This window comes from Nonomuraea sp. NPDC001636 (genome assembly GCF_040298265.1).
GTDB lineage: Bacteria > Actinomycetota > Actinomycetes > Streptosporangiales > Streptosporangiaceae > Nonomuraea.
On the sequence record NZ_JBEOZT010000002.1, the window covers coordinates 507,626 to 618,495 of the forward strand.

Annotated in this window: 113 protein-coding genes (2 of these 113 running past the window's edge); 55 read left to right on the forward strand and 58 right to left on the reverse strand. The window is 73.3% G+C overall.

The window, feature by feature from the left end; translation table 11 throughout:
• From ABT158_RS06040 to ABT158_RS06055, 4 genes are all read left to right on the forward strand, one after another.
• Positions 1–401, forward strand: the 3' portion of a protein-coding gene (locus ABT158_RS06040) for a TetR/AcrR family transcriptional regulator (RefSeq protein ID WP_352351393.1). 205 nt of this gene lie to the left of the window's left edge; 401 of the gene's 606 nt are visible here — the last part of the coding sequence; its start codon lies beyond the left edge, outside the window; it ends in the stop codon at positions 399–401.
• 110 nt (positions 402–511) lie between these two features.
• Positions 512–1,972 carry an MFS transporter gene (locus tag ABT158_RS06045; protein WP_352351395.1) on the forward strand — a complete coding sequence of 487 codons (1,461 nt, stop codon included), beginning with the start codon at positions 512–514 and terminating at the stop codon, positions 1,970–1,972.
• A 174-nt stretch (positions 1,973–2,146) separates the two neighbouring features.
• A complete protein-coding gene (locus tag ABT158_RS06050; RefSeq protein WP_352351397.1) occupies positions 2,147–2,509 on the forward strand; it encodes an STAS domain-containing protein in 363 nt (120 codons plus the stop codon).
• Between the two features lie 82 nt (positions 2,510–2,591).
• A complete protein-coding gene (locus ABT158_RS06055) occupies positions 2,592–4,853 on the forward strand; it encodes a SpoIIE family protein phosphatase (protein ID WP_352351399.1) in 2,262 nt (753 codons plus the stop codon).
• Positions 4,854–4,881: 28 nt separating this feature from the next.
• On the opposite strand, the gene ABT158_RS06060 is transcribed toward ABT158_RS06055, so the two are convergent.
• Complete coding sequence (locus ABT158_RS06060) at positions 4,882–5,475, reverse strand: TetR/AcrR family transcriptional regulator (protein WP_352351401.1); 594 nt, start codon at positions 5,473–5,475, stop codon at positions 4,882–4,884.
• A gap of 78 nt (positions 5,476–5,553) precedes the next feature.
• On the opposite strand from ABT158_RS06060, the gene ABT158_RS06065 reads away from it, so the two are divergent.
• Positions 5,554–6,507 (forward strand): quinone oxidoreductase family protein, encoded by a 954-nt coding sequence (locus ABT158_RS06065; protein ID WP_352351403.1) that lies wholly within the window; start codon positions 5,554–5,556, stop codon positions 6,505–6,507.
• Between the two features lie 6 nt (positions 6,508–6,513).
• Here ABT158_RS06065 and ABT158_RS06070 read toward each other — a convergent pair whose 3' ends face one another.
• Both ABT158_RS06070 and ABT158_RS06075 read right to left on the reverse strand, forming a co-directional pair.
• Positions 6,514–7,689, reverse strand: coding sequence for an acyltransferase family protein (locus tag ABT158_RS06070; protein WP_352351405.1), 1,176 nt, complete (start codon positions 7,687–7,689; stop codon positions 6,514–6,516).
• Positions 7,690–7,723: 34 nt separating this feature from the next.
• Positions 7,724–8,566: a class I SAM-dependent methyltransferase gene (locus ABT158_RS06075; protein ID WP_352351407.1), complete on the reverse strand. Its 843-nt coding sequence runs from the start codon at positions 8,564–8,566 to the stop codon at positions 7,724–7,726.
• Between the two features lie 47 nt (positions 8,567–8,613).
• Here ABT158_RS06075 and ABT158_RS06080 point away from each other — a divergent pair, with 47 nt between their 5' ends.
• The 3 genes from ABT158_RS06080 to ABT158_RS06090 all read left to right on the forward strand — a co-directional run bounded on the left by ABT158_RS06080 (position 8,614) and on the right by ABT158_RS06090 (position 10,066).
• Positions 8,614–9,183 (forward strand): helix-turn-helix domain-containing protein, encoded by a 570-nt coding sequence (locus ABT158_RS06080; protein ID WP_352351409.1) that lies wholly within the window; start codon positions 8,614–8,616, stop codon positions 9,181–9,183.
• Positions 9,184–9,327: 144 nt separating this feature from the next.
• On the forward strand, positions 9,328–9,759 hold the full coding sequence (locus ABT158_RS06085; protein WP_352351411.1) for a hypothetical protein: 432 nt from the start codon (positions 9,328–9,330) through the stop codon (positions 9,757–9,759).
• Entirely contained in the window at positions 9,749–10,066 is a 318-nt protein-coding gene (locus ABT158_RS06090) for a transcriptional regulator (RefSeq protein ID WP_352351413.1), read from the forward strand. Before ABT158_RS06085 ends, ABT158_RS06090 begins: the two co-directional genes overlap by 11 nt.
• Before the next feature lie 107 nt (positions 10,067–10,173).
• On the opposite strand, the gene ABT158_RS06095 is transcribed toward ABT158_RS06090, so the two are convergent.
• Positions 10,174–10,518 (reverse strand): hypothetical protein, encoded by a 345-nt coding sequence (locus tag ABT158_RS06095; protein ID WP_352351415.1) that lies wholly within the window; start codon positions 10,516–10,518, stop codon positions 10,174–10,176.
• Between the two features lie 187 nt (positions 10,519–10,705).
• Between ABT158_RS06095 and ABT158_RS06100 the strand changes: the two genes are divergently transcribed.
• The 3 genes from ABT158_RS06100 (at position 10,706) to ABT158_RS06110 (ending at position 12,780) form a co-directional block, all read left to right on the forward strand.
• Positions 10,706–11,134 (forward strand): ATP-binding protein, encoded by a 429-nt coding sequence (locus ABT158_RS06100; RefSeq protein WP_352351417.1) that lies wholly within the window; start codon positions 10,706–10,708, stop codon positions 11,132–11,134.
• Between the two features lie 99 nt (positions 11,135–11,233).
• Positions 11,234–11,569 (forward strand): YciI family protein, encoded by a 336-nt coding sequence (locus tag ABT158_RS06105; protein ID WP_352351419.1) that lies wholly within the window; start codon positions 11,234–11,236, stop codon positions 11,567–11,569.
• Positions 11,566–12,780: an RNA polymerase sigma factor gene (locus ABT158_RS06110; RefSeq protein ID WP_352351421.1), complete on the forward strand. Its 1,215-nt coding sequence runs from the start codon at positions 11,566–11,568 to the stop codon at positions 12,778–12,780. The genes ABT158_RS06105 and ABT158_RS06110 overlap by 4 nt, the downstream gene beginning before the upstream one ends.
• 81 nt (positions 12,781–12,861) lie before the next feature.
• On the opposite strand, the gene ABT158_RS06115 is transcribed toward ABT158_RS06110, so the two are convergent.
• Positions 12,862–13,593 (reverse strand): ankyrin repeat domain-containing protein, encoded by a 732-nt coding sequence (locus tag ABT158_RS06115; RefSeq protein WP_352351423.1) that lies wholly within the window; start codon positions 13,591–13,593, stop codon positions 12,862–12,864.
• 575 nt (positions 13,594–14,168) lie between these two features.
• On the opposite strand from ABT158_RS06115, the gene ABT158_RS06120 reads away from it, so the two are divergent.
• Positions 14,169–14,510 (forward strand): histone-like nucleoid-structuring protein Lsr2, encoded by a 342-nt coding sequence (locus ABT158_RS06120; protein WP_352330153.1) that lies wholly within the window; start codon positions 14,169–14,171, stop codon positions 14,508–14,510.
• Between the two features lie 19 nt (positions 14,511–14,529).
• On the opposite strand, the gene ABT158_RS06125 is transcribed toward ABT158_RS06120, so the two are convergent.
• The gene (locus ABT158_RS06125; protein WP_352351425.1) at positions 14,530–14,964 is read right to left on the reverse strand and encodes a hypothetical protein; all 435 of its coding nucleotides are present in this window, start codon (positions 14,962–14,964) and stop codon (positions 14,530–14,532) included.
• 170 nt (positions 14,965–15,134) lie between these two features.
• Positions 15,135–18,389: a S8 family serine peptidase gene (locus ABT158_RS06130; protein WP_352351427.1), complete on the reverse strand. Its 3,255-nt coding sequence runs from the start codon at positions 18,387–18,389 to the stop codon at positions 15,135–15,137.
• A 462-nt stretch (positions 18,390–18,851) separates the two neighbouring features.
• On the opposite strand from ABT158_RS06130, the gene ABT158_RS06135 reads away from it, so the two are divergent.
• Entirely contained in the window at positions 18,852–20,975 is a 2,124-nt protein-coding gene (locus ABT158_RS06135; RefSeq protein ID WP_352351429.1) for a SpoIIE family protein phosphatase, read from the forward strand.
• 84 nt (positions 20,976–21,059) lie between these two features.
• Here the strand turns inward: ABT158_RS06135 and ABT158_RS06140 are convergent, their stop codons facing one another.
• Entirely contained in the window at positions 21,060–21,209 is a 150-nt protein-coding gene (locus ABT158_RS06140) for a hypothetical protein (protein ID WP_352351431.1), read from the reverse strand.
• A 76-nt stretch (positions 21,210–21,285) separates the two neighbouring features.
• Here ABT158_RS06140 and ABT158_RS06145 point away from each other — a divergent pair, with 76 nt between their 5' ends.
• Both ABT158_RS06145 and ABT158_RS06150 read left to right on the forward strand, forming a co-directional pair.
• Positions 21,286–22,155, forward strand: coding sequence for a LysR family transcriptional regulator (locus ABT158_RS06145; protein ID WP_352351433.1), 870 nt, complete (start codon positions 21,286–21,288; stop codon positions 22,153–22,155).
• Between the two features lie 185 nt (positions 22,156–22,340).
• Entirely contained in the window at positions 22,341–22,841 is a 501-nt protein-coding gene (locus ABT158_RS06150) for an anthrone oxygenase family protein (RefSeq protein WP_352351435.1), read from the forward strand.
• On the opposite strand, the gene ABT158_RS06155 is transcribed toward ABT158_RS06150, so the two are convergent.
• Entirely contained in the window at positions 22,819–23,370 is a 552-nt protein-coding gene (locus ABT158_RS06155; protein WP_352351437.1) for an AAA family ATPase, read from the reverse strand. The two genes, ABT158_RS06150 and ABT158_RS06155, sit on opposite strands and share 23 nt — an antisense overlap.
• Positions 23,371–23,750: 380 nt before the next feature.
• Here ABT158_RS06155 and cseB point away from each other — a divergent pair, with 380 nt between their 5' ends.
• The 3 genes from cseB to ABT158_RS06170 all read left to right on the forward strand — a co-directional run bounded on the left by cseB (position 23,751) and on the right by ABT158_RS06170 (position 26,600).
• Entirely contained in the window at positions 23,751–24,437 is a 687-nt protein-coding gene (cseB, locus tag ABT158_RS06160) for a two-component system response regulator CseB (protein ID WP_352351439.1), read from the forward strand.
• Positions 24,434–25,669 (forward strand): sensor histidine kinase, encoded by a 1,236-nt coding sequence (locus ABT158_RS06165; RefSeq protein WP_352351441.1) that lies wholly within the window; start codon positions 24,434–24,436, stop codon positions 25,667–25,669. The genes cseB and ABT158_RS06165 overlap by 4 nt, the downstream gene beginning before the upstream one ends.
• A 70-nt stretch (positions 25,670–25,739) precedes the next feature.
• On the forward strand, positions 25,740–26,600 hold the full coding sequence (locus tag ABT158_RS06170; RefSeq protein ID WP_352351443.1) for a D-alanyl-D-alanine carboxypeptidase family protein: 861 nt from the start codon (positions 25,740–25,742) through the stop codon (positions 26,598–26,600).
• Between the two features lie 35 nt (positions 26,601–26,635).
• Here ABT158_RS06170 and ABT158_RS06175 read toward each other — a convergent pair whose 3' ends face one another.
• Complete coding sequence (locus ABT158_RS06175) at positions 26,636–27,025, reverse strand: RidA family protein (protein WP_352351445.1); 390 nt, start codon at positions 27,023–27,025, stop codon at positions 26,636–26,638.
• A gap of 67 nt (positions 27,026–27,092) precedes the next feature.
• Between ABT158_RS06175 and ABT158_RS06180 the strand changes: the two genes are divergently transcribed.
• Positions 27,093–27,695 (forward strand): CGNR zinc finger domain-containing protein, encoded by a 603-nt coding sequence (locus tag ABT158_RS06180; RefSeq protein ID WP_352351447.1) that lies wholly within the window; start codon positions 27,093–27,095, stop codon positions 27,693–27,695.
• Positions 27,696–27,788: 93 nt separating this feature from the next.
• Here the strand turns inward: ABT158_RS06180 and ABT158_RS06185 are convergent, their stop codons facing one another.
• Positions 27,789–28,397 (reverse strand): TetR/AcrR family transcriptional regulator, encoded by a 609-nt coding sequence (locus ABT158_RS06185; protein ID WP_352351449.1) that lies wholly within the window; start codon positions 28,395–28,397, stop codon positions 27,789–27,791.
• A 74-nt stretch (positions 28,398–28,471) separates the two neighbouring features.
• Between ABT158_RS06185 and ABT158_RS06190 the strand changes: the two genes are divergently transcribed.
• Both ABT158_RS06190 and ABT158_RS06195 read left to right on the forward strand, forming a co-directional pair.
• Positions 28,472–29,659 (forward strand): cytochrome P450, encoded by a 1,188-nt coding sequence (locus ABT158_RS06190; protein ID WP_352351451.1) that lies wholly within the window; start codon positions 28,472–28,474, stop codon positions 29,657–29,659.
• A gap of 73 nt (positions 29,660–29,732) precedes the next feature.
• On the forward strand, positions 29,733–30,170 hold the full coding sequence (locus ABT158_RS06195; RefSeq protein ID WP_352351453.1) for a VOC family protein: 438 nt from the start codon (positions 29,733–29,735) through the stop codon (positions 30,168–30,170).
• 34 nt (positions 30,171–30,204) lie between these two features.
• Here the strand turns inward: ABT158_RS06195 and ABT158_RS06200 are convergent, their stop codons facing one another.
• The 5 genes from ABT158_RS06200 to ABT158_RS06220 all read right to left on the reverse strand — a co-directional run bounded on the left by ABT158_RS06200 (position 30,205) and on the right by ABT158_RS06220 (position 35,927).
• Positions 30,205–31,428, reverse strand: coding sequence for a beta-ketoacyl-[acyl-carrier-protein] synthase family protein (locus ABT158_RS06200; RefSeq protein ID WP_352351455.1), 1,224 nt, complete (start codon positions 31,426–31,428; stop codon positions 30,205–30,207).
• A complete protein-coding gene (locus ABT158_RS06205) occupies positions 31,428–31,679 on the reverse strand; it encodes an acyl carrier protein (protein WP_352351457.1) in 252 nt (83 codons plus the stop codon). Before ABT158_RS06205 ends, ABT158_RS06200 begins: the two co-directional genes overlap by 1 nt.
• Positions 31,680–31,769: 90 nt before the next feature.
• The gene (locus ABT158_RS06210) at positions 31,770–32,627 is read right to left on the reverse strand and encodes a lysophospholipid acyltransferase family protein (RefSeq protein ID WP_352351459.1); all 858 of its coding nucleotides are present in this window, start codon (positions 32,625–32,627) and stop codon (positions 31,770–31,772) included.
• Complete coding sequence (locus tag ABT158_RS06215) at positions 32,624–34,858, reverse strand: MMPL family transporter (RefSeq protein WP_352351461.1); 2,235 nt, start codon at positions 34,856–34,858, stop codon at positions 32,624–32,626. The genes ABT158_RS06210 and ABT158_RS06215 overlap by 4 nt, the downstream gene beginning before the upstream one ends.
• A 157-nt stretch (positions 34,859–35,015) precedes the next feature.
• On the reverse strand, positions 35,016–35,927 hold the full coding sequence (locus ABT158_RS06220; protein ID WP_352351788.1) for a lysophospholipid acyltransferase family protein: 912 nt from the start codon (positions 35,925–35,927) through the stop codon (positions 35,016–35,018).
• 528 nt (positions 35,928–36,455) lie between these two features.
• Here ABT158_RS06220 and ABT158_RS06225 point away from each other — a divergent pair.
• A complete protein-coding gene (locus ABT158_RS06225) occupies positions 36,456–37,340 on the forward strand; it encodes a phosphotransferase enzyme family protein (protein WP_352351463.1) in 885 nt (294 codons plus the stop codon).
• A 15-nt stretch (positions 37,341–37,355) separates the two neighbouring features.
• On the opposite strand, the gene ABT158_RS06230 is transcribed toward ABT158_RS06225, so the two are convergent.
• Together ABT158_RS06230 and ABT158_RS06235 are read right to left on the reverse strand one after the other, a co-directional pair.
• Positions 37,356–38,639, reverse strand: coding sequence for an ArsB/NhaD family transporter (locus tag ABT158_RS06230; RefSeq protein ID WP_352351465.1), 1,284 nt, complete (start codon positions 38,637–38,639; stop codon positions 37,356–37,358).
• A gap of 5 nt (positions 38,640–38,644) precedes the next feature.
• The gene (locus tag ABT158_RS06235; protein ID WP_352351467.1) at positions 38,645–39,103 is read right to left on the reverse strand and encodes a CBS domain-containing protein; all 459 of its coding nucleotides are present in this window, start codon (positions 39,101–39,103) and stop codon (positions 38,645–38,647) included.
• Between the two features lie 446 nt (positions 39,104–39,549).
• On the opposite strand from ABT158_RS06235, the gene ABT158_RS06240 reads away from it, so the two are divergent.
• From ABT158_RS06240 to ABT158_RS06250, 3 genes are all read left to right on the forward strand, one after another.
• Positions 39,550–40,554 (forward strand): HAMP domain-containing sensor histidine kinase, encoded by a 1,005-nt coding sequence (locus ABT158_RS06240; RefSeq protein ID WP_352351469.1) that lies wholly within the window; start codon positions 39,550–39,552, stop codon positions 40,552–40,554.
• Positions 40,551–41,195, forward strand: coding sequence for a response regulator (locus ABT158_RS06245; RefSeq protein WP_352351471.1), 645 nt, complete (start codon positions 40,551–40,553; stop codon positions 41,193–41,195). The genes ABT158_RS06240 and ABT158_RS06245 overlap by 4 nt, the downstream gene beginning before the upstream one ends.
• A 217-nt stretch (positions 41,196–41,412) precedes the next feature.
• Positions 41,413–42,324 (forward strand): site-specific integrase, encoded by a 912-nt coding sequence (locus ABT158_RS06250; RefSeq protein WP_352351473.1) that lies wholly within the window; start codon positions 41,413–41,415, stop codon positions 42,322–42,324.
• Positions 42,325–42,443: 119 nt separating this feature from the next.
• Here the strand turns inward: ABT158_RS06250 and ABT158_RS06255 are convergent, their stop codons facing one another.
• From ABT158_RS06255 to ABT158_RS06285, 7 genes are all read right to left on the reverse strand, one after another.
• Positions 42,444–43,979: a family 20 glycosylhydrolase gene (locus ABT158_RS06255; RefSeq protein WP_352351475.1), complete on the reverse strand. Its 1,536-nt coding sequence runs from the start codon at positions 43,977–43,979 to the stop codon at positions 42,444–42,446.
• The gene (locus ABT158_RS06260) at positions 43,976–45,145 is read right to left on the reverse strand and encodes a GDSL-type esterase/lipase family protein (protein WP_352351477.1); all 1,170 of its coding nucleotides are present in this window, start codon (positions 45,143–45,145) and stop codon (positions 43,976–43,978) included. Before ABT158_RS06260 ends, ABT158_RS06255 begins: the two co-directional genes overlap by 4 nt.
• Entirely contained in the window at positions 45,142–46,347 is a 1,206-nt protein-coding gene (locus ABT158_RS06265) for a glycoside hydrolase family 1 protein (protein ID WP_352351479.1), read from the reverse strand. Before ABT158_RS06265 ends, ABT158_RS06260 begins: the two co-directional genes overlap by 4 nt.
• Before the next feature lie 32 nt (positions 46,348–46,379).
• Positions 46,380–47,210, reverse strand: a complete 831-nt coding sequence (locus tag ABT158_RS06270) for a carbohydrate ABC transporter permease (RefSeq protein WP_352351481.1) — start codon at positions 47,208–47,210, stop codon at positions 46,380–46,382.
• A complete protein-coding gene (locus ABT158_RS06275) occupies positions 47,207–48,169 on the reverse strand; it encodes a carbohydrate ABC transporter permease (RefSeq protein ID WP_352351483.1) in 963 nt (320 codons plus the stop codon). Before ABT158_RS06275 ends, ABT158_RS06270 begins: the two co-directional genes overlap by 4 nt.
• A gap of 3 nt (positions 48,170–48,172) precedes the next feature.
• Positions 48,173–49,435, reverse strand: coding sequence for an extracellular solute-binding protein (locus ABT158_RS06280; protein ID WP_352351485.1), 1,263 nt, complete (start codon positions 49,433–49,435; stop codon positions 48,173–48,175).
• 108 nt (positions 49,436–49,543) lie between these two features.
• Complete coding sequence (locus ABT158_RS06285; protein WP_352351487.1) at positions 49,544–50,611, reverse strand: LacI family DNA-binding transcriptional regulator; 1,068 nt, start codon at positions 50,609–50,611, stop codon at positions 49,544–49,546.
• A 274-nt stretch (positions 50,612–50,885) separates the two neighbouring features.
• Between ABT158_RS06285 and ABT158_RS06290 the strand changes: the two genes are divergently transcribed.
• The gene (locus ABT158_RS06290; protein ID WP_352351489.1) at positions 50,886–51,761 is read left to right on the forward strand and encodes an SGNH/GDSL hydrolase family protein; all 876 of its coding nucleotides are present in this window, start codon (positions 50,886–50,888) and stop codon (positions 51,759–51,761) included.
• 29 nt (positions 51,762–51,790) lie between these two features.
• Here ABT158_RS06290 and cydB read toward each other — a convergent pair whose 3' ends face one another.
• Together cydB and ABT158_RS06300 are read right to left on the reverse strand one after the other, a co-directional pair.
• Positions 51,791–52,762, reverse strand: coding sequence for a cytochrome d ubiquinol oxidase subunit II (gene cydB / locus ABT158_RS06295; protein ID WP_352351491.1), 972 nt, complete (start codon positions 52,760–52,762; stop codon positions 51,791–51,793).
• 7 nt (positions 52,763–52,769) lie between these two features.
• On the reverse strand, positions 52,770–54,143 hold the full coding sequence (locus tag ABT158_RS06300) for a cytochrome ubiquinol oxidase subunit I (protein ID WP_352326394.1): 1,374 nt from the start codon (positions 54,141–54,143) through the stop codon (positions 52,770–52,772).
• A gap of 156 nt (positions 54,144–54,299) precedes the next feature.
• Here ABT158_RS06300 and ABT158_RS06305 point away from each other — a divergent pair, with 156 nt between their 5' ends.
• Positions 54,300–54,947 (forward strand): pyridoxamine 5'-phosphate oxidase family protein, encoded by a 648-nt coding sequence (locus ABT158_RS06305; RefSeq protein WP_352351493.1) that lies wholly within the window; start codon positions 54,300–54,302, stop codon positions 54,945–54,947.
• Positions 54,948–54,965: 18 nt separating this feature from the next.
• Here the strand turns inward: ABT158_RS06305 and ABT158_RS06310 are convergent, their stop codons facing one another.
• On the reverse strand, positions 54,966–55,820 hold the full coding sequence (locus ABT158_RS06310; RefSeq protein ID WP_352351495.1) for a universal stress protein: 855 nt from the start codon (positions 55,818–55,820) through the stop codon (positions 54,966–54,968).
• Positions 55,821–56,094: 274 nt separating this feature from the next.
• A complete protein-coding gene (gene narJ, locus ABT158_RS06315; protein ID WP_352351497.1) occupies positions 56,095–56,460 on the reverse strand; it encodes a nitrate reductase molybdenum cofactor assembly chaperone in 366 nt (121 codons plus the stop codon).
• Between the two features lie 245 nt (positions 56,461–56,705).
• On the opposite strand from narJ, the gene ABT158_RS06320 reads away from it, so the two are divergent.
• Positions 56,706–57,347, forward strand: coding sequence for a response regulator (locus ABT158_RS06320; RefSeq protein ID WP_352351499.1), 642 nt, complete (start codon positions 56,706–56,708; stop codon positions 57,345–57,347).
• Positions 57,348–57,423: 76 nt separating this feature from the next.
• On the opposite strand, the gene ABT158_RS06325 is transcribed toward ABT158_RS06320, so the two are convergent.
• The 4 genes from ABT158_RS06325 to ABT158_RS06340 all read right to left on the reverse strand — a co-directional run bounded on the left by ABT158_RS06325 (position 57,424) and on the right by ABT158_RS06340 (position 60,967).
• On the reverse strand, positions 57,424–59,121 hold the full coding sequence (locus ABT158_RS06325) for a sensor histidine kinase (RefSeq protein WP_352351501.1): 1,698 nt from the start codon (positions 59,119–59,121) through the stop codon (positions 57,424–57,426).
• A 61-nt stretch (positions 59,122–59,182) separates the two neighbouring features.
• Positions 59,183–59,839: a CBS domain-containing protein gene (locus ABT158_RS06330; RefSeq protein WP_352351503.1), complete on the reverse strand. Its 657-nt coding sequence runs from the start codon at positions 59,837–59,839 to the stop codon at positions 59,183–59,185.
• Between the two features lie 109 nt (positions 59,840–59,948).
• On the reverse strand, positions 59,949–60,353 hold the full coding sequence (locus ABT158_RS06335) for a nuclear transport factor 2 family protein (protein WP_352351505.1): 405 nt from the start codon (positions 60,351–60,353) through the stop codon (positions 59,949–59,951).
• 92 nt (positions 60,354–60,445) lie between these two features.
• Positions 60,446–60,967 (reverse strand): carboxymuconolactone decarboxylase family protein, encoded by a 522-nt coding sequence (locus ABT158_RS06340; RefSeq protein ID WP_352351507.1) that lies wholly within the window; start codon positions 60,965–60,967, stop codon positions 60,446–60,448.
• Between the two features lie 88 nt (positions 60,968–61,055).
• On the opposite strand from ABT158_RS06340, the gene ABT158_RS06345 reads away from it, so the two are divergent.
• From ABT158_RS06345 to ABT158_RS06360, 4 genes are all read left to right on the forward strand, one after another.
• On the forward strand, positions 61,056–61,673 hold the full coding sequence (locus ABT158_RS06345; RefSeq protein ID WP_352351509.1) for a DUF4142 domain-containing protein: 618 nt from the start codon (positions 61,056–61,058) through the stop codon (positions 61,671–61,673).
• A 74-nt stretch (positions 61,674–61,747) separates the two neighbouring features.
• Positions 61,748–62,197, forward strand: a complete 450-nt coding sequence (locus ABT158_RS06350; protein ID WP_352351511.1) for a hypothetical protein — start codon at positions 61,748–61,750, stop codon at positions 62,195–62,197.
• 164 nt (positions 62,198–62,361) lie between these two features.
• Entirely contained in the window at positions 62,362–63,120 is a 759-nt protein-coding gene (locus ABT158_RS06355) for a hypothetical protein (protein ID WP_352351513.1), read from the forward strand.
• Between the two features lie 150 nt (positions 63,121–63,270).
• Positions 63,271–63,942, forward strand: a complete 672-nt coding sequence (locus tag ABT158_RS06360; protein WP_352351515.1) for a copper resistance CopC family protein — start codon at positions 63,271–63,273, stop codon at positions 63,940–63,942.
• Positions 63,943–64,003: 61 nt separating this feature from the next.
• Here the strand turns inward: ABT158_RS06360 and ABT158_RS06365 are convergent, their stop codons facing one another.
• The 3 genes from ABT158_RS06365 to ABT158_RS06375 form a co-directional block, all read right to left on the reverse strand.
• On the reverse strand, positions 64,004–65,251 hold the full coding sequence (locus ABT158_RS06365) for an MFS transporter (RefSeq protein WP_352351517.1): 1,248 nt from the start codon (positions 65,249–65,251) through the stop codon (positions 64,004–64,006).
• On the reverse strand, positions 65,248–66,339 hold the full coding sequence (locus ABT158_RS06370) for a PLP-dependent cysteine synthase family protein (RefSeq protein ID WP_352351519.1): 1,092 nt from the start codon (positions 66,337–66,339) through the stop codon (positions 65,248–65,250). Before ABT158_RS06370 ends, ABT158_RS06365 begins: the two co-directional genes overlap by 4 nt.
• A 91-nt stretch (positions 66,340–66,430) precedes the next feature.
• On the reverse strand, positions 66,431–66,889 hold the full coding sequence (locus tag ABT158_RS06375) for a hypothetical protein (RefSeq protein WP_352351521.1): 459 nt from the start codon (positions 66,887–66,889) through the stop codon (positions 66,431–66,433).
• Positions 66,890–67,137: 248 nt separating this feature from the next.
• On the opposite strand from ABT158_RS06375, the gene ABT158_RS06380 reads away from it, so the two are divergent.
• From ABT158_RS06380 to atpE, 5 genes are all read left to right on the forward strand, one after another.
• Positions 67,138–68,463, forward strand: a complete 1,326-nt coding sequence (locus ABT158_RS06380; protein WP_352351523.1) for an aminotransferase class V-fold PLP-dependent enzyme — start codon at positions 67,138–67,140, stop codon at positions 68,461–68,463.
• Positions 68,464–68,506: 43 nt separating this feature from the next.
• Positions 68,507–68,920, forward strand: coding sequence for an ArsR/SmtB family transcription factor (locus ABT158_RS06385; RefSeq protein WP_352351525.1), 414 nt, complete (start codon positions 68,507–68,509; stop codon positions 68,918–68,920).
• Positions 68,920–69,831: a cation diffusion facilitator family transporter gene (locus tag ABT158_RS06390; RefSeq protein ID WP_352351527.1), complete on the forward strand. Its 912-nt coding sequence runs from the start codon at positions 68,920–68,922 to the stop codon at positions 69,829–69,831. Before ABT158_RS06385 ends, ABT158_RS06390 begins: the two co-directional genes overlap by 1 nt.
• Positions 69,832–69,985: 154 nt before the next feature.
• Entirely contained in the window at positions 69,986–71,557 is a 1,572-nt protein-coding gene (locus tag ABT158_RS06395; RefSeq protein ID WP_352351529.1) for a M28 family metallopeptidase, read from the forward strand.
• Between the two features lie 206 nt (positions 71,558–71,763).
• Positions 71,764–71,997, forward strand: a complete 234-nt coding sequence (atpE, locus tag ABT158_RS06400) for an ATP synthase F0 subunit C (protein WP_352329951.1) — start codon at positions 71,764–71,766, stop codon at positions 71,995–71,997.
• A 104-nt stretch (positions 71,998–72,101) separates the two neighbouring features.
• On the opposite strand, the gene ABT158_RS06405 is transcribed toward atpE, so the two are convergent.
• The gene (locus ABT158_RS06405) at positions 72,102–73,310 is read right to left on the reverse strand and encodes an acyl-CoA dehydrogenase family protein (protein WP_352351531.1); all 1,209 of its coding nucleotides are present in this window, start codon (positions 73,308–73,310) and stop codon (positions 72,102–72,104) included.
• Positions 73,311–73,450: 140 nt separating this feature from the next.
• Here ABT158_RS06405 and ABT158_RS06410 point away from each other — a divergent pair, with 140 nt between their 5' ends.
• Positions 73,451–74,647 (forward strand): MCE family protein, encoded by a 1,197-nt coding sequence (locus ABT158_RS06410; RefSeq protein WP_352351533.1) that lies wholly within the window; start codon positions 73,451–73,453, stop codon positions 74,645–74,647.
• 78 nt (positions 74,648–74,725) lie between these two features.
• On the opposite strand, the gene ABT158_RS06415 is transcribed toward ABT158_RS06410, so the two are convergent.
• Positions 74,726–75,928, reverse strand: coding sequence for an MFS transporter (locus ABT158_RS06415; protein WP_352351535.1), 1,203 nt, complete (start codon positions 75,926–75,928; stop codon positions 74,726–74,728).
• 87 nt (positions 75,929–76,015) lie between these two features.
• Between ABT158_RS06415 and ABT158_RS06420 the strand changes: the two genes are divergently transcribed.
• Entirely contained in the window at positions 76,016–76,588 is a 573-nt protein-coding gene (locus ABT158_RS06420) for a TetR/AcrR family transcriptional regulator (RefSeq protein WP_352351537.1), read from the forward strand.
• A 173-nt stretch (positions 76,589–76,761) separates the two neighbouring features.
• Here the strand turns inward: ABT158_RS06420 and ABT158_RS06425 are convergent, their stop codons facing one another.
• A complete protein-coding gene (locus tag ABT158_RS06425; protein WP_352351539.1) occupies positions 76,762–77,706 on the reverse strand; it encodes a glucosyl-3-phosphoglycerate synthase in 945 nt (314 codons plus the stop codon).
• 34 nt (positions 77,707–77,740) lie between these two features.
• Positions 77,741–79,213: a helix-turn-helix domain-containing protein gene (locus tag ABT158_RS06430; protein WP_352351541.1), complete on the reverse strand. Its 1,473-nt coding sequence runs from the start codon at positions 79,211–79,213 to the stop codon at positions 77,741–77,743.
• A 267-nt stretch (positions 79,214–79,480) separates the two neighbouring features.
• Between ABT158_RS06430 and aceA the strand changes: the two genes are divergently transcribed.
• Entirely contained in the window at positions 79,481–80,767 is a 1,287-nt protein-coding gene (gene aceA, locus ABT158_RS06435; RefSeq protein WP_352351543.1) for an isocitrate lyase, read from the forward strand.
• A gap of 118 nt (positions 80,768–80,885) precedes the next feature.
• Here aceA and ABT158_RS06440 read toward each other — a convergent pair whose 3' ends face one another.
• The 4 genes from ABT158_RS06440 to ABT158_RS06455 form a co-directional block, all read right to left on the reverse strand.
• The gene (locus ABT158_RS06440; RefSeq protein WP_352351545.1) at positions 80,886–81,239 is read right to left on the reverse strand and encodes a hypothetical protein; all 354 of its coding nucleotides are present in this window, start codon (positions 81,237–81,239) and stop codon (positions 80,886–80,888) included.
• Positions 81,240–81,312: 73 nt separating this feature from the next.
• Positions 81,313–82,872, reverse strand: a complete 1,560-nt coding sequence (locus ABT158_RS06445) for a serine/threonine-protein kinase (RefSeq protein WP_352351547.1) — start codon at positions 82,870–82,872, stop codon at positions 81,313–81,315.
• Positions 82,873–83,093: 221 nt separating this feature from the next.
• On the reverse strand, positions 83,094–83,930 hold the full coding sequence (locus ABT158_RS06450; protein ID WP_352351549.1) for a siderophore-interacting protein: 837 nt from the start codon (positions 83,928–83,930) through the stop codon (positions 83,094–83,096).
• A 148-nt stretch (positions 83,931–84,078) separates the two neighbouring features.
• Entirely contained in the window at positions 84,079–85,047 is a 969-nt protein-coding gene (locus tag ABT158_RS06455) for an alpha/beta hydrolase (protein ID WP_352351551.1), read from the reverse strand.
• Between the two features lie 103 nt (positions 85,048–85,150).
• On the opposite strand from ABT158_RS06455, the gene ABT158_RS06460 reads away from it, so the two are divergent.
• The 4 genes from ABT158_RS06460 (at position 85,151) to ABT158_RS06475 (ending at position 88,006) form a co-directional block, all read left to right on the forward strand.
• Entirely contained in the window at positions 85,151–85,594 is a 444-nt protein-coding gene (locus tag ABT158_RS06460) for a hypothetical protein (protein WP_352351553.1), read from the forward strand.
• Between the two features lie 189 nt (positions 85,595–85,783).
• Entirely contained in the window at positions 85,784–86,479 is a 696-nt protein-coding gene (locus ABT158_RS06465) for an ABC transporter permease (protein WP_352351555.1), read from the forward strand.
• Positions 86,472–87,260, forward strand: coding sequence for an ABC transporter permease (locus ABT158_RS06470; RefSeq protein WP_352351557.1), 789 nt, complete (start codon positions 86,472–86,474; stop codon positions 87,258–87,260). Before ABT158_RS06465 ends, ABT158_RS06470 begins: the two co-directional genes overlap by 8 nt.
• Positions 87,261–87,262: 2 nt before the next feature.
• Complete coding sequence (locus ABT158_RS06475) at positions 87,263–88,006, forward strand: ABC transporter ATP-binding protein (protein WP_352351559.1); 744 nt, start codon at positions 87,263–87,265, stop codon at positions 88,004–88,006.
• On the opposite strand, the gene ABT158_RS06480 is transcribed toward ABT158_RS06475, so the two are convergent.
• Positions 88,000–88,482, reverse strand: coding sequence for a hypothetical protein (locus ABT158_RS06480; RefSeq protein WP_352351561.1), 483 nt, complete (start codon positions 88,480–88,482; stop codon positions 88,000–88,002). The genes ABT158_RS06475 and ABT158_RS06480 overlap by 7 nt on opposite strands.
• Before the next feature lie 141 nt (positions 88,483–88,623).
• Here ABT158_RS06480 and ABT158_RS06485 point away from each other — a divergent pair, with 141 nt between their 5' ends.
• A complete protein-coding gene (locus ABT158_RS06485) occupies positions 88,624–89,160 on the forward strand; it encodes an MFS transporter (protein ID WP_352351563.1) in 537 nt (178 codons plus the stop codon).
• Between the two features lie 50 nt (positions 89,161–89,210).
• Positions 89,211–89,945 carry a YcnI family copper-binding membrane protein gene (locus ABT158_RS06490; RefSeq protein WP_352351565.1) on the forward strand — a complete coding sequence of 245 codons (735 nt, stop codon included), beginning with the start codon at positions 89,211–89,213 and terminating at the stop codon, positions 89,943–89,945.
• A 74-nt stretch (positions 89,946–90,019) separates the two neighbouring features.
• On the opposite strand, the gene ABT158_RS06495 is transcribed toward ABT158_RS06490, so the two are convergent.
• The 3 genes from ABT158_RS06495 to ABT158_RS06505 form a co-directional block, all read right to left on the reverse strand.
• Positions 90,020–90,970 carry an ABC transporter permease gene (locus ABT158_RS06495; RefSeq protein ID WP_352351567.1) on the reverse strand — a complete coding sequence of 317 codons (951 nt, stop codon included), beginning with the start codon at positions 90,968–90,970 and terminating at the stop codon, positions 90,020–90,022.
• 64 nt (positions 90,971–91,034) lie between these two features.
• The gene (locus tag ABT158_RS06500) at positions 91,035–92,012 is read right to left on the reverse strand and encodes an ABC transporter ATP-binding protein (RefSeq protein WP_352351569.1); all 978 of its coding nucleotides are present in this window, start codon (positions 92,010–92,012) and stop codon (positions 91,035–91,037) included.
• Positions 92,009–93,172 carry a LolA family protein gene (locus tag ABT158_RS06505; RefSeq protein ID WP_352351571.1) on the reverse strand — a complete coding sequence of 388 codons (1,164 nt, stop codon included), beginning with the start codon at positions 93,170–93,172 and terminating at the stop codon, positions 92,009–92,011. The genes ABT158_RS06500 and ABT158_RS06505 overlap by 4 nt, the downstream gene beginning before the upstream one ends.
• A gap of 127 nt (positions 93,173–93,299) precedes the next feature.
• Here ABT158_RS06505 and ABT158_RS06510 point away from each other — a divergent pair, with 127 nt between their 5' ends.
• Positions 93,300–93,974 (forward strand): response regulator transcription factor, encoded by a 675-nt coding sequence (locus ABT158_RS06510; RefSeq protein WP_352328085.1) that lies wholly within the window; start codon positions 93,300–93,302, stop codon positions 93,972–93,974.
• Positions 93,967–95,313, forward strand: coding sequence for a sensor histidine kinase (locus ABT158_RS06515; RefSeq protein WP_352351573.1), 1,347 nt, complete (start codon positions 93,967–93,969; stop codon positions 95,311–95,313). The genes ABT158_RS06510 and ABT158_RS06515 overlap by 8 nt, the downstream gene beginning before the upstream one ends.
• 67 nt (positions 95,314–95,380) lie before the next feature.
• Here ABT158_RS06515 and ABT158_RS06520 read toward each other — a convergent pair whose 3' ends face one another.
• Both ABT158_RS06520 and ABT158_RS06525 read right to left on the reverse strand, forming a co-directional pair.
• Entirely contained in the window at positions 95,381–96,250 is an 870-nt protein-coding gene (locus ABT158_RS06520) for a LysR family transcriptional regulator (RefSeq protein ID WP_352328087.1), read from the reverse strand.
• A gap of 492 nt (positions 96,251–96,742) precedes the next feature.
• Positions 96,743–96,901: a hypothetical protein gene (locus ABT158_RS06525; protein ID WP_352351575.1), complete on the reverse strand. Its 159-nt coding sequence runs from the start codon at positions 96,899–96,901 to the stop codon at positions 96,743–96,745.
• Between ABT158_RS06525 and ABT158_RS06530 the strand changes: the two genes are divergently transcribed.
• Complete coding sequence (locus ABT158_RS06530; RefSeq protein WP_352351577.1) at positions 96,900–97,937, forward strand: neutral zinc metallopeptidase; 1,038 nt, start codon at positions 96,900–96,902, stop codon at positions 97,935–97,937. The genes ABT158_RS06525 and ABT158_RS06530 overlap by 2 nt on opposite strands.
• Positions 97,938–98,072: 135 nt before the next feature.
• Complete coding sequence (locus ABT158_RS06535) at positions 98,073–99,635, forward strand: LCP family protein (protein ID WP_352351579.1); 1,563 nt, start codon at positions 98,073–98,075, stop codon at positions 99,633–99,635.
• A gap of 64 nt (positions 99,636–99,699) precedes the next feature.
• Here the strand turns inward: ABT158_RS06535 and ABT158_RS06540 are convergent, their stop codons facing one another.
• Both ABT158_RS06540 and ABT158_RS06545 read right to left on the reverse strand, forming a co-directional pair.
• A complete protein-coding gene (locus ABT158_RS06540; RefSeq protein WP_352351581.1) occupies positions 99,700–101,037 on the reverse strand; it encodes a hypothetical protein in 1,338 nt (445 codons plus the stop codon).
• A 203-nt stretch (positions 101,038–101,240) separates the two neighbouring features.
• Positions 101,241–103,187 carry a spermine/spermidine synthase domain-containing protein gene (locus ABT158_RS06545; RefSeq protein WP_352351583.1) on the reverse strand — a complete coding sequence of 649 codons (1,947 nt, stop codon included), beginning with the start codon at positions 103,185–103,187 and terminating at the stop codon, positions 101,241–101,243.
• A gap of 275 nt (positions 103,188–103,462) precedes the next feature.
• Between ABT158_RS06545 and ABT158_RS06550 the strand changes: the two genes are divergently transcribed.
• Positions 103,463–104,821, forward strand: coding sequence for a S8 family serine peptidase (locus tag ABT158_RS06550; protein ID WP_352351585.1), 1,359 nt, complete (start codon positions 103,463–103,465; stop codon positions 104,819–104,821).
• A gap of 58 nt (positions 104,822–104,879) precedes the next feature.
• Here the strand turns inward: ABT158_RS06550 and ABT158_RS06555 are convergent, their stop codons facing one another.
• The gene (locus tag ABT158_RS06555) at positions 104,880–105,605 is read right to left on the reverse strand and encodes an ABC transporter permease (protein WP_352351587.1); all 726 of its coding nucleotides are present in this window, start codon (positions 105,603–105,605) and stop codon (positions 104,880–104,882) included.
• Complete coding sequence (locus ABT158_RS06560) at positions 105,605–106,342, reverse strand: ABC transporter ATP-binding protein (RefSeq protein WP_352351589.1); 738 nt, start codon at positions 106,340–106,342, stop codon at positions 105,605–105,607. The genes ABT158_RS06555 and ABT158_RS06560 overlap by 1 nt, the downstream gene beginning before the upstream one ends.
• Before the next feature lie 66 nt (positions 106,343–106,408).
• On the opposite strand from ABT158_RS06560, the gene ABT158_RS06565 reads away from it, so the two are divergent.
• Complete coding sequence (locus tag ABT158_RS06565) at positions 106,409–107,113, forward strand: TetR/AcrR family transcriptional regulator (RefSeq protein ID WP_352351591.1); 705 nt, start codon at positions 106,409–106,411, stop codon at positions 107,111–107,113.
• Here the strand turns inward: ABT158_RS06565 and ABT158_RS06570 are convergent.
• A complete protein-coding gene (locus ABT158_RS06570; protein WP_352351593.1) occupies positions 107,042–107,350 on the reverse strand; it encodes a DUF4190 domain-containing protein in 309 nt (102 codons plus the stop codon). The two genes, ABT158_RS06565 and ABT158_RS06570, sit on opposite strands and share 72 nt — an antisense overlap.
• A 118-nt stretch (positions 107,351–107,468) precedes the next feature.
• Here ABT158_RS06570 and ABT158_RS06575 point away from each other — a divergent pair, with 118 nt between their 5' ends.
• Positions 107,469–108,260 (forward strand): ion transporter, encoded by a 792-nt coding sequence (locus ABT158_RS06575; RefSeq protein ID WP_352351595.1) that lies wholly within the window; start codon positions 107,469–107,471, stop codon positions 108,258–108,260.
• Here ABT158_RS06575 and ABT158_RS06580 read toward each other — a convergent pair.
• Entirely contained in the window at positions 108,234–108,665 is a 432-nt protein-coding gene (locus ABT158_RS06580) for a low temperature requirement protein A (protein ID WP_352351597.1), read from the reverse strand. The two genes, ABT158_RS06575 and ABT158_RS06580, sit on opposite strands and share 27 nt — an antisense overlap.
• Before the next feature lie 64 nt (positions 108,666–108,729).
• Entirely contained in the window at positions 108,730–109,344 is a 615-nt protein-coding gene (gene rpsD / locus ABT158_RS06585) for a 30S ribosomal protein S4 (RefSeq protein ID WP_352351790.1), read from the reverse strand.
• Between the two features lie 67 nt (positions 109,345–109,411).
• Here rpsD and ABT158_RS06590 point away from each other — a divergent pair, with 67 nt between their 5' ends.
• On the forward strand, positions 109,412–110,113 hold the full coding sequence (locus ABT158_RS06590; RefSeq protein ID WP_352351792.1) for a DUF2470 domain-containing protein: 702 nt from the start codon (positions 109,412–109,414) through the stop codon (positions 110,111–110,113).
• A gap of 78 nt (positions 110,114–110,191) precedes the next feature.
• Entirely contained in the window at positions 110,192–110,815 is a 624-nt protein-coding gene (locus ABT158_RS06595) for a hypothetical protein (RefSeq protein ID WP_352351599.1), read from the forward strand.
• A gap of 49 nt (positions 110,816–110,864) precedes the next feature.
• On the opposite strand, the gene ABT158_RS06600 is transcribed toward ABT158_RS06595, so the two are convergent.
• Positions 110,865–110,870, reverse strand: the 3' portion of a protein-coding gene (locus ABT158_RS06600; protein WP_352351601.1) for a TetR/AcrR family transcriptional regulator C-terminal domain-containing protein. 621 nt of this gene lie beyond the right edge of the window; the window shows 6 of its 627 coding nt (coding positions 622–627); its start codon lies beyond the right edge, outside the window; it ends in the stop codon at positions 110,865–110,867.

Genomic DNA, 110,870 nt, shown 5'->3' on the forward strand with positions numbered 1-110,870 from the left:
TCCTCGACCACACCGTCGGGCTGGCCGACGCCATCCTGGAGGACGAGGCCCTCGACACGGCTCCCGCGCCGGAGGCGATGGCCGGGCTGCTGCATTCGTCGTGGGAGATCCTCGACCGGCACCGGCGGCTCTTCGTGGCCGCCGACCGGGTGCTGCCCACCGAGCGCATCCGCGAGCACCACGACCGCCCGCTGCGCCGGGTGGAGCGCCTGATCGCCCGCGGCCAGGACGACGGCGACTTCCGCACCGACCTGCCGCTGGAGTGGCTGGTGACGACGTTCTTCGCGATCATCCACAGCGCGGCCCAGGAACGGGAGGCCGGCCGCCTGGCCGCCGAGGAGGTCGAGCCGGTCCTGATCCGCACCATGCTCTCCCTCCTCACCTCGCCCTCCCCCGCCTGACCTCTCCCCTAGGGGCTGCTCCCAGCCGGTCGGTCGCCGCGACACCCTACCGGCGTACCGTTTTGCTGTGCTTAACTTGAACACCAGTGTACAAGTTAAGGAGACCTGGGATGACTCATCACGTCGGGACGCGGGCTGCCGCGCCCGCACAGGGCAAGGGTTGGGCGGTGCTGGCGCTGTTGTGCCTGGCGCAGTTCATGCTGATCATCGACATCACCGTCGTCCAGGTGGCCCTGCCCACCATCGGCGCCGACCTCGCGCTCGGCCGGGAGGCGCTGACCTGGGTGGTGACCACGTACACGCTGTGCTTCGGCGGCCTGATGGTCCTCGGCGGGCGGCTCGCCGACGCGCTCGGCCCCCGCCGCACGCTCCTGGCCGGGCTGGCGCTGTTCACCGCGGCCTCGCTCGTCTGCGGCCTGGCCGGCGACGGCGGCACGCTCATCGCCGGGCGGGCCGTCCAGGGTGTCGGCGCGGCGCTGCTGTCCCCCGCGGCCCTGGCCGTCGTCACCACCGTCTTCCACGGCGAGCGCCGGGCCCGCGCGCTCGCCGTGTGGGCGGCCATCGGCGGCTCGGGCGCGGCGATCGGCGTGCTGCTCGGCGGCGTCCTGACCGACGGCCCCGGCTGGATGTGGGTGTTCTACGTGAACGTCCCCGTCGGCCTGCTGGTGCTGGCCGCCGTCCCCCGCGTCGTCCCCGCCCGCGTCGAGGACGGTATCGAGGACGGTGTCGAGGACGGGGCCCCGCGCGGCGGCCGGGTCGACGTCGGCGGCGCGCTGCTCGTCACGCTGGCGACCGCCCTGCTGATCTACGGCCTGGTCTCCGCCGGCGACGGCGGCTGGGGCGCCGCGGGAACCGTGCTGCCGCTGGGCGGGGCCGCCCTGTCCTATGTCGCGTTCGTGCTGGTCGAGCGGTCGGTACGGGCGCCGCTCATGCGGGTCGAGACCCTGGCCAGGCGTCCCGTCGTCTCGGGCGCGTTCGTCATGCTGGTCGCGACCGGGCTGATGCTGGGCCTGTTCTTCCTCAGCTCCCTCTACCTGCAGCACGTCCTGGGCTACAGCCCCCTGCGGACCGGGCTCACGTTCCTGCCCGTCGCCGTCGCCATCACGCTCGGCGCGCACCTCGGAGGCCGTCTCATCGGCAAGGTCGGGGGCCGGCCGGTGGCCGTGGCGTCGTTCCTGCTGACCGCCGCGGGAGCCGCGCTGATGACGCGGGTCTCCCCCGAGGCGGGCGCGTTCACCACCTTGGTGCCGGGGTTCGTGCTGGCCGCCGTGGGGATCGGGCCGGCGTTCGTGACCGCCACCACCACGACGATGGCCAACGTCCCGCCCGGCGAGAACGGCGTCGCCTCCGGGGTGATCAACACCTTCCACGAGCTGGGCGGTTCGATCGGCGTGGCCGTGGCGTCCACGGTCGCCGCGTCCAGCCTGGTGCCGGGCGCGGGGGCCGGCGGCTTCACCTCGGGGCTCGTGCTGTGCGCGGTCGTCGCGGGGGTGGCGGCGGTGATCTCGCTCGCTCTCGTCCCGCCCGGCCGGCCGGCGGGCGCGTTCGTCGGTCACGGTCACGGTCACTGACGGGATGTCCCCGGCGTCCCCGGGAGGCTATTCTGCTTGCGTGACTGCTCCGCCCCCCGCGGGACGCGGCTTCTCGACACACCCGGCCTCCGCCGGGGCCGGTCATCACCGGGCGCCGGGCGGCGCCCCTCCGCCGCCGGTCGCGTCGCGTCCGGGGCGCGGTGGGCGGCCGCGATGCCACCGCTGACGCTCCTGCGCCGGGAGCAGCCGGGCGTCACCGTGATCGTGGTGTCCGGCGAGCTCGACGCCACCAACCGCGCCCAGTTCGAGAGCTTTCTCCAAGACCGTCCGGAGCCCGGTCACCAGGTCGTGTTCGACCTGGCCCGGGTGCCGTTCGTGGACAGCTCGGGCCTGCACGTCCTGCTGGCCTTCGCCACCGACCAGCTCAGGAGGTCGGGCGCGGTGCGCCTGGCCGCCGTGCAGCCCCTGCCCGCCCGGCTGCTGGACATCACCGGGGTGCTCGGGCACCTCCCCGTGCACGAGACCGTCGAGGAGGCGGTGGCCGCCGCCCAGGCCGCCGCGGAACGTTCCGTGTGACGGGCGGCGCGCGGGGGCGTTCTCGGCTAACTTCGGGGCTAGCGGGCGTCTGGGCGCAGGCGACGCGGTGAGGAGTCGCGCCATGGGGAGTTCAGCCGAGGAGACGGGCCTGGCCAGGCTGGCCGCGACCGTCGAACGCCTGCGCGCCGAGCTGCACGAGGTCCGCCGCGCCGCCGACGACCGCGCGCTGGTCGAGCTGGCGAAGGGCATCCTGGTCGAACGCCTGCGCTGCGCCCCCGCGCAGGCCGCCGACCAGCTCGCCACGCTCGCGGCCAGGACCGGGCGGTCGCAGGCCGAGCTGGCGGCCGACGTCGTCAACCGGGCCGCCGACGACCCCATCGCCGACGCGTCCCTGACCGGCGCCGCCGGGCTCGACGGCGGTCCTGAGCCGCCCGCCGGGCACGCGGAGGCCGCGGTGCGGCTGCGCACGGCCGAGAGCGCCGCGCTCGGCGCCACGGACGTGCAGGCGGCGGCCCACGCCGTGCTGGAGACGGCCCTGCTGCCCATCGGCGCGACGGCGGTCGCGGTGTGGGCGGCCGGGCCGGACACGTCGCTGACGCTGGCCGGGCACGCGGGCTTCGGCGCGGAGGAGGCCGGGCTGTGGCGGCAGGTCCCGCCGGGCCTGGTCACGCCCGCCACCAGCACGCTGATCGAACGCCGCACGCTGTGGCACACCGCGCAGGGGCCACCCTCGATCGGCCGCCACCAGCTGACCGGCGGCCGCGTCACCGCGCTGGCCCGGCTGGGCGGGCGGGTGCTCGGCGTCCTGGAGATCTGCTGGCCGGGCGACTGTCCCGAGCCCTCGCCGAGGATGGAACGGCAGATCGAGGCGCTGGCCGACCTGTGCGCCCTCACCCTGAACTCCCCCGGCCCGCCCGCGCGCGCCGGAGCCGCCCTAGCCGAGCTGGCCGCCCTGGCCGACTCCATGTCCGACCCGGCGCTCGTCCTGGTGCCGCACCTCGACCCGCAGGGGCACATCGCCGACTTCCGCGTCCACCACGCCAACGCGTCGTCGGCGGTGCGGGCGGGCGGGCTGCTGCTGGAGGCGTACCCGTTCGCGGCCGGGGAACTGCTGGCCAGGATCGAGCACGTGCACGCCACCGGCGAGCCGTTCCGCGCCGCCGACATGCCCTTCACCGCGGCCTCCACGGCCGAGGTGAGCATCACCCGCCACGGCGGGAGCGTGCTGCTCGTCCGGCGCGACCACGACGCCCAGGCCCGCCTGCTGGAGCACGCCCAGCGTCTGGGCCGGATCGGCGGCTTCGAGGAGAACGCGCTCACCGGCGAGATCACGTGGAACGCCCAGATGTTCTCCCTGTACGGCCTGCCGCCGGACGCCCGGCCCGTCCCGCTGGAGCGCCTGCGCGACCACGTGCACCGCGACGACGAGGTGGCCGTGGGCCTCTTCCTGCGCACGGTGCTGCATCACCGGCGGCCGGCCGCGACGGCGTTCCGGCTCGAACGTCCCGACGGGGTGGCCCGCCATCTGCGCGTGGTGGCCGAGCCGGTGTTCGCCCCCGACGGCCGGCTGGCCGCGCTGCGGGGGGCCTACCAGGACGTCTCGCCCCAGCACTGGACGGAGGTCGCGCTGGCCGTGACCCGCGACAGGCTGGCCCACACCGAACGGCAGTCCGCCGCCCGCAACCGCCTGGCCCTCCAGCTCCAGCACGCCATCATGCCGCCCTCGCACGGCCACATGGACTCCTTCGGGCTGCGCATCTCGGTCCGCTACCGTCCGGCGCAGAAGGAGGACCTGGTCGGCGGCGACTGGTACGACGCGGTCGTGCTGCCGTCGGAGCGCATCCTGCTGTCGGTGGGCGACGTGGCCGGGCACGGCGTCGAGGCCGCCACGGGCATGGTGGTGCTGCGCAACGCGCTGCGCGGCCTGGCCGCCACCGGGGCGGGCCCGGCCCGGCTGCTGAGCTGGCTCAACCTGGTCGCCCGCCACCTGGCCGACCGCATGACGGCGACCGCGATCTGCGGCCTGTACGACCCCGCCACCCGCGTCCTGCGCTGGGCCAGGGCCGGGCACCTGCCGCCGATCCTGCTGCGCGGCGCGCAGGGCACGGAGCTGCCGATGGTCAAGGGGCCGCTGCTCGGCGCGTTCGCCGACGCCGTCTACGAGGAGGGGCGGCTGCAGCTGGAGGCCGACGACACGCTGCTGCTCTACACCGACGGCCTGATCGAGCGGCGCGACCACAACCTGCGCCACGCCCAGGACCGGCTGCTGGCCGTCGCCTCGCGCACCGCCGCGACCCTCGACCACCGGCTCGACGACCTGCTCACTCACTGCAACTCCGACACCGACGACGACACCTGCCTGATCGGCGTGCACGTGCGCTGAGCCGGGCGCGAAGGGGCCGGGCGGCGGGTCAGGCGGCGGGCGGGAGGAGGCCGAGCCGGTCGAAGGCCGCGGCCACGCTCGGGGCCAGCGCCGCCGGGTCGTCGCCGGCGACGGCGCGGCCGGCGGTGTAGCAGGCCAGCGCGAGCTGCGGGGCCAGGGCCGCCGTCTCGGGGGTGGCGCCGTGCTCGCGCAGGATCTCGGTCATCGTCTCGGCGAAGCGGCGCTGCTTGCGCGCCGTGCGGTCGCCGAGCTCGGGATGGTCGGCGATCAGCCGTTCGCGCAGGACGTAGCGGCCGGGGTCGAGGGTGGCCCTGGCGCACAGGGCGAGGGTGAGCTCGCGCACCTGGGCGAGCGCCTCGGGCAGGCCGGGCGGGCGGTCGCCGCGCAGCTCGCGGTGGTGGGCGGCCAGGCCGTCGAGCCAGTCGTGCTCCCCCGCGAAGACGACCTCCTGCTTGTCGCCGAAGTAGCGGAAGAACGTGGTGCGGCCCACCTCGGCGCGCTCGGCGATGTCGGCGACCGTCACCTCGTCGTAGCCGCGTTCGGCGAAGAGCCGGTAGGCGGCCTCGATGATCTCGTCGCGGGCTCGCTGTCGCTTGCGGGCGCGCAGGGAGGGCTCGGTCACGGGCCCAGTCTAGCGCTTATGGACGGCGTCCCATATGGTACTCAGTACCAATTGAAACTGGATCCCATTGGAGTTGCCATGCGAGCCGTGCAGATCACCGAGTTCGGCGGCCCCGAGGTCGTGCGGGTGCGGGAGGTGGACGAGCCGCGGCCCGGCCCCGGCCAGGTCGTCGTGGACGTCTCGCGCTGCGGCGTGAACTTCGCCGACACGCTGATGCGGGAGAACGCCTACCTGGCCGCGACCACGCTGCCGGTCGTCCCGGGCGGCGAGGTCGTCGGCAGGACCGCCGACGGCCGCCGCCTGGCCGCCATGCTGGAGCGCGGCGGGTACGCCGAGAAGGCCGCGATCCCCGAGGCGTCCGCCTTCCCGGTGCCCGATGAGCTCGACGACGTCGCCGCGGTGGCCCTGCTGGCCCAGGGGCTGACCGCGTGGTGGCTGGTCCGTCACACCGGCCGGGTCCAGGCCGGGGAGAGCGTGGTCGTGCACGCGGCGGCGGGCGGCGTCGGCTCGCTGGCGGTGCAGCTCGCCAAGGCGGCGGGCGCGGGCCGGGTGATCGCCACCGCGAGCACGCCCGCCAAGCGGGAGCTCGCCCTGTCGCTGGGCGCGGACGCCGCCGTCGACCCGGCCGCCGACGACCTCACCGCGGCGCTGCGCGCGGCCAACGGCGGCGAGCCCGTGGACGTGGTCCTGGAGATGACCGGCGGCCGGGTCACCGACCAGAGCCTGGCGGCGCTGGCGCCGTTCGGCCGGCTCGCCTTCTACGGGATGGCGGGCGGGGTGGAGCCGCAGCCGGTCTCGCCGCGCGCGCTCCAGCCCCGCTCGGCGACCGTCAGCGGCTTCTGGCTGCTCAACGCCTTCCAGCGGCCCTCCGTCCTGGCCGGGGCGTACGCGGAGATGGCGGCGCAAGTGATCGCGGGCGAGCTGCGGGTGGTCGTGGGCGGCGACCGTCCGATGTCGGAGGTGCGGCAGGTGCACGCGGAGCTCAGGGAACGGCGTACGACCGGCAAGCTCGTGCTCGACCCGCGCCGGTAGGAGCTCCTAGGAGGCGGTCAGGCGGCGGCCGAGCCGCTGCATCGGGCGTTCGAGGAAACGGTAGGTCAGCCGGCTGCCCGGCAGCACGAGAGCCAGGAAGAGCACGCTGACGCCGATCTGCAGCGGCAGCGGCGACCAGCGCATCTCCCCCGCCACCTCCATCACCACGAGCAGCACCGGCAGGTGCACCAGGTAGAGGGAGTAGCTCATCAGCCCGAGCCAAGTGAGCACGGCGGGCACCCGGCGGCCCCGCCAGGCCAGACCGGCCGCGAACGTGAGCCCGGCCAGGACGACGGTCGTGCCCCACACGTCCGGCTGCACCCACCACCACCCGGCGCTGAGCGCCCAGACGGGGGCGACCGTCACCAGCGAGGCGGCCAGGGCCACCGGCCACAGGGAGCCCTGGCCGCTCTCCCACCGGCGGATCGCCGTGCCGGTGAACATGACCGCCAGGATCGCCGCGCCGAACCACGGGACGCGGCTGCTCAGCAGCAGCAGGGCCAGGGCCATGACGCCGAGCGCGCACGCCGCCACGGTGCGCAGCCGGCCGGAGACGACGCCGGCCAGCCCGGCGGCGAACACCGCGAACGACGCCCACGACAGCCAGCCGCCGGTCAGCGGCGCCGCGCTCAGCGCGAGGCCCGCCACGACCGCGGTCACCGCGAACGCGACGGCGACCAGGCCGCGCCGGTCGCGGACGCCGGTCACGAACAGGGCGGTGACCATCAGGTAGAAGACCATCTCGTAGGAGAGCGTCCACATCGTGTTCATCACCCCGGCGACGCCGACGACGTCCAGCAGCATCGTGGCGTGCGCCGCGGCCGAGGAGGCGTCCCTGGGCACCTCGGCGCGCACCGGGATCCACCAGGACAGGGCCAGGACCACGGCGATGACGGCGAGGTAGAGCGGGTATAGGCGGAAGGCGCGGCCGATCCAGAAGGCCCGCACGTCGCCGTGCCGTTCCAGTGACGACGGGATGATGTAGCCGCTGACCAGGAAGAACACCAGGACGCCGTACACGCCCAGGTTGAAGAAGGTCGGGCGCAGCCAGGGCATGGCCCAGGTGGTCAGGTGCTCGCCGACGACGGCGAGGGCGCCGATGCCGCGCAGGGCGTCCAGCCAGGCGAGCCTGGACGCGTCCGGACGAACGACCTGGGGGGTGCCAAGAGGAGCAGTCGTCACGCACCCCAACGTATCGGTCCGGGGGCGAGGCGGGTCAGGGACGGCGGGCCGCCCAGGCGGTCCGGGTGCCGCGCACGACGATGTCGCGGTGGCGGAGGGACTCCGGCGAGTCGGCGGAGAGCAGCCGGTCGAGGGCGGCGAGGTCGCCGGCGGCCAGTCGCCCGGCGAACCGCGACCGGTAGCCGCTCAGCACCGCCCGCGCGTAGCGGACGGCCCCCGGCGGCGCCGGACGCACCTCGATCGGGAAGTCGCGCCGCGCGGTCACCTCGAACCCGGCCGCCGCCAGGACCGGCCCCCAGTCCGGGTACGGGTCCGGGCCGCTGCCCGCCAGCGCCTCCCGGCAGCGCGCCTCCAGCGCCGCCCCGTCCTCGTCGGACAGCAGGCGCGGCATGCCGTCCATCTCGACGACCGCCAGCAGCCCGCCGGGGGGCAGCGCGGCGTGCACCTCGCGGAGCAGCCGCGCCGGGTCCTCGACGTGGTGCAGCGACGCCGCCGCCCACACCAGGTCCGGGGTGCCGAGCGGCGGCAGGGCCGCGTCCAGGTCGGCCTGGAGCACGCGCACCCGCTCCCCCGGCCCCTGGCCGCGCGCCGCCGCGCGCAGGCGGTCGAGCATGACCGGGGACCGGTCGACCGCGACGATCTCGGCGGCGGGGAACCGCCGGGCCAGGGCCAGCGTGCCGGTTCCGGTGCCGGCGCCCAGGTCGGCCACCGTGCGCGGGGTGCGGTCGGCCTGCTCGGCGACCCAGGCGGTCAGCTCGTCCAGGAACGGCCCGAGCACTTCGGCGTCCAGGTCGAGCAGGTCCGCCAGGGCTGATTCGTCGCCATGGTGATCGTCGTGCGGGTGATGTCCGTGGTGGGGATGTCCGTGTGCTTCCATGGCTTCACCGTAGGGGGCTCGTGCGTGTGCGGCATACACTCTTGCCTATGACGCAAGAAGTCGACCTGGACGCCGTGGTCCGGCGGCGCATCCGCGGCCTGCGGCTGGCCCGGGGCTGGTCGCTCGACGCCCTGGCCGCGCGGTGCCGGCTGAGCCCGTCCAACCTGAGCCGCATCGAGACCGGCCACCGCCGCATCGCGCTCGACCAGCTCGTCCCCATCGCGCGGGCCCTCGGCACGACGCTCGACCAGCTCGTCGAGTCCACCGAGGACGACGACGTGGTGATCCGGCCGCTGCCCTGCGACCACCCGGGGATGACCGTGTGGCTGTTGTCCCGGGAACGTTCGCTGCACGGCGTCACGGTGGCCAAGATGCGCATCACCCCCGACCGGCCGCTCGAACCGCAGGCGCATCCCGGACGCGAGTGGTTCACCGTCCTGTCCGGCACGGCCCTCCTGCTGCTGGGCGAGCGGACCGTCCTGGTGCCGGCGGGCGACGCGGCCGAGTTCTCCACCATGACCCCGCACGCCGTCGGCGCCCACGACGGGCCCGTGGAGCTGCTCACCATCTTCGACCACGATGGCGAGCGCTCCCACCTGCACGCGGGCCAGGCGTAGGCGGCTCGGCGGGGGTCTCCGAGCACAGGGTCTGCCACGTCCGCCCGTGAGCCAGGTCGCTCCCGGCCTTGGCCGAGGTCTCGAATTACTTTTGCGAGACAAAAGTAGATGCTACGGTGAAAGTACTTCTACCGAGGAGGTCCGATGCGCGATCACGTCGACGCCCACGCCGCCCGTCAGGCGTTGCGGGCGGCCGAGGCGGCGCGGGCGGCGGCCCGTTCGCGGCCGGCCGCTCCCGGCTGGTTCGCCCCGGCGCGCGGGCTGCTGTTCGCGGCCGGTTTCGGGCTGCTCACCGGGCCCTGGGCACAGCAGGCGCCGGTGCTGGCGGCGGGGATCGTGGCTCTGGTGGCCTTCCTGGCCGTGCACGCGGCGGTGATCAGCCGCGGCGGGGTCGTCACCATGCCGGGCGGCCCGCTCCCCCGCCGGCTGACGAACCAGCTCGCCCCCGCCGCTGTCTACGGTCTCGGCTGGCTCGCCGCCATCCCGTTCGGGCAGGGCGCGGGCGCGGCGTGCGCCGCCGTGCTCGGCGGGGCCGCGCTGTGGACGGTCACGGCACTGGACCGGCATGACCGCTGATCTCCGGCTGGACGAGGTCATCCAGCACCCCACCCGGCTGACCGTCATGGCGTTCCTGTCGGGCGCGCTGGAGGCGGAGTTCGCCGCGGTCCGCGACTACGCCGAGATCTCCGACGCCAGCGTCAGCCGGATCGTCTCCGCCCTGCAGGAGGCCGGCTACGTGCACGTGCGCAAGGGCTACGTCGGCAAGCGCCCCCGCACGTGGCTCTCCCTGACCCAGGAGGGCCGCCGCGCGCTGGCCGGGCACCTCGACGCGCTCCAGGCGATCGCCGAGACGGCCCGCCGAAGCGCCGCCGGCCCTACCTGACCCGGGCGCGCAGCCCCCGCGAGGCCCTACCTGACGCGGGCGCCCGCAGGCCCTACGGGGCCCCGGTTGTTCCGGGGCGCCCGCGGTTCCGTCACGGGAGGGCCGGGTCAGCCGCCGCCGGTGCCGGCCGGGCCCATGCGGCCGGTGGGCCACGGGGTCTCCGGATGGGCCTGGCGCCAGGTCAGCAACTGGCGGTCCAGCCGCTCCCGGTCGGTGAGGCGCGGCCTGGCGGGGCGCACACCCGTACGTTCGAGCAGCCCGCTCGCGGCCTCCGCCAGCCGCAGCCGGGCCGGAGCGAACCGGCGCCGCAGCAGGTCGGCGGTCACCGCCGCGGTCAGCACCGAGGCCGGCCACAGCGCGGCCCTGCCCAGCCCGCCGCCGCTTCCCGCGATCTGGCCGCTTACCTTGCGATGGTCGATGCCCGTGCTCTGGTCGCCGTCGCCATGCCGCATTCGTCAGCCTCCGGGTTCGTCTCGGACCGTGGGCGTGCCGGAAGTTTCTGCACTTATGGCGCTACCCGGTCCTGCGTCCCTCATGCCGCCGACTTGCGAACGGCGGCGGTACACGTTTGAGTGGCCGCCGGAGGGAAAGCTGGAGACTGGCCCGCCACCCCATCCGACCCCGCCACGCGAGACGATCATGACCCTTCAGTTCGAGCTCCAGTGCCCCATCAGCACTGACCTTGCCCTCATCAGGGACCTGATCCGCGTCCACGGCCGCCACTGCGGGCTGCCCGCCGACCGGCTGGAGGACCTGGTGGTGGCGGTCAACGAGGCGGTCACCAACGTGCTGGACCACGGCGGCCGGACGGGCATGGTGACCTCCCGCGGCGACGCCGGCGGCGTGGTCGTGGAGATCCTCGACGTCGCCGGCCGGCTCACCCACGAGCACCTGGCCTCGGCCCGCCTCGACCCGACCGCCTCCCACGGGTACGGCCTGTGGGTCATCCAGCAGCTCTGCGACGAGGTCGTCCTGGAGCAGACCGGGCTCGGCTCGCTGCTGACCCTCGACCTGCGGGCCCGTCGCGGGGCCGGCCGCCTGGACGCGCGCCGCGCCGTGTCGGCCTGACCTTCTCTCTGCGCGAAAAGAAATCTCGGGGACGCCGTCCGGTTCCGTCGGTGCCGTTCGTCACCATGGTGAGACGCCAGTCCGACCGAGGAGCGCGAGATGAAGTACATGATGTTCGTCTGCACCGACACCGAGCCCGACACCGACCAGGAGAACCTGCCCGACATCGAGGCGTGGGTGGCCGACAACGACGCCCGCGGGCGGCGGGTGCGCGGCGCGGTGCTGGCGCCGGAGTCGACCGCCACCACCGTGCGGGTGCGCCGCGGCGAGCTGGTCCTGTCCGACGGGCCGTTCGCCGAGACCAAAGAGGTGATCGTCGGCTTCGACCTGCTCGAATGCGCCGACCTCGACGAGGCGGTCGAGGTCGCCCGCAGCCACCCGATGGCCCGGCACGGACGGCTGGAGCTGCGGCCGTTCGCCGACTTCGAGCAGTGAGACGGCACCTGGAGGAGGCGGCGGCGGAGGCGTACCCGCGGATCGTCGCCGCCCTCATCCGGGTCACCGGCGACTGGACCCTCGCCGAGGACTGCGCCCAGGAGGCGCTGGCGCTGGCCGTGCGGCGGTGGCCGGAGGAGGGCGTGCCGTCCAACCCGGGCGGCTGGCTCATGACGGTGGCGCGCAACCGCGCGATCGACGCGCTGCGCCGCGTCTCGATCGAGCGCCGCAAGCTGGCCGAGCTGGCGGCGCTCGCCCTGACCGTCCAGGACGGGCCCGGCGACGGGCGGGAGGAGGAGGTCGTGGACGACCGGCTGCGGCTCGTCTTCACGTGCTGCCATCCGGCGCTGGCGCTGGAGTCGCGGGTGGCGCTGACGTTGCGGACGATCTGCGGCGTGCCCACTGCCGACCTCGCCCGCGCCTTCCTGGTCACCGAGTCGGCGATGACCCGGCGGCTGACCAGGGCGAAGCGGAAGATCGCCGAGGCGGGCATCCCGTACCGGGTGCCGCAGGGGTCGGCGCTGGCCGAGCGGCTGCCCGGGGTGCTGGCCGTCCTCTATCTGCTGTTCACGCAGGGGTACGACGCCGGCGGCGAGCCCGCGTTCGCCGAGGAGGCGATCCGGCTGGCGCGGCTGCTGCGGCGGCTCATGCCCGAGCAGGAGGAGGTGACGGCGCTGCTGGCGCTGTTCCTCCTGCAGCACTCCCGCCGCGACGCCCGCCGCGACGCCGCCGGCGACCTGGTGCCCCTCGACCGGCAGGACCGCTCCCGCTGGGACCGGGCCGCGATCGGCGAGGGGCTCACCCTGCTGGCCGCGGTCGAGGGCGGCGGTCCGTACGGGCTCCAGGCCCGCATCGCCGCCTGCCACGCCACGGCGTCGTCGCTGCCCGGCACCGACTGGTCGCGGATCGCCCGCTGCTACGACGAGCTGGCCCTGCTCCACCCCACGCCCGTGGTGGAGCTGAACCGGGCCGTCGCGCACGGGTACGCCCACGGGCCGCGGGCCGGGCTCGCGCTGCTGGAGCGCTCCCGCGCCGAGCTCGACGGCCATCCGCTGGCCATCGCCGCCGAGGCCGACCTCACCGCCCGCGACGGCGACCCGGCCCGCGCGGCGGCGCTGTTCCGGCGGGCCGCCGCCGTCGCCCACAGCGACCAGGAACGCCGCGCCCTCCTCACCCGCGCCACCGAGACCACGCGCGACACGGGGTCCTGAGCAGGGCCCGGCCGGCGGGGCGCCGGCCTGGCCGACGGGGTGCGGACGGGGTGCCGGCGAGGTGCCGGGGCTTGTGCACTGTCAGTCGGCGGAGTGCCGGGGGCCCGGGCGGGCGCCGCGGGCCGTGAGCCAGGACGCCAGGTCGTCGGCGCCGGCGCGGCGGGCGGCGTCCAGCGGGGTGAGCTCGTCGTAGCCCACCCAGCCGAGGTCGCCGCCGCGCTCCAGGAGGAACGCCGCGGCCTGCTGCCGCCCGCCGTGGCAGGCCGCCCACAACCCTTGTGTCACCTCCGCCCGCGACGGCGTCCCGGCCCCGAACGCCGCCGCGACGCGGTCCATGAGCCCGAGGGCCGCGGCCTCCCACAACCGCGCGGACGCGCCGCGCTCGACGAGGCGGCGGGCGGCGTCCCACTGGGCGAAGGCGCACGCGTCCGACAGCGCCGTGCCGCCGCCGATCACCGCGCCGGTGGCCTCGACGTCGGCTCCGGCGTCCAGGAGGGCGTCGAGCACGGGGACGTCGTCGCAGCTCGCGGCCCACATCAGCGGCGTCTCGGCGTGCGGGCCGGCGAAGCGGGCGTCCACCTCGGCCCCGGCCGCCACCAGCTCACGTACCAGGGCGGGACCGCCCGGCACGTGGCCCGGCCAGTCGGTGAGGACGTGCAGGAGGGTCCGGGACACCCCGCCCGCCTCACCCAGCCGGACGCGGGCCAGCCCGGGATGCCCGGCCAGCAGACGCCGTACGCCGTCGAGGTCGCCGAGCCGCACGGCCGCCGCCGCCGACACCGCCAGCGGGTCCGCCGCATCCAGGTAGCGCATGGGCCTATTGTCACGCGCCCCGGCCCGTTCCACCGACGATAAATCGGCCGGAAATAAAGGGACAGAAGGCGGCCGGGCCCGTCCATTCGCTACTCGCAGTTCTGCGGGCCGCCCGGAGTTGACGCCATAGGGCCCCGCCCGGCGCACAGCTCGCGGGGCGCCGGAAAACCGTGTGCCGAAGCCGGGAAGCGACGGCGGCGCGCACGCGGGAGCGGCGCGGAGACATTGAAGCACACCTTTGAATTCATCTTCGATAAGCTGCGCACCGCCACGGCCGCCGCCTTCCCGCGGCTGCCTCCTCCGCGTGCGCGCGCCGGGCTGCCCCGGGTCCGCGGCGACCACCCGCCCGCCCCGCGACCTGGAACATGACGCGGGCATTCCCAGGTGAGATGGGCAAGGCGGCCGCCGTGACACCCCGGGCACGCGCCGGTTCCCGCCGCGATTGAAATGCGTTTGACAGGCGGTGTGCCCGGCGGGTTCTCCGCGTTCACCGGCGCCGGGCCGAGCTAAGTTGCCCGCACGCTACTGAAGGGCGCTACAGTACGCAACAACCGTATCGAGCATGGAGTGCCACCATGGCTAAGCAGATTCAAGAGATTCTCATCGACGATGTAGACGGTGGGGAGGCTCATGAGACCGTCGTCTTTGCACTCGATGGCAGCAGCTACGAGATTGACCTTCATGAGGAGAAGGCGGACGCGCTGCGGAAAGCACTGGCGCCCTTCATCGTGAAGGCTCGTCCTGTTCGCGTGGATCGCGGTGGGCGCGGGCGCCGGGCGGCCGTCACCGGCAGCCGCGCGTTGAGCCGGGAGAAGTCTTCGGAGATCCGGCAGTGGGCCAAGGCCAACGGCCTGCCCGTCAGCGAGCGCGGCCGCATCGCCGCCTCGGTGGTCGAGAAGTACGAGGCCGCCCACTAGGACGCCCCTCAGGGCGACGTCAGGGGCGCGCGGGCCGGCGGAGCAGTCTGGCCAGCCTGAGTGCCGCCACGACGGCCACCGCGAGGTGCGCCGAGACCAGGGCGATCTGGTAGACCCGCTGCCCGGCCGTGAGCTCGGCGGCGTAACCGCCGTCGTAGAACCCCGACACGAAGGCCAGCACCCCGGCGACCGCCAGCAGGGCGGCGGCCGGGATCGCGACGCCACGGCGGCTCCGGGTCGCCCCCACGGCCAGCACGACCTGCGCGGCCATCATCGGCAGCGGCGCCGACAGCCGCGCCTGGGGGCCGAGGGCGTCCAGGAACGTCGGGTTGAGCCCGGCGGCGACCGCCATGAGGGCGCCGATCACGTCCATGGCGAGCAGGACACCGACCCCGCCGAGCAGTACCGGGCCGAGCGCCCGTCCGGCGGGGACAGCGGTGGTGGAAGTCGGCATGTCCGTCTCCTGTCAGAGTGGTCCGGGTGACAGCTCCCATGCTCGGCGAACGCCCTTGGCGCAGACCTGGGAACGACCTGCGACGCACTTGGCGCCGGCCTGGAGGACCTCGGCCGGAAGCCGTGCCGCGGTGACCGCGGGCGGGTGCGCCGCCCGCGGCCACCGGCGGATCACTGGACGGTGATCTTGTCCACCTCGACGGTGATGCCCTTGACCTGCGGGGTCGAGGTGGCGGTCGTGATCCTGCCGACCCCCGCGCTGACCCCCTTGACCTTCATCGAGTACGTCAGGCTGCCGCCGGGCGCCCCCGGCGTGCTGGTGACGACCAGATCCTGGGTGGGCGGCCCTGAGATCTGGGCGCCGCCGGTGCCCTCGGCGTTCTCGGCGCCGACCGTCAGGCCGAAGCCGGCGGGCGGCGAGCCGGGCAGGTTGCCCGGGTCGTAGGCGTAGCTGACGTCCTCCACGCCGTTGAGCCCGATCCACTGCTGGAAGACCTTCAGGTCGGTGGTGCCGTAGAGGTTCAGCCGCCACTCCACCACCAGCCAGTCGTTGACCCCGTCGGTCAGGATCGTGGCCAGGACGCCCGGCGCGGCGGTGCCGTCCAGGTCGGTCCAGTACGGGGCGAGCACGCCGTTGGGCCGGGCCGGGTCGGGCAGCGTCTGCGGCGTCGGTGACACGTCGTCGCCGGTGGCACCGCCCGCGACGCTGTAGCCGTCGGAGGTGACGCCGAGCCGGGTGTAGCTGCGTCCGGCGAACTGGAAGGCGGGCACGGTGAAGTTGAGCGCCTGCTCGTCGCCGATCGGGGTGGGCGTGACGCCGAAGGCGTCCAGCGGGATGTAGCCGGCCGGTCCGGCGCCGGGCGCGATCGCCGGCCGGGCGGGCTGGGTGGCGGCCAGCGTCGCCTTGGTGGTGGCGACCTGGGTGCCGACCTTGGTGGCGCCGGTGACGCCGTTGAGGCGCAGGCGGGCGTCCAGGGTGCTGAGCGCGGTCACCTCGGCGTCCTCGTACGTGGTGTTGCGCACGGTGACGGTGCAGGTGGACTCGCCGGTGTTCCTGGCGATGGTGTCCGGGGCGCAGGTCTGCTCGACCGGCACCGCGCCCTGCTTGCGGTAGAAGGCCACCGGCAGGTGCAGCGCGCGCGAGCCGCCGACCTGCTTGAGGTCGACCTGGCCGAAGTACTGGCCGTCGGGCAGTTCGGGCGCGGTGACGACGATGCTCAGCTTGGCGCTCTTGCCGGGCGCGACGGTGAACAGCGGCGGCAGCACGGCGACGGCGGCTCCGCTCACGGTGGTGCCGGAGGCGGTGAAGGTGAGCGGCGAGCCGGTGGTGTTGGTGACGGTGCGCTTGGCGGTGATGACGCCGGGCATGGTGGGCGCGTTCACCGAGGGCAGGTTGAGGTCGATCCGGTTGAGCGGGTCGGTGGCCGAGGCGACGAAGCCGGCGGCGTCCTGGTCCAGCGTCAGCCCGGGGTCACCGGCCTTGGTCAGGTCGATGCGCCCGCCGCCCATGTCGAACGGGTCGGCCGCGGTGGTCCTGTCCTGCTTGGTGACCGCGGTCCTGGCCGTGGTCTCCAGGGCCGACTTGACCTGGCCGGGCGTCCAGGTGGGGTGCAGGGCGAAGACCAGCGCCGCCGAGCCGGTGACGTGCGGCGCGGACATCGAGGTGCCGGAGATGACCTGGTAGAGGTTGCCGGGCGGGCCTTCCAGCGGCGACTCGGGGGTCGGCGTCATGCCCGCCATGATGTGCTGGCCGGGCGCGGTGACGTCCGGCTTGAGGAAGTCGCCGCCGGGGCCGCGCGAGGAGAAGTGCGCCATCGCGTCGCCCTGCCAGGTGGACTTGGCGCCCTGCGTGAAGGAGGCGGTGGCGCCGGGGTGGGCGGTGAGGAAGGCCAGCAGGGTGTCGGCCTCGGGCTTGTCGACGTGCACGGACGGCAGCCAGTGGGCGTCGGTGAAGACGTCGAACGGGAAGGCGTTGTAGAGGATCATCCCGGCCGCGCCGCCCTGCCGGACGTTGAAGCTCTTCAGCACGCGGTTGGGGGTGCGCTCACAGGCGACGATCTTCCCGGTGAACAGCCCCGGAGGGGCCGGGACGTCGCACGCGGCGCGCGAGTACGGCGGCGCCGAGGCCAGGACGACGGGCAGCGGCGAGGCCAGGCCCGCGGTGATGGACGCGCCCTTGATCGTCGCCGTGGCGCCGCCGCCGGACAGCGTGACCGTGGACTGGAACGTCCTGGACTGCGAGGAGGCGGCCACCGTGGTCACCCAGGGGCCGCGGTGGTCGGTGGTGCCGGCGCCGGGGCCGGAGTTGCCGGCCGAGGCCGAGACCAGCACGCCGGCCGCGTAGGCGTCCAGGAAGGCCAGCTCGACCGGGTCGCTGTAGGGGTCGCTGCCGCCGGAGACCGAGAAGTTGATCACGCGTACGCCGTCCAGGACGGCCCGCGCCACGGCCTGCGCCGAGTCGGAGGGGAAGCAGCCCTGCGCGCCGCACACCTTGTAGACCGACACCTCGGCGGCCGGGGCGATGCCGTGGATCGGGCCGCGGCTGATGCCCAGCGGGTTCGCGTCGGCGACCGGGCCGCCCGCGGAGGTGCTGGCGGTGTGGGTGCCGTGCCCGTTGGAGTCGCGGGCGCTGTCGCCGTAGACCTCGCCGCCGTAGACGGCGTTGTAGGTCTCCATGAACGGCTGCCCGCCGATCAGCTTGTTGTTGCAGGTGAACGGGTCGCTGGCGGGGGTCAGCGGGTTGTCGCCGAAGTTGCACACGCGCGGCGTGCCGTCCTTGGTGGGCCCGGGGGCGGGCAGGCCGGGGGCGGCGGCGAACGAGGGGTGCTCGGGCCAGGCGCCGGTGTCGAGCACGCCGACGATCACGCCCTTGCCCGCGGAGGAGCTGCCGCCGAGCTTGCCGTAGATGGTGTCGGCGCCGATGAACTCGGGGCTGGAGTCGGTCAGCAGCTGCTGCGGCTTGTCCTCCTGGACGGCGACCGCGCCGGGCAGCCGCAGCACGTCGGCCACCTTGTTGCCCGGGACGCGCAGGGCGATGCCGCCGTAGACGGTCCTGACGCGCTGGCCGACGACGGCTCCGGGGACCTTCTTGGCCAGCTCGCCGAGGAAGGCGTTCTCGACGCCCTGGATGTGGGTGCCGTACTTCCTGGCCTCGGCGCTCCTGGTGTCGAGGGCCTTGCCGGTGACGGCGGGGCTGGTGGCCGGCAGCCCGGCCAGCCCGCCCTGGTAGGCGGCCAGCGAGTCGTAGTCCAGCTTGACCATGACGTTGACCGGCGCGGGCGAGGTGACCTTCAGCAGCGCGGCGTCGCTCTTGGCGAGCTTGCCGGTGGGGGACTTGGCGCCCTCGACCACCTCGGCGCCGGTGAGCGGCACCGATCGCCATTTGCCGGGCGGGGCCGGCGTGGCCCGCGCCACGGCCGGGCTCATGGTCAGCACGACACCGAGCCCGACGGCTAACGATGTCAACCGGCGTAAGCGGGATGAGAACGAACGGGACAACACAAAGACCTCCTGGCCGAGGAGCTGCACGAACCCGCCGGACCGGCCGAGGACGTCATGTCACCCCCACGCGCGCATGCCGGAGAGATCGATGACCCTCCCCGGTGGGTGACGAGCTGGACCGCCTCCCCTCCCCGTGGGCGGGGCGGGTTGGCGTCCGAACCGGAGTGTAGACAGCGATCAACTGGCCGAGAACCCCGCCGCTTTGTCACGTTCCGGCCAATTGGCCCCACGAGTCGGCCGCCCGCCGCAAAGCTCATATTCGTCCCTCCTCTTCGCCAGAATCCGGCAACGGTGAGTATCACCCCCAATACGGATATCTACAGTTGTCCTATGGGCGATCAACGGGACGCGGCGCCGACGTCAGCGCAGGACGGAACGAGGTAGTCCGTGGGCGGCCACGCCGACGAGGGGACCCGGCCGTACACCTCGGCGCTGGACGAGCAGCTCGCCCAGGCCGCCCGTGAGACCGGCGCGCACATCGGCGCGGTGTACCTCCTGACCGGCTCCCCGCAGGTCCTGGTGATGGAGACGGAGATCGGGCTGCCCACGCAGCTCGTCAAGCCATGGACCACCGTCAGGCTGGACGGCGGCGCGCCCGTGGCCGCCGCCGTGCGCCAGGGGCGGCTGGTGTGGGTGCCGACCGCGCAGGAGCTGGCCCGCCGCTTCCCGGGCACGGCCCTGGCCTTCCCGTACGCCTTCGCCTCGGCCTCCGCGCCCCTGCACAGCGACTCCCGCATGTGGGGCTCGTGGATCCTGCTCTGGCCGGAGGGGCGGCCGGCCGAGCTGAGCGGGCCGGAGCAGGAGGTCATCGCCGCCACCAGCGAGCGCCTGGCGGCCATTCTGGAGCAGGCCGCCGACAGCGGATGTCCGCTGCGTCCCGGGGGCGAGCCGCGGGTGCTGACCCCGGTGCCGCCGCCGATGCCCGACCCGTACGCGGCCGTCGCCGCGGCCGGCTACCTGGACCGGCTGCGGGACGGCTCCGTCGCGCTCGACCTGGACGGCGTCGTCACCTTCGCCAGCCCCGCCGCCGCCGGCCTGCTCGGCACCACCGTCTCGGAGCTGCTGGGCACGCCGCTGTGGGAGACGGCGACGTGGCTGAAGGACCCGGCCTTCCAGGACCGCTGCCGGGCGGCGGTGGTCGGCCAGCAGGTCGCCTCCTGCTCGGCCCGCCGGCCGGACGGCCACGAGCTGGAGTTCGTCCTGCACCCGGACCCGACGGGCCTGAGCCTGCGCATCACCCCCTCGGGGGCCGACCTGTCCGCGCAGCGGCCCGCGCGCGCCTTCATGCCGGACAACTCGGGGCTGCCGCGGGCCGACGTCTTCTACAACTTCCTGCACATGGCCTCGGCGATGACCCGGGCGCTGAACGTCCGGGAGGTCGTCGATCTCATCGCCGAGCACGTCATGCCGGTGTTCAAGGCGCAGGCCATGGCGATCATGAGGGCGGAGAGCGGCCGGATGCGGATCGTCGGCTCCCACGGCTACCTCCCCGAGGTGCTGGAGCGGTTCGACGGCCAGACGCTGGCCGCGCCCAGCCCCGCCGAGCAGGTCGTCCGGACGGGTGAGCCCGCCTTCTACGCCGACCGGGCCGAGCTGGTCCGGGCCTTCCCCGACACCGCCCAGGACGACGGGATGGCCGCCTGGGCCTTCCTGCCGCTGACCGTCTCCGACGACACCTTCGGCGTCTGCCTGCTGGCCTTCGACCACGCGCGGCCGTTCACCGCCGAGCAGTGCGCGACGCTGACCACGCTGGCCGGGCTGATGGGCCAGGCCCTGGACCGGGCGCTGCTCTACGACACCAAGGACCGGCTGGCCCACAGCCTGCAGACCTCGCTGCTGCCCGGCAGCCTGCCCGACATGCCGGGCCTGGAGGTGGCCGCCCGGTACGTGCCCGCGACCCGCGGCGTCGGCATCGGCGGCGACTTCTACGACCTGATCCGGCTCAACGAGACGACCGCCGCCGCCGTCATCGGGGACGTCCAGGGGCACAACATGACGGCCGCGGCGCTCATGGGCCAGGTGCGCACCGCCATCCACGCCCACGCCGCCGTCGGGGCCAGCCCCGGGGACGTGCTCCAGCACACCAACCGGCTGCTCATGGACCTGGACACCGACCTGTTCACCAGCTGCCTGCTCATCTACTTCGACCTGCGCCTGCGCACGCTGCGGGCGGCCAACGCCGGCCATCCCCTGCCGCTGCTGCGCCCGCCCAACATGCCGGCCGAGATCATCGACATCCCGGCGGGCCTGCTGCTCGGCATCGACGCCGACGCCGAGTACGCCACGGTGGAGGTGCCGTTCCCGCCGGGCGCCGTCCTGGCCCTCTACACCGACGGGCTGGTCGAGGCGCCGGGCGTGGACCTGGACGAGGCCATCGGGACGCTGGCGGCGTACCTGACCAGCGTCCCGCGCGAGCAGCTCCAGCAGGTCGCCGGGACGCTGCTGGACCACGCCCCGCACACCGACGACATCGCGCTGCTGCTCCTGCGGCACCGGGAGAACGCGGGCTGAGCCCCGCTCAGCCCGCAGTGCTCAGTGCTCAGTGCTCAGCGCTCAGCGCTCAGCGCTCACTGCTCACTGCTCAGTGCTCAGTGCTCAGTGCGAGACGAACGTGCGGTGGTCGGCCAGGGCGAGCGCCCGGACGAAGTCGAGGAGCGTCAGCAGCCCCCGCCCGGCGAGCCGGACCGGGACGGGCCGGCGTGAGCAGTAGGCGGCCGACCACAGGGCGGGGACGTGTTGTTCCATGCGGACCAGGATGTCCTGGCATGCACTGATCGATCCAACACATCGTCTCGCTGGCAGCCATCGCTATCGTAGATGGATGGAACTGCGTCAGCTCCGCCACTTCGTCGCCGTCACCACGCACGGCAGCTTCACCGCCGCCGCGCGGGCCGAGCTGATCGTGCAGTCGGCGCTCAGCACGTCCATCCGCAAGCTCGAACGCGAGCTCGGCGCCGACCTGTTCGAGCGCACCGGACGGCGGCCGGTCCTCACCCCGGCCGGGCACGCCTTCCTGCCTGCCGCGCGGGCGCTGCTGGCCGACGCCGCGGCGGCCGCCGACGCCGTGTCCGCGGTGTCCGGGCTGGCCACCGGCCGGGTGGCGATCGGCACCATCCAGACGCTCACCAGCGTCGACCTGCCGGCCGAGCTGGCCGCCTTCCACCGCCTGCGGCCCGGCATCCAGATCTCGGTCCACGACGCCCCGGTGGCGGGGCTGCTCGACGCGCTGCTCGCCCGCGAGCTCGACCTGGCCTACCTGGCGCTCGACGGCGCCGAGCTGCCGTCGGGGCTGGCCGTGTTCGACTCCTGGGAGGAGGAGCTGGTGCTGATGACCTCGCCCGACCACCGGCTGGCCGGCGCGGAGCGGGCCCTGCTGTCGGAGCTGACGGAGGAGCCGTTCGTGGACTTCAAGGCCGGCACCGGGCTGGAGACGGCGGTGCGCCGGCTGGCCGCCGGGTGCGGGCTGCACCGGCAGATCACCTGTGAGGTCACCCAGATCCGGCTGCTGGTCGACCTGGTGCGCGCCGGGATCGGGGTGGCGATCGTCCCCCGGCGGGTGGCCGAGCAGGAGGGGCTGCCGACCGTGCGCATCCGCCAGCCCGATCCGGCCAGGACGGTCGTCCTGGCCGGCCGGGCGCCCGTCCCCGCCAACCCGGCCGCCGCCGCCCTGCTGGCGCACCTCACCCGGTGACCCGGAGCGGACTTGGAACGGGCCCGGCATGCGGGTGCTCGACCTGCGCTCGGGCCTGGGCGCCCCCTGGAGTCTGGCGTATGGGCGGGAGAGTCTCGCCCATGGCCGCGCTCCCCCGGAGTCGCGTTGACTTGTCCTCGCGCGTCCGGGACGTCGGGCGCGGGGACGAACAGGGGGACACACTGATGTCGGTTCTGCGCACCGTCGTGCTGATCGCGGCGACCATGGCGACCGGGCTCGCGGCGGGCGTCTTCGGGCTGTACTCGCACACCATCATGCGTGGCCTGGGCGCGACCGACGACCGCACGTTCGTCGGGGCGTTCCAGGCCCTCGACCGGGCGATCCTCAACCCCTGGTTCATGCTCAGCTTCATCGGCGCGCTGGCCTTCACGGGCCTGGCGGCGGCGCTGCACCTCGGCCAGGACGTGCGCGCGGTGCTGCCCTGGATCATCGTCGCGCTGGTGCTCTACCTGGTCGCCTTCGTGCTCACGGTGGCCGTGAACGTGCCGCTCAACGACGCCATCAAGGCGGCCGGCGACCCGGACAGGATCGCCGACCTGGCCGCGGTGCGCCGCGCGTTCGACGAGGCCAAGTGGGCCGGCTACAACCTCGTCCGGACGATCACCACCACCGGCGCGTTCGCCTCGCTGTGCTGGGCGCTCGTCAAGAGCGGCCGGGTGGGCTGACGGCGCGCTCGACCAGCGCGACGCGCTCGGCCAGCGGCCCGGCGGGCACCTCGACGAGCTCGAACCCGAGGTCGCGGTAGGTCCGCTCGTGCAGGCGCTCGAAGTCCAGCGCCTCCTCGTAGCCGATCCGCCTGGCGGAGGTGGCGCGGACGAACCCCTGGTTGCGGACGAAGAACACCTTTCCGTCGTACGTCCCCCGGTCCACCACCCGCTCGACCTCGCGGGTGAGCAGGGGCGAGGTGGCGAACCCGAGGAAGCGGCTCAGCGCCAGCGTGCAGACCGGCGAGCGGTCGAAGAAGACGGCGGCCTCGCCGCCCGCGGGCGCGGCCTCCTGACGCCGCCGCTGGAGCCTGACCACCTCCTCGACGAAGGCCGGCTCGCGCCAGGGCTCCGCGCGGCCGAGCGCCTGGCCGAGGGCGATGACGTCCGTCGCCGCCTCCTCGACGACGCTGAACCCGTGGACCTCCAGCAGCCGCAGGACGGCCGTCTTCCCGGCGCCCGGGGTGCCGGTGAGAACGTGATTCGGCACGGTTCTTCTCCGTTTCCGTGGGGGTTGATGACTGGCTACGGGCGCTGATGCACGGCTGATACACGGCCGAGCGCCCGGTGATACCCGGCCGAGGCCGGGCGGACGGATGAGGGCTCAAGAGTGGGCCGAGGCGTCGCGGAGGGCGGCGCGTCCCACGGTGAAGGGGCCCTTGATGCGTGTGCCGGTGTGCGGTCTGCCCGGTCCGGCGGTGCTGACCGGCTGCGGAGGGGCACCGGCGGGACAGCCGACCCGGCCGACTGCGAGGCGATGAAGGCCGGGCGGAGCGGGAACGGCTTCGGCGTCCTGGCCGCGATCGTTCCACCCCGAGCCTACCGAGACCCGGGCCGGTCAGTGCACTTCGCTAGGTATGGTGCGATTTCATGACATCCCTGCTGCTCGTCGAGGACGACACCGTGATCCGCACGTCACTGGGCATGGCCCTGGAACGGTACGGCTACCGGGTGACCACGGCGGCCGACGGGCTCGACGGGCTGGAGGCCGCCCGTACGGGCGATCACGACCTGCTGCTGCTGGACGTGATGCTGCCCGGCCTGGACGGCATCAGCGTGTGCCGCAGCATCAGGGAGACCGGCCAGGTGCCGATCCTGATGATGTCGGCCCGCGGCGACGGGCTGGACATCGTGGCCGGGCTGGAGGGCGGCGCCGACGACTACGTGGTCAAGCCGGTGGACCTGCCGGTGCTGGTGGCCAGGATCCGGTCGCTGCTGCGCCGGGCCACCTTCGCGCGTACGCCGGCCGCCGGGCCCGAGGCGGGCGCGGCCGTGCTGGAGTTCGGGGACCTGAGCGTGGACACCGGCGCGCTGGAGGTGCGCCGGGCCGGCCGGCGCGTCGAGCTGTCGCCGACCGAGCTGCGGCTGCTGCTGGAGTTCGCCGCCCATCCCGGCATCGTCCTGGAACGGGCGACGCTGCTGCGCAACGTGTGGGACTACGGATGGGACGGCGACAGCCGCGTGGTCGACCTGTGCGTGCAGCGGCTGCGCAGGAAGATCGGCGCAGAGCGCGTCGAGACCGTGCGCGGGTTCGGCTACAAGCTGGCCGTCACGTGAATCCCGCCTCGCTGCGCTGGAAGATCGCCGCACTCGTCACGCTCGCCGCGACCGTCGTCGCCGCCGTGGTGGGGCTGCTGGTGCACCGGGCGACCTGGCAGCGGGCGCTCGACCTCGGCCGGGCGCGGGCCGAGGTGGCCCTGGACAGGTCGCTGGCCGCCGGGACCGCCGAGGACGTGGTGCCCGTCGCCGAGCTCCCCGGCGCCCTGGCCGACCGGCTGCGGCCCGGCCGGCGGGTGGTCTGGTACGGGCTCGACCACCGGGACGAGCCGTGGATGTGGGCGGTCCAGCCGTACGGCGGCGACGGCCGCGAGGCGATGAGCGCGCAGATCGCGATGGGCTCCGAAGTGCTCGGCCTCCAGGCGCTCGACCGGGACATGGCCAAGGCCGGGCTGCTCGCCCTGGCCGGGGTGGTGCCGCTGTCGATGCTGGCGGCCGAGCTGCCCAACCGGCGGCTGCGGCGGGTCGCGCGCACCGCCCGCAGGATCGCCGGGGGCGACCTGGCGGCCCGGACGAACGCCCGCGGCCGGGACGAGATCGCCCACATCTCCGCCGCCGTGGACTCGATGGCGGCGAGCCTGCAACACCGGCTGCTGGCCGAGCAGCGGTTCACCGCCGACGTCGCGCACGACCTGCGCACCCCGCTGATGGGCCTGGTCGCCGTGGTCGAGCTGCTGGACGAGGGCGAGGTCACCGACCTGGTGCGGGACCGGGTGCGGGTGCTGCGGACGCTGGTGGAGGACCTGCTGGAGGTGTCCCGGCTGGACGCCGGGGCCGAGGTCGCCGAGCGGGTGCGCGTGCCGCTGGCCGGGCTGGCCGCGGAGTCGGCGTCCCGGGTGGGGGTCGAGGCGCGGGTGCTGGCCGACGGGGACCCGGTGGCCGAGACCGATCCGCGGCGGCTCGACCGGATCCTGGCCAACCTCGTGCTCAACGCCCATCGGCACGGCGCGGCGCCGGTGGAGATCGCGGTCGGCGACCACGTGATCGAGGTGCGCGACCGGGGGCCGGGGTTCCCGCCGGAGCTGCTGGCCGACGGGCCGCGCCGGTTCCGCACGGGCGCCGCCGAGCGGGGCCGCGGGCACGGCCTGGGGCTGACGATCGCGCTGGGCCAGGCCCGGGTCATCGGCGCCGAGCTGACCCTGGCCAACGCCCCGGACGGCGGCGCTGTCGCCGTCCTCCGCCTCCCGGCGGGTGATCCCGGCGGGCTGATGCCGGAGTTGATGCCGGGCTGATACACGGCTGAGCGCGGATGGACGCGCGGTCACGGCCGTACGGACACGCCGGTCGCGCAACCTGGCCGGTATGCGACGTTCCTTGATGTTTCTGCTGCTGGCGGGTGTTCTGTCGGGCTGTGCCGGGGCTCCGCCGGTCACCGGGGACGCGTCCCTGCCGTGGCCGCAGGAAGGGCAGGCGGCGGTCGAGGTGGCCGGCATGGGCAGCCTGGGCGTCAGCGGCGACCCGCGGCCGGTGCCGATCGCCAGCGTGACGAAGGTGATGACCGCCTACGTGATCCTGCGCCGCCACCCGCTCCGGCCCGGCGACGACGGCCCGCCGATCACCGTGGACCGCACGGCGGCCGAGGAGTCGTCGTCGCGGCTGGAGTCGACCGTCCCGCTCGTCCAGGGCCGGACGGTACGGCTGCGGCGGCTGCTGGAGCTGATGATGGTGCCCTCGGGCAACAACGTGGCCCGGCTGCTGGCCCGCTGGGACGCCGGTTCGCAGGAGCGTTTCGTGGCCCGGATGAACGCCGCCGCGCGCCGCCTGGGCATGGCGGACAGCACGTACACGGGGGCCAGCGGCAACGAGGACACCACCGTCAGCACCGCCGCCGACCAGCTCAGACTGGCCAGGGCGGCGATGGGCGACCCGGTGCTGCGGGCGGTGGTGGCGCAGACCGACACGTCCGTCCCGGGGGACGCCCGGCGGCTGCACAACACCAACACGCTGCTGAACCGGCACGGCGTCATCGGCATCAAGACCGGCTCGGGCACGGCCGCGGGCGGCAACCTGATGTGGGCCTCGCGCGTACGGGGCCATCTGGTGCTCGGCGTCATCCTCGGCCAGGCCGCGCACACGGACCCGGCCGCCGCGAAGGCGGCGGCGCTGGAGGCGGGCGGGCGGATGAGCGCGGCGGTCGAGCGGTGGCTGCTCGACCGGTCGTGATGACGTGACCTTGACCACCCGTCGCGGCCCGCGGGTCACACGACGGCGACGGCGTCGACCTCGACGAGGCATCCCGGGTTCAGGCCGGCCACGACGTGCACCGTGATGGCGGGCGGCGGGTCGGCCCGGTTCCACACCTCCTGGAAGGCGGCCACTCCCTCGTCGAAGGTGTGGCCGTCCAGCACGGCGATGCGCCAGTGCACGACGTTCGCCAGGCTGGCGCCCTCGCTCTCCAGGATCGTCCGGAGGTTGCGGAACACCTGCCTGGCCTGCTCCCCCACCGTGGGGCCGACGACCTTGCCGTCGGGGCCGACGCCGTTCTGGCCGCCGATGTAGATCGTCTTGGCCGGCTGCTCGACCACGACGGCCTGGCTGAAGGCCGGGCTGCGATGAAGCCCCTCGGGGTTGACGTGCCGTACGCCCATGTTCTCTCTCCTCGCGTTCTGAAACCGGTTAAAGAGGTTTCGTTACGACACCAGTTATAGTGGTGTCATGCGAGTGAACGCAACCGGACGGGTGCTGCACGATCCCAAGGGCGGGTCGTTCCGGTTCGACGCCGGCGCCCTCTGCCTCGACTTCGCCCACACCGGCGGCGAGGGCCAATATGCGATCTTCGAGTCCCTGCACGAGCCCGCCGACCTGGCCGAATGGCTCGCTCAGCCACCGCTGACGGCGGTCATGACGGCCCCCGTGACCGCCGGCGAGCTCACCGACGCCAAGGCCCTGCGCCAGGCGATCTGGGACGCGGCCCACGCCCGGGCGGCGCGCCGCCCCCTGCCCGCCGGGGCGATCACGGTCATCAACCGGGCCGCGTCGGCCGCGCCCCTGGTCCCCGAACTCGCCGCCGACGGCGTCACCGCCGGATGGGCGCCACCGGTGCGGGCCGCCCAGGCCCTGTCCGCCATGGCGCGGGAGATGATCGAACTGCTGTCCGGGCCGCTCGCCGAACGCATCCGCGAGTGCGCGAGCGACAACTGCCCGCTGGTGTTCGTCGACACCTCGCGCCCCGGCGCCCGCCGCTGGTGCGCGATGGAACGCTGCGGCAACCGCCACAAACTCCGCGCCCTGCGCGCCCGCCAGTCCCTGGAGCCGTGACGAGCGGCCGTCAGGCACACGCCCGCATGCGGACGCGACCCCGGGCGGCCCCGCGCGGACCAGGCCGCCTTTCCCAAGGGTGACGAGGAGTCGCTAGGGCCGGTCGAGGCTCGCCAGGCCGTTGACCGCGACCTCGATCCCGCGCCGCCCGGCGGCCAGGACGTCGTCCTCCGAGCCGCCCTGCTCCTGGGCGACCATCCCGGCCGCGGCCAGCGCGCCCATGAAGCTCCCGACCGCCGCACCCGCCGACACCGGGTCGAGCCCCGGATAGACCTCGCACAGCGCCCTGGCCAGCCGGGGCTGGGTCTCCATCATGAGCGTCAGGCCGCGGGCGCGCAGCGCGGGCTCGGCGACCATCAGCCGCGCCCGCAGCGGCGACAGCGCGAAGCCGAGCTCGTCGTCCTCGGCCAGGCTGCGCACCATGGCCTCGAACATCCGGCTCAGCAGCTCCCCCAGCGGCTCTCCCGGCCGCCGCCCGGCGATCGCCTCCAGCATCACCCGCTCGCGCTCGCCCGCCTGGAGGAAGAGCACGTCCTCCTTGCTCGCGAAGTACGCGAAGAAGGTGCGGGGCGCGACGTCGGCCGCCGCGGCGATGTCGGCGACGGTGGTCTGCTCGTACCCCCGCTCGGCGAACAGCCGGACGGCCGCCTCCAGCAGCGCGCGGCGGGTGCGGGCCTTCTTGCGTTCGCGATGACCTTCCACGGGCGTCACCCTACTGCATGCCCTGCTTTTATGCATAGGTTGCAAATTCGCAGTCTCTGCGGTTTTCTGGGGGCATGGACATCCTTCAGAGCCTGCCGCTCGACCGCGAGGACCCGTTCGAGCCGCCCGCCGAGCTCGCCCGGCTGCACGGCCCGCTGCACCGCATGATCTACGCCGACGGCCGTCCCGGCTGGCTGGTCACCGGCCACGCCGAGGCCCGCGCGGTGCTCGACGACCCGCGCTTCAGCAACACCTCCCAGGGCGCCGCGCCGCCGATCAAGGAGCTGGCGCCGCCCGAGGGCCTGGCCGACCTGGTGATCCCGCCGGGCTTCTTCATCGCCATGGACGACCCCGAGCACTCCCGCTACCGGCGGCTGCTCACCGGCCGCTTCAGCATGCGCCGGATGCGGCTCCTGGAGCCCAGGATCCAGGAGATCGTCGACGGCCGCCTCGACGAGATGGCCGCGGCCGGAGCGCCCGCCGACCTGGTCGGCGCGTTCGCGCTGCCCATCCCGTCGCTGGTGATCTGCGAGCTGCTCGGCGTGCCGTACGACGAGCGCGTGCGTTTCCAGGACACCACCGCGCGCGCGGTGAACCTGGACAACTCCGCCGCGGAACGCGGCGCGGCGGGCGCCGAACTGATGGGCTACCTGTCCGAGCTGGTCACCCGCAAGCGGGCCGAGCCTACCCAGGACCTGCTCGGCGAGCTGGTCTCCGGCGGCGAGCTGAACCACGAGGAGCTGACCGGGGTGGCCACCCTGCTGCTGACCGCCGGCCACGAGACCACCGCGAACATGCTGGCTCTCGGCGCGTTCCTGCTGCTGAGCCGTCCGGAGCAGGCGGAGCTGGTGCGCACCGACCCCGGCGTCGCGGCGACCGCCGTCGAGGAGCTGATGCGCTACCTCAGCATCGTGCACATCGGCCCGATCCGGGTCGCGCGGGCCGACGTGCCGCTCGCCGGGCAGACGATCAGGGCCGGTGAGACCGTGACGCTCTCCCTGCCGGCCGTCAACCGCGACCCGGCCCGATTCCCCGACCCCCACCGCTTCGACGTCACCCGCGAGGCCGGGCCGCAGCTCGGCTTCGGCCACGGCATCCACCAGTGCCTGGGCCAGCAGCTCGCCCGCCTGGAGATGCGGCTGGCCTTCCCCGCGCTGCTGCGCCGATTCCCCGGGCTGCGGCTGGCCGTGCCCGCCGAGGAGGTGCCGCTGCGCCCGCGCGCCACGATCTACGGCCTGGCGTCCCTGCCGGTCACCTGGTGAGGCCGCCGCGTTTGACGCGCCCTCCCGCCGTGCAGAGAGCATGACGGACAAAGGACGATCACGGGAGGCGCGCATGACCGGTACGGACGGCGGGATCAGGCTGTGTCAGGTGGTGCTCGACTGCACCGACGCCAGGGCGCTGGCGGAGTTCTACCGGTCCCTGCTGGACCTGGTCTACCGGCCCGGCGACGAGCCGCCGCAGCCGGGCGCCGACGACGAGCGCGGCCGCGACTGGCTCGTGCTGCGGACCAGGGATGGCGCGCCGCAGCTGGCCTTCCAGCAGGTCGAGACGCTTCCCGAGGCGACCTGGCCGGAGCCCGGGGTGCCCCAGCAGCTCCACCTCGACCTGACCGTCTCGTCGGTCGAGAGCCTGCTGGAGCAGCACGAACGCGTTCTGCGCCTGGGCGGCCGGCTGCTGCTGGACCGGATCGACGACGACGAGGAACCCCTGCGGGTCTACGCCGACCCGGCCGGGCACCCGTTCTGCGTGTTCGTCTCCCGGCGGGGCTGACCGTCCGGCGGGGCTGACCGTCCGGCCGGAGCGGTCAGCGCACCGGCGAGAAGACCAGCGTGGCGTTGTGGCCGCCGAAGCCGAACGAGTTCGACATCACCGGCCCCCTCGCGATCGGGCGCGGCACGGGCGCCGCGTCGATGTCGCAGCGCGGGTCGAGCCGGTCCAGGTTGGCGGTCGGCGGGGCGGTGCACTCGGCCATCGCCAGCACGCACGCCACGGCCTCGATCGCCCCGGACGCGCCGAGCGCGTGCCCGGTCACCCCCTTGGTCGAGCTCACCGGCACGGCGGCGGGCCCGAAGACGCGGCCGATCGCCTGCGCCTCGGCCAGGTCGTTCAGCTCGGTCCCGGTGCCGTGGGCGTTGACGTGCACGATGTCCTCGGGCGCCAGGCCCGCGTCGGCGAGCGCGGCGTCCATGCACCGCCGGGCGCCCTCGCCGCCGGGCGCGGGAGCCGTCAGGTCGTGGGCGTCGCTGGTGCGGCCGTAGCCGGACACCTCGGCGTGGACGCGCGCCCCGCGGCGCACGGCGTCGTCGAGGCGTTCCAGGACGAGGAACGCGGCCCCCTCGGCCAGCACGAACCCGTCGCGGTCGGCCTCGAAGGGACGGCAGGCGGCCTCGGGGTCGTCGTTGCGTACCGACAGGGCGCGGCACCGGCTGAAGCCGTGCAGCATGCCGGGGGTGACGTTGGCGTCCCCGGCCCCGGCCACGACCAGGTCGGCCGAGCCGTCGCGGATCAGCCGGACGCCCTCGCCGATGGCGTGCGCGCCGGAGGCGCAGGCGGTGACCACGGACATGCTCGGCCCGCGGATCTCGTACCGCATGCCGATGGCGGCGGCGCCGGCGTTGGGCATGATCTTCGGGATGAAGATCGGCGACAGCCGCAGCGCGGCCGGGCCCGGCGTGTCGAGCAGCGCCGACTCGTAGGTCTCGGTGCCGCAGAACGAGCTGCCCGCCACCACGGCCCGCCGCTCGGGCGGCACCCGCGGATGACCGGCGTCGGCCAGCGCGTCGCCGGCCGCGCACACCGCCAGCAGCGACGACCGGTCCAGCCGCCGGGCCTGCCGGTCGGTCAGGTACGCCGAGACGTCCAGCTCCGGCACCTGGCAGGCGAAGCGCACCGCGAGCGCGGACGTGTCGAAGGACGTGATGGCCCGTGCCGTCGAGCGCCCGCCGAGCAGCGCGTTCCACAGCTCCTTGGGGCCGGAGCCGGCGGGCGTGCGCAGGCCGAGCCCGGTCACCGCGACCCGGGCTCGCATCAGCCGCCCACCGCCGTCAGGTGGCGGCGGATGACGGCGGCCATGTCGGCGACCGTCCGCACCCGCTGGAGCCGGTCGTCGGCGAAGGTGCCCCACTCGTCCTCGACCACGGCGTGCAGCTCGGCGAAGTCGAGGCTGTCGGCGTCCAGTTCCTCGCGCAGGTCGGTGTGCGGGCCGATCTGGGCCGGGCTGACGCCCAGGACCCGCGCGCAGTGGCCGCGGAGCACGTCTGTTATCTGGTCGTCGGTCATGGTGCCGTCCGTTCTCTCGGCGGATGGGGGGCGTGTCCGAGTGTGCTCCAGGAGTGCCGGCGGGTCCGGGTATGACACATCAAATGTCCATCAAGCCGGGCCCAGAGCGTCCCTGACCCGCGACTCGGTCAGCGCGGCCAGCGCCGCCCGGTCCGCGCGCGCCCGTCCGGTGAGCTGGGGGCGTACGGGGGGCAGGAACGTCACCTCGGCCACCAGGTTCCGGGTCGCGACCACGCGCAGCAGCGAGACCGGCAGGGAGTCCGCGCCGATCCAGGCCGCGCGGGTGGAGGGCGCGCCGGCCTCGCGGTAGCGCAGCGCCACCGGCCGGACGGTCGCGCCCGCCTCGACGGCGGCCTGGAACAGGGCCGGGTGGAAGGCTCCCATGGCCTCCCCGCACCAGGTGGTGCCCTCGGGGTAGGCCAGCACGGCGTCCCCGTCGCGCAGCGCGGCGGCGACGGCCGTGATCGCGGCGGGCAGCCCGGCCGGCCGGTCCTTGTCGATGAACAGCGTGCGGTGGGCCGCGGCCAGCGACCGGACCAGCGGCCACCGTCCGATGTCCCGTTTGGCGAGCTGGCGGGCCGGCGTGAGAGCCGCCATGATCAGCGGGTCGGCCCACGAGATGTGGTTGCTCACCAGCAGGGTGCCGTGGCCGTCCAGGGCGGGGACGCCGCCGGGGATCCGCACCCTGATGCCGAGCGCGCGCACGATCAGGCCCATGGCCCTGCGGGCCAGGCGTGCGCGCAGGGCCCCGGCGCGGCGGGCGGGCATCGCCGACAGCGTCAGGGCGGCCCCCAGGGCCAGCGCGCAGCCCAGGAGACGGGCGGCCCGGCGCACCGGCCCGGCGGCGGCGACCGGCGGGCGCACGCACGCGTCCGGCGTGCACGGCGACAGCCCCGGCCCGGACGGCGGCCGCTCGTGGCGGTGGTCCTGATCGCGGATGGTCGTCACGGTGCGCTCGCGGGTGTGCCCGCCGGGGCCGCGGGCTCCGTCCCGTCCGGGCCGCCCGCGGCCGCGCCGACGGGGACGCGCGACGGGTCGCCGGGAGAGCCGCCGCCGCTCCCCCGCCTGCCGCGCAGGAGCCGGGGCGCCCACCAGTTGACGGGCCCGGCCAGGCGCATCACGGCGGGCACGAGGAGCGTGCGGATCAGCGTGCAGTCGACCAGGACGGCCAGCGCGATGCCCACCCCGATCATCTTGAGCACGGCCAGGCCGGAGGTCGCCACGGCGGCCATGACGACGGCGAAGATGACGGCGGCCGAGGTGAACAGCCGCCCGGTGTGCTGCAGCCCGGTGGCGACCGCGGTGGCGGTGTCGCCGCGGTCGCGGTACTCCTCGGTGATCCGGGACAGCAGGAAGATCTCGTAGTCCATGGACAGGCCGAAGGCGACGCAGAAGATCAGCGTGGGCATGAGGGCGTCGATGCTGCCGGTGGCGGTGAAGTCGCCGACCAGCCCGCGCAGGTGGCCGTCCTGGAAGACGTGGACCAGGGCGCCGAAGGTGGCGGTGAGGCTGAGCACGTTCATCACCAGGGCCTTGACGGCCAGCACGACACTGCGAGTCAGCAGCGTCACCATGGCCAGGGTGGCCAGCGCGATCAGCGCCAGGGCGGTGGGCAGCGTGCCGGCGATGCTCTGCCTGAGGTCGTCGAGCTCGGCGCCCGGCCCGGCGAACAGCGCCTGGCCCGGGGCCGGGATCGCGCGCAGGCGCCGGACGAGCTCGCTGTTGGCCACCGAGTACGGCTCGTGCGCGGTGGTGACGAGCAGCCAGGTGCCCGCCTCGCCGGTGAACCGGCGGCCCGGCGCCGGCACGGTGGCGGCCCGGCTGTAGGAGCCGCCGGCCGTGTCCACCCGGAGCACGCCGTCGGTGGCGGCCAGGCGTCTGGCGTAGCCGTCCAGCGGGCCGGCGGAGCTCTGCCCGGTCGTCCGCAGGTCCGGCAGCACGATCATGGTGCCGCCGACCACCTGCTGCCCGCCGAACTCCGCGCGCAGCGCCTGCGCGGCGCGGGCGGCGGGCGCGTCGGGCGGCAGGATGCGGTCGTCCAGGGTGCCGAAGCGGGCGCCCAGGAACGGCGCGCCCATGGCCAGCAGCAGCGCGGTGGTGGGCACGGCCACCGCCAGCGGGCGGCGCATGACGGCGACCGCCAGGCGGTACCAGGGCCCGTCCTCCACCGGCGGCGCGGACCGGCGCGCGGCGTTCCACGGGCCGGGCACGGGTAGCCGGTTGACCCGGTCGCCGAGCAGGGTGAGCACGGCCGGGAGCACCACGAGGCTGGCCGCGGCCGCCGTCAGGCTGATCGTCATCCCGCCGACGGCCAGCGAGCGCAGGATGGTGAACGGGAACAGCAGCAGCGCCGACATGGACAGCGCCACGGTGGCCGCCGAGCAGGCCATGGCCCGGCCGGTGGTGCGCATGGTGACGGCGACGGCCTGGACGGCGTCCTGGCCCTGGGCCAGCTGCTCGCGGAAGCGGGTGACGATGAACAGGCTGAAGTCGACGGCCAGGGCGAAGCCGAGCGCGCTGGAGATGCTCAGCGCGAACACCGAGATCTCCATGACCTCGGTGAGCAGGCGCAGCACGGCCATGGTGGCGATCACCGCCAGCGCGCCGATCAGCACCGGCAGCAGGGCGGCGACCAGGCTGCCGAACACCACGCACAGGATGGCCAGGGTCAGCGGCGCGGCGATCAGCTCGGCGGTGCGCAGGTCGGTCTCGCTGCGGTCCTGCGCCTCGACGCGCACCTGGGCCTCGCCCGTGGCGGTCAGCGACAGGGGTCCGTAGCTGCCGTGCAGGGAGTCCATGATCCGGCGGGCGGCGGCGTTGCGGGCGGCGTTGTCGCCGCTCAGGTGGGCCAGGACGACCGCCGCGCGCCCGTCGCCGCTGCGCAGCCTGGGCTCGTGGCCGCGCCAGTACGAGGTGACCCGCCACACGCCGGGATCGGCCGAGACGCGTTCGGTGAGCCGCGTCCCGGCGGCGTCGATCTCGGGGTCGTCGACCGGGCGCGCGGCGCGGGCGATCAGGACCAGGTCGGCGTTGCCCGCGTGGAAGGCGTCCTGGAGGATGGCGTCCGCGCGCAGGGACTGCGATCCGAGCGGCACGATGTCGCCCAGCACGAGCCGGTCGTGCACGTCCAGGCCGGCCACGAGCGAGACGGCGAACGTGACGGCCGCGCCCCAGAGCACGACCCGTCGCGGCCACCTCCGCCCACGGCCGGACGGCGGCGAATTGCCCCACATCGGTGAATCCTTACGTCGAGTAACGGTCGGTCGAGGCCGCCGCGCACGCGCTCCCCCGCGGCGCGGGCCTGTGTGGTCAGTCCTGTGCGGTTGGCTGGTGCGGTCAGTCGAGGCCGGCGCGTACGCGTTCCTCGGCGGCGCGGGCCAGGGCGGCACGTCCGCGCGGCCCGCGGTCGGGCGCGGGCGGCGGCAGGAGCGGGGTGAGCCGCACCTCGGCCCGCAGCCGCCGCGTCCCGGCCACCCGGACGACGGACCCGGTCACCGAGTCCTCGCCCACCCAGCTCCCCCGGCTCGACGGGCTCGGTCCCTCGTAGTAGCGCAGGACGGCCGGGCACACCGCCGCCCCCGCGTCGATCGCCGCCTGGAAGACCGCGGGCCGGAACGTGCCGACCTCGCGCCCGCAGGACGTGGTGCCCTCGGGGAAGACGGCGACCGTCTCCCCGGCCAGCAGGGCGTCGCGGATCAGGCCCACCGCGGCGGGCAGCGTGGACAGGCGTTCCCGGTCGATGAACAGCGCCCCGCAGGCCGCGCCGAGCGTCCCGATGAGCGGCCACCGGCGCACCTCCCGCTTGGCCAGCAGGCGGCAGGGCAGCGCGGCCAGCATGACCAGCGGGTCGAGCAGCGAGACGTGGTTGGCCACGACGAGCACCCCGGCCGCCGCGCCCGCGAGGTCCGCCGGACCGGCGACCTCGACCCGGACGCCGAGCGCGCGCAGCAGCAGCCGGGCCGCCGCCTGCGCGGTCCTGGCCCGCCAGAGCCTCGGCGCGGCCCCCATGACGAGGAAGGCGGGCAGCGCGGTCAGCAGCACCAGCAGGGCGGCGCACAGCCGGGCCGCGCGGCGCGTCCGCCCGGCGGCGACGGCCTCCTCCGGCAGGCACGCGCGTACCGAGCACGGCGCCCGCGCCAGCCACGGGTTGATCTCCACGCGCCGGCCGGGGCCGGCGACGTGCCGCCACGTCGCACGCCCCCGCCCCGCCCCGGCGGGCGGCACGACGGACTGCACAGCGGACGGCATCACGGACGGCACCGCAGATGGCAGCGCGGACGGCACAGCGGACGGCACAGCGGACGGCACAGCAGTCGGCACAGCAGTCGGCGCTGCGGGCGGAGTCGGATGGGACACGCGGGACTCCCAGACGGTGATCGGCGGGCCGGCCCGAGCGGCGCTAACGGCAGCGCGAGACGACGGCGGGCGGCAGGCCCACGGTGGACGAGCCGGGCACGACGGCGACGGCCGGCCGCGGGCCGCGACGCGCGGCGCCGGGTGGCGTGTGGGCGCCCCGGCGCCGGGACGGGCGATTATGGGGCGGATGTGAGCTTTGGGCGATTTCTTGCGACTGCACGATCATGAGCGTCCCGAATTCGGAGCGGGCTCGGCACCGGCGGCCCTGACCGCGGGGTGACAAGCGGATGATGATCCTGTTAGTGCAGGTTAAGCGCCATCCGGCGGAGAGCGCCGAATTTGCGCCACGTGTCGCCCGACCTTGGCAGAACACTCCACAAGCCGTCCCAGCGCATGACCTGAGCCCCATAACCTGACAAGGTGATCTACGCAAAGACGCCCCTCACCCCCGAGATCCGTGCCGCCGTCTTCCGGGCCTGGGGCGCCGAAGGAGAGGGCGAGCGGCTGTACGGCGGGGAGGAGTCGGCCGCCTACCGCCTCGGCGACCACGTCGTCCGGGTGGGGCCGGCCGCGCGCGGAGTGGCCGAGTCGGAGTGGTGCCACGCCGTCGCCCGGCACGCCGCCACCACGCTCCCCGAGGCCGTCGCCCCGCTGGCCACCGCGGGCGGCGCGACGGTGGTCGTCGTGGCCGGGCGGCCGATCTCCTGCTGGCCCTACGTCGAGGGCGAGTGGCCCGACTCCGACGTGCCGGCGCAGCGGGAGGCGGGCGCGCGGCTGCTGGCCAGGCTCCACCGCGCGCTGGCCGGTCTGCGTCCGGGCCCGCGTCCCGTGCCCGCCTTCCAGGAGTCCGGTCTGTACGGCGACCCGCCCCCGGACGCCGCCGACCTGCACGACCCCGTCCTCGACCGCTGGCTGGCGGCCTTCCACGCCGGGCATCCCGTACGCCACCCGCTGCACGGCGACTACTACACCGGCAACACCCTGGCCAGGGACGGCCGCATCGTCGCCGTCCTCGACTGGGACGAGACCTTCGTCGGCGCCCCCGAGCTGGAGCTGGCCGCCGCCGCACTGGAGTGGGGCGACGATCTGACCGGGCCCAGCAAGGAGTTCGTGGCCGCCTACCACGAGGAGGGCGGCACGGCGGCCCCCCTCGACGACGAGTCGCTCGCCCAGCTCGTCCGGCACAAGCTGCGCAGGGAGCACGCCTACTTCCGCAAGGCCGCCGCGGCGGGCGTGCCGCACGACGAGGAGGACCTCGACTACCACCGGGCCAGGGTCGAGCTGTTCCACCGGCTGCGCCCCTGACCCGGGCGGCCCGGGTCAGAAGTAGCGCAGCCAGACGTACACCCAGGCCAGGGCCGTGCTGCCCAGGGTGACGACGATGCCGTACCGGGTGAACTGCCAGAAGGAGATCGGGTTCCCGGTGCGGGCGGCGATCCCGAGGGCCACGACGTTGGCGCTGGCGGCGACCGCGGTGCCGTTGCCGCCGAAGTCGGCGCCGAAGGCGAAGGCCCACCACAGCGCCTGCCCGGTGGACGCGTCCGGTGCGGCGGCGGCCAGTTCCTCCACCACCGGCGCCATCGTCGCCACGTACGGGATGTTGTCGAAGAACGCCCCCAGCACGCTGGAGCCGAACAGCAGCGAGGTGGCCGCGGCGAAGTAGTTGTCGCCGAACAGGTCGATGGTGGCGCGGCCGATGGTCTCCATCATGCCGGTGTGCACCAGGCCCGCCACCATGACGAACAGCCCGGCGAAGAACACCAGCGTGGGCCATTCGACCTCGCGCAGCACGTCGCCGAGCTCGACCCGGCAGACCAGCAGCATGACCCCCGCGCCGACCAGGGCGATGATCGAGGGCGCCAGGTGCAGCACGGAGTGCAGCGCGAACGCCGTCACCACCCCGGCCAGCACCGTCATCGACCGCGCCAGCAGCGCGGGGTCGGTGATGGCCCGCCGCTCCTGCAGCGCCATCACCTTGGCGACGTGGTCGGCGTTGTAGTGGAACGACCGGCGGAACAGCGGGTAGGTGAGCAGCACGAACACCCCGAAGATCGCCACGACCGCGGGCGCCATGTGGACGAGGAAGTCGTTGAACGTCAGCCCCGCCCGGCTGCCGATGATGATGTTCGGCGGGTCGCCGATCAGCGTCGCCGCGCCGCCGATGTTGGAGGCGAGCACCTCGGCGATCAGGTACGGCTGCGCCGGGATGCGCAGCCGCCCGCACACCATCACCGTCACCGGCGCGACCAGCATGATCGTCGTGACGTTGTCCAGGAACGGCGAGGCCACGGCGGTGATGGCCATCAGCATCGCCATCAGCCGGTACGGCCGCCCCCGCGAGCGTTTGGCCGCCCAGATCGCCAGGTAGTCGAACAGCCCGGTCTGCTTGATCACCCCCACGATGATCATCATGCCGAGCAGCAGGAAGATGACGTTCCAGTCGATGCCCGCGTGCCCTGAGGAGAACACCTCCTCCCCCGGCGTCAGCCCCAGCACGGTCATCAGGCCGGCCGCCACCAGGACGACCTTGACCTTGTCGGCCTTCTCGGTGGCGATGAAGAAGAACGCCACCACGAAGATGGATAGGGCCAGGATCGCGCTCATGCGGATCAGTCCGGAAGGCTCGTGATGGCCAGGCTGGTCAGCAGGCGTTCCAGCGTGATCGCCCCCGTGAGGGTGGCGTCCGGGCCGAGGACGGCGACCAGCGGGCTACGCGTGCGGGCCATCAGCGCCGCCACCTCCAGCAGGGTCGCGTCCGGCGGCACGGTGACGGGCCGCGCGGGCGGCCTGGGCAGGCAGTCGCCGACCGTCAGGTGGGCGAGCTCCTGCCAGAACAGCTCGGCGTCGCTCTCGTCGAGCGTGCGGGCCAGGGCCTGGTCCTCCTGGTACGTCCCGGGGATGGCCAGCCGCAGCACCTGCGTGCCCGGCAGCACGGTCGCCGGCCTGCCCCGCTCGTCCACCACGATGAGTCCGGGCAGCCGGTTGACCACCATCAGGCGCACGGCGCGTCCCACGGAGTCGCGGGCCGTCACGGTCGGCAGGGCGACGGCGATGTCCTGTGCTCGCATGGCACCGTCCACGGTGGTCGGAGTGGCGGGGAGACGACGGTTCGCGCCGGTTCGGGGCACGGTCGTATGACGGATCTTGATGGGGAGCCTCCAGCGGGGGCATGGGCGAAGGTCACAAAGGCGGCGGGGGCGGCTCAGGCGCCCGGCCCCGGCCACGGGACGGCGGCCGGCCCCCGGCGCGGCCCGCGCGTCAGTTGGCCCCGGGGGACGGACCGCGACCCGCGGGCGGGCAGGAGGAGAAGCGGTCCTGCCGCCGCGGCTCGGAGAAGGTCCGTGCCACGCATCGCCCACCTCCTTACGGTCCGTCCCTGTTTTCCGGGGAGACCATGGCATCACCGCGCGGGGGCCCGCGCCCATCGGGTCCGGCCCCCATATCGGGTGGGGGCGCGACCGTATTCGAGCCGGGTCAGTGGACAGCGCGCGCGACGAACGCCCAGGCTAGAGGCATGAAAGACGCCGTCGCCACCGCGCCGGAGCCGCCTGGCCGCACTCCGGCCCAGGCGTTGTTCCGCCGCCTGTTCGTCATCAACGCGCTGGTCTTCGCCGCGGGCACGTTCGTGCTGGCGCTGTCCCCCGCGACGGTCTCCTCACCGGTGCTGCTGACCGAGATCCCGGTGCTGCTCATCGGCCTGGCGCTGATCCTGGCGGCGAACGCGTTCCTGGTGCGGGCCAGCCTGGCCCCGCTGACCTCCCTGACCGCCCTCATGCGACGCGTGGACCTGCTGCACACCCACGACCGGCTGCCCGCCGGCAACCGGGACCTGCGGAGCGTCACCGACACCTTCAACCAGATGCTGGACCGGCTGGAGGAGGAGCGCAGCGTGGCCAGCGCCCAGGCCCTGGCCGCCCAGGAGGCCGAACGCGGCCGCATCGCCCGCGAGCTGCACGACGAGATCGGCCAGAGCCTCACCGTCGCGCTCCTGGCGCTCAAGCGGGTGCGCGACCGGGCGCCCGCGGAGCTGGCCGACGAGCTCGGCCACGTCCAGGAGGCGATCAGGACGAGCCTGGACGAGGTGCGCCAGGTCGCCCACCGGCTGCGCCCCGGCGTCCTGGAGGACCTGGGGCTGACCAGCGCCCTCACCGCGCTGGCCACCGACCTGTCGCAGACCGGCACGGTCGAGGTCACGCGTAGACTGGCCGCGGGGCTGCCGCCGCTCAGCTCCGAGGTCGAGCTGGTGCTCTACCGCATCGCCCAGGAGAGCCTGACCAACGTCGCCCGCCACGCCCAGGCCACCAGGGCGACGCTCACGCTGACGCCCGACGACGGCGACCTGGTCCTGCGCGTCACCGACGACGGCCGGGGCGGCATCGGCGAGCCGGGCGCCGGCATCCGCGGCATGCACGAGCGCGCCCTGCTCATCGGGGCCCGCCTGAGCGTGCACTCGCCGCCCGGCGGCGGCACCGAGATCGTCCTCACCGTCCCCGGCGCGGCCAAGGAGAACGCCCGATGACCCGCATCCTGCTCGCCGACGACCACGCGCTCGTCCGTCAGGGCGTCCGCCTGATCCTCGACGCCGAGCCCGACCTGACCGTGGTCGCCGAGGCGGCCGACGGGGCCGAGGCGGTCGAGGCCGTCCGCACCCACGACATCGACCTGGTCGTCCTGGACATCGCCATGCCGCGCATGACCGGCCTGCAGGCCGCGCGGGAGATCTCCCGCCGCCGGCCCGGCATCCGGCTGCTGATGTTGTCGATGTACGACAACGAGCAGTACTTCTTCGCCGCGCTCAAGGCCGGGGCCTGCGGCTACGTGCTGAAGTCGGTGGCCGACCGCGACCTCATCGAGGCGTGCCGGGCGGCGATGCGCGGCGAGCCGTTCCTCTACCCCGGGGCGGTCACCGCGCTGATCCGCGACTACCTCCACCGCCACCGGCACGGCGACCCGCTGCCCGACAGCCTGCTGACCGCCCGCGAGGAGGAGATCGTCAAGCTCATCGCCGAGGGCCACTCCACCAAGGCCATCGCCGACACCCTGGTCATCAGCCCCAAGACCGTCGACCGCCACCGCAGCAACATCCTGGCCAAACTCGGCCTCAACGACCGGCTCGACCTGACCCGTTACGCCATCCGCGCCGGCCTGATCGAACCCTGACCTCGGCGGACGGCCGCGCCCCCGGGTCCCGCGGCCCCGGCGGCCCGGCCGGATGGAGCCCGCGGGCGCAGTTCCATGAGACGATCGAGATCATGATGGGTCCGTTGGGCGCGAGCAGTGACGTCCTCCACGCCTCCCTTTCGTCCTGTTGTGCTCCGGCACGGGCCGCCGCCGACCCAGCCGCCGATCCCGTCGTCGTGCCGGACGTGTGCTGAGCATGGCCGAGGACACCGTCGCGTCCTGGGGCGCGCTCACCGGTCAGGAGGCCCGCGGCCTCGTCTCCCGCATCGAGGGGCTGCGTCCGCGGCGCGGTCCCGCCGACGGGGGCGAGGTCCCCGCGGCCGACGTCGACGTCGTCGAGGGGCTGGCTCCGGCGGCGGCCGGCCTGGCGGCGGCCTGGCTGCGCGAGCGGCCCTCCCCGGCCCTGCGGCGGACGCGGCTGCGGGTGCTGGCCTCCTACCTGCGGTGGCTGCGCGGGCAGGATCCCGGCGGCGACGTGCTGGGTGCCGGGTCGCAGGTCGACGCCTACTGCCTGGCCGCGCTCACCGCCGGTCTGGCGCCGTCCGGCCGGCCGCTGGCCCGCGCGACGGTGATCCGCCGGCGGGCCGTGCTGGCCTCGTTCTACGCCTTCGCCGGACGGCACGGGCCGGCTCTCCCGGCGCCGGCCGCGCACCCGCCCACCCCGGCCGAGCGGCGGCTGCTGCGCGGCGGGGTCGCCCTGCTGGCCGAGGAGGGGCGCTTAGCCGAGGCCGTGGCCGTCGGGCTGCTGGAGTCCACCGGCGCGTCCGTCGACGCGCTGGCCCGGCTGACCCCGTGCGACGTGCACCTGGTGGGCGCCGGCGACCCCGTGCTGATCACCCTGCACGACGGGCGGGGCGACATCGTCGCCTTCCCGCTCGCCCCCTACCTGCGCCGCCCGCTGCGCCGCCTGTGCGGCGACCGGCCCGCCGACCACCCGCTGCTCACCGGCGAGGCGGGCCGGCGGGTCGACCTGGCCTGGACGCGGGCCGCGCTCACCGACGCCGCGATCGCCGCCGGCCTGCCCCGGCCGCGGGCCGAGGGCCTGCACCCGCACCTGCTGCGCGCCCTGACGGTGACCGAGCTCGGCGGGTCGCCCGTGCAGGCCTGACGACGACGACCTCCGAGGCCGCGGCGAGCCCCGGGACCACGACGAGCCCGCGGGACCGTGACGAGCCCCGGGGCCGCGACGAGCCCCGGGACCACGACGGGCCCCGGGCCGTGGCGGGGTCACGGCTCCGCCGCGGGCCGGTACGCCGCTCCCCATCCCGTCGCCCGCCACGTGGCGGCGTGCGGTCGCAGGCGTGCCCGGTGGTCCTCCCAGGTCGCCGGCTCGCGCGTCCAGGATCGTTCGGCCGCGGCCGGGAGACGGGGCAGCAGCAGGAACGCCAGATCGTCGAAGGACGTGATCGTCTCCGACCAGATCGCGGCCTCCACCCCGGCGACGCGGACGTCGAGCCCCGGCACCAGGGACCGCGGGGTCCACTCGAACATCTGCCGGAGGGTCTTGGCCGGATAGTCGCGGAACCCGAGCCGGGCCCGGCGCGCCTCCCCCTCGGCGTCCGCGGCGGGCTCGGCGTACGGGCGGTCGTAGTACAGCACGTCGCTGGAGGACAGCAGCACCGGCAGCCCGGCCGCCGCCGCGGCGGGCCCGTCGGACGGCGCGAGGGCGAACAACGCCACCATCTGGTCGACGAACGGGTGCGCGGACTCCGGCAGCTCCGCCTTCTTGGCGTCGGCGTCGATGCTCGTCTCCGCGCCGATCCACAGCTGCACGAGGTCGCCGTCGCCCAGCGCCCCGGCGCGTACCGTCTCCTGCCAGGCCACGACCCGGCTGCCGGCGTCGTGCGCCGCGCGGACGGCCACTTTCACCGCGCGCGTGTACGCCGTGACGGGCATCCCGAACGGCTCATCCCCTCCGACGTGCACGAACCGGGCACCGGACGCCTGCGCGAACTCGGTGACGGTCTCCGCGATGAAGGACTCGGCCCCCGGCACGGCCGGATCGACGTAGCCCAGGCGGGCGGCGGTCCGGTCGCCGGCGAGCTCCGGGCAGGCGCGGATCGCGGCGTGGGCGTGCCCGGGGAGGTCGATCTCGGGCACGATCGTCACCCCGCGGGCCGCGGCGTACGCCGTCAGCTCCGCCAGCTCGCGCCGCGTGATCAGCTCGCCGGGCGAGGTCGCGTCCAGCTCGGGACGGGCCGCCGACTGCAGCCGCCAGCCGCCGGAGTCGGTGAGGTGCAGGTGCAGCACGTTCAGCTTGTACCGGGTCAGCAGGTCGATGACGCGGCGGATCTCGTCCGGGCGGAAGGGGTGCCGGACGACGTCGAGCATCAGGCCCCGCCACGCCAGGGCGGGCCCGTCGGCGATGCGCCCGACCGGCAGCCGGCCCGCCGCCGACTCCGCCAGCTGCACCAGCGTCGCGACGCCCCGCAGGACCGCGTGCGGGGTCGGGCCGGTGATCGTGATCTCCTCCGGGGTGATCGTCACGGTGTGCCGCTCGTCCGGGGGGAGCTGTTCCGGCGCGATCCCGCCGGCCGGCGGCACGTCGCCGGGCGCCTCGCCGATCAGCAGGACGACGCGCGACGGGGACGGGCCGCCCGCCGAGGGGGTGGCGGGGAGCCGGGCGAACTCGCCCTCGAGCCACGCGCGGGCGTCGCGCAGACGATCGTCGGCCCGGATCTCGACGCGGCCGGGGTGCAGGACGGTCGTCGTCGCGTGGTCCAGCGCGACCGCGTGCGGCCACGGCACCAGCGCGGCCCTCATCGCCGGCCGCCGAGCAGCCCCGCCAGGGCCGGCAGGCCGGCCACCGTGTCCTGGAAGCGCCGCGCGATGAGGTCCAGCCCCTCCTGCGTGGGGTGGAGCCCGTCGCCCAGCAGGTGCGCGTCCTGCTCGCCCAGCAGGGTACGGCCGTCCACCAGGTGCAGGTGAGGGTCGCCGGCCGCGCGCACGGCGTGGACGCGCTCGATGATCCGGCGGGTGGCGGCCAGCGTCAGGGCTCCGTCGTCGGCCTCCAGGGCCCGGTCCGCCCCGGCGGCCGTGCCGCCGCGATCGACGGTCGGTCCCGGCGTGTGCTCGTGCGCCGGGCAGGCGATCGCGGTGATGAGGACCACCGGCGTGTCCGGATGGCCCTCGCGGATCAGGTCGAGGAAGCCGTGCACCGCGGGCAGCATCGTCCTGGCCCGCATGGAGTCGGCGTTCACGAGGTTGATGCCCACCTTCAGGGTGATCAGGTCCGCGGGCGTGTCCCTGATCATGCGGGCGACGAACGGGTCGAGCTGCGCGTTCCCGCCGAACGACAGGTTGCGCAGCCGCCAGCCGGCGCCCAGGGCGACCCGCGCCGGCCAAGTGCCGTCGGGGGTGGCGGCCTGCAGCCCGTGGCTGATGGAGCTGCCGTGATGCGTCCAGCGCGGGAGGCCGCCGGCGGACGGCGAGATCGGGGCGTCGGCGGCCAGGCTGACGACCTCGACCGCGCAGTCGTGCGGCAGCATGATCTCGACCTGCTTCTCGCCGCCGTCGGGCACGAGAGCCACCGTCACCTCGGACGGGTCGCGCTGTTCCCGGCCGGCGACCTGCCGGTCGGCGCCGATGACGACGACGTCCCCTTCGGGGATGGCGACGTGTCCCGCCACCGCGCCGTCCACGACGACGGCGAGGCTGTGCGGCCTGGCGGCCGCGGCGCCGGCCGGCCGCAGCGAGCGGGTGTGCAGGCGCAGCCGCAGCAGGGTCGCGCGGGTGGCGAAGCGGAGGGAGACGCCGGTGGGAGCCTGTTCCATGACGTCGAACCAGGGGTCGTCGTGCTGGGCGCGGGCCCATGGCGGCAGCCTTCGCGGGCGCAGGCCGCCGTGGGCTCCCGGGTCGAGGGCGGCCGCGCCGTCGACGAGGCGGGCCAGGTCCGCGGCGTCCAGGGTCACGTCCAGGGTGTCCGTCACGACGCGGCCTCCCCGCCCAGAGCGGCCGCCGGGTTCTGGACGAGCCGCCCGAACCAGCGGGCGCTGGGTTTGACCGTGCGGCGGAACGTGGTGCGGTCGACCGCGACGAGGCCGAAGGTGGGCGTCCACGATCCCCACTCGTAGTTGTCCAGCAGTGACCAGTGCAGGTATCCGCGCACGTCGATGCCGTCGGCCATGGCGCGGGCCAGGCCCGTCACGGCCTGCGTCGTGTACGCGATCCGCTCGTCGTCGTCGCCGGTCGCGATGCCGTTCTCGGTCACGAGCAGCGGTGTCGATCCGCCGAGCCGGGCGGCGGTGTGCCGGACCGAGTCCTCCAGCGCGAGGGGGTAGTACTCCCAGCCCGTCATCGTGCGCCTGTCGTCCGGGCCGGGGGCGATGACGCCGTCCGCGCCCGCGCGCAGGCGGCTGTAGGCCTGCACGCCAAGGAAGTCGTCGTCCTTCGCCAGGTCGATGTACTGGTCGTCGAGCAGGTACGACAGCTCGGCGGTGCGGTCCGGGCCGGCGCCGTGGTCCTGGACGTTCTGGTTGGCCACCGTCCACCCCGACCGCAGTCCGGGCACGGAGGCGAGCAGGTCGCGGGCCTCCTGGTGCGCGCGGGCCAGCGCGGCGGTCACGCCGGGATCCGGCGGGACGAAGGAGGGCGCGGGTTCGCCGGCGCCGTGCCTGCGGCGCGCGGCCATCAGGGCGAGCATGTTGGGCTCGTTGATCGTGCAGACCCAGGGCACGCCGTCGAGGATCGGCAGCACCGCGCGGACGTAGTCGGCGAAGTGCGCGACCGCCTCCCCTGAGGTCCATCCGCCTCCGGCGCTGAGCCACGCGGGGCTGGTGAAGTGGTGGAGCGTGACGACCGGGGTCAGCCCGCGCTGCCCGCACCCTTCGATGATCCGGCGATAGTGGTCCAGCATGGCCGGCGACGGGTGACCGGGCGCGGGCACCACGCGGGCCCATTCGACGCTGAACCGGTAGGCGTTGAGACCGAGGTCGCGGGCGATGTCCAGGTCCTCCGGCCACCGGTGGAGGCTGTCGCAGGCGTCCCCCGAACGTTCGCGCAGGCCCCAGCTCCCGTCCTGCTCCGCCTGCCAGAAGTCGCTTCCGACGTTGTTCCCCTCCACCTGGTGGGCCGCCGTCGACGCGCCCCACAGGAAACCGTCCGGGAAGGCCGGCGGGTGCGAAGTCGTCATGTTCGATCCTGTCCTGGGGGTCGGAGGTGTGGTCATTTGAGGCCCATGGTGGCGATGCCCTGCACGAAGTAGCGCTGCAGGGACACGAAGAGCGCGAGGATCGGCGTGATGATCAGCACGGCGCCGGCGAGCAGCGTGCCGTAGTCGGTCGCGTACTGGCCGGTGGAGTAGAGCGAGAGCGCCACCGGCAGCGTGTACATCGACTCGGTCTGGCTCGCCACCAGCGGCCACAGGAAGTTGTTCCACGAGCCGAGGAAGGTGAGGATGCCGAGGGTGGCCAGCGCGGGGCCGCACAGCGGCAGCACCACCCGGGTGAAGATCCTCGTCTCGGAGGCGCCGTCGATGCGCGCGGCCTCCAGCAGCGAGTCGGGGATGTCCAGCATGAACTGGCGCATCAGGAAGACGCCCACGGGCTGCGTGAGGAACGGCAGCACCAGGGCCCCGTACGTGTCCAGGATGCCCATCTTCGCGACGATCACGAAGAGCGGCACGAAGGTCACCACGCCGGGCACCATGATGGTCACCAGCACGACGCCGAGCAGGACGCGCTTCCCGGCGAAGTCCATCTTGGCCAGCGCGTAGCCGACCATCGAGCAGAACAGCAGGTTGCCGAGCACGGTGAGCACGGCGACGACGAGGCTGTTGCCGAAGAAGGTGCCGAAGTGCAGCTCGGTGAGCCAGCGGGCGAAGTTCCCGCCGGTGGGCGAGTGCGGCCACCACGTCGGGGGGTCGGCGAAGATCTCGTCCTGCGTCTTGAACGCGCCCAGCACCATCCAGGCGAACGGCGCGAGCCACACCACCACGCCGGCGGTCAGCACCACGTAGCTGAGCGAGCGCGCCGTCAGGCGTCCCTGCTGGGTCATGTGGCCCTCCTGAGCAGGCGGAACTGCAGGACGCCGACCGCCGCGATGACGACGAACATGATGTAGCTCGCCGCGGACGCCTTGGCGAAGTCGCCGAAGCCGAAGGCGTTGAACGTGTAGTACGTCATGGACAGCGTGGAGCCGAGCGGCCCGCCCTGCGTCATCACGAAGGCCTCCTCGAAGAACTGCAGGTAGCCGACCGAGATGAGCACGCAGCCCAGCAGGATCGTGGGGCGCAGCAGCGGGAGCGTGATGCTGCGCAGGCGGCGCCAGGGCCCGGCGCCGTCCATCGCCGCCGCCTCCGCGACGTCGGCCGGGACGGCCTGCAGCCCGGCCAGGAAGATCACCATGAGGGTCCCGGTGTTGCGCCAGACGGCCATCAGGATCAACGAGGGCAGGGCCCAGGTGGTGCTGTTCAGCCAGTCCGGCCCGTCGACGCCGACCAGGGCGAGGACCATGTTGAGCAGCCCGTCGCGGGCGAGGATGTGGCGCCAGATGACCGAGACCGCGACGACGCTCGTGACCACCGGCGCGTAGAAGGCGACGCGGTATACCGGCCTGAGCCGGCGGACGCCCGAGTTGAGCGCCAGCGCCAGCCCCAGCCCGAGCGCCACCGTGGCGGGGATGCCGACGAGGACGAACAGCGCCGTCACCCCGGCGGCGTTCTGGAACTCCGGATCCGTGAGGACGTCCGCGTACTGCTGGAGGCCCACGAAGTTCACGTTGAAGGGCGACTGGATGTCCCGCGCGGTCAGGTCCGTGAAGGAGAAGCCGATCGAACCGGCGATCGGCAGGACCATGAACACCGCGAAGACGACGACGAACGGCGCGGCGAACAGCCAGGCGACCGTCGTCTGGCGGCGCCGGCGTTCGGAGTTGGCTCCCCCGGCCCGGCGGGCGCGCACGTCACGGGAGGCGCGCGCCCGTCCGGGGGCGGTGGGCGACATGGGGTTCGACACCGCTCAGGACACCCCGATGCCGTCGGCCTGCTGCTGGAGCTTGCGCAGCGCGTCCGCCACCGGGTGGCCGCCCTTGACGATCTGCTCGATCGCGGAGTCGCCCGCCGCGCCGACCTTGTCGAAGGCGACGAGCTGCGGCGGCGCCTTGGCCGTCTTGAGCTGCTCGGCGAACGCGGCGAGCGTCGGGTCGGCGACCAGCGCCGGATCCTGCCACGCGCTCTGGGTCGCCGGCAGGTCGCCGCTGACCTTGTACCAGGCCGCCTGGGTCTGCGGCTCGCTGAGCCACTGGACGAGCTTCCAGGCCGAGTCGGGGTTCTTGGCCCCCTTGAAGACCACGAGGTTCGCGCCGCCGACGAACGAGGTCGAGCTCTTGCCCGCCGGAAGCGGCGCGGTCGCGTACTTGCCCGCGAACGCGTCCCCGCCGGCCTGGGAGATGGCGCCGCGCAGGAAGGGGCCGGCGACGAGCATCGGCGTCGTGCCCGTCAGGAAGTCCTTCACCGCGGCGGCGGGCGCCGTGTCGGCGTTCGGATCGGCGATGCGCTGCTTGAAGTACGACGCCAGGTACTCGTACGCCGCGGCGAACTCCGGGGTGTCGAGTGTCCACGAGGACTGGTCGGCGTTCATCAGCTCCGCGCCGTTGGACCACGGCATCCAGAGCGAGGACAGGAACGATCCGGTCGTGCCCGCGGGCAGCCGGATGCCCCATTTCGCACCGGCCTTGTGCTGCAGGTCGGCCGCCATCCGCCGCAGCTCGTCCCAGGTGGCCGGGGGCTTGTCCCAGCCGGCCTTGCGGGCGAGGTCCGTCCGGTAGTAGAGCGCGCGGACGTCGACGTACCAGGGCACCTCCAGCAGCCGGCCGCCGATCGTCCCCGTCGAGACGGCTCCCGGGTACATGCCCGCCGTGTCGATGGCGGCGGGCACGGGCGCGAAGGCGTCCTTGAACACCGGCAGGCCGGGCATCATGGCCAGGTCTGGAACGTTCCCGGCGGCGATGGCGGTCTGGAACTTCTGGTAGGCCGAGTCCCAGGGGATGGCGGTCACGTCGACCTTGACCCCCGGGTTGGCGGCCTCGAACTTCTTCACGAACTCGGGCAGGAGCTCGCCCTCGTTGCCCATCGCCCACATCGTGATCGCGCCGGCGGCCTTGGCCGCGACGCTGGAGGACGGCTGGGCCCGTCCGGCGCCCTCGTCGGCCCGGCCGCACGCGGTGAGCGCCGTCGCGGCGACGATCGCGGCCAGGGCCGCCACTGTTGATCTGTGTCGCACGGCCAGTTCCTTTCTGTCGGCCTGTGTTGCCTCCCCCGAACGGCTGAGAATTTATGCGCTTAACACGCCAGAAATCCAGCCCCAATGCGCAATCGAGATAAAACTCCGTCAGGAGCAGCCGCAGCTGCGGCCGCGCACCATGCGCGTCGGCAGCACGTACGACCTGGGGTGGGACACCCCCGACGCGGTGTCGGTCAGGATGCGCACCGCGAGCCGCCCCATCGAGGCGAACGGCTGGCGGACCGTGGTCAGCGTCGGGTTCGAGAGCCGCCCGGCGACGATCCCGTCGAAGCCGGTGATCGCGACGTCGTCCGGCACCCGGATGCCGTGCCGGGCCAGGAGGTCCATGACGGTGAGCGCGAGCTGGTCGGTGGCGCAGACCAGGGCGTCCGGCACGTCGCCGGCCGCGATGGCGGCCCGCAACGAGCGCAGGCTGTCCTGGGCCAGCGCGGTGGTGTCGAACGGCTCCTCGGGGACCGGCAGCCCGTGCGCGGCCAGCGCGGCCTGGAACCCGGCGAACCGGGCGGCGATGTCGGGCGCGGCCGGCTCGCCGAGGAACGCCGGGGACCGGCGGCCGTGCCGCTCGACCAGGTGATCGACGAGCTCGCGCACCGCGCTCTCGTTGGCCACCGTGATGTGGTGCAGCGGGTCGTGCATGGGCGGGCTGCTGAAGATCACCACGGGCACGCCGCGCCCGACGTGCTCCAGCAGGTCGCGCGCCGCGCCGCCCGGGAAGATCGCCAGGCCGTCGACGCTGCCGGCCAGGTCGAAGCTGCCCAGCGAGTCGCGGCTGGCCCCGGACCCGAGCATCACCGGGCGGCCCAGCCGCTGCGCCTCCAGCTCGAACCCGCGCTGGATCTCGTCGACGTAGAGCGGGAATCGCCGCACGTCGCCGAGGCCGTCGAGCTCCCGGGCGACCATGGCGTCGAGATCCTGGGCGCCGAGGTCGGAGGGCAGGAACATGTCGAAGGCGTACAGGCCGAGCGCCTGGGAGCGGCCCTTCGCGAGCCCGCGCGCGCTGCCGCTCGGCACGTAGCCGAGGGCCCGCGCGGCCTGCAGGACCAGCTCGCGCGTCGCCGGGCGAACCCGTTCCGGCTGCCGGAAGGTGTGCGAGACCGTCGCGATGGAGACGCCTGCCCGCTCAGCGACGTCGTAGACGGTCGCCCTCTGCGCCACCGGACCATCACCCGCCCTTCCCGGCGTCGCCTGCGAACGGATCGTATCCGCTTCGGGTCACCACCCTACGCGCCGCGCCCGGCCGATGATCACCACGCCCGTCCGGCGTTCCGAGGACGACCGCGACCCGGATCTTGACGGGACGCCCGCGCCCCGGCAAAACTAACCACCTGGTAGGAAATGGCTGCGCGCCGCGGGTTCGCCCTGCGTGCGCGGTGCTCACCTCCGCCGCCGCGCCGGCCCCTGCCCTCACCCCCCTCCAGAGAAGGTGGCCATGTTCGGGAAGAAGTCCCTCACACTCTCGGCGGCGGTCCTCACGGCGGCCGTCTCTTCGGTCTTCGCGACGCCGGCCGCGCACGCCTCCGCCCGCGACACCGCCGTCGGCCACTACGTGGCCCTCGGCGACTCCTACACCGCAGGGCCGGGAATCCCCGATCAGACGGACGCCGACTGCGGCCGTTCCGACCGCAACTACCCGACCCTGACCGCGGCCGCGCGGGCCGTCGCCGCCTTCACGGACGTCAGCTGCGCCGGCGCGACCACGGCGAACATGACCGGCGCACAGGGCGCGGCCCCGCCCCAGCTGGACGCGCTCCGCCCGGAGACGGCCCTGGTCACCCTGGGAGTCGGCGGCAACGACATCGACGTCAGCGGCATCATCGGCCGCTGCGTCATCCTCGGGAAGCTCAACCCCGGCGGCGCGCCGTGCAGGACCAGCTACACCCTGGCCGGCATCGACCAGCTCGCCGGGCGCATCGCCGCCACCGGCAACAAGATCGACGCCGTGCTCCAGGAGATCAGGCGGCGCTCCCCCGGCGCGGACGTCCTCGTCGTCGGCTATCCGGTCATCATGCCGGACGACGGGAGCAACTGTTATGCGACCGTCCCCATCGCCAAGGGCGACGCCCCCTGGCTGCGGGACGTGGAGAAGCGCCTCAACACCATGCTCGCCACCCGCGCCGCGGCGGGCGGCGCCCGATTCGTCGACACCTACACCGGCTCGGTGGGCCACGACCTGTGCAAGCCCCTCGGCGTCCGGTGGATGGAGCCGATGGAGGGCGTGGACTCGGTGGGACTCCACCCCAACGCCTCGGGCCACCAGGCCATGTCTGCCGCCGTGCTGGCCGCGGTGGACGCCGCCCGGAGCTGACGGCGCCGCCGCCGCCGATCCTGATGCCGTCAGGTCCGGACGGCGCCGGTGAGGCGGCGGCGGAACACCCAGTACGTCCACGCCTGGTAGGCCAGCACCACGGGCGTGAAGACGGCCGCGACCCAGGTCATCACCGTCAGCGTGTACGGGCTGGAGGCCGCGTTGGTCACGGTGAGGCTGTTGGCCGGGTCCAGGGCGGGCATGACGTTCGGGAACAGGCCGGTGAAGATCGCGGCCACCAGGGCGACCACGGCGACCGCGCTGGCGGTGAAGGCCCACCCGTCACGGCCGCGCACGGTCGCGGCCACCGCGCCGGCCAGGCCGAGGGCGACCAGCACCACGGCGGCCCACCGCAGCGCGCCGCCGCCGCCGTCCGAGAGCAGCAGGAACGCCATCACGACCAGGAACGCCGCCGGGGAGATGCTCTTGGCCATCCGGCCGGCGGCCAGGCGCAGGTCGCCGGTGGTGCGCAGGGCCAGGAAGACCGCGCCGTGCAGGGTGAACAGCAGCAGCGTGGCCAGCCCGCCGAGCAGCGCGAACGGGTTGAGCAGGGTCAGCAGCGTGCCGGTGTACTCGTGCTCGGCGTTCAGCGGCACACCGCGCACGATGTTGGCGAACGCCACCCCCCACAGGAAGGCCGGGACGAGCGAGCCCCAGAACAGCGCCCGGTCCCAGCCGCGGGTGCTGTCGCTCTTGCTGCGGTACTCCAGGGCCACGCCGCGGGCGATGAGCGCCAGCAGGATGAGGAACAGCGGCAGGTAGAAGCCGCTGAACAGGGTGGCGTACCACTCGGGGAAGGCGGCGAAGGTCGCGCCGCCGGCCACCAGCAGCCACACCTCGTTGCCGTCCCACACCGGGCCGATCGTCCTCAGGACGGCCCGCCGGTCGGCCTCCTCGCGGCTCAGGACGGGCATCAGGATGCCGACGCCGAAGTCGAAGCCCTCCAGCAGGAAGTAGCCGGTCCACAGCACGGCGATCAGGACGAACCAGACGTTTTCCATGATTTCCTCAGTAGCTCAGCGCGGGGACGGCGGTCTCGGGCTCGTCCTGCTCGTTCGGCCCGATCCGGATGAACTTGACCAGCAGCCGGATCTCGATGATCGCGAGCACGGCGTAGGCCAGGGTGAAGCCGACCAGCGTGATGGCCACCGAGGGGACGTCCGCCGTCGGCGAGACGGCGTAGGCGGTGCGCATCAGCCCGAATACGGTCCACGGCTGACGGCCCATCTCGGTGAAGATCCAGCCCATGCTGTTGGCCAGGAACGGCAGGCCGATCCCGGCGATGGCCAGCCGGTAGGCCCAGCGGCCCGCGGGCAGCCGGCCGCGCCTGGTCAGCCAGAGCCCGGCCAGGGCGAGCAGCGCCGACAACATGCCGAACCCGATCATCAGCCGGAAGGACCAGTAGGCCAGGCCGACGATCGGCCGGTAGTCGCCGGGGCCGTACAGGGCCTGGTAGCGGGCCTGGATGTCGTTGATGCCCTCGACCTCGCCGTCCAGGGTGTTGGTGGACAGCAGGCTCAGGCCGTAGGGGATCTGCAGGTTGACGTGGTTGCGGCCGTTCTCGACGTCGCCGATGGCGAACAGGGAGAAGCCGGCGGAGGTCTCGTCCTCCCACAGGGCCTCGGCGGCGGCCATCTTCATCGGCTGCTGCTCGGTCATGATCTGGGCCTGCCAGTGGCCGGAGAACGACACCCCGACCGCCGAGACCAGGCTGACGGCCAGCGCCAGCCGGGCCGAGGTGCGGAAGAGGGAGACGTCCCGCTTGCGCAGCAGGAACCAGGCGCTGACGCCCAGCACGAACGCGGCCGCGGTCAGGAACGCGCCGAACAGGACGTGCGGGAAGGTGACCAGCGTGGTCGAGTTGGTCAGGACGGCCCAGATGTCGGTCAGCTCGGCGCGGCCGTTGTTGATCCGGTAGCCGACGGGGTGCTGCATCCAGGAGTTGGCCGCCAGGATGAAGTAGGCCGAGATGTTGGTGCCGATGGCGGCCAGCCAGATCGTGGCCAGGTGCAGCCGGGGCGACAGCCGGTCCCAGCCGAAGATCCACAGGCCGAGGAAAGTGGACTCCAGGAAGAAGGCCATCAGCCCTTCCATGGCCAGGGGCGCCCCGAACACGTCGCCGACGAACCGGGAGTAGTCACTCCAGTTCATCCCGAACTGGAACTCCTGCACGATGCCCGTCACCACGCCCATGGCGAAGTTGATCAGGAACAGCCGGCCCCAGAACCGGGTCAGCCGCAGGTACTCCGGCTTCTTCGTCCGGTGCCACGCCGTCTGCAGACCGGCCACGATGATCGACAGGCCGATCGTGAGCGGCACGAAGAGGAAGTGGTAGACGGTCGTGATGCCGAACTGCCACCGGGAGAGATCCAGGACATCCATGCAGGCCAGGCTTCTCTTCCCGGCCGCCGCGCCGTAGGGCCGTGCGTCCCGGGGCCGAGGGACGTTGGTCCCATGAAGGGGCGAAGGACCCTGTCCGGGGTACGGGGTGCCTGGAAGGCTGCGACACGCATGAGGACGCGGCGGCAGGAGGAGACAGTGACAGGGACCGGCGACTTCGGCCACCGCATCCAGTACCACCGGCAGCGGCTGGGGCTCACCGTCGAGCAGGTGGCGGAGCGGGCGGACATGTCCGCCGGCTACCTCCGCTACATGGAGGAGCACGTGGACATCCCGGACAGGGGAACCCTGAACCGGCTGGCCGACGCGCTCGGGACCACCGGCCAGGACCTGCTGGGCGGCGGGCGCGACCGTCCGCCGGGCGTCGGGCCCGCGATGGCCGAGCCCGTCCTGGAGGTCCTCGACCGCGAGGAGTGCCTGCGCCTGATCGCGCCCGGCGGCATCGGCCGGATCGCGTTCAACGGCTCGCACGGGCCGACGGTGCTGCCGGTCAACTTCCGCGTGCACGACGGCGCCATCGTCTTCCGCACCGCCGCGGGCGGCCCGCTCGACCAGGACCTGCGGACCGGCCTGGCGGGCGTCGAGATCATGGTGGGCTTCGAGGTGGACCGGATCGACGAGGCCCGGCGGCAGGGGTGGAGCGTGCTCGTGCAGGGGCCCGCCCACCACGTGACCCCCGACGAGCAGGACGGCTCGGACGTCACCCCGTGGGCGGGCGGCGACCGGCGGCTGCACATCCGGATCGTCCCCCACCATGTCACCGGCCGCCGCATCCACTCCATGTGAAGGGGGCCGCCCCGGAGGTCAGAAGCGCGGCCGGACGACCGCCACCGGGCAGGCCGCGTGGTGCAGCACTCCGTGGCCGACCGAGCCGAGCACGGCCGCGGCGAAGCCGCCGAGCCCGCGCGCGCCCACCACCACCAGGTCGGCCGTCCCGGCGGCGCGGACCAACGCCGAGACCGGGTGCTCGCACGGCTGTTCCTCGCTGATGACCAGGTCGGGGTTGGCCTGCCGCCACGGGACGACGTGGCCGTGCGCCTGGCGGTCGGCGTCCTGCATGACCTCGATGAGGCTGCCGTAGGCGGCGGCGTACGGCGAGGAGACCGGGATCTGCCAGGCCGAGACCACGTGCAGCCGCGCCCGGCGCGCCCTGGCCTGCTCGACGGCGTACTCCATGGCCGTCCGCGCGTGCCCGGAGCCGTCGAAGCCGACCACCACCCGGTCGTGCCGCCCCTGCGGCGGCGTCCGGACGACGACGACCGGGGCGGCGGCGTGCCCGGCCACGGCCACGCTCACCGACCCGGCCTGCATGCCGGTGAACCCGCCGAGCCCGCGCGCGCCCAGCACCAGGCTGTCGGCCGCGAGTGACTCCGCGACCAGGGTGTCCACGACGTTCCCGGCGAGCGCCTCCGTCGTCACCCCGACCGGCCTTGTCTGCCCGGCCTGCCCGGCTCGTCCGGCCTGCCCGGTCCGTCCGGCCTGCACGGCCAGGGCGGCGGCGGTCGCCAGCGCGCGGGCGGGGTCGTCCGTCCCGCCGGGCCCCCGCACGTGCACGATGCGCAGGTCCAGCCCGCGCCGCGCGGCGTCGGCCGCCGCCCATTCCACCGCCGCGGTCGCGGGCGCGGATCCGTCCACCGCCACCACGATCTGACCGCCCATCACGTCTCTCCTTCCCTGGGATTCCGCACGCCCTCGGTTCCGCGCCGGTCAGCGCGACCAGCCGGGCACGCGCCGCCGGGCGCCGGCCACACGTGCCAGGCGACGAAGACCGTCAAGGCGACACAGAGGACGATCGCCCGGAGCACGACGCTCGCGGCCGTTCCTCGCCCTCGTCCGGCGGCGGCCCGTACGGGGCCGGGCCGACCTCCTCGGCGGGCGAGCCGGCCAGCGCGGCGAATTCGCACACCACCGGCAGGAAGTCGGGCAGTTCCCCCTAGGGCGGGGTGAGCCCGGCCACGCGGTAGCGCTGCTCGAGCGTCAGCAGGGCCATGTCCCGGCGGCGGGCGTCGCCGTGCAGGTAGGAGGTGAGGTGGAGGCTGGACCTGCGGCGCAGGTCGAGGGTCTCGACGTAGTGGCGGGCCAGCGGCAGCGGCTGCCGGTCGCCGAACCACCACAGGAACTGCTCCAGCGCCTGGCGCGGATGCCCGTCGGACAGCGCGGCGACGGCCTTGCGCAGCTCGGGGCGGGCGGCCGGCAGCCCGGCGTCCGGGTACCGCAGCAGCAGCGAGACCAGCCGGAGCAGCGCGGCGCGGTCCTGCGGCCGTTCGACGACGGCGCCCGGGGCGGGCGGCAGTCTCACGACGCCGGCCCCTTGCCGGTGAACACCTTCAGGCCCAGGCGTCCGTCGCAGCGGCGGCCGGTCACGCCGGTCCACGTCGCTCATGACTCCTCCCCTGCCACAACGGTCATGGGATCCAGGCTGCTGGGCAGGCGGGCGCTCCCGGCAGGGACCAAAGTCCCTTCTCACCGGCCGATGGGCCCGCGACCGGCGCCCGGGACCTTGGTCCCTACTTCCGGGTGACGGCAGGCGGTAGCGTCGGAGACATGATTCGTGTGTTCCTTCTCGACGATCACGAGGTCGTGCGGCGTGGCGTGGCCGCCCTGCTGGGCTCCGAGGACGACATCGAGGTGATCGGCGAGGCCGGGACCGCCGAGTCGGCGATCGCCCGCATCCCCGCCCTGAAGCCCGACGTCGCGGTGCTCGACGTGCGCCTGCCCGACGGCAACGGCGTCGACGTGTGCCGGGAGGTGCGCTCGAAGCTGCCGGGGCTGGCCTGCCTCATGCTGACCTCGTTCGCCGACGACGACGCCCTGTTCGACGCGGTGATGGCCGGCGCGTCGGGCTACGTGCTCAAGCAGATCCACGGCTCCGACCTGGTCGGCGCGGTGCGCACGGTGGCGTCGGGGCAGTCGCTGCTCGACCCGCAGACCACCGCCGCCATGTTGCAGCGGCTGCGCGACCAGGCCGCCCGGCAGGACCCGCTGGCGGCGCTGTCGGAGCAGGAGCGGAACATCCTCGACCTGATCGGCGAGGGGCTGACCAACCGGCAGATCGGCGAGCGCATGTTCCTGGCCGAGAAGACGGTCAAGAACTACGTGTCCAACCTGCTGGCCAAGCTCAACATGCAGCGCCGGACGCAGGCGGCCGCGCTGTCGGCGCGGCTGCGGGCCGACCGTCGCGACTGAGCGTCCCCCGCGCCGGGACTTCCGCCTCTGATGCCCGTGATGCGGCCCGGTGACGCGCGAGGGGGTGGGGCGGCCGTCACAGCGGGACGTGCCAGCGCAGGCGGGTGCCGCCGTCCTCCGGCGTCTCCAGCTCGGCGGCCCCGCCGAGGTCGGCGGCCCGTTCCTCGATGTTGCGCAGGCCGCTGCGCCGCCCGCCGTCGCCCACGCCGACGCCGTTGTCGCCGACGAGGAGGGTGAGCCGGCCGCCGGCGACCTCGATGGAGACCTCGGCCCGGGTGGCGTGGGAGTGGCGCACCACGTTGGACAGCGCCTCGCGCAGGACGGCGAGCAGGTGTCCGGCCACCTGGTCGGGCACCAGGGTGTCGATCTGGCCCTCCATGCGCAGGCCGGGCATGAACCCCAGGTGCGCGCCCGCCCCCTCCACCAGGTCGACGATCTTCGTGCGCAGGCTCGGCGCGGCGTCCTCGCGGGGGGCCTGGAGGGCGAAGATGGACGAGCGGATCTGCCGGATGGTCTCGTCCAGCTCGTCGATGGCGTGCTGGAGCCGTTTGCCCGCCTCCGGCCGCTCGACCAGCCGGACGGTGCTCATCAACGTCATGGCCGTGGCGAACAGGCGCTGGATGACGACGTCGTGCAGGTCCTTGGCGATGCGGTCGCGGTCCTCCAGCAGGCCGAGCCGTTCGGCGTCGCGGCGGGCCTCGGCCAGCTCCAGCGCGATCGCCGCCTGCCCCGCGAACGACTCCAGCATCTGCTGGTCGGCCCCGCTGAACGGCAGCCGCCCGCCGCGCTTGGCCAGCATGAGCACGCCGCGCACGCGGGGGGCGGCGCCCAGCGGGACCATCAGGCCGGGGCCGTAGCCGAGCCGCCGCAGCGGCGAGTCGGGGTAGGGCGCGCCCGGCAGGTCCCGCTCGGACCTGGGCTCGGCGTGCGTGAACGCCTCCCCCGCCAGGGTCGCCGAGACGTCGAACGCCATCCCCAGCAGCTCGTCGGCGCCCTCGCCCTCGGCCACGTCGACGGTCAGCGTGCCGCCCGACGGGTCGGGCAGCAGCACCTGGACCAGGTCGGCGTCGGTCATCTGGCGGGCCCGCGCCGCCATGGTGGTGAGCACCTCGCGGGAGCCGGCGCCGGACAGCAGGCTGGTGGTGATCTCCGAGGACGCCTGCAGCCAGGTCTCGCGCCGGCGCGACTCCTCGTACAGGCGGGCGTTCTCCACGGCAACGCCGGCGGCGGTGGCCAGCGCGATCACGATGGCCTCGTCCTCCTCGTCGAAGTCGCCGCCGCCGCGTTTCTCGGTCAGGTAGAGGTTGCCGAACACCTCGTCGCGCACGCGCACCGGGACGCCGAGGAAGGTGCCCATCGGCGGGTGGCCGGGCGGGAAGCCGTAGGACTCGGGGTGATCGGAGATGCGGCCCAGCCGCAGCGGGCGGGCGTCCTTGATCAGCAGGCCGAGCAGGCCCAGCCCGTGCGGCCAGTGCTCGATGCGGGCGATCTCCTCCTCGCTCAGCCCGACCGGGATGAACTGGACGAGCGTCTGCTCCTCGCCGACCACGCCGAGCGCCCCGTAGCTGGCGTCCACCAGCTTGGTGGCCGTCTCGACGATCCGCCGCAGCACCGTCTCCAGGTCGAGGTCGCTGCCGACCGAGACGACGGCCTCCAGCAGCGCGTGCACCCGGTCGCGGGTGGCGAGGACGGCGTTGAGCCTCGTCTGCAGCTCGGCCAGCAGCTCGTCGAGCCGCATCTGGGGCATCAGGCTGCGCCGCTCACTTTCCGACATACCGTTCAGTGTCCCAGCAAGTGCCCTCGCCGCCGGAATCAGCCCGCCGTGCCCCTCCCCTCTACAGCAGCGGCGGGACGATGAGCAGGTCGTCCCGGTCGCGGTCGAGCTCGGCGACGACGTCGACGACGCCCTCCACCGCCCGGACCGCCTCCGTCAGCGCGGCGGCCCGCGCCCCGCCCGCCATCCTGCCGGTGATCGTGACCACGCCGGCGTCGACCGTGACCGCGAACGTGCCGTCCGGCGGGAGCACGGCCCTGACGTCCGCCTCCAGCTCGGCGGCCGGGCGGGTGAAGACGCGCAGCACGTCGCGCTGGTGCAGGGTGCCGACGACGCGTCCGGTGACCGGGTCGATCACCGGGAGCTGCTTGATCCGCCGGGCGTGCATGATCCGGGCCGCCTCGCGCACCGGCATGCCCGGGGTGACCGTGACCGCCGGCGACGTCATCAGCTCCGCGGCGGTGACAGCGGCCGCCTTGCGCTGCTCCTGCCGCCGCGCCCGCGAGTCGAGGACGGAGACGGCGTGCCGGGCCCGGCCGGTCTCCTTGAGCAGCAGGTCGTCCTCCGACACCACGCCCACCGGCCGCCGGTCGGCGTCGATCACGGTGACCGCGCCCACCGCGTACCGCTTCATCGCCGCCACGATGTCGGCGAACGACGCGTGCTCCAGCACCGCGATCGCCACGCGTCCCATGACGTCCTTGACCTCGATCGACATGATCGCCACCTCGCTTTCCGCCTCCACGGTCCCTCGCGCGGGGGCGGCGGCGGCAGCGGCGAACGTCCCGCGGGCGAAGGGCTTAGGTCCTGGGCGGCGGGAGCGGGTGTCAGTGCAGCGGGCCGGCGAAGACCACGATCTCGTCGATGTCGCCGGCGGCGGTGAGGTGGACCATGTCGGTGCCCGACAGGACGGTGGCGCCGTCGGGCCCCTCGAAGCGCCAGCCGAACCTGGCCCACTCGTGCGGCGCGTCGACGGACGTCGTCCGGACCATGCGGCAGCCGCCGGCCCGGTAGCCCTGCACCACCTCGGTGACGAAGTCGGCCACCGCGCCCCGGCCGGACCCGCGGCCGAGCGGCCCCCAGAACACCACGTCGGCGGCGAGGGCACGGCTGAGCAGCGCGGAACGGTGGTCGGGGTCGTCGGCGTTGGCGGCGGCGATGAAGGCGTCGATCGCCTCGGCGTGGGCCCGGTGGTGCCGCTGCGGGGATGCCGCCGGTTCGTGCACGGTCATGTCGTCCTCCAGCCGTCTCCGGGGCGTGCGGGAACCCGGTGCGGTCGCACGCCGATCGCCATGAGCCAGTACATCACGAGCGTGCCCGTGGCCTACTCCTCTTCCGGCTGGTTCCCCACGAGCAGGTTGAACGCGCCGGTCAGCAGGTTGAGCGAGACCAGGCCGACGACCTCGGCGATCACCCGGTCGCTCCAGCCGAGGGAACGCAGCCCCGCCACCTCCTCGTCGGTGATGGACGACGGCTCGACCAGCACCCGCACCGCCACCGCGATCAGGGCGGCCTCCCGCGCGTCGGCCGAGGTGCCCTGGCGGGCCAGCGCGACGTCGGCCTCGCTCAGCCCGGCGGCCAGCGCCCCCTCGGTGTGCGCGGCCAGGCACGTGCCGCAGCCGATCCACTCCTGCACGGCCAGGGAGATCTTCTCGCTGAGCGCGCGCGGAATCTTCACCCGCTTCATCGCCCGGGAGAAGTCCAGGTATCCCTGGAGCAAGGCAGGCGAGTGGGCCATCGTGGACACCATGTCACCCACCGTGCCGTGCCTGGCGACGATGTCGTCCAGGATCTGACGGGACTTCTCGGGGGCCTTCTCAGGAACAAGGGGTTCAAGACGTCTCATACGGCGCACTCTATACCCATAGGGGGTATGCAGGAAACCGGTCCCGGATTCGTTGAACCGGATCGGGCGGGCCCGCGTACCTTCGAGCATGCACAGGCTCCTGCGCAGTGAGATGTTCATGCTCGGCGGCTTCGTCGCGGCGGCGGCGGCGACGATCCTGCTGATCCTGCCCCCGTCGATCGACCCCGCGGACGCGCAACGGACCCTCACGCCCTCGGGCCCCCTCTCGGCCGCCGACATCGACCTGCTGATCAAGGTGCGGCAGGCGGGCCTGTGGGAGATGCCCGCGGGCGAGTACGCCGCCACCCGCGCCCAGTCGCAGCGCGTCAAGCAGGTCGGCAAGCAGATCATGGGCGAGCACCAGAAGCTGGACCAGATCACCCGCGACACCGCGGCCAGGCTCGGCGTCGCCCTGCCCGACGAGCCCAATCCCGACCAGCAGCGCTGGCTGGCCCAGCTCGCGGCCGAGAGCGGCCCGGCCTTCGACCAGGACTACGCGAACCTGCTGCGCGCCGCGCACGGCAAGGTCTTCGGCACCCTGGCGCTCGTCCGGGCCGGGACCAGGAACGCGGAGATCCGCAAGTTCGCCCAGGAAGGCATCAACTTCGTCATGCGCCACATGACGTACCTCGAATCGACCGGGCTGGTGAACCACAACCAGCTTCCCGAGCCCCCGCTCCCGTCCCCCGCCCCGCCCACTTCCTGACCATGCCGGCCCCTGGAAGCGCGTCTTTCCACGGGGGACCGGTCCCCTCGACACTCCGGCGGAACACCGACCTCATGCCCGAACCCCTCGAAGCACCCGTCCGCGCGTCGCGGCAGGCGATCGCCGCCCTGAGCATCGTCCTGCTGGCGGGGTGCGCGGCCGCCCCCGTCCCCCCGGGGCAGCCGGCGCACCACCACGGCGCCGCTCCCCCCGCCGTCGCCGTCGCGCCGAAGGTGCCGGCCGGCGACATGAGACAGCTCACCACCCTGCTCGGCTGCCCCGCCGGCAAGCTGCAGACCGACGCCGCCGAGCTGCGGCAGGCGGCCTGCGACAGCCCCCAAGGCCGCCTGACGATCGTGACGTTCAGCACCGACAAGGGCAAACGAGACTGGCTCGACATCGCCCAGGCGTACGGCGGCGCGTACCTGGTCGGCGACCGCTGGGTCGTCGTCGCCACGGCCGACCAGCTGGAACGGTTACGCGGCCGTCTGGGCGGCGAACTGGAGACCCCGCGACACCATTGACCCCTCCCACCCGGGCCGCCTCCCCCTCGCGCCCGCCCGTCGCGCCCGCCCGTCGCGCCTGCGTGTCGCGCCCGGTACGTCCGCCCGGCGCGCCCGCCCGGTATGTCCCCCGGCGCGTCCGCCCGGTACGTCCGCCCGGTGCGTCCGGGTGTCGCGTCCGCCCGGTGCGCAAGGACGCGGATGACGACCCGGGCGGGCTCTGGCACGATGGCCGGATGCAGGTCGCCCGTCCCGTGGTCCGCGCGCTTCGCGCCGCGGTGTTCACGGCCGTGTGCGTCCTGGCCTCGGCGGCCCTGCACACGCTGGTCGGCGGCACGGCGATCGCCCCCGGCCCGCTGGCCCTGGCCGTCGCGGCGACCTTCGCGGCCGCCTACGCCGCCGGTTCCCGTCCCCGCGGATGGGCGCCCCTGCTGGCCATGTGCGTGGCCGCCCAGTACGGCCTGCACGAGCTCTTCGACGCCTCCGAGTCCGCCCGGTACGGCCTGAGCCACCTGCTCGACGCCTCCTCACCGCCCTTCGGCGGGCCGTCCACGGCTCCGTTCGGCGGGTCGCCCGCCGGACCGTTCACCGGGCCGTTCACCGGGCCGTTCACCGGGTCGCCCGCCGGGGCCGTCGCCCATGGGCACGGCTCCTCCGGGATGGTGGTGATCCACCTGGCGGTGGCCGTCTCGTCGAGCTGGTGGCTGGCCCGCGGGGACGCGGCGCTGGCGGCGTTGCTGCGGTTGAGCTCGGTCCGGGTGGCCCGGCTGTGGGCCGTCCTGTGCGCCTGGCTGTCCGTCCTGGCTCCGCCGCCCGCCGGGGCCGCCCGCGCGTGCCCGCTGTGGCCTCCCGTGGCGGGTCACCGGACGCTGCTGCTGGCTCCGGTGCTCTCCCGGCGCGGGCCGCCCCGCCCGGCTGCGCACGCCCGGCCGTCCGGCCGCTGACGTTCCCCGTCATGCGGCGGGTCCGGCGTGCCTCCCGGCAGGCAGACGACCCAGCCGGCGCCGCCGCGGTACGCCCTTCGCGTCCCGTCGCGCGCCGGACCGCATGGCCATCCGGCGATCGAGCCGGATCCAGGAACCTCGGAGTTCGCAGTGACCCCTTCCCTTCGTTCCGCGCGTCGCCCGTTCCGGGCGGCCGTTCGTGCCGGTGTCGCCGTCGGCGGCGCCGTCCTGCTGCTGCTGGCCGCCGCGCCCGCCGCGCTGGCCCATGACCGGCTGAAGAGCAGCTCACCCGCCGACGGCGCCAAGCTCGCGCAGGTGGAGAGCATCGAGCTGGAGTTCACCTCCCGCATGACCCTGCCGACCCTCGTGCTCGACGGCCCGGCGGGCGAGAACCTGCCGCTGGGCAAGCCGCGGGCCCAGGGCGTCACGGTGAAGGCCGAGCCGGCCGCGCCGCTGGAGCCCGGCCGGTACCGGCTGGCCTGGCGGGTGGTCTCCTCCGACGGCCACCCGATCGCCGGCGAACTGCGCTTCACCGTCACCGCCCCGGCCACCCCGGCCGCGAGCGAGCCCGAAGCCACCCTGACCGAGACCACGTCCGAGACCCCGACCCCGACCTCGACCGGGACCTCGACCGGGACCTCGGACGAGGCCGCCGCGGCGGCCTCGTCGTCACCGGTCGCCCAGGCCGAGGCGGAGACGGGCTCGGGCGGCGTGCCCGGCTGGTTGTGGGTGGCCGCGGCGGCGCTGGTCGCGGGCGGAGCCGCGACCGTCGCGGCCGGCCGCCGCAGACGCGCCACCGGCGACGCCGACCCCAGGGACTGACCAGGCCGCGGGCGCTCCAGCTCGCCATGCACCCCCAGGCCCTGACCGGGGCGCGGGCGATCTAGGTGGCCATGGCCGCCGGCAGGCGTGGCTGGAGGGCCCTGCGGTGTTCCAGGCGGGCCACCGCCAGGGCGGAGACCAGCCCCGCGAAGGTCAGTGACAACCAGGGCAGGCCCGCCCAGCCCGCGTCGGCGGCGACGTCCAGCAGCGCGCCCGACAGCAGGTTCCCGGCCAGGATCCCCGCGCCGGAGGCCAGGTTGTACAGGCCGTAGTAGGTGCCGACCAGTTCCTCGCCCGCCATGTCGGCGATGGTGGCCATCTCGAACGGGAAGGCCACCAGCGTCCCGGCGCCGAGCAGCAGCGCGCACACCAGCGCGGCCGTCAGCGTCGCCGCCCGCGGCAGGTGGAGCTGCGCGGCGGCGACCATGGGCAGGAAGGCCGCCCCCATGAGGGCCAGCCCGCGGGTGATCGCCTGGCCGCGGCTCCACCGTTCGCCGCACCAGGCGGTCAGGCGCACCTGCCCGGCGATGCCGAGCAGCGCCGACACCGCGTACAGGGCGGTCACCGCCCACTGGCCGCCGCCGGCCCGCTGCACCTCCAGCGGCAGGGCGAGGTACATCTGGTACGACAGCGCGTACGAAGCGATCATCGACGCCGCGAACGACACGAACGCCCGGTCACCGAACGCCTGCCGCCACGCCCGCAGCACCGGCTGCCGCGCCCGCCCCGGCTCCCGGGGCCGCGCGGGCAGGTAGAACCCCTGCAGCACGGTCAGGACGGCGAAGATCCCCGCCGCCCCCAGGCACACCGCGGTGAACCCGCCCGCCAGCAGCAGCACCCCGAGCAGCGGCCCGAGCAGGATGCCGCCCTGGTAGAACACGTTGAACACGGCGAAGGCCGCCACCTTGCGCGGCCCGGCCGCAGCGGCCAGGTACGCGCGGGCGGCCGGGTTGAACAGCGCCCCCGCCAGCCCCGTGATCACCGCGGCCGCCACCAGCAGCGGCAGCGACGTGGTGAGCCCGAACAGCGCGAACCCCACGGTACGCAGGGCGCACCCCGCCATGATCATGGGTTTGTGCCCGAACCGGTCGGCCAGCGTGCCGCCGATCAGGAACATGCCCTGCTGGCTGGCGTTGCGCAGGCCGAGGATGAGCCCGATCGTCCAGGCGGCGAGCCCCGCGCCGGCCGACAGGTGCTGGGCGAGGTAGGGCATCAGCATGTAGAAGCCGATGTTGATGCCCGCCTGGTTGATCTGCAGCAGCCGGATCGGCCGGTCGAAGGAGCGGAACTGCGCCAGCGTGGCCTTCATCGCCGGCCCGCCAGCGGGTCGCGGACGGCGGCGCAGCGGGTCCAGCGGCGCACCTCGCGCTCGGCGGGGTCGTCCAGCTCGTCGGGCTCGTCGGCCGGGGTGACGCCGAGCAGGCCGTGGGCGCGGCAGTAGCCGTCGTCGAAGACGGTGTTCCAGTAGCGCCAGGGCCCGTCGGGGAAGACGGCGACGACGCAGCCGCCCGGCCCGGCCCGTCCGGCCAGCCAGCGGGCCACCAGGCTGACGGCTCCGGTGCTCCAGCCGCCGGAGACGTAGTGCTGGGCGGCCAGGGTGCGGCAGGCCCACACCGCCTCGGCGGCGCTCACCCAGTGGACCTCGTCGAAGGCGTCGTAGGCGACGTTGGCGGGGTGGATGCTGGAGCCCAGCCCGCGCATCAGGCGGTGGCGGTCGGGCTGCCCGAAGATGGTCGAGCCGACGGTGTCGACGCCGACCAGCCGCAGCCGGGGCAGGTGGCGGCGCAGTTCGCGGGTGATGCCCGCGCTGTGCCCGCCGGTGCCGACCGAGCAGACCAGCGTGTCGATGTGCGGCAGCTGGGACAGCAGCTCGCGGGCCAGCCCGGCGTAGGCGGCCACGTTGTCCGGGTTGCCGTACTGGTCGGGGCAGTAGGAGCCGGGCAGCTCGGCCAGCAGCTCCTCCACCCGGTCGCGGCGGGCCCGCTGCCAGCCGCCGGTGGGATGCGGCTCCGGCATGATCTCCAGCCGTACGCCGTGGCAGGCCAGCAGCCGCTGCATGAGCGGTTCCATGCCGGGGTCGGCGACCAGGACGACCGGATGGCCGAAGGTGATGCCGGCCAGGGCCAGCCCGAGGCCGAGGGTGCCGCTGGTGGACTCGACGATCGTCGCGCCGGGGGCCAGCTCGCCCCGGGCGCGGGCCTGCCGGACCATGTGCAGGGCGGGCCGGTCCTTGATGCCGCCCGGGTTGAAGCCTTCCAGCTTGGCCCAGAAGCCGCCGCCGTCCGCGACGAACGGCGCGGCGACGAACGCCAGCGGTGTGTTTCCGACGGTGACGCAAATACCCGAATTTCCGATGGCGGGCAGAATGTCAGGGCGCGGCAAAGTGTCGTACGACATTGGTTGTTATCCCCGAGATGAACGGCGCCCGCGCGGCACGGAAGACGCCGCGGGCGCGGTGGAAAAGGACGGCGGCGAAAAGACGCGCGTCCTATATGCGCATCACGCGGAGATTTTCGTGGCCTGAAACGGCCTGTCGCGAGGCGGCCCGCGGCGCGGGTCGCACGGGCCCGGACACGACGGCCGTGGACCCGGCGGCGAGCACGGGGACGGCGGCCAGGGGCGGCGCGGCGGCGGCGGTGGCCGCGCACTCCTGCTCGGTGCCGTGCAGGTGGCCCGGCGGCAGCTCGCCGTGCAGGCACCCGGCGTCGCGCACCGGCATCCGCCCGGACAACCAGCTGACGTGCCGATGCACGTCGAGGTGGGCGCTCTGGACGGACGGCGCGGGACCGCCCTGGGCCCGCTCGGACAGCTCGACGGCCGCGCACGCGCCGCCGTGCGCGAACACGACGGTGATCAGCAGGGCGAGGGCCAGCATCGCGTGCGGCAACCAGCGGCCGGCCCCCGAGGCGGGCGGGCGGAGTGCGCGGGCTGACCTGGTGGTGAGCATCACCGCAGATCATGCCCGCCACGCGGCGCGGCGCGCCGGGAAAAGGCCAAGGTCGAGGTAAAGAAATTCCCGGCGTACGGGAATCGTCGCCATCAATCGCTTCCGGCACCCCCGATTTGGCGCCCTCGATTTCCCGCCGGATGGCGGGAACGACGGCGAGCCGTTTTCGCCGCGCGGCGACATCTCCGCGACACTGGCATTCGCCGGCGCGGCCCCGATTCCGCGCCGCCCGACCTTGGGGGTGTCTCATGGCCCTGTCCAGACGCGCGGTCATCACCGGGGCCGGCGCACTGGCCGCGCTCCCACAAGCGCTCCCACAAGCGCTCCCACACGCGCTCCCGCAGGCGCTCCCTCACGCGCTGCCCCAGGCCACCGCCGCCGACGCCACGAGCCTGGCCAGGGACGAACGCTTCTGGGCGGGTGTGGCCGGGCAGTTCCGGGTCAGCGGCGACTTCGTCAACCTGGAGAACGGCTACTACGGGATCATGCCCGAGCCGGTCCGGCGCGCCTACCACCGCAACGTCGACGTCCTCAACGCCCGCAACTCCCATCTGCTGCGCACGGCGTACAAGGGCAGGGCCGACGAGGTGCGCGACCGGATCGCCGCGCTGCTCGGCGTCACCCGTGCGGAGATCGCGCTCACCCGGGGCGGCACCGAGGCGCTGCAGAACCTCATCTCCGGCTACCGGCGGCTGCGGCCCGGCGACGCCGTGCTCTACGCCGACCTGGACTACCCCGCCGCCCAGCACACCATGAACTGGCTGGCCGGGCGGCGCGAGGCCACGGTCGCCCGGTTCGTCCTCCCCGAGCCCGCCACCCGGCAGGCGGCGCTGGACGCCTACGAGCGGGCGCTGCGCACCACCCCGAGGGCCCGGCTGCTCCTGCTGTCGCACATGAACAACCGCACCGGCCTGGTGCTGCCGGTCCGGGAGATCGTCGCGATGGCCCGCGAGCGCGGCGTGGACGTCGTCGTGGACGCCGCCCACTCCTGGGGGCAGCTCGACTTCACCCTTCCCGCCCTCGACGCCGACTTCGCCGCGTTCTCGCTGCACAAGTGGATCGGCGCGCCTCTCGGCACCGGGTTCCTCTACATCCGCCGGGGCCGGCTGGCCGACATCGAGCCCGTCTTCGGCGACGAGAGCTTCCCGGCCGGCGACATCCGTTCGCGGGTCCACTCGGGCACCATGGACGTCGCGGCGCCCCTCACGGTCCCCGACGCGCTCGACTTCCACCTGCGGCTCGGCGCGGCCGTCAAGCAGGCCAGGCTGCGGCACCTGCGCGACCGCTGGGTGAGCCAGGTCCGCGACCTGCCGGGCCTGCAGATCCTCACCCCGGACGAGCCCGGCATGTACGGCGCGATCACCGCCTTCCGCATCGCCGGCCGCACCTCCACGGCCGACAACGAGGCCGTCGCCGCCACCCTGCTGGACACCTACGGCCTCTACACGGTCGCCCGCACGGGCATGGCCGGGGGCGACGCCGTCCGGGTCACCCCGGCGCTGTTCACCTCGGCGGCGCAGGTGGACCGGCTGGCGGCGGCGCTGCGGCGGCTGACCCCGCGGCTGCGGGCCTGAGACAGGTTGACAGATCACCGACATGTCCCGCTAAGTTGGATATGTGAACAGTTCTTCAGATGAGCACGTGTTGTTCGTGGACGGCTGCGCGGTCAAGGTGGTCGACGCCGACCGCGTCGCGGCCGTGCACGAGCGCATGCCCGCCGCCGCGGACCTGGCCGACACCGCCGACGTCTTCGGCCTGCTGTCCGACCCCAACCGGCTGAAGCTGCTGGTCGCTCTGCTGGACGGCGAGCTGTGCGTGTGCGACCTGGCGGCGGTGACCGGGCAGAGCGAGTCGGCCGTCTCCCACGCGCTGCGCCTGCTGCGCGCTCATCGCATCGTGGCCGCCCGCCGCTCAGGCCGGATGGCCTACTACCGGCTGGAGGATCCGCACGTACGGATGCTGCTGGACCTGGCGCTGGCCCACACCGAGCACACCGAGGCCATCCACCCGGAGCGGGAGGGCGAACGCTGATGGGCGTAGGTCACGGGCACGGTCACGGGCATGGGCACGCCGGGGCCCGGCACCGCTGGCGGCTGGCGGTCTCGTTCGTCCTGATCGGCGCGTTCTTCCTGGTCGAGCTGGCCTACGGTCTCTACTCCAGGTCGCTGGCCCTGATGTCGGACGCCGGGCACATGGCCGCCGACGTCGTCACGCTCGGCGCGGCGCTGGTCGCCACCAGGATCGCCGCTCGCCCCGACACCACCGGCCGGCGCAGCTACGGCTCCTACCGGGCCGAGGTGTTCGCGTCCCTGCTGGCCGTCGTGCTGATGCTCGGCGTCGCCCTGTACGTCGTGATCGAGGCGATCGGCCGCATCGGCGGGAACGCCGCGGTCTCCTCCGGCCCGATGCTCGTCGTCGGCGCCTTCGGCCTCGTGGTGAACCTCGTGGCCCTGCTCCTGCTGCGCTCGGGCGCGCGCGAGAGCCTCAACGTCAAGGGCGCCTACCTGGAGGTCGTGGCCGACACCGCCGGCTCGGTCGGCGTCATCGTGGCCGGCTGGCTGGTGGCCACGACCGGGCAGGCGTTCTGGGACACCGTCGTCGCGCTGGCCATCGGGGTGTTCGTGGCCGTCCGGGCGGTGTCGCTGGGGCGGCAGGTCTTCGCCGTCCTGGGGCAGCACGTGCCCGAGGGCATCGACGCCGCCGCCGTGGCCGCCGACCTGGCCGCCATCGACGGCGTGCACGACGTGCACGACCTGCACCTGTGGACGCTCACCTCCGGCATGAACGTGGCCACCGCGCACCTGGTCACCACCGAACCGGGCGACAACCACGCCGTCCTGGACCGGGCCCGCGACGTACTGCGCCGGCGCCACCACATCGCGCACGCCACGTTGCAGGTGGAGCCGGTCGACCACCAGGGCTGCGACGAACTGGGCTGGTAGCGGGCGGGGGCCGCCCCCGCCTCGTCCCCACGATGCACTTGTCCGACATCGGACGACTCAAATTCTTCCCATGGGTGGATTTGTCGGCTTATGTATTCTCCTGGGCCGCTGAATCAGGAAAGACACCTGTTTCATCTCAGTTCGAGGAGCTCGTATGCGCATCACCCTGCGCAGAGGCACCTTCCGCGTCCTTGCGACGGCCGCGGCACTGTCCCTGCCTCTGGCTCTCCTTCCGACCGCGGCGCAGGCGGACCCCACGCCTGCCCCGGCCGAGAAGAAGCTGATCGACTCGGTCACCGCGCCGGCGGTGAAGAAACACCTTCAGGCGTTACAGAGCATCGCCGACGCCAACAACGGCAACCGCGCCGCCGGCACCAGCGGCCACCTGGCCTCGCGCGACTACGTCGCGGCCAAGCTCAAGAAGGCCGGTTACCACGTCACCCTCCAGCCGTTCGACATCGCCTACTTCGAGGAGAAGTCCACGGCGCTGATGGAGCGCGTCTCCCCCAGCCCGCGGGTCTTCACCCCGACCCCGCCCGACGGCTCCTCCGTCGGCGAGTTCGCCACCATGACGTACTCCGGGTCCGGCGAGGTCACCGCGTCGCTGCAGAACGTGGACCTCGTCCTGCCGCCCGGCCCGACGCCGAGCACGTCCAACTCCGGGTGCGAGGCGGCCGACTTCGCCGGGTTCACGCCCGGCAACATCGCGCTGCTGCAACGCGGCACCTGTGACTTCGTCGTCAAGGCCAACAACGCCAAGGCCGCGGGGGCCGTGGCGGTGATCGTCTTCAACGAGGGCCAGCCGGGCCGCACCGCGACCCTGCGCGGGAACCTCGGCACGCCGGTCACCATCCCCGTGCTGGGCACCAGCTTCGCCGTCGGCCAGGAACTGGCAACAACCGGCGGCGTGATCCACATCAAGACCGACACCGTCAGCGAGATGCGCACCACCTACAACGTCATCGCCGACTCCAAGTGGGGCGACCCGAACAAGGTGGTCATGTCCGGCGCCCACCTCGACTCCGTCCCGGCCGGGCCCGGCATCAACGACGACGGCTCCGGCACCGCCGCCACGCTCGCCGTCGCCGAGGCCCTGGGCAAGATCCCGACCCGCAACCGGCTGCGCTTCGCCTGGTGGAGCGCCGAGGAGCTGGGCCTGCTCGGCTCGATCCACTACGTGGAGACCCTGCCCGCGGCCGAGCTGTCGAAGATCAAGCTCTTCCTCGACTACGACATGCTCGGCTCCACCAACTACGCCTTCAAGATCTACGACGGCGACGACTCCGACGGCGTCGGCGCCCCCGCCGGCCCGCCCGGGTCCGACGAGATCGAGAAGCTCTACGAGAAGTACTTCGACCTGCTGCACCAGGGACACAACGGCACCGACTTCGACGGCCGCTCCGACTACGGCCCGTTCATCGAGGCCGGCATCCCCTCCGGCGGCGTGTTCACCGGCGCCGAGGGCATCAAGACGCCCGAGGAGGCCGCGATCTTCGGCGGCACCGCAGGACAGCCCTACGACCCCTGCTACCACCAGGCCTGCGACACCATCGCCAACATCAACGACAAGGCACTCGCGCTGAACACCGGCGCGGTCGCGACGGCGGCCGTCGTCTACGCCTACAGCCGCGACCTGCCCGGCCCCGACGCCGCCCGGCCGGCCGCCAAGGCCCGAACCGCCACGAACACCCTCAAGGCGACCATCGAAGGCAGGGACGCCCGCTGACCCCGGCCCTTCCGTGCGCCCGCGCCGGGCGCACGGAAGGATCCGCTCACGCGTTCTCCATGTAGATCGATTTGTCCAGTACGCTGATCAACGAGCATTTTGCGGAGAAATTAGAGAAACGCCATATTTTCTTTCTCGCGTCCACGGGTTGGAATGCAAGCAGACCAGCGATTCACTGCTTCACCGGACGCCAGAAAGGCGGCGCAATGCACGTACTCGCTCAAGTCTCCGGCAACATCACCGCCATCGGTTACGGTCTGGCCGCGATCGGCCCCGGCGTGGGCGTCGGCATCATCTTCGGCCAGGGCGTCCAGGCCATCGCCCGCCAGCCCGAGGCGTATCCGCTGATCCGCCAGAACATCCTGCTCGGTTTCGTCCTCACCGAGGCGCTGGCCCTGATCGGGCTGGTCGCGCCGTTCATCTTCCAGTTCCTCAAGTAATCGCCGCGTCCCGCGACGCGAATGGCGAATTCGAGCTGAAGATGGGTGGCGATGACCGCCCCGGAGTCACGCCACCCCCACGACCATTCTTCAGCGGACGTTCCTCAGCGCACGGGCAGGCCGGTCACCGCACGGCCGATGATGAGCCGCTGAATTTCGCTCGTCCCCTCGAAAATCGTATAGATCTTGGCGTCGCGGTGGAAACGTTCCACCGGGTGTTCCCTGGTGTAGCCGGCGCCGCCGAGGATCTGGATCGCCTGTTCGGTCACCCACACCGCCGTCTCGCCCGCCACCAGCTTCGACATCGAGCCCTCGGCCTGCTCGAACGGCTTGCCGTTGCGGGCCATCCAGGCGGCGCGCCAGGTCAGCAGGCGGGCCACGTCGACGCGGGTCGCCATGTCGGCGAGCAGGAACGCGATCGCCTGATTGTCGCCGATCCTGCGGCCGAACTGCTCGCGTTCGCGGGCGTAGTCCCTGGCGTACTCGAAGCCCGCGCGGGCGATGCCGACGGCCATCGCGGCGACCGACGGGCGGGTGGTCTCGAACGTGCGCATCGCGGCCTGCTCGCCGGTGCGTTCGCCGTTGCGGACCCTGGCCAGGCGGGCGTCCAGCTTCTCCTTGCCGCCCAGCAGGCACGAGCCCGGCACGCGCACGTCCTCAAGGATCACCTCGGCGGTGTGCGAGGCGCGGATGCCGTGCTTGCGGAACTTCTGCCCCATCGACAGGCCCGGCGTGCCGGGCGGGACGACGAAGCTGGCCTGCCCCCGGGTGCCCAGGGACGGGTCCACCGACGCGACGACCACGTGCACGTCGGCGATGCCGCCGTTCGTGGCCCAGGTCTTGACGCCGTTCAGCACCCAGTCGCCGTTGTCGTGCACGGCGCGGGTGCGGATGGCGCCGATGTCGGAGCCGGCGTCGGGCTCGGAGGCGCAGAAGGCGCCCAGCTTGACGTCGTTCTCCGTGCCGAACATCTGCGGCAGCCACTCCCCCAGCTGCTCCGGGGTGCCGTTCGCGGACAGCGCGGCGGCGGCCAGGCCGGTGCCGACGATGGACAGGCCGATGCCGGCGTCCCCCCAGAAGATCTCCTCGAACGCCACCGGCAGGGCCAGGCCGCTCTGCTCGAACCACTGGGTGGCGAAGAAGTCCAGCGAGTACAGGCCGATCTTGGCGGCCTCCTGGATCACGGGCCAGGGGGTCTGCTCGCGTTCGTCCCATTCGGCGCCCGCGGGGCGGATCACGTCGCGGGCGAACGCGTGGACCCAGTCACGCACCTCGATCACGTCGTCACTGAGCTCCGGACAGAACCCGGTCATCGCGTCCACTCCCTGGCCGTTCCATTGTTACCGTCGGTAACACCCTACCGGCGAGTAGGGCTCGGCCGGAAGGTGCGACGGCCTGGCGACTCACGGTAATGTTCTGGTCACCGTACGCCCATGTCGATCGAGGAAGGCCGATGGACCGCCGGCTCGCCGCACTTCTCGCCGTCCTCGTGCTGGGGGCGGCGTATCTGCTGCTCAGACCGGTCGCGAGCGTCCGTGCCGTCGCCTACTTCGACGCCGCCGTGGGGCTGTATCCCGGGTCCGACGTGCGGGTCCTCGGGGTGCGGGTCGGGCGGGTCACCGCGGTCAGCCCGGCGGGCGCCCAGGTCCGGGTGGAACTGGCGCTCGACGCCGGGCGCAAGGTCCCGGCCGCCGCGCAGGCGGTCATCGTGGCGCGGTCGCTGATCGCCGACCGGTTCGTGCAGCTCACGCCGCCGTACCGGGGCGGGCCCGTGCTGCAGGACGGCGGCACGCTGGGCCGGACCCGCTCGCCGGTCGAGATCGACGAGGCGTTACGCGGCTACGACCAGCTCGCCGCGGCCCTCGCCCCACCGGTCTCACCCGAGCCCGATTCGCCTCAAGCCGGTTCCCCACGGCCGGGTTCGTCTCGGCCGGGGGCGGATGGGGTGGCGGCGGATGAGCGTGGGGCGCTGGCGCGGTTGTTGCGGGTCTCGGCGGGCACGTTCGGCGGGCAGGGCGAGACGGTGGGGGCCACCGTGCGGAGCCTGTCCGACGCGGCCTCCGTGCTGGCCGGCGACGGCGACGACCTGGCTCAGACCGTCCGCGACCTGGCCACGATCACCGGGGCGATGGCCCGCGACGACGCGCGGATCCGGGCGTTCATGAAGGACCTGGCGGGCGTGTCGGCGCAGCTCGACGGCGAGCGCGAGGAGCTGCGCGCGGTGCTGGGCCAGCTGTCCTCCACGCTCACGCAGGTCGCCGACTTCGTCGAGGACAACAGGGGCGAGATCGCCGCCAACACCCGCGACCTCGCCCACCTCACCACCCTGCTGGTACGTCAGCGCGCGTCCATCGGCACGTTCCTCGACACCGCGCCGCTCGCCCTGAACAACGCGAACAACGCCTACGACCCCGTGAGCGCGACGTTCCGGGCCCGGTTCAACCTCAACGGCCAGACCGACGACGTCGCGATGTGGTTGTGCTCGCTGGCCCACTCCATGGACGGCGGCTGCGAGTCGCTGCTCGGCGCGCTCAACCCCCTGGCGCGGGCGCTCAACGACACGGTGGCGATCGACACGTCGTGGCTGCTGCCCGATGTGCGGGTCGGCCGCCCCGACCTGTCGCTCGGCGGGCTCGTCACGACCCGCTGACCGCCTCGCGCAGACCGGCCCCCATCAGGCGCCGGGTCGGCGTCCGAGGGGGCCTGGGGACGGGTCGGGGTGAGCGGGTCAGTGGGCGGTACGGGTGGAGCGATGGGCGGAGGCGAGCACGGCCAGGGCGGCCACGCCCATGCCGATCGCCAGGCCGTACACCAGCGGGGTGAACCCGCCGAAGGCGGCCGCGAGCTGCGGGCCGACGCTGCCCCCGACGGCGAGGGCGAAGGAGAACAGCGCGAGCGCCGTGCCGCGGGCCGGTCCGGCCTGGGCGGAGATGGCCTCGTTCATGCTGGGCAGGCCACCGGTGATGGCGGCGACGTAGACCGCCAGCAGGAGCACCAGGACGAGGGCGCCGGCCCCGCTGAACGCGACGGCCGCCAGGGCGAGCGCGCCCACGGCCAGGAACGCCGCGGCCCTGGCCGTGGTGGGGATCCGGGCCAGCCACGGCATGAGCACCGGCATCAGCATGATCGAGGGCAGCCCGGAGGCGCGCAATGTGAGCAGGTCGGCGGCGGACGTGCCGCCGTAGATCTGCAGCCCGGTGTAGACGGCGACGAACCCGGCCATCAGCATGACCGTCGCCAGGTAGCGCAGCGCGAGCACCCGGTCGAACAGCAGGCCGGGCACCGCCCGGTAGGCCGACAGCAGCGACCCGGCCGCCTCGCGCGGCAGGTCGGGCAGCATGACGGCGCGCAGGCCGAGCCCGGCGAGGGCGAACCCGGCGGCCGACAACAGGAACAGCCCCCGCCAGCCGATCGTCTCGACCAGCACCTGCGCGGCGACCTGCAACAACACCGCCGAGGCCAGGAAAGCGCCGGTCACCGCGGCGATGGCGATCACCCGGCGCCGCGGCTCAAGCCGTTCGGCCAGGTAGGCCATGCCGGCGGGCGGGAACATCGCCACGGCCACCCCCTGCAGGGCCCGCAACACCAGGGCCACCTCGACGTTCGGGCTCAACGCCACCAGCGCGCTGGTCAACGCGGCAAGCGGCAGACCGGCCAGCAGCAGGCGGCGGCGGCCGTACCGGTCGGAAAGGGGGCCGAACACCAGGAACCCGATGCCGTAGCCGGCGCCGAACGCGGTGACCAGCCAGGTCAGGCCGCCGGGTGAGGCGTGCCAGCCGGTCGCCATGTCGTGCAGCAGGGGGATCACGATGTACAACTGACCGCTGCACAGGACCGCGGTGAGGGTGAACGCCAACAGGGTGCGGCCGAAGCGGGCGTAATCGGTACGGACTGCCGGAGCGGCCTGCGTACGGGGAAGCGTGAGTGCCATGGCAGAGGACGGTAGCCAACCAACCAGTTGGACGTCAACTAGTTGGTTGGTTTTCAACCAACTAGTTGTTGGTGGCAGAATGGTGGCATGTCACCCAAGGTCTCGACCGCCGCCACCCGGGCCGCCCTGCTCGAAGCCGCCCGCGAGGAGTTCGCCGCGTACGGCGTGGCGGGGGCGCGCGTGGATCGCATCGCGGAGCGTGCCGGCGTCAACAAAGAGCGCATCTACGGGCATTTCGGCAACAAGGAGAAGTTGTTCGACGCCGTCATCAACGAGGCGCTCGACGACCTGACGTCCCAGATCGCCCTGCCCGGCGCCGACCCCGTCGACTACGTGGCCCGGCTGACCGACTACTACCGGCGCCATCCCGACCTGGTCCGGCTGCTCATGTGGGAGGCGCTCAACTACCGCGGCCAGGAGCTGCTGCCTGGCCAGGAGGCCAGGGTCGAGCGGTGTGCGCGCAAGGCGGCCTCGCTGGCCGAGGGGCGCGGTGAGGAGCCGTCCAAGGCCACGGCGCGCACACTGTTCATGCTGACCGGGCTCGCGCTGTTCCCGTCGATGATGCCGCAGCTCGGGCGGATCATGCTGGGCGACGACGCCGACGACCACGACGCCATCCGCGACCAGATCAGCACTTTCGTGACAGCGGCCCTCAAGTAGCACCTCAAGGGGTGCCCACCCGCTGACGCCGCAGGCCCGCCCCAAGAACGAGCCAAGAGCGACGGAACCGCCCCCAAGGGGGCCGGGCGCGGTGGCGCATCATCCCCCGAAGGCAGGCCAGGGGCGGCGGCGGGCCGAGGCGTTACGGAGGCACGCCGGGCGCGGCGCGAGCGTCACGGAGGTGGTGGGGTGGGGCGGGGCAGGGTGAGCATCGGCGGGCGTTCGCCGATGGCGACCTGGCGGGTCAGGACGTCGTGACCGCCCTCGCACCGCCGGAACTGGGCCAGCTCCACCCCCGGCGCATGACGGGCCTCGATCTTCCCCTGGCGCCGCAGCCGCGACCACGCGGCCAGCATGATCTGGGCCGCCATCCCCCCGAGCGCCTCGGTCGACTGCGGGGCGTGCTCGCGCGACCCCAGGTCCACCTGGGCCAGGCCGTCGAGCCCGGCCAGGTCGAGCAGGTCGATGAGCAGGCCGAGCTCCACCCCGTACCCGGTCAGGAACGGCACGCGTTCCAGGGCCGAGCGGCGGCCGGCGTACTCCCCGGCGAGGGGTTGCACGAACCCGGCCAGTTCGGGCCAGTGCAGGTTGAGCAGCGGGCGGGCGACCAGCTCGGTGACGCGGCCGCCGCCGTTGGGCGCGCCGTTCAGCGGACGGTCGTAACAGCCCTTGGCGTAGGCGACGGTGGGATCGGTGAGCAGCGGCCCGAGCACCCCGGCGACCAGCGAGGCGCGGAAGTGCCTGATGTCGGCGTCGGCGAAGGCCACCACGTCGCCGGAGGTGACCGCCAGCGACTTCCACAGTGCCTCGCCCTTGCCCTCCAGCGGTGCGAGGTCGGGCAGGATGTCGCGCTGGGCGTGCACGGCGGCCCCGGCCCGCGCCGCCACGCGCGCGGTGTCGTCGGCCGAGCACGAGTCGATGACGACGAGCTCGTCCACCAGGCCGTCCAGCTCACGCCGGATCACCTGGACGATCTCCCCCACGGTCTCCCGTTCGTCGCGGGCCGGCAGGACCACGCTGACGGTGGTGCCTCCCTTGGCCGCCACGAGGTCGCGCAGCGGCCAGTCCGCGGCGCACGACGTTCGGCGATGCCACCATTTCCGCACATCAGGCAGCATGTGCGACACCTCCCCCGTTCCCCCGCTTGTCAGCTTATGCGAGGGTCGCGTGACGCTCCAGGAAGGTATAGACGTCCGCCTCGTCCACACCCGGGAACGACCCGGGCGGCAGGGCGGCCAGGATGTGCGAGTTGGCCCGCGCGGACGGCCAGGCGTAGCCCTCCCAGCGTTCGGCCAGCTCAGCGGGCGGACGGCGGCAGCAGTCGCCGTTGGGGCAGCTGGACTTGGTGCGGTTGGTGGTCTCCCGGCCCCGGAACCACCGCGACTCCCGGTACGGCACCCCCAGCGTGATCGCGAAGTCCCGTTCCCGCGAGGGATCGACGTGCGCGACGCAGAAATAGGTGCCGGTGGGCGAGTCGGAATACTGGTAGAAAACCGAGAACCGGTCGGGCGAGGCGAACACCTGCCGCCCCGACCACTGCAGGCACATCCGTTGCCCCTCGATGGCCCCCTGCTCGTCGGCGGGGAAGACGATGCCGTCGTTCTCGTACGCCTTGTAGATGGTGCCGCCGGCGTCGTTGCGCACGAAGTGGCAGACGAGGCCCAGGTGGTGGGTGGCCAGGTTGGTGAAGCGGTGGGCGGCCATCTCGTAGGAGACGGCGAACACGTCCCGCAGGTCCTCCACCGACAGCGCCCGCGCCGCCTTGGCCTCCTGGAGGTAGGGGGCGGCGGCCCGTTCTGGCACGAGCACGGCGGCGGCGAAGTAGTTGGCCTCGGTGCGCTGGCGCAGGAAGTCGGCGAAGTCGCGCGGTTTGCCGTGGCCGAGCGCGAGGTGCCCGAGCGTCTGGAGCAGGATCGTGCGCGGGGTGTGCATGCCGAGCTGCTCGTGTTTGACGTAGATGCGCCGGTTGCGGAGGTCGGTGATGGAACGCACCGAACGCGGCAGGTCCTGGGCGGTGTGGACGGTGTAGCCGAAGTGCGTGACCAGGCCCTGGATCGTGCTCTGGGACAGGGCGCCGGTGCGGTAGCCGACGGCGTCGAGGGCCTCGGCGGCGGCCTTCTCGATGTCGGGGAAGTAGTTGCCCACCTCGCGCTGCCTGCGCCGCAGCTCGGCGTTGGCGGCCCTGGCCTCCTCGGGGGTGGCGGTGCCGCGGGCCTGCCGGGCGCGCAGCTCGCCGTACAGGCCGAGCAGGTGTTCCAGGACGTCGTTGGGCACGCGCGCCGAGACCTTGAGCCGGGGCAGGCCGAGACCGGCGTAGATGGGGTCGCGCTGCGCCTCCTCCAGCGCGATCTCCAGCTGGGCGCGCCGGTTGGGCGGCTGACGGCGCAGCAGCTCCTCGACGGGGACGCCCAGCGCGGTCGCCAGGGACTTGAGCAGCGAGAGCTTGGGCTCGCGCTTGCCGTTCTCGAGCAGCGACAGCTGGCTGGGCGCCCTGCTGACGCGCGAGCCCAGGTCCGAAAGGGTGAGGCCGCGCTGTTTGCGCAGGTGGCGCAGGCGCTGGCCGAACGCGATCAGATCGAGCTCCTGCGTCAAAGACAGCGGTTCTTCGCCTAGCAGGGACGCCATACAGGCATCTTAGACAGAAATTCGGCCCATTTTCTAGCCTTTGGCCATCCAGGGCGCGGCGCGGCGGGACGCGAGAGCCGCGTGCGGTTCGGGATGAGGATTGGTCTAGGCCAACAGGAAAACTTGCGATTTCTTCTCATCTGAATACCCGTGAGTAATGCACGCGCTGGAAACTTTGGCGCTTCTTCTCAGCTCTGGAGCCTATTGACCTGCGGCCTCCGGGCAGATCATCGACGTGAGCCCCAGGGGACGACAAAGGAGCGAACGATGAACGATCGCCTCAAGGGAGCTGCGGAGCAGCTGCAGGACAAGTGGGAGAACGACCCTCGCTGGGCGGGCGTCGAGCGCACGTACAGCGCGCAGGACGTGATCCGGTTGCGGGGAAGCGTCCAGGAGGAGCACACGCTGGCCCGGCTCGGCGCCGAGCGCCTGTGGGACCTGCTGCACACCGAGGACTACGTCAACGCCCTCGGCGCGCTGACCGGCAACCAGGCCGTCCAGCAGGTGAAGGCCGGGCTGAAGGCGATCTACCTGTCCGGCTGGCAGGTGGCCGCGGACGCCAACCTCGGCGGCCAGACCTACCCGGACCAGAGCCTCTACCCGGCCAACTCCGTGCCCGCCGTCGTGCGCCGCATCAACAACGCGCTGCTGCGCGCCGACCAGATCACCTGGTCGGAGGGCGTGCCGGACGCGCCGCACTGGCTGGCGCCGATCGTGGCCGACGCCGAGGCCGGGTTCGGCGGCGTGCTGAACGCGTTCGAGCTGATGAAGGGCATGATCGCGGCCGGCGCCGCGGGCGTGCACTGGGAGGACCAGCTCGCCTCCGAGAAGAAGTGCGGCCACCTGGGCGGCAAGGTGCTGATCCCGACCGGCCAGCACATCAAGACGCTCAACGCCGCGCGGCTGGCCGCCGACGTGTGCGGCGTCCCCTCACTGATCGTCGCGCGGACCGACGCACAGGCCGCGACGCTCCTGACCAGTGACGTGGACCCGCGCGACCAGGCCTTCACCACCGGCGAGCGCACCGCCGAGGGCTTCTACCGGGTGCGCAACGGCGTGGACTCCTGCATCGCCCGCGGCCTGGCCTACGCCCCTTACTCCGACCTGCTGTGGATGGAGACCGGCACGCCGGACCTGGACGTGGCCCGCGAGTTCGCCGAGGCGATCAAGGCCCGCTACCCGGACCAGATGCTCGCCTACAACTGCTCGCCGTCGTTCAACTGGAAGGCGCACCTGGACGACTCCACGATCGCCAAGTTCCAGCGCGAGCTGGGGCACATGGGGTACAAGTTCCAGTTCATCACGCTGGCCGGGTTCCACTCGCTGAACTACTCGATGTTCGACCTCGCCCAGGGCTACGCCACCGACGGCATGACGGCCTACGTCGAGCTCCAGGAGGCCGAGTTCGCCGCCGAGTCGCGCGGATACACCGCGACCAGGCACCAGCGCGAGGTCGGCACCGGCTACTTCGACCTGGTCAGCACGGCCGTCGCGCCCGACTCCTCGACGACCGCGCTCAAGGGCTCCACCGAGGAGGAGCAGTTCCACCACTGATCTCCTGATCTCGCCGGCCACCTCCAGGGCATGGGACGGTTCCCCCGGCGAAGGGCCGCGCCGGCTCCCCCAGCCCGGCGCGGCCCCTTTTTCCGCCCCTTCGACGCCCGCCGCGCGCTCAGCCGCCCTCCCGGGCCCACGACGGCAGGTCCTGCCGCTCGGTGATGTCGCGGACGAGCTGGGCGTGCGCGTCCTCGGCCTGCTGCCTGGTGGACCAGTGCAGGCTGAGCACCTCCTCGCCGCCCGTCCCCGGATCGGCGCCGGGCGGCGACAGGCGCACGGTCGACTCGAACAGCAGCGGCACGGTCCCGCCGTCGGCCTGGTCGAGCACCAGGTGCAGGGTGCGGATGCGGAACGTTCCCGCGGCGGTGCCGACGCGGTCGTCGCCGATCGTGCGCCGGGCGCGGTCGGCCAGCAGCTCCTGCGCCCGCGCCGGGCTGATGGGGTTGCCCTCAATGTCGTAGTAGCTCATGTACGGCCTCGCTCTCGGGTGCGGGAGGGTGACCACGCGTCCCCCGCTCACCTCGATCATGAGGCATGCGCCGTCAGGACGCTCCGGTGGCCGTCGGGGTGGCCGGGCCCGAGACGGTGGGGCCGGGCGACTCGCCGGGGCCGTCCTGGGGGATCGTGCTGATCGAGCCCGAGGGCCGCGGGCAGTCGCGGCGGCCCCCGCCCCCGCGGCGGCGACCTGCCGGACCGGCGCACGGACCCCGCTCCTCCCCGTCCGGATCGCCCAGTTCGCCCGGCCCCGACGTGCCGGACGGGCGGGCGGGACGGGACGGACGGGACCGGCGGAAGTCGTCGGACCACCGGTCGGGTTCGGCGGTGAGGCCCGCGACGTGCCCGCCCGGCGTGCGGGAACGCGTGCCGGACACCGCCGGCGTGACCGCGCTCGGCGCGCTCGCCGCGCTCGCCGGCGGCGCCACGTGGACGGACGGCCGGACGCCGTCGGCGGTCCCCGCAGGCCGCTCGCTCGTGCGGGCGCCGTCCTGCGGCTGCACGACCGCGGGCGCGGGCAGCAGCGAGCCGCCGCCGAGGCTCAGGGTGTCCCCGCCGGCGGCCGCGATCACGGTGACCGCCGCGATCGAGACCGTGGCCAGCGCGGCGAAGCCGGCGTGCGACAGGTGCGCCCCGGCCTTCGCCCTGCTCCTGCGCCTGCTCCTGCGCTCGGACCCGGCCGGTTCCGCCGCCGGTGTGACCGGGCGGCCCGCCCCGCCGCCCGCCGGGTACGGTACCTCGGCCCAGCTCCCGTCCAGCACGTCGGAGACCGCCCGGCGCAGGTCCCACGGATCGCCCACGCCCCCGGACGCCAGCAGCGCCCGCAGCAGACCGGCCGCACCGGGACGGGAGCCCGGGTCCTTGGCCAGCGCCGCCTCCACGGCCGGGCGCAGCAGGACGGGCACGCCGTCGAGACGCGGCGGGTCGAACAGGATGCGCCGGGTCAGCACGTCCGCCTCGCCGCCGCCGAACGGGTGGTGCCCGCTCGCGGCGTAGGCCACCAGGCAGCCCCACGCGAACACGTCCGAGGCGGGCAGGGCGGGGCCGCCGGTCAGCCGCTCGGGCGCCACCCAGCCGGGGCTGCCCATGACCTGGCCGGCCTGGGTGTGGGCGTCGAGGGTGTCCACGTCGCGGGCGATGCCGAAGTCGATGACCCGCGGCCCCGCGGGCGACAGCAGCACGTTGCCGGGCTTGAGGTCGCGGTGCACCAGACCGGCCTCGTGCACGGCGACGAGCGCGGCGGCCACGCCGAGCGCCACGCCGTAGGCGAGGTCGGGCGTGAGCGCTCCCCCGGCCTTGACCACCTGGGACAGCGCGGGGCCCGGAATGTACTCGGTGACCAGGTACGGACGGCCGTCCTCGACGCCGTCCTCGATGACGGCGGCGGTGCAGAAGGGTACCAATCTGCGCGAGAAAGCCACTTCCTCGGCGAAACGCGCCCGCAACGTGGCATCGTGGAGATGTACCGCGTGCGGCGTCTTGAGCGCCACCAGGCCGCCTTGCGGGTGTTCGGCCAGGTACACCACTCCCATCCCGCCCGTCCCCAGGCGGCCGAGGAGAAGGTACCGGCCGATGACGACCGGGTCGCCCACCGTAAGCGGTCGCACGCCAGGAGGCATGTCGCTCGCACCACGCGCCATCCGGGTCTCGCCTCTCCTGTGGGGGACACGGCAAGGCACACTGTGGCGGCATCCGGGGGCCCTTTCCGCATGTCTTGCGCAAGGGGTATCGGAGGTAAGGCGTTCATGCCCGGGAGGTTAGTAAGTGCTGGGATGGAACGTTCTCAAGTGACTTGTTGTGGTTGGCGGGCTTTCGTCCGGAAGAGGGGTCAGGACGCCAGGGCGCGGGCCTCGTCGGCCTCGACCTCGCGGTTCCAGTCGTTCTTGACCGCCCGCCAGCCCTCGTCGTCGACGCCGATGCGCCAGTAGCCGGAGATGGACAGCCGCTCCATCGGCACGCCCCGCTCCAGCCGCAGGTGGCGGCGGAGCTCCTTGACGAAACCGGCCTCGCCGTGGACGAACGCGTGCACGTCCCCCTCGGGGAACTCCAGCGCGCGCACCGCCTCCACCAGCGCCTGGCCGACGGGCCGCGCGCCCCGGTACAGCCAGGTGATCCGCGCGTCGGCGGCCGTGCCGAGCTTCAGCTCGTCCCCGGGGCCGTCCACCTCCAGCAGGACGTGGGCCAGGGCGCCGTCGGGCAGCGCCTCCAGGGAGGCGGCGATGGCCGGCAGCGCGCTCTCGTCGCCCACCAGCAGGTGCCAGGCGGCCTCGGGGTCGGGGGCGTAGCCACCGCCGGGGCCCAGCATCAGCACGACGTCGCCGGGCTTGGCCGCGGCGGCCCACGGCCCGGCCAAGCCCTTGTGTCCGTGGTGGACGAAGTCGAGGGTCAGCTCGAGGGCGTCGGGGTCCCAGGCGCGCACGGTGTAGGTGCGCAGGCGCGGCCAGAGCTCGCGCGGCATGGTCTCGCGCACATGCTTGACGCTGAAGGGCTCGGGGTAGTCCACGCCCTCGTGCGGGAAGACGAGCTTCACGTAATGGTCGGTGAGGCCGCGGCAGGCGAAGTCGCGCAGGCCGTCGCCGCCGACCACGATGCGGATCATGTGCGGGGAGAGCCGCTCGGTCCGCAGGACGACGCCCCGATGGTGGTCCGTGGGCTTGTCAGCCATCACTTCAGCCCCCATATGTTAGTTAGGTATACCTAACCTTACAGCGGGATTGACGCGCATGGCCACCGCAACGCTTCGACGCCTTCCTCCGCGCGCAACCCCAAACTGTGAAATATCAGCTCAAGCTACCCTGACGCGGCAGACCCAGTCAGGCCGCCGCCGAATCCCCCGCCGCACGGGCCGCCACCGCCTCCAGGAACGCCGACATGTGCCGGAAGGCCAGCCGCGCCTCCGGCAGCACGTCGGCCAGGATCGGGAACGCGTGCGGCATGCGCCGCCACTCCTCGTACCGCACCGGCACCCCCGCCTCCCGGGCCCGCTCGGCCACCCGGCGGGCCTCGTCCCGCAGCACCTCCGTGGACCCGGTGACGATCATCAGCGGCGGCAGGCCGGTGAAGTCGCCGTGCACCGGCGAGACGAGCGGGTCCCACGGATCGAGCCCGCAGGTCCAGTGGCGGGCCAGCCAGCGCACCCGGCCCGCCGGCAACATGGGGTCGTGCCAGCGGTTGGCGCGGCGCGGGATGTCGGTCAGGTCCGTCCACGGCGACAGGCAGATCGCGGCGGCGGGCGTCGGCAGGCCGCGGTCGCGCAGCGCCAGCAGGGTGGCCAGCGTCAGGTGCCCGCCCGCCGAGTCCCCGGCGATGACGATGTCCTCGGGGGCGTGCCCGTTGCGCATCAGGCACTCGTAGGCGTCCAGCGCGTCGGCCAGGGAGTCGGCCAGCGGGTGCACCGGCCCCTGCCGGTAGTCCAGCGCGAGCACCGGCCGCCGGGCCACGGCCGACAGCCGCCAGGTGATGGGCCGGTGGGTACGCGGCGAGCACGAGAAGTAGCCGCCGCCGTGGAAGTAGAGCAGCGCCTTGCGCTCGTCCACCCGGCCGGCGCGGACCCACTCGCCGCCGCAGTCCGGCCCTTCGGCGGGCGCGACGACGGCGTGCTCGGGCAGGCGCACCGGCATCAGCTGCGCCAGCTCGCCCAGGCGGGCCGCGCCGATCAGGGCCAGCGGATGACGCATCAGCACCGAGGAGGCGGGCTTCAGGGTGCCCCACATGACCGAGGTCAGGGCCCTGGCCTGCCAGCTCAAGGGGTAGTCGGGTGCCACGTCCTTGTTGATGCGCATGACGGTCCTCCACCCCTTTTCTGCCCGGAACGCCAGGGCTCTACCGGCCAGTAAGGATCTCGTCCCCGACGCGAATATTCCGGCCTTGTGCGACTCTGGGGATATGGCGGGATATTCGGGGACTCCGCTCCCCCGCAAGCTCGGCATCAAGCCGGGACACCAGGTTCTGGCCCTCGCCGCCCCCGCCGGCCTCGACCTCGGCGAACCCGCCGCCACCGTGCACCGCGAGCAGGGCCCGCCCGCCGCCACCGTGCACCGCGACCAGGGCCCGCCCACCGGCGCACCTTCCGCGTACGACGTCGTCCTGCTCTTCTGCCCCGACGCCGCCACCCTGCACCGCGCGTTCCCCCCGGCCAAGGCCGCGCTGGCCAGGGACGGCGGCCTGTGGATCTGCCGGATCAAACCCGCCTCCGGCCTCCCCACCGACCTGTCCGACCGCCTCGTCCGCGACTTCGGCCTGGCCGCCGGGCTGGTCGACAACAAGGTCGCGGCGATCGACGAGACCTGGTCGGGCCTGCGCTTCGTTTATCGCGTTGCGGACCGCTGACCCACCGGCGGATAATTCCAGGCTTCCGCCAAGGCAGACCCGTGCCCGACCCCCGGCACGGCGCGTGACCGTGTCCTCACTCTCGGGAGGTGAGCCACCATTCCCCTCTACGCCCGCCTCGTCCGGTACGGCTTCCACAAACACGCTGTCTACGTCTGGGCCGCGCTCGCCGGCGCGTTCACCAACAGCGTGTTCGGCGTCCTGCGCGCCTACGTCCTCATCGCCCTGTGGCAGGCCCGCCCCGGCCTGGCCGGCTACGACGTCACCGACGCCGTCACCTACTGCTTCGTCACCCAGGCCCTCATCGGCCCGATGATGCTGTTCGGCGGCGGCCTGCCCATCCCCGAGCGCATCCGCAGCGGCGACATCGCGCTCGACCTCGTCCGCCCCGCCTCGCTCCAGCTCTGGTCGCTGGCCGAGGACCTGGGCCGGGCCGCGTACCTGCTGCTGGTGCGCAGCCTCCCGCCGCTGCTGCTCGGCGCGGCCCTGTTCGGCATCACCACCCCCGCCTCCCCGGCCGGATGGGCGGCGGCCCTGACCGGCTGCCTCGTCGGCGTGCTCATCAGCTTCGGCTGGCGCTACCTCGTCGCGCTGTCGGTCTGCTGGCTCGCCGACGACCGCGGCGTGGCCGTCGTGTCCCTGGTCCTGACGACGTTCTTCAGCGGCATGATGCTTCCCCTCCACCTGTTCCCCGGCCCGCTGGGCGAGGTGGTCAGAGCCCTGCCGTGGGCCTCCATGGTCCAGGCGCCCGCCGACCTCTACCTCGGCAAGGCCCCCGTCGGGCAGACGCTCGCCCTCCAGACGTTCTGGGCGGCGACGCTGTTCGCCCTCGGCCTGCTGGCCACCCGCGCCGTCCGCCACAAGGTGGTGATCCAGGGTGGTTAGAACGTACTTCCTGCTGGCCTGGACCTGGACCCGCGCCGCGGCCGCCTACCGACTCTCCTTCGCCCTGATGGTCGTGTTCGGCCTGGTCACGGGGGCGATCGACGTCGCGGCCATCCTCGTCGTCTTCGCCAACACCACCACCCTGGCCGGCTTCACCCGCGAGGAGGTGCTGTTCCTGTACGGCGCCTGCGCCGTCTCCTTCACCGTGTGCGACACCTTCGTCAGCAACCTCGACCGCATCAGCCAGCACATCAAGGCCGGCACGCTCGACACGATCCTCATCCGCCCGGCCGCCGCCTGGATCCAGATCGCCGCCGACCGCTTCGCACCCACCAGGATCGGCCGCGTCGTCCAGGCCGTGGCCGTGCTCGCCTACGCCGTCGCCGCGCTCGGCCTCGACTGGCGGCGCGCCTGGATGATCCCCGTCATGATCGTCACCGGCGTCGTCATCTTCACCGCGCTCTGGACGCTCGCCGGCGCGCTGCAGTTCGCGCTGACCGACGCCCCGGAGGTGGTCAACACCTTCACCTACGGCACCCACCAGCTCAGCCAGTACCCCCTCAGCATCTACGCCCGCGACCTGGTCCGCGGCGTCACGTACGCGCTGCCCCTGGCCTTCGTCAACTGGCAGCCCGGCCTCTACGTCCTGGGCCGGGACGACCCGTTCGGCACGCCCGGGTTCATGCGCTTCCTCGGACCGGCCGCCGCGCTGGTCCTCGCCCTGGCCGCCGCGGCGGCCTGGCGGCAGGGCATCAGGCACTACCGATCGACGGGGAGTTAGCGATGATCGAGCTGCGCGAGGCAGGACGCTCGTTCAAGGTCAGACGCGCTGTCGTGCACGCCGTACGCGATCTGTCGTTCAGCGTGCCGGCCGGCGAGTTCGTCGGATACCTCGGGCCCAACGGCGCGGGCAAGTCCACCACGATCAAGATGTTGTGCGGCATCCTCACCCCCACCACCGGCTCGGTGCGGGTGGCCGGGCTCGACCCCTCGCGCCGGCGCACCACGCTCGCCCGGCGCATCGGCGTGGTGTTCGGCCAGCGGACGACCCTGTGGTGGGACCTGCCGCTCAAGGACAGCTTCGAACTGATCCGGCACCTTTACAAAGTAGATCGTGGAACCTTCCGGATCCGGCTGGCCGAGCTGACCGAGACCCTCGACCTCGGCCCCTTCCTGCGCACCCCGGTGCGTCAGCTCAGCCTGGGGCAGCGCATGCGCGGCGACCTGGCCGCGGCGCTGCTGCACGCGCCCGACGTGCTGGTGCTGGACGAGCCGACCATCGGCCTCGACGTGGTCAGCAAGGCGAGCATCCGCGGCTTCCTGAAGCGGCAGAACGCCGAACGCGGCACGACCGTGCTGCTGACCACGCACGACCTCGGCGACATCGAGCGCCTGTGCCGCCGGATCATGCTGATCGACCACGGCCGGCTGGCCTTCGACGGGACGCTCGCCGAGCTCATGGCCACGGCGCCGGAGCAGGCCACCATCGAGGACGTGGTGACCAGGCTCTACACCGGCACTCAGTAGTAACCGCCCTCCCGCGTGGTCTCGTAGTCGTCGTCGTCGAGGTCGTCGTGCGGACGCGACCAGCGGGAGGGCATCAGCACGGGGATGAACAGGACCACGCCCAGCAGGGCCAGCACGCCCGTGGTGAGCAGGGTCTTGTCGCCCGCGCCGGCGTCCAGGACGATCTGGTGGACCGACGCCTGGTCGGGGACGAGGGACAGCGCCCTGCCGGTGTCGAGGGCGTAGACGACGGTCCAGGCCAGCAGCACCATCGAGGGCACGAACGTGGCCAGTGGCGAGATCCGGCCGGCCACGACGAGGCCGACGACCAGGCCGACCGCGGCCATGGCGCCGAGGGCGATCCACATCTTCTGGTTGTCGGGCGGCGGCGGGGTGATCGCCGCACTGGCGAGGGCCTGCTGCACGGCCCATCCGCCACCCCCGAGGACGGCCGCCGTGACCACGACGCCGATGAGCAATCCTGCTAAGTGCCGCAACGTTCTCACCTCAAATGTCAACGCGAAGGTCAACGCGCTCGGCACGACCCTAGCGACAAATGCCATTTCCGGACCAGGCATCAGCCCGCTCGGAAGTTAGGGGTCTCATGCGACGGACCCTCGTGAGACCATGTGGCACACATGCGTGCGCGTCTTCCCCTCCGGCTCGCGCGGACGGCCGCCTTCGCCGCCGTCTGCGTGACCCTCGCTGCCCTCGCCCACGTGGCGGGCGGCGGGGGGCGTCCGGGGCCGTGGGCGGCGGCGCTGGGCCTGCTGGCGGTGTCCGGCCTGGGGCTGGCGCTGTCCGGCAGGGAACGCTCGGCGCCGCTGATCAACGTCGTGCTGGGGGTGGCGCAGTTCGGCCTGCACGAGCTGTTCGCGGGCGGCAGCCCGTCCTCCTACGTCTTCGAGCACGGCCACGGCCAGGGGCTGGCCGTCAACGCGGGCATGCTGCTCGCGCACCTCACGGCGACCCTGATGACCGGCTGGTGGCTGTCGCGCGGCGAGATCGTGCTGTGGTCGCTGCTGCGCCGGCTGGGGCTGCGGCTCGTGGCGCCGCTGCTCGCGGTCGTGCCCGCGGTGCGGCCGGGCGTTCCGGTCGTGCACACCAGGGTGGTCCCCCCGCAGCCGGGGTTCCGGCACCGGGTGGCCAGGCGTGGTCCTCCACTTCCCGCCTGACCTGCTGACACCCGTAGACCCCCTGTCGTTTTCCGAAGTGGAGTTCCGCCATGTCCTTCGTCCGTCGCGCGGCGACCGTGCTCGCCGCCGCCACCGCCCTCACCGCCGGTCTGGCGCTGCCCGCGCTGGCCCACGTCTCCATCAACCCGGGCACCGCCGAGCAGGGCGGGTTCACCAAGGTCGCCTTCCGGGTGCCCAACGAGCGTGACAACGCCGCCACGACCAAGGTCCAGGTCAGCTTCCCCACCGACCATCCGCTGGCGTTCGTGTCGGTCAAGCCCGTGCCGGGCTGGGACGTCAAGGTCACCCAGGGCAAGCTGCCCAAGCCGGTCAAGACGGAGTACGGCGACCTGGAGGAGGCCGTCACCACGGTCGTGTGGTCCGGCGGCAAGATCAACCCGGGTGAGTTCCAGGAGTTCGAGGTGTCCATGGGCCAGTTGCCCAAGGACGTCGACTCGCTGACGTTCCCGACGAAGCAGACGTACTCCGGCGGCGAGGTGGTCGACTGGGCCGACGCGCCCAAGTCCGACGGCACCGAGGCCGAGCACCCGGCGCCCACGCTGAAGCTCGTCCCGGCCTCCGGCGACGACGACCACCACTCCGCCGCGAGCGCGTCGGCCTCGGCCGCTCCGGCCGCCGCCACGGGCCCGTCGGTGGCGCCGGTGGCGGCCTCCTCGGCCAGCTCCGCCGACGGCACGGCCCGCCTGCTGGGCGGCGCCGGGCTGGTCGTCGGCGTCATCGGCGTCGTCGTCGGCGCCCTGGGCCTGCGCCGCCGGGCGGCCTGACCCGCGCGACCCTGACCCGCGCGACGCAGCGTCCCCGGCCGGGCACCTCGCCCGGCCGGGGACGCGCCGCCCGGTCAGGACGTGATGTCCTTGCCGGAGAAGCGCGCCCACGCGATCGAGCAGAACAGCACGATGTAGGCGCCGAAGGCCAGCAGCCCGTCCCGCAGCGCCGTCAGGTCCATCGGGCTGCGCAGCACCGCGTCGAAGTTGGTGAACCTGGTCGGCAGCAGGTAGGGCGTCACCGCGCTCAGCTCGGGGAAGGCCCGCAGCACCTGGCAGACGACCACCAGCACGAGCGTGGCGGCCACCGCCCCGATGGACACCTCGGTGAACGTCGACAGCGCCAGCGCGACGGCCGCCAGCGCCGCCATGCCGGCCCCGACGTAGCCGACGGCGATGAGGATGCGCAGCAGCCCCTCGCCCATGGAGATCGTCGTGCCCGACAGCAGCGTCACCGGCCCGGCCGGGAACAGGATCAGCCCGGTGACCAGCGCCGACAGCGCCACCACCGCCGTGACGGCGTAGGCGAAGACGACCGCGTTGAGGTATTTGACGGCCAGCAGGCGGGTGCGTCCCGCGGGCGCGGCCAGCAGGTAGCGCAGGGTGCCGCCGCCCGCCTCCCCGGCCACCGAGTCGCCGGCGACCACGCTGACGGCGACCGGCATCAGCAGCAGCACGAGGAACGAGAACGCGACGAACGTGAGCATGAGGCTGTTGCCCGCCACGCTCTGGATGAACCCGCCCATCCCGTCGCGGTCGCCGCCGCCGAACGCGCGCAGGGCGAGGCCGAGGACGGCCGGCACGGAGGCGAGCACGGCCAGCATCACCAGGTTGCGCGGCCGGCGGAAGGTCAGGCCCAGCTCCGAGCCGAGCAGCCGCCAGAACGCCCACCTGGCCCGCCGCGGGCCGCCGGCGGCGTCCGTCCCGGCGTCCGGCGCGGGGACGGCCGCGGCCTCTCGGGCCGGCTCCGGGGTGCGCCGCTCCGCGGTGCGCAGCGTCTCGGTCACCGGCACCAGGCCGGGCATGCGCCCACCGGACCGGCCGTCCCGCGTCTGTGTCGCGTGTGTCTCAGCGTCCGGCGCCGAGGTGTCAGCCGTCGACATCGAAGCCCTCCCCCGTCAGTCCGACGAACACGTCCTCCAGGCTCGGCCGCAGCACGGCCAGCCCCCGTACGGCGACCCCTTCGCCGACCAGCGCGGCGTTGATCCGCTCCGGCGCGTGGCCGCCCAGCTCGGCCGTCACGTCGGCGTCGCCGCGCCGCACGTCGGCCAGTCCCAGCCCGCCGAGCACCCGCGCGGCGTCGGCCACGTCGGGCGTCTCGACCCGGACGCGCGTGGCCAGGCCGCCGTTCAGCGAGGCGATCGTGCCCTGGGCGGCCAGCTTGCCGGTCCGCATGATGGCGGCGTGCGTGCACATCTGCTCGACCTCGGCCAGCAGGTGCGAGGAGACGAAGACGGTGGTGCCGCCGGCGGCGATGTCCTTGACCAGCGTGCGCACCTCGCGGGTGCCCTGCGGGTCGAGGCCGTTGGTCGGCTCGTCCAGGACCAGCAGCTCGCGCGGGCCGAGCAGCGCGGCGGCGATGGCCAGCCGCTGGCGCATGCCGAGCGAGTAGTTGCGGTAGCGCTTGCCGGCCGCGGCCGACAGGCCCACCCGGTCGAGCGCGGCGGCGACGCGCGCCCGCGCGGTGCGGCGCACGGCGGTGGGGTCGGCGGCGTCGAAGCGCATCAGGTTGGCCTCGCCCGACAGGTACGGGTAGAACGCCGGCCCCTCCACCACCGCCCCCACCCGGGGCAGCGCCCGCGGCAGCGGCAGCCCGAGCAGGGAGTGCTCCCCCTCGGTGGGCGCGATGAGGCCCAGCAGCATGCGGATGGTCGTGGTCTTGCCCGAGCCGTTGGGCCCGAGGAAGCCGAAGACCGAGCCGCGCGGCACCGCCAGGTCGAGCGCGTCCACGGCCACCTGGCCGCCGCGGAAACGCTTGGTCAGGCCGCGCGTGACGATGGCGTGCTCCCCGGAGGGCGGGGCCGCCCCGAAGGGCGCCCCCGCTTCCTGCGTGACGGCGGTGGTCACCTGACGCCCGCCGCCTGGGTGATCTCCTCCGGGGTGACCGCGCCGACCAGCAGGCGGCCGTCGTCGGTCAGCAGGACGGTGACGAGCTTCGTCCTGATCAGCCGGCCCGAGCCCCACGTGCCGCTCACCGGCGTGGCCGACTTCAGTACGGTGTCGGCCAGCGCCCCCACGTCGGCCTTCGAGCCGTCGCCGGACGTGGAGCCGTCGCCCGCCGCCGGCCGGCCGGCCGCCGTGAGGTCCTCCGGCTTGAACGGCAGGACGGCCACGGTCGTCCACCCGTCGCCGACGACCTTGAGCTCGCCCGCGACCTTCTCGGCCTGCTCGGCGTGCTGCTCGGCGCGCTTGACGTCGCCCAGCTCGCTGAGGTCCTTCTCCTCCACCTTGGCGCCCGCGGGCGGGGTGAAGGCGAAGTTCTCCGCGGCCGGGGGCGTGAACGTCACCTGGGTGAAGCCGACCTGGAAGGCCGGTTCGGCCGAGCCCTTGGCGTAGACCTGGACCTGGAGCGGGACGTAGGTCTCGCCGTCGAGCGCGAGCCGCACCTCCTGCACCAGCGAGCCCTCGTCCTTGGGGGCCAGGACGAGCTGGTAGACCGGACGGCCCGCCACCTCGGCGGTGTTGATCACGCGGACCGCGGTGTGCTCGCCGGCCTTGGCCAGCAGCTGCTCGGCCACCTGCGGCGGCGTCAGCCGGGTCGGCGGCGTGCTGGGCAGCTTGTGCTCCTGGCCCGTGCCGGGCTTGATGGTCAACCTGGTCGCGGTGTTGGTGGCGCTCTCCCAGTACCAGCCCTGGTCGCCGTTGACGATCAGGTTGGTCTCGTTCAGCTGGGTCGGCATGGCCACCCGGAACCGGTCGGCGCCGCCGTACCAGACCTTGATCTCGTGCGAGCCGGACAGCAGGCTCAGCGGCGACTCACCGCCGGTCTGGGGCAGCGACGGCAGGCCGAGCGAGGCCGTCTGCTGCACCGTGCCGGACATGGGCGGCAGGCCGCCTCCCTTGCTCGTCGCCGCCACGGCGTCGGCCAGCAGCTGCTGGGCCGAACGCTCGGGCAGGACGGGCTCGCCGCTCACCGCCGCGATGACCGGGCCGGCTCCGATCGCGCCACCGATCAGCGCCGCCGCGGCGATCGGGACTCCCCACCTCACGAACGTGCCTCTGCGCATCTCACTCCTTAACGGTATGTCGATGACCAGAGCCTGCGGCATGCATCCTGTGGCCGGCCTGAGACTGTCTGAGACGCCTCTCAGCCTTCTCAGCGGCGTCTCAGCTCAGGGACGGGAGAATCAGCACATGAGAGTACTGGTCGTCGAGGACGAGCGGCGGATGGCCGCGGCCCTCCAGCGCGGGCTGCAGGCCGAGGGGTTCGCCGTGGACCTCGCCCACGACGGCGAGGAGGGCCTGCACGCGGCCCGGCAGGGCGACTACGACGTCGTGGTGCTGGACATCATGCTGCCGAGGCTGTCGGGCTACAACGTGTGCAAGCAGTTGCGCGCGGAGGAGAACTGGGTGCCGATCCTCATGCTGTCGGCCAAGGACGGCGAGTACGACATGGCCGACGGCCTCGACCTCGGCGCCGACGACTACCTGACCAAGCCCTTCTCCTACGTGGTGCTGGTGGCCAGGCTCCGGGCCCTGCTGCGGCGCGACTCGGGGCGGCGGCCGTCGGTGCTGGCGGCCGGCGACCTGACCCTCGACCCGGCCCGCCGGAAGGTGCAGCGGGGCGAGACGCCGGTGGAGCTGACGCCGCGGGAGTTCGCGCTGCTGGAGTTCCTGATGCGCCGCCGGGACGAGGTGGTGTCGAAGTCGGAGATCCTGGAACACGTGTGGGACACCTTCGACACCGACCCCAACGTGGTCGAGGTCTACGTCGGCTACCTGCGGCGCAAGGTCGACGCCCCCTTCGGCAGGAACGCGCTGCAGACCGTGCGCGGCGCGGGCTACCGGCTGGCGGGCGACGGTGGCTGACACCCCGATGGCCTGGTGGCGGCGTCAGGGGCTGCGGTTCAGGCTGACGGTCGCGGCGGCCGCCGTGCTGGGGCTGGCGCTGGCCCTGTCGGCCTCGGTGCTGCTGTCGGTGCTCGACCGGGCGCTGATCGACACGGTCGACACCTCGACCAGGCAGCAGGCCCAGACCGTGCGCGTGGCGGCCGACGCCGGGACGCTGACCAGCCCGATCACCACGCACGACGGCACGATCGTCCAGGTGCTCGACCGCAGCGGGCGGATCACGCACGTCACGTACGGCACCGACCGGCTGGTGCCGCTGCTGGACGCGGCGGCCAGGGCCAGGGTGCTGCGCGAGGGGCGGGCGACGTTCCTGGACGGGCGGCCGTACGCGATCCCTGGGCCGCTGCGGGTGGTGGTGCTCAGCGCCGACCACGGGCAGACGGTGCTGGCGGCCAGGCCGATCGGCGAGATCCAGACGAGCCTGGGCGTGGCCGGACGCGTTCTGCTGGTCGGCACGCCCGCGCTGGTCGTGCTGCTGGCGGTGGCGAGCTGGCTGATGATCGGCCGGACGCTGCGCCCGATCTCGTCGCTGCGCCGGGTGGCCGCCGAGATCACGCACACGGCCAGGTCCAGGCGGCTGCCGGTGCCGCAGTCGCGCGACGAGGTGTACGCCCTGGCCACCACGCTCAACGGCATGCTGGCCCGGCTGGAGGAGGCCGAGCAGCGCCAGCGCGCGCTGGTCTCCGACGCCGCCCACGAGCTGCGCAGCCCACTGGCCAGCATCCGGCTCCAGCTGGAGGTGGCGCTCGGCCATCCGGAGGGCCAGGAGTGGCGGGAGACCGCCGAGGGCGTGCTGGAGGACGCCCTGCGGCTGTCCAGGCTGGCCGAGGACCTGCTCGCGCTGGCCCGCCTGGACGAGCGCGGCGGCGTGCCGGCCCGCGACGAGCCGGTCAACCTCGACGAGGTGGTGCGCCAAGTAGCCGAGCGGTACGGCGAGGCCCGGCTGACCGCCTGCGACCCCGTGGTGGTGCGCGGGGACGCCCTCGACCTGAGCCGGGTGCTGACGAACCTGATGGACAACGCCGTCCGGCACACCTCCTCGAAGGTCGAGGTGGCGCTGACCGCCGACGGCGTGCTGACGGTGACCGACGACGGGCCCGGCATCCCCGAGCAGGACCGGGAGCGGGTGTTCAACCGGTTCACCCGGCTGGACTCCGGGCGCAGCAGGGACGAGGGCGGGGCCGGCCTGGGGCTGGCGATCGTCCGGGAGACCGTGCGCGCCCACGGCGGGACGGTGGTCCTGCAGGACGCGGCGCCGGGCCTGCGTGCCGTGGTCCGCCTTCCGGTGTCCCGCTAGGCGGGCCGGCCGGAGGCGGGCTGGGGGTCAACGGCGGGGACTGCGGGGGATCATGGAACGTTCCTGGTCAGGCGGCTGTGCCCTTCTCCGCGGTGGACAGGAAGTCCTGGGCGATGAGGGGCAGGCGGCGGCGTGCGTGCACCACGGCGATGACGCGCCGCACGGCCGGTTCGAGTGAGCGCACCACCAGGCCCGCCCTGGCGGCCTGGTCGGCCATGCCGCGGTACCACAGCAGCGAGGCCTGGCCGGCGCGGACCGCGTTCAGCCAGCCGTTGCGCTCGTCGGTCTCCAGGACGACCACGGGGGTGACGGCGTACTTGCCGAACATGGCGTCGAGCTCCCTGCGCCGCGAGCTGCCGCGGGCGGGCAGCGCCAGGCGCATGCCGTGCAGCTTGCCCATGGGGACCGGGTTGGGCAGGTCGAGCCCGGGCGGGGAGATCAGCACGATCTCCTGGCGTTCGAGCGGGTGGGTGATCAGGTCGGTGGGCACGGGCAGATCGGTGAGCCCGAGGTCGGCCCGCTGATCCCGGATGGCGCTGACGACGCCGTCGCGGCCGTCGCAGCGCACGATGTGCACGCGTACCCCTGGGTGCTCGGCCGCGTAGGCAGGGAGCAGCCGCCCCGCGAGTCCGGGTTCGAGACTCGGGGTGGAGGCGATGCGCAGTTCGGCCTCCGTCACGCCGGCGTGGTTGGCCAGGCCCTCGATCTCGTGCACGGCGTCGAGCGCCTCCCTCGCCAGCTTGACCACGCGGCGGCCCTGGGCGGTGACCACCACGCCGCGGCCGGAGCGGGCGAAGAGCGTCATGCCGAGCTCTCGCTCAAGATCGCGGATCGCGCGGGACAGCGCAGGCTGCGCGATGTAGAGCGACCTGGCCGCGTCGGTCATGGTGCGGTGCTCCGCAGTCGCGACCACATAGCGGAGCTGCTGGAGATTCATGCCAACGAAGCTAGGACACCGCCCTGCTCCGGGACCGGTAGATAGCGGAGATCACCTCGATTGATTTCGGAGCGTGACCGAGTACCGCTACATCCGTGACGGGTGATAAATCAGTATGCTTTTGCCCCAAATTTGGCAAAGATCCTTTGGGGTCTGCCGCAAAGCCGTGCATTGCAGACAAGCGGGTTAACGGGGAGACACGGTGACAGCAAACGGGCAATATCCACCTCCGCCACAAGGGCCCGGACAGCCTCAGCGGCCCCCTTCGCGGCCCTGGCCGCCGCCGGGCTACCGGCAGCCGCAGCCGCATGGCGGTCAGCCCTACCCGCAGGCGCCGCCGCCCCCGCCCCAGGGCCCTCCTCAGGGCCCGCCGCCCGGCCACCACCCCTATCCGCCGCAGCACCCGCAGCCGCAGGGGTATCCGCCGCAGCCGCCTCCGCCCCAGGGACCCCCTCAGGGGCCCCCGCAGGGCCCGCCGCAGCCCCCGCAGGGCTATCCGCCGCAGGGCCATCCGCCGCGCGGCCCGCAGTACCCGCCGCCCCAGTACGGGCAGCAGTACCAGCCGCCACCCCCGCCGCCGCCCATGCCGCCGCCCATGCCGCCGATGCCCACGAGGCAGTGGCCGCAGCAGCCGAGGAAGAAGTCCGGCATGGGGGTCGCCGGCGTCCTCGGGGCCGTGTTCGGGTCGCTGGCGGCGCTGTTCGTGCTGATCGTCATCGGGGCGGCGATGCTGAAGTCGTCCTCGCACACGGACACGACCACGCCGGTCGCGCTCCCGTCGTACGAGCCGTCGCGCACCGACGAGCCCTTCCCCAGCCACGAGCCGACGCACGACACCTCGTCGTCGCAGGAGCCCACCCAGGAACAGACCCAGGAGCCGACGCAGGAGCCGTCGCAGCGGCCGACCGAGCGGCCGACCCAGGAGACGGTGACGCCGCCCAAGCAGGTCACGCTCAACACCAGCCTGAAGAACAACACCCTCTACCGGGCCGGCAGCCTGCCCCGGGTGAACTGCCGGGCCGGGAACACCAACATCTTCAGCCACAGCCAGCTCAAGGCGCTGATCCTGAAGACCGGCCGGTGCATGGACAAGGCGTGGGGGCCGATCCTGCAGCGGCAGGGCATCGCGTTCAGCCCGCCGAACTACGCCGTCGCGGCCGGGCGCGGACGGGGCGCGTGCGGCGACTATCCGTCGGCCGGGAGCATGGTGCCCTACTACTGCCCGCGCAACAACACGATCTACGCCTCCACCTCGGCGATGTCCAGGGGCAACGGCAACGCCCGCGGCTACGGCCAGATCATCTCCTGGCACGGCGGCATCATCAGCATGATGGCCCACGAGTACGGCCACCACGTCCAGAACATCACCGGTGTGATGGACTCCTGGTGGCAGGGCACCATGAACTCCTCCAGCCAGAGCGGCAAGCTGGCGCTGAGCAGGAAACTGGAGCTCCAGGCCACCTGTCTCGGCGGCATGTGGATGCGTTCGGTCGCCTCGTCCTACCCGGTGCCGTCCTCGTTGCGCTCGCGGCTGTTCTGGTTCTACGCGCAGGTGGGCGACTACCCCGGCTATCCGCGCGACCACGGCACGCCGGCCAACAACAACCGCTGGTTCCGGCAGGGGTGGGAGCGGGACAAGACGTACCAGTGCAACACGTGGCTGGCGCCGTCCTCGACGACCTCCTGAGCGACACGTGGCGTTCATCTCATGTTGAAGAGTTGTCTCTGATGTCCAGGTATGGGGGCTAGAATCCTGGCAATCTTTGTGCCCGACATGGGGCGAACGTCATTTTTTGCCTGGTAGGCGTGTGAAGGAGCCGGTGTGAGCAAGCGCGATCGGGTGGACGCCGTGCCCGGCGGCGCCAAACGGCGGACGCCACGCCCGCGCAAGGGCTCCTCCCCCGCGCCGCGCTTCGCCAAACCCCTGACGACCGCCTCCGTCATCGGCTGGACGGCTCTGTCCGCCCTCGTGCCCGGCGCCGCGCATCTGCGGGCCGGGCGCCGTCGTACCGGGCTGATCATGATCGGCGCGTACGCGGTGATCCTGCTCGCGGCCCTGGCCTTCGGCCTGACCCGGGACCTGAGCAACCTGACGGGCCTGGCCGAGGACGGCGCCATGGTCACGGTGATCGTCATCGCGGCCGCGTGCGCGCTGGCCTGGTTCGCCGTGATCGCCGTCTCGTACGTGGCGCTCGGCCCCAACAGGCTGAACCAGCAGGGCCAGGTGGTGACCGGGATCGTCGTGGGCGTGCTGTGCGTGGCCGTCATGTCGCCGTTCGCGCTGACGGCCAACTACGTGCTGGCCGGGCGGAACGCCGTCAACGCGATCTTCCCCTCGCACCCGGACCCGGAGAACCCCGTCCAGGTCAAGAACCCCGAGGACCCCTGGGACGGCAAGACCCGGGTGAACTTCCTGCTGGTCGGCGGGGACGCCGCGGGCAACCGCGTGGGCGTGCGCACCGACAGCATGACGGTGGCCAGCGTGGACACCAGGACCGGCAACACCGTGCTGTTCAGCCTGCCGCGCAACCTGCAGCACGTGCGCTTCCCGCCGTCCTCGCCGCTGCACAAGCACTTTCCCAACGGCTACATGGCCGAGCTGCCCAACGGCGGCCTGCTCAACGAGGTCTGGCAGTACGCCAACGACAACCCGCAGCTCATGGGCGGCAAGAACCGCGGCCCGCGGGCCCTCATGGACGCCATCGGCTACACCCTGAACCTCAGGATCGACTACTACGCCCTGATCAACATGTACGGCTTCGCCGCCCTGGTGGACGCCATCGGCGGCCTGAAGATCCGGGTCGAGGAGGACGTCAAGTGGGGCGGCCACTTCGGCACCGCGGGCACGATCAAGGCGGGCTACCGCAAGCTGTCGGGCGAGGAGGCCCTGTGGTACGGCCGCTCCCGCGTCAACAGTGACGACTTCTCCCGCATGGGACGCCAGCGCTGCGTGATCGGCGCCTTCGCCCAGCAGGCCACGCCCGGCGTGATCCTGACGAACTTCACCAAGATCGCCGGGGCGGCCAAGCGGCTGGCCCAGACGAACATCCCGCGTCCGCTCGTCGCGCCGCTGGCGGACCTGGCGCTCAAGGTCAAGGACGCCAAGATCACCAGCCTGCAGTTCGTGCCGCCGGACTTCTACTCGGGCAGGCCCGACTGGGTCAAGATCCGCGCGGCCGCGAAGAAGGCGATCGCCGACTCCGACCGCTCGGCCCGCCAGGCCCAGACCGCCAACGTGACCGCGTCCCCGGGCTCCCCGGGCTCCCCCACGGCCACGCCGTCGCGGACCCGTACGCAGGCCCAAGGAGGCACGCCGACCGAGACCCCGACCCGCAACAGCCAGCGGGGCGGCGCGAAGTCCCTGACGGAGCTGTGCGGCCTGTGACCGCCACCCCCGCCGGAGCCCGGCTCCGGCGGGAGCCCTGACGGCGAAGGCCCGCGGCCTCGGGTCACTTCGTCAGGTGCCCGATGATCCAGTCGGCGAGCGTGCCGGTGACCGTGCCGTGCTCGGAGTTGTCGGAGTCGCACTGGTAGTCGTCCAGCTCGCTGTGCTCCGGCGACAGGGCGGTGATGTCGGTGTAGAGGTCCACGGTCCAGTCCACGGGGTCGTACTGGAGCGCGACGGCGCTCACGGTGGGGACGAAGCAGGCCGACCGGAACCGGCCGGCGATCGGCGCGCCGAACGCGTCGGCGACCATGCCGTAGCAGGGCAGCGTGCCGCCGGGCGCGCCGTCGAAGGCCGCGACGTCGCTGGTGCGGCTGGTGCTGGCCCACAGCGGGACGGCTCGCATGCCGCCCACCCGCTGACCGGCGCCCCGGTCCGGCTGGGTGCGCACGGTGGCGCCGGCCAGCCCCTCCAGGGCGGTCCACTCGAAGGCCAGGGCGTCGGGCGGGACGTTGCGGCCGGTGCCGTCGGCGGCGCCGTTGGAGACGCCGAGCTTGCGCGGCCTGAGCGGGAACCAGCCGGCGGCGCGCAGGTCCTCGATGAACGCCAGGCGCAGCGGGCTGGCCGTGGCGACCGGCCCGGAGTAACGCCCGTCGGGGACCCAGCCCCACAGGAGCTGCTGCGCGGCCGGGCTCCTGATCAGCTCGGCCTGGCCGGGCGCGGCCGGCGCCAGGGCCTCGGCGAAGTGGGCGAGCTGTTGCAGGACGAGCGGGATCCAGGCGCCGTTGTGCGGGGAGTCGTAGGACAGGTAGGTCGTCGTCTGGTGGTCCTCGCGGCGGCGTTCCATCTCCGCCAGCGCGTACCGGGTGACCAGGCCGCCCGCGCCGAGGCCGCCGACGATCAGCGGCGTGGTGCCGAGCCGCTCGCGGATCGCGCGGCCCACGCACGTCGCCGCGACCCCGGCGTTGGCCTGGATGTGGGTGTGGCGGGCGGCGAAGCCGAGCAGCACGACGTCGATGCCCTGGGCGAGCAGCCGGCTGAGCAGCCGGTCGCCGTGCGGCGGGTACGGCGCGTCGAGCCGTCCCCACAGCCCGGCCAGGTCGCTGGGCCCGTGGCCGAACCCGTCGGCGAAAATCATGGGACGGACGAGCGCGTCGTGGCCCGCGGCGAGATGGACGGCGGCCGTCCCCGTGGCGAGCCGGCCCTGGTAGGGCCAGGCGGAGGTGAGCTGCCACCGCGCGTCGGGCTCGCGGTGCTCCCCGGAGCCGGCGGGGTCGTGCGCGAAGAACACCCCCGTGGGGAGCGCTCCGGCGACCTGTTGCGCGCGTCCGGCGGGCGCGGGCCCGCACTCCTGTGCCTGAATACGCTCGACGTCGATCCTGGCCGCCCCTGGTGTCGCCATGACTGTCACCTTTTCTCGTGGGTTACCGGATGTGACCCCCGATTCGCGTGGCCGCCTTTCTGAATATCGTTCGATCTTTTCCGGATTCGATGACGTCTCCAGCTCACCTCGCCCACGGCGACAAATCAACCCGCGCCGCCGACAATTCACCCTGACCATCGGTCAAGGCATTACAGAGGACCGCCGCGGGCCATTTCCCTTTGTCACACGAGCGCGGTCTTTCGCGGCATCAGCGCCAGGGCGCCCAGGTAGAGCAGGGCGGCCACGATGAGCAGGCCCTTGTAGCCGATCACCAGCGCCAGGTATTCCAGGCAGCCGCCGACCATCGCGCCGAGCAGGTTCGCGCCGAAGGACGTGGTCGCGTCGGCGGTGTCGGAGAAACGTTTGGCGAAGACCACGTTCGCGGCGAAGATCGGCAGGAACGCCACCGTCACGGCCGCCACGGCGCGCAACGGCACCGGCAGCGACAACAGCCACGCGTTGGGCACCAGCCAGGCCAGCAGCAGGCCGGCCAGCAGCACGGCGTACATGACGGGCAGCGGCGGGGTGCGGAAGCGGCGGGTCACCTCGACGGCGGCGAGCACGGCCACCAGCACCCCGGCGAAGACGATCGCGTTGACCACCCAGGTGGTGCCGAACAGCAGCGCGAAGCCCGTCACGCTCTTGGTCTCCAGCAGCATGAACGCCACCCCGAGCAGGAACAGGTCGGCGTAGGGCTTCATGCGTCCGTACGGGCCCGCCACCACGCGGACGGCCAGCAGGCTGACGATGAGGATCAGGCCGAGGGTGATGATGTAGATCGGCGGGATCGTCCGGTCCTTCAGGTAGAGGAAGGGACGGTCGTCGTCGGCGGGGGCCGGGGTGCCGGCGGCGGCGCCGGGCCACTGGCTCGCGCAGCGCTGGTCGGCGGCGGTCAGGCCGGCGGTGATGACGGCCTGCTGGCCGGCGGTGCTGACCACGTCGACGCACGGCTTGTGGCCGAAGGCGGTCTGCATGGTCGAGGCCAGCCGGTCGACCAGCCAGCTCTCGCGGTAGTAGTTGTACATCGAGAACGTGCCGCCCGGCCGCAGGTGGGCGCGGGCGGCCCGCATGGCCTCGGCGGTGAACAGGTAGCTCTCCAGGCGCAGCGAGCTGGCCCCGGACACGAGGGTGAGCGAGTCGGGCAGGGCGAAAAGGATCAGGTCGTAGCGGTCGCCGCTGCGCTCCAGGAAGGCGCGGCCGTCGGTGATGTGGGTGGTGACGCGCGGATCGGCGTAGGGCTTGTCGGGATGCAGGCTGCCGCCCAGCTCGCGCAGCTTGGGGTCGATCTCGACGGCGTCGACGTGCTGGGCGCCCTTGGACAGCGCGATGGCCACGTCGGTGCCGCTGCCCGCGCCGACGATCAGCACGTCCTTGGGCGGCCTGGTGGTGCGCTCGTAGGGCAGCCCGTACTGGCGTTCCCACTGCAGGCGGGCGTAGGCGGGCACGGCCTGCTGGTGCGGGATGCCGTTGACGGAGATGTCGGTGACCGGCACGCCGAGCATCTGCATCGCCTTGTAGGTCACCTTGTAGTACGGCGACCACAGCGCCCCGGCCGTCAGCGTCTCCGACAGCAGCAGGCCGGCGACCAGGAGCGAGGGCAGGACCACCAGGCCCAGGTAGAGCGAGCGGGGCCGGGGCACCAGGAGCAGGCCGTAGCACAGGGCCGCGACCACCCCCCAGAACACCGGCGGCGCCGACAGGAACGACAGCGCCGTGAACGCGGCGATGCCGGTGAGGCTGCCGATCAGGTCGTAGCGGTAGGCCTCCAGGCGCGGCAGCTCGGGGAAGCAGCGCCCGACCAGCTCGGCGGGCCCCATGAGCACCGCCGCCGCGGCGATGAAGATCACTGGCAGGATCAGCCAGGCGGGCGGCCCGACGGTGCCCAGGCTCGTCCAGTACAGGACGCCCTCGGTGTTGCGGTCGACCGTCACCGGGAAGGCCAGCACGAGGGCCACCAGGACGAGCAGGACGACCGGCGAGTAATAGGGCTGGCGGCGCGAGCGCCCCACGCGCAGAAATCCGAGCCCGATTCCAAGAAAAGAACCGAGCAGGACAAAATTGGTGAAATAGCTCAGATGAACGATGTTCGAGCCGGTCCACCGGATGAGCGCCAGTTCGAGGAAGAGCATGAAGGCACTGGCGAGGACAAGCCTCGGCCGTACCGGCAGCCAGTGTTGTCTTTCCCCGTCGGAAACCGGCGTCTGCGCCTGGAGCGTCATGATGCATCACCGTAGTGAACAGACCGGAGACAAGGAAGCCTGACGCCCCGGAAACAATTATGGTCCGCTTCACCACTTATGCGGTGTTTTCGCAGGTCACAACCGCCGTAAGGGGCTGGACGCGCCTTGACGGATGCAGGAATGTTGGGTCGTTCGTTTGCCCCCATTACGTTCGGTGGTGACTCATGCGGGTCCTGATCCAGCTCCGTCCCTCCCCCGATCTGGTCGCGGCCGTCGCCGATCCCGGCCAGACCGCCACCACGGCCGACGTCGCCGACGGCCTGCCCGGCGTCGAACTCGACACGGCCTTCACACCGGTCGCCGTGCCGAGGCCGGTCCCCGCGGCCGGCGGCGATCCCCTCTCCCTCCACCAGCCCCTCGACTTCTCGATGGCCGCCGAGGACGCCTCCGTGCTCGTCCGCGGCACGATCTCCGACGACGAGCTGACCTCGCGGGTCACGCTGCTGCCCACGCTGCGCCCCGACGTGGTCGGGGTGTTCGCCGACCCGGTGATCGAGTCCAGCCTGACCTGCGGCGGCGATCCGCCGGTGGGCGACTGGCACGACGTCGAGCGCCTGCTGAACGTGGCCGGGCTGCACGCCGAAGGGCTCGACGGCGCCGGGGTGGCGCTGGCCGTCCTGGACACCGGCGTCAACGCCGCGCACGTGGCCCGCCAGCTCGGCCGCGGCGTCACGCTGGACGCCGAGCGGAGCTGGAACCCCTCCGGCGTCACCGGCCGGGCCGGCCAGTTCGAGGTCGACCACGGCACGATGTGCGCCTTCGACGCGCTCATCGCCGCGCCGCAGGCGTCCCTGATCGACGTGCCGCTGCTGCGGTCGGCCCGGCCGGGCGGCTCGGCGCTCGACGGCCTGCTGTCGGACGCGGTGGCCGCCTTCACGCACCTGCGCACGGTGCTGGAGGCCCAGCCCGCGGCGTCCCGGTCGCTGGTGGTGAGCAACTCGTGGGGGTCGTTCTCCCCCGAGTGGGACTTCCCCGTCGGGCATCCGGGCAACTACTCCGACAACGCCGCCCACCCGTTCAACCTGGTCGTGGCCAGTCTCGACCGGGCGGGCGCGGACGTGCTGTTCGCGGCGGGCAACTGCGGCAGGCAGTGTCCCGACGGCCGGTGCGCCTTCCCCAACCGGCCCATCGGGGGCGCCAACTCCCATCCCAAGGCGCTGTCGATCGGCGGGGTCGACGTCAACGGCGAGCGGGTGGGCTACTCCTCGCAGGGGCCGGGGCGGCTGACCGCGCGCAAGCCCGACGTGTGCGCGTACACGCACTTCTCGGGGTCGCGGGCGTTCGGCGACGGCGAGCCGGACACGGGCACCTCGGCGGCGACGCCGGTGGCCGCCGGGCTGGTGGCCGCGGTGCGCACCCGGTGGCCGGCCGCCAAGTTGTCGCCGGCGCAGCTGCGGGCGCTGCTGCGGCGCACCGCCGAGGACCGCAGCGAGGTGGGTTTCGACTACGACTACGGCTACGGGACGGTCGATCCGGCGGGCATCCTGGCCGCGCTGCACCGGCGGGCCAAGGCCGCGGCCTGAGCGCGGCCCAGATCACGCCACTGAGCACGGGCGGGCGGGCCGTCCCCGAGCGGCCCGCTCACGCGGTCTCCCGGTTGAACACGCGGGCCCCGACGGTCAGGCCGACCACGGCGAGCCCGGCCGTGACGGCCACGCCGAGCCCGACCGTGCCGGTGGCGTAGTGGCCGGCGAACAGGTCGCGCAGCGCCTCCAGGACGTACCTGAAGGGGCTGAGGTGCGACAGCGCGTCCAGCCAGCCGGGCGCCATCGACATGGGCAGGAACGCGCCCGACAGCAGCACCAGCGGGATGACCGCCGTCGACATCACCGGCGCGAACAGCTGCTCGCCGATGGTCAGCGCGACGGCGTAGGACAGGGCGGCCAGGCTCGCCCCCAGCACCACGACCAGCACGAACCCGGCCGCGAGCCCGGCGACCGGCACCCGCATCCCGAAGGCGAACCCGGCGGCCAGCACCATCGTCGTCTGCACGGCCATCGTCACGACGTTGTCCAGCACCCGCCCGAGCAGCAGGGCCAGGCGGCTGGCCGGGGTGACGCGCAGCCGTTCCAGCACGCCGAAGCGCCTGTCGAAGACCACCCCGAACCCGGCCAGCCCCATGCTCATCAGGCCGAGCTGGACGATCAGCCCCGGCACCAGCACCTCCCAGGTGCCGAACGTGGCGAAGATCGGCCCGAACAGCACCAGGAACAGCAGCGGCTGGACGGCGCCGAAGACGATGCCGAGCTTCTGGCGCAGGGTGGCGCGCAGGGAGTGGCGGAACAGCACCCAGGTGTCGCGCAGCATCAGACCCCCGCCTCCTCGCGCAGCGACCTGCCGGTGAGGTCGAGGAACGCCTCGTCGAGGGTGCGGCCCGCCTTGAGCTCGGCCGGGGTGCCCGCGGCGGCGATCCGGCCGTCGTCGATGATCAGCAGCCGGTCGCAGAGCGCGTCGGCCTCGTCCAGGTAGTGGGTGGTCAGGAAGATCGTCACGCCGTGCTCCTCGCGCAGGGAGCGGACGTGCTCCCACAGGTTGGCGCGGCTCTGGGGGTCCAGGCCGGTGGTCGGCTCGTCCAGGAAGAGCAGACGGGGGTCGTGCAGCAGGGCGAAGGCGATGTCGAAGCGGCGTCGCTGCCCGCCCGACAGCGCGGCGCCCACGCGTTCCTCCAGGCCGGACAGGCCGAGCCGGGCCAGCACCTCGCGGTACCGGGCCCTGGCCGCGGCGCGGCTCAGGCCGTACAGCATGCCCTGGAGCTCCAGTTGCTCGGCGAGCGGGGCCATGACGTTCACGCCGCCGCCCTGCGAGACGTAGCCGATGCGGCGGCGCACCTCGCGCGGGTCGCCCAGCAGGTCGCGGCCCGCCACGGTGGCGGTGCCCGAGGTGGGGCGGAGCAGGGTCGTCAGCATGCGCATGGTCGTGGTCTTGCCGGCGCCGTTCGGCCCGAGGAAGCCGACGATCTCGCCCGCCTCCACCGAGATGTCGACGCCTTTGACGGCCTGCACGCCGCCTTCGAAGGTCTTGGTCAGACCTGTGGTTCTCAACATGTGATCGCCTCCAAAATTAGAGTAGCCACAATTTTGGAGTCACTGCAAGTTCGATATCATGGCGGCATGGAAGAGGGGCTGCGGGAGCGCAAGAAGCGGGAGACCAGGCAGCGCATCGCGGACGTGGCGATGGGCCTGTTCATGACGCGCGGGTTCGACCCCGTGACGGTGGCCGAGATCGCCCGCGCCGCGGACGTGTCCGTCAACACGGTGTTCAACTACTTCCCGACCAAGGAAGACCTGTTCGCCGACCGGCAGGAGCTGGTCACCGACCTGCCGCAGCAGGTGGTGCGCGGGCGGCGGCCCGGCGAGAGCGTGGCGCGGGCCTTCCGGCGCGACTTCCTGGAGGCCCTCGGCTCACGCCACTGGCGCTACGGCCTCAACGAGGGCGGCGACGTGTTCGCCCGCATCGTCAACGGCAGCCCGTCACTGGTGGCCAAGCTGCGCGAACTGCACGTCGCGCGGGAGCGGGCGCTGGCCCGGGCCCTGGCCGACGAGCTCGACGCCGACCCCGACGACCTGACCCCGCAGGTGGTGGCCACCCAGATCCTCGGCACGACCAGGATCCTCACCACTCACGCGGTGACCCGGATGCTGGCCGGCGAGAGCTGGGAGACGATCGCGCCCGACCTGCGGGCCCAGGCCACGGCGGCCTTCGACCTGCTGGAGTCGGGCATCGGCGACTACTGCGTGCGGCCCTCAGTTGGAGAAGACGGCCGACAGGATGCCGGCCCCGAGCCCGAGGACCATGAACACGGCCCCGAGGATTAGCAGGATCGTGGCGATCATGCCGCAGATGCGGCCGGCCTGCACCGCGCCGCGGTTGTCGTAGGCATAGCCGCTGCCGTCGATCTCCTTGAGCGCCTTGTTGCCCATCGACCAGGCGAACGGGCCGAGGATGCCGCAGACCACCAGGCTGAGGATGCCGAGCACGAGGATCGTGGTGCCGTTGGGGTGACTCTGGGGCGGCGGCCCGTAATAGGACGGACCGTAGTTCGGATACGACATGCCCCTTGCGCCCCCTTGCCCCTGTGACTGTCAGGTGCGATTTATACCACAGGCACCTCCTTGATCACGTTGCTGCATCATGGAACGGCACATGACCGAACTTTAGGAGCCTGCCCCCGTGCGTGAACGCGTCCGCGCCCTCCTCGCCGACCGGCGTTTCCAGCGCTTCGTCGTCGGCGTCATCCTGGTCAACGCGGCCACCCTCGGCCTGGAGACCGTTCCCGCCGTCGTCGGGGAGTTCGGCCACCTGCTGGTCGTGATCGACCACGCCGCCCTCTACATCTTCGTGGCCGAACTGCTGGCCAAGGTCTACGTCGAGCGTTCGGCGTTCGTCCGCGACCCGTGGAACCTGTTCGACACCCTGATCGTGGGCATCGCCCTGGTGCCGGCGACCGGCGGGCTGTCGGTGCTGCGCTCGCTGCGCATCCTGCGCGCCCTGCGGCTGCTGTCGGTGGTGCCGAGCCTGCGCCGGGTGGTCTCGGCGCTGCTGCGCGCCCTGCCCGGGATGAGCTCGATCGTGCTGCTGCTCTCCCTGGTCCTGTACGTCGCCGCCGTCATGGCCACCAAGCTGTACGGCGGCGACTCCCCCGAACGCTTCGGCAGCCTGCCGACCTCGCTGTTCACCCTCTACCAGACGATGACCGGCGACGACTGGGGCAACATCGCCCGCGAGGTGATGGGCGCCCACCCCACGGCCTGGATCTTCTTCACCATCTTCATCCTGGTCTGCACGTTCGTCGTGCTGAACCTGTTCATGGCGGTCGTGGTCAGCGCCATGGACGAGGAGTCGGCCGAGGAGCGCGCCGCGCTGGAGCAGGACAACAGCCTGCACACCCAGCGCATCCTGGAGGAGCTGACCGCCCTGCGCCGCGAGGTCGCCGAGCTACGCCGGCAGGACGTCACCGGCTGAGCGCACCCCGTCAGAAGGCTCGGCGGCTCCCGGCACGGTGGTCAGGCCGTACTGGAAGGTCAGCCACCACAGGGCGACGATCAGCCCGAAGCCGGCCGGGCGGCCGGCCCTGACCCGGCGCTCCTCGCGCTCGGCCGGCCGGTGCGCCTGGCCGCGCATCTCGGCCAGGAAACGCTCGGGCCGACGGCTGTTGACGACGGAGAAGACCACGTCGAGCAGGATGCCGAGGGCCCACAGGCCGTAGCGCGTCGAGCCGTCGGCCCAGATGGAGGCGACCCAGGGGAACAGCCCGGCGCCGAGCTGGGCCGCCGGCCAGGCCGTCATGATCGTGCCGGCGTGCTGCCCACCCGTGTCCTGCCGGCCCGGACGTTGGAGTAGAGCGTCAAGGACGTCCAGACGCTCCACGACCGCCACGACGACGACCAGGTCGAAGAACAGCTCGCGTGGCGCTCTCCCGCTTCAGTCACGGCTAACGAGAATAGAACTCCACCACGAGCTGCTCGTCCACGGGGACCGCGATCTGCTCGCGCTCGGGCCGCTGCACCAGGGTGGCGCGCAGCTCGGCGTGGTCGACCGACAGGTAGGGCGCGATGCGCTCGTCGGCGTGCACGCCCTCGGCGGCGGCCACGAAGGGCTGCATCCGGCGCGAACGCTCCCGCACGGTGATGACCTGGCCGGGTTTGACCAGGTAGCTGGGGATGTCCACCTTGCGGCCGTCCACGGCGATGTGGCCGTGGTTGACGTACTGGCGGGCGGCGTAGATCGACGGGGCCAGGCCGGCCCGCAGCACCAGGGAGGCCAGGCGGGTCTCCAGGATGGCGACCAGCTCGGCGCCCGAGGCGCCCGGCTTGCGCACCGCCAGGTCCCAGTAGCGGCGCAGCTGCCGCTCGGACACGTCGTAGTACCAGCGCAGCTTCTGCTTCTCCATCAGCCGCAGCCCGTAGTCGCCGGTGGTGCGGCGGTTGGTCCTGCGGCCGTGCTCGCCCGGCGGGTAGGGGCGCTGCTCGAAGTAGCGGACGGCTTTCCTGGTCAGCGGGACGCCCGCGCGACGCGACAGTCGCACCTTCGGGCCGGTGTAGCGCACGTTCACCTCGATGTGGTTAGGTAATCCTTACTTAGGTAAGGCTAACCTACCAGTGGATGTGATCTCAATGCTGCCCCTCGCCGAGCGGATCCGTACTCTCGCCTCGACCTCGACGCTTGCCAAGCTCACGGTGGACGGCGCCTGCGCCCCCGCCCGGGGCGGCGTGGACGAGAACGGCCGCCCGGTGCTGCTGGTGCGGCCCGGCGAGCCCCTGCACGGGTTGCGCGGGGACGCCGTGGTCGCGGTGAACCTGACGGCCATGCGGCAGTTCGGCGCGGTGACACACCCGCGGGCGATGATCGAGGTGCACGGGTGGGCGGAGCCCGTGCCGGAGTCGCAGGCCCGCTCCGCGGCCGTGGCGGTCGCCGCGCACAGCGCCGACGAGGGCCTGTTCGACGCCCTGGAGCGGTTCGGCCGTCCCGACGCCCCGCGCCTGCTGCGCCTGGACGTGGCCCAGGTCGTCTACCTGACCGGCCAGGAGTCCGGCGTGCTGGACGCCGACGACTACCTCGGCGCGGCCCCCGACCCGCTCACCGAGACGGCCGAACGGGTGATCGCGCACGTCAACGACTCCCACCGGCCGCAGCTCACCGCGGGCGTGGCCAGGCAGCTCGGCGAGGAGCCCGGCGAGGTGTGGTTGTGGGAGCTCGACCGGTACGGCGCCACCGTGCGCGTGGACGAGTCGCTGGTGCGCTTCCCGTGGCCGGTCCCCGCCCGGTCCGGGCTGTGCCTGGAGACGGCGCTGCGCGGGCTGCTGTGCGGCTGTTGATCACGATTGACGCCGAATTTCCCGCTGGACGTCCGCCACGGGCCGACCCATGCCCGCACGTCACTACCATCGGGGTACGTGAGCGGAACCCATCGATCGACGACGCGGACCGCCTCCTCCCCGGCGGAGGGGGGCGCGCGGCGCGGGCGGGCGCTGATGGCCGCCGGGGTGCTGCTCGGCACGCTCATGCTGGCCGGGGCGGGGGCGCTGATGGGCGACGCGTTCAGCTCGCCCGGCCTCGACCCGGTGCACTGGCCGCACGACGCGAGCCGGACCTCCGGCGATCCTGAGCACGTCGCGGTGGGTTCCGAACGGGCCACGGCCACCCCCCTCACCCCCACCGCCAACCCCACTGCCAACCCCACTGCCACGACGCGGCCCACCCAGCTCCGCACGGGGCCCGCCGTGACCGGTTCCACGCCCCAGGGCGTCCGGCCCGAGGGCGGGCGGGGCACGCGCAAGCCGCGCCCGACCACGTCCGGCGCCGTCCCCGGCGCCACCCCGGGCGCCGTCGTCGCCTCCCCCGGCCGGACCCCGGCCGCCTCGCCGTCCTGGCCGTCCTCGTCGCCCTCGCACGGGTCTCGGCCCAGCCCCGCGCCGACGCCGTCCTGGAGCGCCGGTCCGGTGACGACTGCGCCGTCGCACCCGCACGGCACCCCGCCGGGCCGCCACCCGTCCAGGACCCACCAGCCCGGCAGATGACCGCCCGGCGCCGGGGTGCGACGGCTGCCGACGGCGGTGTGCGGGCGGTTCAGCC

Coding starts and splice junctions, on each gene's coding strand:
- ABT158_RS06130 (WP_352351427.1), bottom strand. CDS start 18,389: ATGAGCCCGGCCGTGGCGCGGGCCACGCCGGCCCCGCCCGGCAAATGG.
- ABT158_RS06590 (WP_352351792.1), top strand. CDS start 109,412: ATGCTGCCCCTCGCCGAGCGGATCCGTACTCTCGCCTCGACCTCGACG.
- ABT158_RS06075 (WP_352351407.1), bottom strand. CDS start 8,566: ATGGAAGCACACGGACATCCCCACCACGGACATCACCCGCACGACGAT.
- ABT158_RS06550 (WP_352351585.1), top strand. CDS start 103,463: ATGCGGGTCCTGATCCAGCTCCGTCCCTCCCCCGATCTGGTCGCGGCC.
- ABT158_RS06190 (WP_352351451.1), top strand. CDS start 28,472: ATGGACATCCTTCAGAGCCTGCCGCTCGACCGCGAGGACCCGTTCGAG.
- ABT158_RS06220 (WP_352351788.1), bottom strand. CDS start 35,927: ATGCCGTCCGCTGTGCAGTCCGTCGTGCCGCCCGCCGGGGCGGGGCGG.
- ABT158_RS06065 (WP_352351403.1), top strand. CDS start 5,554: ATGCGAGCCGTGCAGATCACCGAGTTCGGCGGCCCCGAGGTCGTGCGG.
- ABT158_RS06175 (WP_352351445.1), bottom strand. CDS start 27,025: ATGGGCGTACGGCACGTCAACCCCGAGGGGCTTCATCGCAGCCCGGCC.
- ABT158_RS06430 (WP_352351541.1), bottom strand. CDS start 79,213: ATGGCGTCCCTGCTAGGCGAAGAACCGCTGTCTTTGACGCAGGAGCTC.
- ABT158_RS06570 (WP_352351593.1), bottom strand. CDS start 107,350: ATGTCGTATCCGAACTACGGTCCGTCCTATTACGGGCCGCCGCCCCAG.
- ABT158_RS06120 (WP_352330153.1), top strand. CDS start 14,169: ATGGCTAAGCAGATTCAAGAGATTCTCATCGACGATGTAGACGGTGGG.
- ABT158_RS06390 (WP_352351527.1), top strand. CDS start 68,920: ATGGGCGTAGGTCACGGGCACGGTCACGGGCATGGGCACGCCGGGGCC.
- ABT158_RS06140 (WP_352351431.1), bottom strand. CDS start 21,209: ATGGAACAACACGTCCCCGCCCTGTGGTCGGCCGCCTACTGCTCACGC.
- ABT158_RS06370 (WP_352351519.1), bottom strand. CDS start 66,339: ATGTCGTACGACACTTTGCCGCGCCCTGACATTCTGCCCGCCATCGGA.
- ABT158_RS06455 (WP_352351551.1), bottom strand. CDS start 85,047: ATGCGCATCAACAAGGACGTGGCACCCGACTACCCCTTGAGCTGGCAG.
- ABT158_RS06420 (WP_352351537.1), top strand. CDS start 76,016: ATGTCACCCAAGGTCTCGACCGCCGCCACCCGGGCCGCCCTGCTCGAA.
- ABT158_RS06395 (WP_352351529.1), top strand. CDS start 69,986: ATGCGCATCACCCTGCGCAGAGGCACCTTCCGCGTCCTTGCGACGGCC.
- ABT158_RS06050 (WP_352351397.1), top strand. CDS start 2,147: ATGCCACCGCTGACGCTCCTGCGCCGGGAGCAGCCGGGCGTCACCGTG.
- ABT158_RS06200 (WP_352351455.1), bottom strand. CDS start 31,428: ATGCGAGCCCGGGTCGCGGTGACCGGGCTCGGCCTGCGCACGCCCGCC.
- ABT158_RS06365 (WP_352351517.1), bottom strand. CDS start 65,251: ATGAAGGCCACGCTGGCGCAGTTCCGCTCCTTCGACCGGCCGATCCGG.
- ABT158_RS06380 (WP_352351523.1), top strand. CDS start 67,138: ATGGCCCTGTCCAGACGCGCGGTCATCACCGGGGCCGGCGCACTGGCC.
- ABT158_RS06425 (WP_352351539.1), bottom strand. CDS start 77,706: ATGCTGCCTGATGTGCGGAAATGGTGGCATCGCCGAACGTCGTGCGCC.
- ABT158_RS06105 (WP_352351419.1), top strand. CDS start 11,234: ATGAAGTACATGATGTTCGTCTGCACCGACACCGAGCCCGACACCGAC.
- ABT158_RS06245 (WP_352351471.1), top strand. CDS start 40,551: ATGACCCGCATCCTGCTCGCCGACGACCACGCGCTCGTCCGTCAGGGC.
- ABT158_RS06170 (WP_352351443.1), top strand. CDS start 25,740: ATGCGACGTTCCTTGATGTTTCTGCTGCTGGCGGGTGTTCTGTCGGGC.
- ABT158_RS06375 (WP_352351521.1), bottom strand. CDS start 66,889: ATGCTCACCACCAGGTCAGCCCGCGCACTCCGCCCGCCCGCCTCGGGG.
- ABT158_RS06565 (WP_352351591.1), top strand. CDS start 106,409: ATGGAAGAGGGGCTGCGGGAGCGCAAGAAGCGGGAGACCAGGCAGCGC.
- ABT158_RS06510 (WP_352328085.1), top strand. CDS start 93,300: ATGAGAGTACTGGTCGTCGAGGACGAGCGGCGGATGGCCGCGGCCCTC.
- ABT158_RS06145 (WP_352351433.1), top strand. CDS start 21,286: ATGGAACTGCGTCAGCTCCGCCACTTCGTCGCCGTCACCACGCACGGC.
- ABT158_RS06525 (WP_352351575.1), bottom strand. CDS start 96,901: ATGCCGGACTTCTTCCTCGGCTGCTGCGGCCACTGCCTCGTGGGCATC.
- atpE (WP_352329951.1), top strand. CDS start 71,764: ATGCACGTACTCGCTCAAGTCTCCGGCAACATCACCGCCATCGGTTAC.
- ABT158_RS06090 (WP_352351413.1), top strand. CDS start 9,749: ATGACCGCTGATCTCCGGCTGGACGAGGTCATCCAGCACCCCACCCGG.
- ABT158_RS06270 (WP_352351481.1), bottom strand. CDS start 47,210: ATGACCCAGCAGGGACGCCTGACGGCGCGCTCGCTCAGCTACGTGGTG.
- ABT158_RS06345 (WP_352351509.1), top strand. CDS start 61,056: ATGCACAGGCTCCTGCGCAGTGAGATGTTCATGCTCGGCGGCTTCGTC.
- ABT158_RS06410 (WP_352351533.1), top strand. CDS start 73,451: ATGGACCGCCGGCTCGCCGCACTTCTCGCCGTCCTCGTGCTGGGGGCG.
- ABT158_RS06045 (WP_352351395.1), top strand. CDS start 512: ATGACTCATCACGTCGGGACGCGGGCTGCCGCGCCCGCACAGGGCAAG.
- ABT158_RS06300 (WP_352326394.1), bottom strand. CDS start 54,143: ATGGATGTCCTGGATCTCTCCCGGTGGCAGTTCGGCATCACGACCGTC.
- ABT158_RS06495 (WP_352351567.1), bottom strand. CDS start 90,970: ATGCCCGGCCTGGTGCCGGTGACCGAGACGCTGCGCACCGCGGAGCGG.
- ABT158_RS06340 (WP_352351507.1), bottom strand. CDS start 60,967: ATGAGACGTCTTGAACCCCTTGTTCCTGAGAAGGCCCCCGAGAAGTCC.
- ABT158_RS06255 (WP_352351475.1), bottom strand. CDS start 43,979: ATGAGGGCCGCGCTGGTGCCGTGGCCGCACGCGGTCGCGCTGGACCAC.
- ABT158_RS06195 (WP_352351453.1), top strand. CDS start 29,733: ATGACCGGTACGGACGGCGGGATCAGGCTGTGTCAGGTGGTGCTCGAC.
- cseB (WP_352351439.1), top strand. CDS start 23,751: ATGACATCCCTGCTGCTCGTCGAGGACGACACCGTGATCCGCACGTCA.
- ABT158_RS06350 (WP_352351511.1), top strand. CDS start 61,748: ATGCCCGAACCCCTCGAAGCACCCGTCCGCGCGTCGCGGCAGGCGATC.
- ABT158_RS06320 (WP_352351499.1), top strand. CDS start 56,706: ATGATTCGTGTGTTCCTTCTCGACGATCACGAGGTCGTGCGGCGTGGC.
- ABT158_RS06180 (WP_352351447.1), top strand. CDS start 27,093: ATGCGAGTGAACGCAACCGGACGGGTGCTGCACGATCCCAAGGGCGGG.
- ABT158_RS06490 (WP_352351565.1), top strand. CDS start 89,211: ATGTCCTTCGTCCGTCGCGCGGCGACCGTGCTCGCCGCCGCCACCGCC.
- ABT158_RS06125 (WP_352351425.1), bottom strand. CDS start 14,964: ATGCCGACTTCCACCACCGCTGTCCCCGCCGGACGGGCGCTCGGCCCG.
- ABT158_RS06335 (WP_352351505.1), bottom strand. CDS start 60,353: ATGACCGTGCACGAACCGGCGGCATCCCCGCAGCGGCACCACCGGGCC.
- ABT158_RS06560 (WP_352351589.1), bottom strand. CDS start 106,342: ATGTTGAGAACCACAGGTCTGACCAAGACCTTCGAAGGCGGCGTGCAG.
- ABT158_RS06330 (WP_352351503.1), bottom strand. CDS start 59,839: ATGTCGATCGAGGTCAAGGACGTCATGGGACGCGTGGCGATCGCGGTG.
- ABT158_RS06100 (WP_352351417.1), top strand. CDS start 10,706: ATGACCCTTCAGTTCGAGCTCCAGTGCCCCATCAGCACTGACCTTGCC.
- ABT158_RS06475 (WP_352351559.1), top strand. CDS start 87,263: ATGATCGAGCTGCGCGAGGCAGGACGCTCGTTCAAGGTCAGACGCGCT.
- ABT158_RS06460 (WP_352351553.1), top strand. CDS start 85,151: ATGGCGGGATATTCGGGGACTCCGCTCCCCCGCAAGCTCGGCATCAAG.
- ABT158_RS06545 (WP_352351583.1), bottom strand. CDS start 103,187: ATGCTCTTCCTCGAACTGGCGCTCATCCGGTGGACCGGCTCGAACATC.
- ABT158_RS06440 (WP_352351545.1), bottom strand. CDS start 81,239: ATGAGCTACTACGACATTGAGGGCAACCCCATCAGCCCGGCGCGGGCG.
- ABT158_RS06150 (WP_352351435.1), top strand. CDS start 22,341: ATGTCGGTTCTGCGCACCGTCGTGCTGATCGCGGCGACCATGGCGACC.
- ABT158_RS06520 (WP_352328087.1), bottom strand. CDS start 96,250: ATGAATCTCCAGCAGCTCCGCTATGTGGTCGCGACTGCGGAGCACCGC.
- ABT158_RS06415 (WP_352351535.1), bottom strand. CDS start 75,928: ATGGCACTCACGCTTCCCCGTACGCAGGCCGCTCCGGCAGTCCGTACC.
- ABT158_RS06555 (WP_352351587.1), bottom strand. CDS start 105,605: ATGCTGCGCGACACCTGGGTGCTGTTCCGCCACTCCCTGCGCGCCACC.
- ABT158_RS06505 (WP_352351571.1), bottom strand. CDS start 93,172: ATGCGCAGAGGCACGTTCGTGAGGTGGGGAGTCCCGATCGCCGCGGCG.
- cydB (WP_352351491.1), bottom strand. CDS start 52,762: ATGGAAAACGTCTGGTTCGTCCTGATCGCCGTGCTGTGGACCGGCTAC.
- ABT158_RS06250 (WP_352351473.1), top strand. CDS start 41,413: ATGGCCGAGGACACCGTCGCGTCCTGGGGCGCGCTCACCGGTCAGGAG.
- ABT158_RS06325 (WP_352351501.1), bottom strand. CDS start 59,121: ATGTCGGAAAGTGAGCGGCGCAGCCTGATGCCCCAGATGCGGCTCGAC.
- ABT158_RS06085 (WP_352351411.1), top strand. CDS start 9,328: ATGCGCGATCACGTCGACGCCCACGCCGCCCGTCAGGCGTTGCGGGCG.
- ABT158_RS06205 (WP_352351457.1), bottom strand. CDS start 31,679: ATGACCGACGACCAGATAACAGACGTGCTCCGCGGCCACTGCGCGCGG.
- ABT158_RS06405 (WP_352351531.1), bottom strand. CDS start 73,310: ATGACCGGGTTCTGTCCGGAGCTCAGTGACGACGTGATCGAGGTGCGT.
- ABT158_RS06290 (WP_352351489.1), top strand. CDS start 50,886: ATGTTCGGGAAGAAGTCCCTCACACTCTCGGCGGCGGTCCTCACGGCG.
- ABT158_RS06310 (WP_352351495.1), bottom strand. CDS start 55,820: ATGGGCGGTCAGATCGTGGTGGCGGTGGACGGATCCGCGCCCGCGACC.
- ABT158_RS06485 (WP_352351563.1), top strand. CDS start 88,624: ATGCGTGCGCGTCTTCCCCTCCGGCTCGCGCGGACGGCCGCCTTCGCC.
- ABT158_RS06230 (WP_352351465.1), bottom strand. CDS start 38,639: ATGAGCGCGATCCTGGCCCTATCCATCTTCGTGGTGGCGTTCTTCTTC.
- ABT158_RS06240 (WP_352351469.1), top strand. CDS start 39,550: ATGAAAGACGCCGTCGCCACCGCGCCGGAGCCGCCTGGCCGCACTCCG.
- ABT158_RS06265 (WP_352351479.1), bottom strand. CDS start 46,347: ATGACGACTTCGCACCCGCCGGCCTTCCCGGACGGTTTCCTGTGGGGC.
- ABT158_RS06080 (WP_352351409.1), top strand. CDS start 8,614: ATGACGCAAGAAGTCGACCTGGACGCCGTGGTCCGGCGGCGCATCCGC.
- ABT158_RS06540 (WP_352351581.1), bottom strand. CDS start 101,037: ATGGCGACACCAGGGGCGGCCAGGATCGACGTCGAGCGTATTCAGGCA.
- ABT158_RS06055 (WP_352351399.1), top strand. CDS start 2,592: ATGGGGAGTTCAGCCGAGGAGACGGGCCTGGCCAGGCTGGCCGCGACC.
- ABT158_RS06450 (WP_352351549.1), bottom strand. CDS start 83,930: ATGGCTGACAAGCCCACGGACCACCATCGGGGCGTCGTCCTGCGGACC.
- aceA (WP_352351543.1), top strand. CDS start 79,481: ATGAACGATCGCCTCAAGGGAGCTGCGGAGCAGCTGCAGGACAAGTGG.
- ABT158_RS06115 (WP_352351423.1), bottom strand. CDS start 13,593: ATGCGCTACCTGGATGCGGCGGACCCGCTGGCGGTGTCGGCGGCGGCG.
- ABT158_RS06095 (WP_352351415.1), bottom strand. CDS start 10,518: ATGCGGCATGGCGACGGCGACCAGAGCACGGGCATCGACCATCGCAAG.
- ABT158_RS06530 (WP_352351577.1), top strand. CDS start 96,900: ATGGGGGTCGCCGGCGTCCTCGGGGCCGTGTTCGGGTCGCTGGCGGCG.
- ABT158_RS06235 (WP_352351467.1), bottom strand. CDS start 39,103: ATGCGAGCACAGGACATCGCCGTCGCCCTGCCGACCGTGACGGCCCGC.